Consider the following 101,655-nt stretch of genomic DNA (forward strand, 5'->3'; position numbering starts at 1 on the left):
CATTCGTCTTCCGTAGTGTCGTGGGCGGATTTGGAGATGATGAACCCGGCATTGCTGACCAGTACATCCACCGGACCCAGACGCTGTTCCGCGGCGGCGAAGATCTTCTCCACCTCCATGGATTTCGTGACATCGGCGGGCACGGCGACGATCTGACCGGACGAGCCGCGTTCGAGATCGGTGACGGAAGCGGCGATGTCGGTCGCGCAGACACGAGCACCGTTCTCAACGAACTGCGCGACGGCAGCACGGCCAACGCCGCCAGCCGCGCCCGAGATTACGACGGTCTTGCCTTCAAAGCTGTTGCCCATGGTGTCCTCCAGGTTGTCTTTCGATCACGTCACGGTTCGGCGGCGATCAGGTAAGGCAATCGCTCGGCATAGCTCGCTTGAAACCTCAAGCGAGTCGCGAGAGCGCTTCGGGGAAGAAGTTGGGACCGCCGAAATTGCCGGATTTCAACGCCATGGCGAGATCGCCTCCAGGCTGACCGAAGGTGCGAAGCATCGGCACGCCGGGAGCAAGCTCCTCCCCGACCTCGAAGGATCGTATGCCGAGCATGTCGACCACGGCGCCGGACGTTTCCCCGCCAGCGACAACGAGACGACGAACGCCCTCATTGACGAGGCCAAGAGCAATCGTCGCCAGGACGCGCTCGATCGCATGCCCCGTCTCCATCCTGCCGTACTTCTGCTGAAGCGCAGCGACGGCTTCGGAAGAGGCCGATGCGGCGATGAGGACGGGTCCCGCTTCAAGATGGCGCCGCGCAAAGGCCAAGGCTTCATTGACGGCTCCCGACCCGGCGACGATGCATTCGGGATCAAGCCGCAGGACAGGCATACGCTTTTCGGCAACCGCGATTTGCTCGAGCGTACGCGCCGAGCAACTGCCGGCGATCGCAGCGGCGCGGCCCCCTACCGGCTGCAAGCCGCTGGTGGCCCCGTCTTCCGAACGACGGGCCTCCAGTGCCGCCCTGGCGAGGCCGTGGCCGAGACCTGACGCTCCCGTGGAAACGGCCGTTTCGAAGGCGAGACGGCCAAGCACGTCAAGATGGGCATCGTCGATCGCGTCGGCGATGATCGACGGCCGGATATCGGAAAAGGACTGGATTTTCCCGCGACAGGCGCCAAGACCTGCCGCCACCGTCTGAACGTCAAGGATGCGGACAGGCCGCTCGGACTGCTTTGCCAATATGCGGGCGAGGTTTGCGTCGCGCATCGGGTTCAGCGGATGATGGCGAAGCGAACTTTCGTTCAGGGGAACGTCGTTGACGAACAGATTTCCCTTGTAAACGGTCCGACCGGTTTCCGGGAAAGCCGGCGTGACAAACACCCAACCCTGCCCCGCACGTTCCATTAGAGCATCCGTAACCTGGCCGATATTGCCGTCATCTGTGGAATCGAACGTGGAACAAATCTTGTACATGACATGGCGAACGCCGATCTCCCTCAGGAGCGCCTCCGCCGCAAGAGCGCCGGACACGGCTTCCGCGACAGGGGCAGAACGTATCTTCAGCGACACCACGATCGCATCGATCCCGCCGAAGGCTTCCTTGTCGGCCGGAACGCCAATGGTCTGCACGGTCCTGAGACCGGACTTGCGCCATGTGTTCGCGAGATCCGACGCGCCCGAGTAGTCGTCCGCGATGGCTGCGAGCAGCGCGGTCATGGGAGCCCTCTCCTGTACGGTGCAAACCGGCCGGTCTTGCCGAGCTTCGGCAGCGGATAGGTCACGTGGTGGATTTGACGGCGGGCAGTGCGGCGCCAGACAGTGCCGCGTATGTTCGCGCCACCGATGCGTCATCCTCGGCGCCCATTCCTGCGCCGGAGGTCGCGAGGTACATCTGCAGTGCAGCAGCGGCGAGCGGCGCCGGGTAGCGTTCCGCTCGCGCCATATCCTGCAAAATCCCGAGATCCTTGACGAATATTTCGACCGAGCTGAGCGGCCTGTAGTCGCCCTCGAGGATGTGCGGAACCCGGTTCTCGAACATCCATGAATTGCCGGCCGACGCGGTGATGACCTCGTATACGGTGGGCAGATCCAGTCCGAGCTTCGACGCCAGAGCCATCGCCTCGCATGCCGCGGCGATATGAACGCCGGCCAGGTGCTGGTTGATCATCTTCACCGAGGCGCCGATACCTGGCTCGCTGCCGAGCCGATAGACCTTGCTGGAGATCGCATCCAGCACATCCGCCGCCCGATCGAAGGCCGCAGTGCTGCCAGACGCCATCACGGTCAGGGCACCGGTCGCCGCCTTGGCGGCGCCCCCGGAAATAGGTGCGTCCAGATAGAGAATATCCCGCTCGGCGAGACGCGCAGCGAAGCGCCGGGCGTCGGTCGGCGCCATGGTGGCCGACGAGACGAAGACCGATTCAGGCGCCATCACGGGGAAAACTCCGTTCTCGGCGAAAAGCACGGCCTCCGTTTGCGCACTGTTGACGACGACACACAGGACGATGGAGGCGCCCCGCACCGCTTCCGCCGGCGAACGGGCGGAAGTGCCACCAGCCGACGCCAGTTTCGCGATCGCCGCCGGGGCTGGATCGTATCCGGAGACGATGTGTCCATGGCGGAGCAACGAACTCGCCATGCCAAAACCCATCGATCCCAGACCGATGACAGCGACGCCGGATTTTGCCTCGGAACCGTTGGAAGACACGCCGAAACTCCCTTGCTTCGAGCCCGCTTATATGCAGATTATCTACAATATGCAATGAGGCTGCGAGTGGTGGCGAGTTTCAACGAGACCCGAATCCGGGAGCAGATCGTTCGTTACGGGGCTTCCCTGTTCAATCGAGGCCTGACCCCAGGATCCTCGGGAAACATCTCCGTCCGGCTCGATGACGGCGGGTGGCTCGTGACGCCGACAAACGCCTCCTTGGGCTTCCTGGATCCGGCATCGCTCTCGCGGCTGGATGCCAAGGGGAACCTGCTCGCTGGCGACAAGCCGACGAAAGAGGCCCCCCTGCACGCGGCCCTGTATGACACCGTCAGGCACTCACGGGCGGTCGTGCATCTGCACTCCACGCACTCGGTGGCGCTCTCGATGCTTCCCGACGTGGATCCGACGGCCGTGCTGCCCCCCCTGACGCCGTACTATCTGATGCGTGCCGGGCGAACCGCTCTGGTGCCGTATTTCAGGCCCGGTGACCCCGCCGTCGCCGACGCCATCAAGGGACTAGCCGGCAAGTACACATCAGTATTGCTGGCCAATCACGGCCCGGTAGTGGCGGGAAAAGATCTGGAAGCGGCAGTGTACGCGATCGAGGAGATGGAGGAGACAGCCAAACTCCATCTGCTTCTCCGCAATCTGAACCCGCGGCACTTGTCTCCCTCGCAAGTGGACGACCTTGCCAGGCACTTCGATCTACCCGCCTCCCCTCACTCCCACGACGACGAGTAGCGTCGCCGGCATCCCAGTGCGGAAAGCGTAAAATCGCGTTGACAGATTGTAGATAATCGTCAATCTAGCGGCAACTCAGAGGAACCCAGAAATGCTTAGCCAGGATCAACGGACAGAGCACTTCCGGCAGTCTATGCGTCGGCTGGCATCGACGGTCTGTGTAATTTCCTGCAAAAGCGGCGATGTGCGGTATGGAATTACTGTGACATCGGTCACTCCGCTGAGTTTCTCGCCCATCTCGATCCTGGCGTGTGTAAACAAAAGAGCGTCGATCAGCTCGCCGTTGAAAGACGAGGGGCGCTATTGCATCAATGTCCTGCGTGCCTCCCAGGCCGATGTTTCGAATTCCTTTAGTGGCGGACTGCCTCTGCAAGAGCGTTTCGACATCGGAGGCTGGGCCGAAATCGACGGTATTCCCTACCTTCCGGACGCTCAGGCCTCGCTCTTCTGCGAAGTCGAGCAGGCCATCTCGTACGCCACGCACGACATCATCATCGGCGGTGTCAAGGCGGCCCATTTCGCTCCGGATATTGCCCCTCTCATCTACCAGAACGGCTCATATGCGGTCGCTGCGCCGCTAGCCCTTCAGAAGGCTGGTTAAGACACGCGCGGCAGCCACCAGCCACCGCGCACGACTCAGGAGAATTTGATGCAACTCGGTCTGTTCAACCTCATGACCCTCCGTGACCACCCGGACGGGTCTCGCGGGGTGATGCGCGATACGCGCAAGATGGTCGAGACCGCCGAAGAATTAGGCTTCGATATCGCATGGTTTGCCGAGCATCACTTCGCGAACTACTCCAGTTCGCCGTCGCCCCTGATGATGTGCTCATATGCGGCCGGCTGGACGAAGAGGATTAAGCTCGGACCAGGCGTGATCGTGCTGCCGCTCTACAATCCACTTCGCGTGGCGCAGGAGATCGCCGTCGCCGATACACAGACCGACGGCCGCCTCGTCATCGGCATGGGGACTGGCTATCAGCAGTACGAGTTCGATCGCTACAAGGTCGTGCTGGACGACCGCGTGGACGTTTTCCTCGAATACTGGGATGTGATCGAGCGGGCGCTTGTCGACGGCGAGGTCGAGTACAATGGGAAGTACGTCTCCCTTCCGAAGACGCATTTCGCCATACGCACGCAGCAAAAGCCTTTGCCGCCGATCTTCGTGACCTCGTCGCATCCCAGGCTGCTCGATCGGTTCAAGAAGTGGAAGGCGACGCCGTTCCTTGCCGCGAGCACGCTTGGCTCGCCCGTTCTCTACAAGATGGTCGATGGCCTGAACGACGCCTGGACGTCGATCGGCGAGCAGCCGTCGACCAAGCCGCTGGCCATCATGCAGTATGTTTGCATCACCGACAGCCGGGCCGAGGCCTTGGAGGCGGCAGAGCGTGCCCGCTATGTCGGCCGGATGGCGCATCATCTGCGTCACGCCGAACTTCCGCTCGATGAAAGCGGCTTCATCAAGAACCAAGCCTATGATGGCGAGTACACGCTGGACGAGTACGCCGACAAGACCGTCGTTGGCGACCCCCACGCCGTCGCCGAGAAGATGGTCGCCGATATCAAGCGGCTGAATCCCAGCAATTATACCTGCAATTTCTCGTTCGGCTGCATGTCCCTCGAACGTGCGCACAAGTCCATCGTGCGCTTCAAGAGCGAGGTTGTGCCGCTGATCGAAAAGGAGCTGGGCCCGCTCTCCGATATTGGTGTCGGGAGCGAGACAGTAAAGAAGGCAGGCTGAGCACACGGCGCAGCGTGCACTCTGCAATACTCAAACAAATTCCAAAAAGAGGGGAGTTCTGTATGAAGACACTTGCTTATGCACTGACCGCAACGACCGTACTCGCATTGGCGTTTGCGGGCCCGGCGAGCGCGCAGTCCGCTTTGGACAAGATCGTGCAGTCCAAGAAGCTGCGCTGCGGCGTCATGTTGGACAGCCCGCCCGCGGGTTTCCGCGACGCCAAAAACGAACCTGACGGCTACGACGTCACCTACTGCAAAGACATGGCGAAGGCGCTCGGCGCCGAGCCGGAGATCATCGAAACGCCGTCGCCGGATCGTATACCGGCGCTGGTTTCGAACCGCATCGACGTGCTGATCGCCTCCACGACGCCGACGCCGGCCCGTGCACTCACCGTTGCCTTCACCCAACCCTACACAAACAATGTTATGGCTGTTGTTACCCGCAAGGGTACCGGCATCACCCAGTATTCTGATCTGGCATCCAAGAAGCTCGGCTCCGTGGTTGGCAACACGCCCGAGAAACTCTTCCGGGAAGAGCTTGAAAAGGGTTGGAAGGATTCCGGCGCGACCTACACTGGCTACGCCAGCGATGCCGAGCAGTTCATGGCCCTCCAGCAGGGCAAGATCGACGCCATCGTGATCAACGTCGCCGTCTTCAACCAGTTGGCGCAGAGCGGTCAGTTCCCGGAATTCGTCATGGCCGGCCTGGCGCCGCTTCCGGACTTCGGCTCCATCGCCGTCAAGCGTGACGACCAGCAATTCCTGAACTGGGCCCGGATCTTCGTCTTTACGCAGGTTGCTAACGGCCGCTGGGCCGAAGTGTACCACAAGTACTACGGCGATGGTCCGCTGCCGCCGCTGACAGCCGAAGGCATCAACTTCTAACCACAAGGCTTGTGCCGGCGGGAAAACCCGCCGGCATCTCCATGGGATGATTGCATGAACGGCTATCAGTTTTACTGGTCCATCGTCTGGGATTCGCTTCCCCTTCTGTTGGCCGGAGCCTGGGTGACGGTCCAGATCACCCTGCTCGCCTTCATCATCGGCACGCTGATCGCTATGCCGATGGCCGTCGCGCGCCAACACGGCGAGGGATGGGCCTACCGCTTTTCGACATGCTGGGTTGAACTGTCGCGCAACACACCAGCCGTGTTTCAGCTCTATGTCTTCTACTTCGGGCTGGGCGCCTTCCACATCAACATCTCCAGCTACGCTGCCGTCCTCATCTCCGTCTCCTTCAACAACGCGGGATACATGACGGAGATTTTCAGGGGTGGCCTGTCAGCCATTCCGCGACAGCAACTGCCGGCGGCGCGCTCTCTCGGCATGACGGGAGCGCAGAGTTTCATTCATGTGATCTTTCCGCAGATGTTCAAGGTGATCTTCCTTGCCTATGTCACGCAAGGTATTTGGGGGATGCTGAACACCTCGCTTGGTATGCTGGTCGGATTGCCGGAACTTTCGGGAGCGACGCAATATGCTCAGTCTAACTCTTTCCGGACGTTCGAATTCTTCCTGGTAACCGCGTTGATTTACTATCTCATCGCCAAAGCACTGCAGTTCTCGGCCCAGCTGGCGTTCCGGCTCGTCTACAGGAGCTAAGCGTGCAATTTCAGTTCGCAAATCAAGGCCTCGCCTGGTCGGACGCCTATTTCCTAGCCCAGGGACTTCTCAACACCGTCAGGCTGGCCGTCACCGCCACCATCATCGGCACGCTGGCCGGGATCGTTCTTGGCTGGCTGCGGACCGTATCCGTCACTATGAGGATCGCCACCTCGCCGTTTATCGACATTCTGCGTAGCGTACCGATGATCATTCAGTTGATCCTCGCCAACAGCTTCCTGTCGATCCTCGGCTTCGGCGCTTCGCCTTTCTGGTTCGGCACCTTCGCGCTGAGCGCCTGGATGGCGGCGGTGACCGCCGAGGTGGTCCGGGCAGGCCTTCTTTCGGTCCCGGTTCAATACCGCAAAAGCGCCCGTTCGCTCGGCATGAACGGCTTTCAGGAACTGGTGCACATATCGATGCCACTGGCCTTCAGGACAGCACTGACGCCGTGGATCGGCCTCGTGCTCAGCCTTATCAAGGACAGCGCTCTGGCCGGCGTGGTCGGCTACGTCGAATATATGCGAGCTACCCAGATCCTCATCACGAGGACGCACGAAACCTGGTTGCTGCTGATAGGGGCGGGTCTTTTCTATTTCATCATCTGCTATCCGGTTTCCCGGTACAGCCGCCGTCTGGAGAGGAAGATCGTCGTATGATTGAAATCAAGGACGTACGAAAGACCTTCGGGATACTGGCGGTACTGAAGGGTATCAATCTCGACGTCAACAAGGGCGAGCTCCTTTGCCTGATCGGCGCGAGCGGTTCAGGCAAATCGACTCTTCTTCAATGCATCAACGGGCTTGAGCCGATACAGGGCGGCGAGATCATCGTCGACGGGATCAGCGTCCATGATCCGAAGACCAACATCAACATGCTCCGCCGCAAGCTGGGCATCGTTTTCCAGCAGTACAATGCGTTTCCGCATCTGACGGCGCTGGAGAACGTCGCCCTCGCGCCTCGCGTCGTCGCCAAACGCGGCCGCAAGGAGGCGCGCGCTCTGGCGCAGAAGCATCTCGACCATGTCGGTCTGGGAAACAAGGCGGACAGCCTTCCCTCGCAGATGTCCGGCGGCCAGCAGCAGCGCCTCGCCATCGCGCGCGCGCTCGCCATGGAGCCGAGCTACATGCTGTTCGACGAGGTCACGTCCGCGCTCGATCCCGAACTAGTCGGCGAAGTGCTCGAGACGATGCGTTTGCTCAAGAGCGAGGGCATGACGATGGTCGTCGTCACGCACGACATCAATTTCGCCCGCGAGTCCGCTGACCGCGTGGCGTTCCTGCATCAAGGCGAGGTCTGCGAAATCGGGACGGCGGAGGAGGTCATCGACAATCCGCAGAAGGAACAGACGCAGAAGTTCCTCCGCCGCGAAAAGCGCAAGCCATTAGAGGTCGCCTGAAGTTCGGGCGCCTGATCGATATCCATCCGACACTGCACATCAAAGGTAGCAAGATGATCTCGTATAATCTCACGGGAAAGACGGCGCTCGTCACCGGAGGAGGCTCCGGCATCGGCCTCGAAGCTGCGCGCATCATGGCTGAGAGCGGCGCAAAGGTGGCCATCAACTATCTGCCGTCGGACTCCCGCGGCGAAGCCGCCCTGGCAGAACTCAAGAAGCAGGGGCTCGCCGTCATTGGTGCGCCCGGAGATGTTGGCAATGCCGACGATGCCTCGCGGATGGTCCTCAAGGCGATCGACGACCTCGGCCACCTCGATCTTCTGATCAACAATGCCGGCACCCCCGGCCGCAACACGCCGGTTCCGATTTCCGATCTCGACCAGATCACGGAAGAGCTGTGGGCCAACCTGCTGAACGTGAACCTGATGGGCGTGTTCAGGTGCGCCAAGACGGCGGCGCCGGCCCTAAAGGCGTCGAAGGGGGCGATCGTCAACACGGCGTCGATCGCCGGTTTCGGCGCGATCGCCAGCACTCCCGCCTACAGCGCCTCGAAGGCTGGCGTCATCAACCTGACCAAGAACCTCGCCCACGCCCTGGCGCCAGAGGTGCGGGTCAACGCGGTCGCTCCCGGCGTCGTCGACAGTTCCTGGATCATGGAGTGGTCCGAAGAGCGTCATAACGCGGTCCTCGCTAATACGCCGCTGAAGCGTGTCTGCACCACGAAGGATGTCGCCGAACTCATGATCTTCCTCGGTTTCGCCGGAAGCATGATCACCGGCCAGACCGTCTCGATCGACGGCGGCGTCTATATCTGAATTCAGAACCGCATCGGAAGAAAAATGGAAATCGTAAAGCTCAAGTCGGGCAGCATCCTCGAGCATAAGGAAAGCTATTCGCGGATCGTCGCACTGGACAACTGGATATTCATGTCCCTTACGTCTGGTCGGGATTTCACGACGCGCGTCATGCCGGACACCACGCTGGAGCAGGCGAGGAACGCGATAAAGAACGTCGAGGGCGCGCTGGCTGCAGTCGGTTGCAGCCTCGCCGATGTTGTCCGCCGTCGGCTTTTCATCACCCGCCAGGAAGACGTCCCGGAAGTCATGGCCTATATGGGGGAAGTGTTCCGCGGTGTCGATCCTGCAAGCTGCGTCAGCTGCAGCCCGCTTGGCGGCCCTGAGTATCTCTTCGAAATCGAAATTACCGCCTATCGCGGCGCGGGAGCCCTCGCCGTGAAGAATTTGTCGATCTCGCTCTGATCGGAAGAGACGAGGAGCGCATCGGCGCGTAACGCGCCGATGCGCATTGGCCAGCCTTCTCGATCGGTCCGCGCTGCGGCCGTGGGAGCCGGCATCCAAAAACAATCACGAAAACTGCGATACGGAGAGAAACGCCGATGGCGACGGTAGCGGTTCTTGGCACGGGAGTCGTCGGATCTTCCTGGGCTCTGGTATTTGCGCGCGCAGGGTACGACGTTCGTGTCTTCGACATTTCCGAAAGTGCTCTGGCGGCCACAACGACGTTCGTACGACAGGCTCTGGGTGACCTCACGAAGGAAGATCTCGCCGGACCGGACCCCATCGACGTGGTGATGGCACGGCTTCATACCACGACGGATCTGGCCGCGGCAGTCGTGGGAGCCGACTACATCCAGGAAAGCCTGCCGGAGCGTGTCGAGCTCAAGCGGTCCTTCTACGTGACACTGGACGAGCTTGTCTCTCCCTTGACAGTGATTGGCAGTTCCACGTCGGGACTGCCGGCCTCCTCCTTTACCGAGGGGCTTCGCAACGCCGCGCGCTGTCTGGTGGTTCACCCGATCAATCCGCCGCATCTGATCCCGCTCGTCGAGATCATCCCCGCTCCATGGACCGAGGCTTCCGCCGTGGAGCGCGCCGTCGTGTTGATGCGGGACGTCGGCCAATCTCCCGTGACGCTGACCCGCGAGATCAATGGATTCCTGGTCAATCGCCTGCAGAGCGCGGTTCTCGGGGAGGCGTTCCGCCTCGTGGAAGACGGCGTCTGCGATGTCGATGCCGTCGACAAGGCGATAAAGGACGGGCTCGGCCTTCGCTGGTTTTTCATGGGGCCGTTTGAAACCATCGATCTTAATGCAAACCAGGGTGTCTCGGAGTATTGCCGGAACCTTGGCCCCATGTACGAGAACCTTGCCAGGGAGCAGGCGGATCCACGTAGCTGGTCTCCGCAGCTCGTGGCGAAGATCAATGCAGCGATGCGCGCCGCGACACCGATGGAGAAACTGACCGAGAAGCGGGGTTGGCGCGACCGCTGCCTCGCATCCTTCGTGTCAGCGAAGAAACGCGTCCTCGGAGCCCGGACGGCTTGAAAGTGAAAAGACGTGCCGGCGGAGGAAAGGCCGACCGGCCGCATGGGAGGAATCCACCGTGAGTACTTCTTATTTCGAGGCGTTGGACCCGCGCTTCAGCGCGTTCATCATTCCGGTGTGCCAGCTTGAGCGCCTGTACAGTGGCACCCGCTGGGCCGAAGGGCCGGTCTATTTCGCCGACGGACGCTTTCTGGTCTTCAGCGACATACCGAACAACAGGATGCTGAAGTGGGACGAGCAGAGTGGTCACGTCGACATCTTCCGGTATCCGTCCAATTTCTCGAATGGAAATACCCGCGACCGTGAGGGCCGTCTCATCTCGTGCGAGCACGGAGCCCGGCGTGTCACCCGGACCGAGTATGACGGCCGCATAACGGTTCTGGCGGACAACTATCGGGGCAGGCGCCTCAATTCCCCCAACGACGTCGTGGTGAGTTCCGACGGAGCCGTGTGGTTCACGGATCCGCTGTACGGCATCCTCACGGACTATGAAGGCCACAAGGCCGAAAGCGAGACGGGCGCACGGAACGTCTACCGGCTTGATCCGCTGGACGGCGAACTCTCCGTGGTCGTGGACGACTTCGACATGCCGAACGGGCTCGCCTTCTCGGCCGACGAAACAACGCTCTATGTCGCCGACAGTGGACGCTCCCATGGTCGTGACAAGCCGCATCATATCCGGAAGTTCTCGGTTGGTGCCGGAGGAAAGCTGACGTCCCAAGGGGTGCTGGCGGATATCGATCCGGGCATCCCGGACGGCATCCGGCTCGACATCGACCAGAACATCTGGGTTTCCGCGGGCGATGGCGTCCATTGCTATGCGGGTACGGGGGAACTGCTTGGGAAGATTCTGATCCCGGAGCCGGTTGCGAACATCACCTTCGGCGGCCCGAAGCTCAATCGCCTTTTCATTACGGCGAGCAGCAGTCTTTACGCTGTCTACCTGAACACACGCGCTGCCGGCGCGAAGTAAGGTTCCCCTCGCCACGCGAGAAGAGAGTTTGGATCATGAAGTATCGCAATCTGGGCAGAACCGGCCTCAAGGTATCCGCATTGAGCATGGGTACCTTCACATTCGGTGGAGAAGGCATGTTCTCCGCTGCGGGCAGTCACGGCGTGGACGAGGCGCGCCGGCTCGTCGGACTTTGCCTCGATGCCGGCATCAACGTATTCGACACGTCGAACATGTATTCTACTGGGCGCTCCGAGGAGATCCTTGCCGAAGCGCTCGGCAGCCGCCGTCAGGATGTACTGATCTCCTCGAAGGCACGGATGCGCATCGGGAGCGGTCCCAACGATGAAGGCGTCTCGCGCTATCACCTGATCCGAGAGTGCGAGAGGAGCCTGAAACGTCTCAAGACGGACGTCATCGATATATACTATATGCATGAATGGGATGGACTGACGCCGCTGCAGGAAATGCTGCACGCGCTGGACACTCTCGTGACCGCCGGCAAGATCCGCTACATCGGTTGCTCGAACTATGCCGGCTGGCAACTCATGAAGGCGCTCGGCACAAGCGACAGCCATGGATATCAGCGCTTCGTCACGCAGCAGATACATTACACCCTGGAAGCGCGCGAAGCCGAGTACGAACTGCTGCCGATTTCGGTGGACCAGGGCCTCGGCGTGCTCGTCTGGAGCCCGCTCGCCGGCGGTCTCTTGACGGGGGCGCATCGTCGCGGCCAGCCGACACCACCCGGATCGAGGCAGGCCAAGGGCTGGACCGAGCCTCCCATACGTGATGTGGAACGGCTCTGGCGTATCGTCGACGAACTCGTGGCGATCGCCGATGCTCGCGGTGTCACCGCGGCGCAGGTCGCCCTCGCATGGCTACTGGATCGCCCGGCAATCACGTCGCTGGTCGTCGGGGGCCTCACGGAAGCGCATTTCCGGGACAATATCGCGGCGGTCGAACTGGAGTTGACGCCGGAGGAAAAAAGGCGACTCGACGATGTGAGCGCCATTCCCTCCATCTATCCGTATTGGCACCAGTTCAATTTTGCTCGGGATCGGTTCAGTGACGCGGACTGGGTCCTGCAACGCAACTACGTGACGCGTAATGCGGGGCTATCGGCAGGGTAATATCAAGCAAGACTGGCGGATTTCGTTTTTGCACCTTTCCCGTGTGGAACTCCTCGCGACGGGCTTCTCATCGAGCGATCGGGTTCGTATATAATCTACATCTTCGATGGCCGCGCAGCCGATCTCCAGCGGTCGCCTATGGGGTTCTCGATGCGACATGCAAGCGCGACCGGCGCCATTCTGACTCCCATGACACAGCCGGAGAGCACGCAGTTTGCTGCGGAGCAGATCCGCAACGCCATCATCGCCGGGCACTTCAAGCCCGGTGACCGGCTGGTGGAGCAGCAACTGACCGACATGTTGAATGTCTCGCGGCACCCCGTGCGCGAGGCATTGCGCCTTCTGGCTCGCGAAGGATTCGTCGAGATTCAGCGCAACAAAGGCGCGTCAGTCAGCGCGGTGGACCCGCACAGCGTCATCGACGTCTACAACATCCGGATGGCGCTCGGCAGGATTGCCCTCGACCATCTGCTGTCGGAGCCCGGCAGAGTATCGCCAAGTGTGCTGAAGCAGCTTGAGAAGCTTGCCCAGAATTCGGCGAAGTACGCAGGGCTGGAGGATCAGTCGCATACTCTGATGAACGACTTCGAGTTCCAGCAGGCGATCATCGATGCCACCGGGCTTCAGCGCACGATGCGATACTTCTCCGAGCTCACGGGGGATGTCAGGCGCTTCAATAATCTGCTCTCCGTTGTCTACACCGACCGCAAAGGCGACTCCGAGAAGTACGTCGTCAAGCTCTACGAGGCGATCCGCGACGGTGATCGCGAGGAAGCGCAGAGAATCTGGCAGGCCAAGTTCCACAAGGCCGTCGAGCGCTACCTCTCGCTGATCAAGGACATGGAGTCGGACGGAGCCCGGAGGCCTCGGCAGGCCGCGCGGGGAAAGAGTTAAGAGAAAATATTTGGTTGAAAATAGCTGATTTCACAAATTCGGGCGAATTATATTCGCGATTCGAGTAATAATTTATATTGATAATATTGAATTGAGGAGATTTTTCCTATTAAATTTTAGCCCGTGCTTTCATGGAAACCTCACCGGCCGCCTCTCAGGATCGGTGAGATAGCTTGCAACAGAGATGACGCACCAATGACGCGCATTGCCCCGCGTCTCTGAAACGAACACCCAGAGCGCCCGGCTGGCGGTGAACCCCACGGATGAGTCATCTGCTCACCGATGTCGAGGCTAAAGGTCCGGCAATCCAACGCATCGGCACCTCGGGCGAACAGGCCGACCATGGAGTGGAGCGGCATCGGCATGTTCGGTGCCTCACGCAGGGCGAGCGGCAGCTTTTCCTTCTCGAAGATGTCGAACGGGACGCGCTCACCCGCCTCGCGCTCCACGCGCTCGGGCAAGCCGCCAAACCCTTTGGCCCGGACGAGGGGCGTGCTTCCCGAGTAGCTAAGATTACACGCGCCCTTGACGCAAAATGACAAGCAAAATCCCGGCTAATCTGGTCAAAATCGGGGCCGCTCTCAAGTCGCCCGGTCTGCGGACCGACGGTCGAAGCGAAGGGGAAACACTCCAAAACGGATTAAACGTAAGCCGCGATATGTTACGACGCACGAATATCGAAAGCTGATTGTATATCTGCCGAATTGCGTTACCGGAGTGCGCTATATTTGCATTCATGTAGCCTCATGCGCACCAGGAAGAGATGAAGCGACTTTCACATGTGCTGACGATTATCGGCACGCTGGCTCTCTCCACCGTGCCGGCGCTGTACGATATCCTCGCGTCGTGAAATGAGGGCACGGCCAAGTCGACCATCGAGAGCTTCGTCAAGCGCTGATCGCGCTGGCAAACGAAGCCGCCGTTCCAGCCATCGTCCGGGCGACGGCCGTTTCCGAGCTGCCGGGTTTTCCCTCCATTGCCAGCGAAGAGGCCATAGCCAGGGCCCTCGCGGATCCCGATCCGCTGGTGCGCATCGCGGGCCTGCGCGGACAGGCGGGGCAGCCGCTCGACGTCCGGTGGCGCCGCGTTTCACCGCTGCTCACGGATCCCGTCGCGGGCGCGCGGATCGAGGCGGCGAGCCAGCTCGCCGATCAGCCGACATCCACGCTCACGGAAGCGGACAGGACAAAGTTGGAAGCGGCCTGGCGCGAATATGAGGCGGCGCAGCGGCTCAACGCCGATCGCGCGGAGGCGCGTGCCAATCTCGGCAATTTCCTGCTGCGGCGTGGCGATGTGGCGGGCGCGGAGATGGAATTCCTGGCCGGGCTGAAGCTCCAGCCGGCCAATGCGGGGCTGATGATCAATCTGGCCGAATTGTATCGTCTCCAGGGACGCGAGGACGAGGCGCGGGAGACCCTTCGCCGCGCCATCGCCGTTCAGCCGGAGGCTGCCGCGCCATACCATGCTTTGGCGCTCGCGCTCATTCGCCAGAGACATTATCCGGAAGCCGTGGACCACCTGGCGCGCGCCGTGGCCCTCGCCCCCGAAAATCCGCGCTACGCTTATGTTTACGCTGTAGCGCTCAGTTCGACCGGTCGTCGGGCCGAGAGCGCGGCCGTTGTGTCGGACGCGCTCCGTCGCACGCCCAATGATGCCCCGCTGCTGACGCTGGCACTGAATGAGGCGCTTCAGTCCGGTGACATCGACCGGGTCCGGACGCTTATTCCCCGACTGGTAAGCCTGCGCCCGGACGACGCCGAACTCGCCCGGCTCGCCGAGCGGTTGCGGTGAGGGAGTCGCGGGGGGGCTGCAGGCCAAGGCGAGCGCGGAGCTTCTTGCAAGACGAATGTCATCCTCCCGGAGAGCAGACACTTCCAATGTCTCAGCTGGGTCACTGCGTGCTGCGGTGCTGCATTGTGCGATGCTCAGAAACGGCCGGCTGTCTTGGAACGTACGACCGATCCCCGTGCCATGACGAAATCAACGCCGATTCCGCGCAGCGCATCGACGTCGACCTCGAACGGATCGCGGTCCAGCGCAATGATGTCGGCCATCTTGCCCGGCGCTAGGCTGCCCTTCTGGTCCTCTTCGCCCATGACCGAGGCGGCGTCGATGGTGTGCATGCGCAGCGCCTGCTCGAGCGTGATCGCCTCGTCGACGTCGATGAAGCCGCCGGAATAGGTCTGCCGCTTCAGGCAGCACCAGATGCTGAAGAACGGGTTAGTGGCTTCGCGCTCGGAGCCGATCCACACGTCGGAAGACCCCGACAGCCGCCAGCCGGCCTCCAGCAAGGTGCGGAAGGGGAAGCGGCCCTTGAGACCGTATTCGCCGAGATAGTCCGGGAAATATTCGCCGAAGGTGTAGAGGAAGACCGGCTGCGGCACCGGCACGATGCCGGCCGCCGCCCACAGCTCTGCGGTCTGCGGGTTGGGCATGAGATTACCGGCATGCTCGATGCGCACGCGCTGGCGCCCGCCTCCCGCGCCGCCGAGTTCCGCGACGCTGCACGACAGCCAGTCCTGCGCGCGGTCGCCATTGGCGTGGACGGCGAGCTGGAGACCGTTGTCCTGGCATATGCGCAGGGCCCGGCGCAGGAAATATTTCGGGAAGGCGATGTTGCCGCGGAAGTCGCCAGCATCCTTGTAGCAGCAGTTCACCGCCGCGCTGCGGGCGGAGAAGCCACCATCGGAGAACATCTTCACCCCCTGGATGCGGATTGCGCTTTCCGGGGCCGTGAAGGAAAGGTGGTCGCGCCAGTGCGGCACCTGCTCCAGCGACATCGTACCGGGCACCCAGAGATAGATGCGCATGGAGGCCGGCAGCCGCCCCGCCAGCGCCAGCTCGTTCATCGCCTGCAAACCGCCGACGGTCTCGGAAATCTCGCCGATGGTGGTGACGCCGTAGCGCGTGAAATAACGGCCGAGCCCGTCCTCGATCGCCTCGGCAAGCTCCGTGGCGGGGGGCGACGGCAGCGGCAGCAGGACGTCCATTTCCTTGACGATGCCGGTGGGGTCGCCATTGGCGTCGCGCTCCACCGTCACCGGCCCCGTGATGCTGTGGGTGGGCGGCACGAAGGCCCGGTCGATGCCGGCCACCTCCAGCGCTCGGGTGTTCAGAACCGTGATGTGCCCGCCGGCGCGCAGCGCGATGGGCCGCTCCCGGCTCACCGTGTCGAGTTCCGCGCGGGTGGGAAGCCGACCTTCCTTCAGCTTGCGGTCGAAGAAGAGATTGGCCTGCCCAACGATCCAGTCCGAGCGTCCGCCCGGCTCGGCGCCGGCGAGCGTGTCCAGCACGGCGGGAACGGTGTCGCACTCCGGCGCCCGGCAGTCGACAGTGCGGTAGGCGGTGCGGCAGACGACCTCGGCATGGGCGTGGACGTCGACGAAGCCGGGCATGAGAACCCTGTCGCCAAGGTCGATGATCTCGCGGGTGCCGTCGTCGAGGTCGGCCAGGTCGCGTCGGCGGACCAGCCGCACGATCCGCTCGCCGCGCACGAGGATGCCTTCCCAGTCGGTTGCCGCGTCACGCTCCATGGTGATGACCCGGCGGGCGAGGACGACCTTTTCTTCGATGGACATGGCGGAACCTGCGGCGGGGCATGACAAGGAGACACGCATCCGCACGGGATGCACGCGAGGGCGGTGGCGGCGCACAGGCGCCGCCACCGGGCAGAGCGAGAGGTCAGGCGTAGTTGACCCAGACGGCCTTGGTCTGAAGGTACTTTTCGATGCCCTCCCGGCCGTTGTCGCGGCCATAACCCGACTGCTTGTAGCCGCCGAAGGGCGCCGCCGCGTCGAACTGGTTGTAGGTGTTCACCCACACCGAACCGGCCTTGAGGCTGGCGGCCAGCGCATGGGCGCGCCCGACGTCGCGGGTCCACACGCCGGCTGCGAGGCCGTAGGTGGTGCGGTTGGCGCGTTCGGCGACCTCCTCGATGGTATCGAAGGACTGCAGCGCCAGCACCGGCCCGAAGATTTCCTCGGCGACGACCTTGGCGTCGTCGGACGGGTCGACCAGCACGGTCGGCTCGTAGAAGCAGCCCGCCTCGGCGAACTCGGCCGGGATGCGCCCGCCGGTGGCGATCTCGATGCCGCTGTCGCGGGCACCCTCGACGTAGCGCATCACCCGCGCACGCTGCTCGGGGGAGACGAGGGCGCCGAGCGTGGTGTCCGGCACGAGGCCGTGGCCGAGCTTGAGCTTGCGGGCCTCGGCGACGATAGTGTCGGCGACCTTCTCGAACACCTTCTTCTGCACCAGCAGGCGCGAGCCGGCGGTGCAGACCTGACCGGCATAGAAGAAGATGGCCATCGCCGCGGTCTGCGCCGCCGCCTCGATGTCGGCGTCGTCGAAGATGATGTGCGGGCTCTTGCCGCCGAGCTCCAGCGAGACGTGCTTGAGCGTCGAGGTGGCATTGCGGGCGATCAGCTTGCCGACCTCCTCCGAACCCGTGAAGGCGATCTTCTCGACGCCGGGATGGGCGCAGAGCGCCGCGCCGGTGGTCTCGCCGAAGCCGGGAAGCACGTTCAACACACCCTCCGGCAGCCCCGCCTCGGCGGCGATGCGCGCGAGATAGATGGCGGCGAGCGGCGTCTGCTCGGCCGGCTTCAGCACCACCGTGCAGCCGGCGGCGAGCGCCGGGGCGATCTTGAAGGCCGCCTGGCAGAGCGAGAAGTTCCACGGCACGATGGCTGCCACCACGCCGAGCGGCTCGCGGCGAGTATAGCAGTGCATGGACGGCTGGGTGACGGGCACCACGCCGCCCTCGATCTTGCTGCACCAGCCGGCATTGTAGCGCAGCGCCCCGACCGCCAGCGACACGTCCACGAACTTGATGTGCGTCGCCGGCTTGCCGCTGTCGATGCTCTCGATCTCGGCGAATTCGGCCGCGCGCGCCTCGATGAGATCCGCGAAGCGATGGAGGATGCGCTCGCGCTCGCCGGGCGCGGTCTGGCTCCAGCCGGCGAAAGCGGTCTGCGCCGCCTTCACCGCGGCATCGACGTCGGTCGGACCGGCATGGGCGACGGAGGCGATCTTGCCGCCCGTGGCGGGATCGAGCGTGTCGAAGGTCTCGCCCGAGGCGGCGTCCCGGAAGGTTCCGCCGATGAAAAGCTGCATCGGCCCCGCGAGGAAGGACTTCACCGTGGCGGAAAGGAAGGCGGAGGGATCGAAACTGATGGTCATGGAGATATGCCTCGTCTCGCGATCACAGGACCGTCTGAACGTCGATGGTGAGAAGACGCACGCCGCCGGTGGCGAAGTTGGCGAGGTCGGCGACCGCCGCCTGCCCTTCCGGCGAGCCGAGCGAGGCCGCCATGTCCTCGTCTGAGGTATAGCTCAGCGTGGCGACGAGATAGGGCGCGTCGGCCGTCGGGTTCGCCGCCACCGGGCCGCGGCTGATCTCGAAGCCGGCGAGCTTCGGCATCGCCGTGGTGAGAGGCGTGTGGACCTCGGCATAGTGGCGGTCGAAGGCGGCCGGGTCCTCCGGCGTGCCGTACAGAACGATGACACGCTTCATGCGGGTGTCCTCAGATGGCGGGTGGGGTGCAGGGCGCGGCGAAAATAGAGCAGCGGATGGATGTCGTCCGGCCGGTCGATGGCGCTGATCTCGGCGGTGACGAGCACATGGTCGCCGCCCGAATGCCGGGTCGCGACGCGGCAGGCTACGACGCCGGCGGCGTTCGCCAGCCGCGGCAGGCCGAGCGGCCCGCGCGCCCAGTCCGTCCCGGCGAACTTCTCCGCGCCTCCCTTGCCGGCGAAGGCATAGGCCAGCGCCTCCTGACCCTCCGCCAGCAGGTGGAGCAGGAAGGGCTGGCCCTCGGGCAGACAGGCGAGCGTCGCCGAGCCGCGGTCGAAGGCGCAGACCATCATCGGCGGGTCGAGCGAGAGCGACATCACCGAGGAAAGCGTCGCTCCCACCGGCTCGCCCTGCGGCGAGAGCGTGGTCACGACGGTGACGGCCTGAGGCATGGACGCCATCAGCGCCTTGAAGCCGGCGGCGTCGGGCCGGGCCGGCACGGAGCAGGCCGCGGAGCTCATCACTCGGCCGCCCGCAGTTCGGTCTTGCGGAAATGCGGGATCACCTCGCGACCGATCAGCTCATACGAGCGCAGGATATCGGCATGGGGAACCCCGTCGACGCGCAGCAGCACCTCGTCGACGCCGCGCTGCTCCAGCTCCTTCAGACGCTTCACGAAGTCATCGGGGGTGCCGATCATCACGGAGGGCGTCTCGTTGACGAGGAAGTCGAGATTGCCGTCGTTCTCCAGAAGACGGGTCATCTTCTCGTCGAGATACTGGTAGGACTGGCGCTTCCCGAGGGGCACGTAGAGATCGAGGATGAACCGGAAATAGCCGAGCGCCACGTCGCGGGCGATGCGGCGCGCCTCCTCGCGGGTCTCCGCGCAATAGGCGGTCGCGACGTAGAGGCCGGCCGACTCGGTGCGCCCCGGTGCCATCGAAGTGCCTTCCTTCAGACCCTCGCGATAGGCATCGATGCAGGACTGCAGATAGTCGAAGCCGAAATAGTTCTCGAAGGTCAGCACCCCGATGCCGCGCCGGCCGGCGAGACGATGGGTCTCGACGCTGGAGGCCGAGACCCAGAGCGCGGGGTGCGGCTTCTGCAGCGGCTGCGGCACGATCTGGCGCGGCGGGATCTTCCACACCGGGCCGTCATGCTCCAGCGTCGGCTGCGACATGGCCTTCACGAGCACTTCGATGCTGTCTTCCCACTGGGCGCGCGTCTCGGCGGGCGAGACGCCGAAGGCTTCCAACGTCGTGAGGTTGTTGGAGCGGGCGGTGGCAATCTCGGCACGGCCCTTCGACACGATGTCGAGAGTAGCAAGGCGCTCGGCGACCAGGATCGGGTGGTTCCACTTCAGCAGCACCGAGCACATGATGCGCAGGCGGATATCCTTCGTCTCGCGGGCGATGGCGGCATAAAGGACCTCCGGCGCCGAGACGGTGAAACGGGGCGGCGAGAAATGCTGCTCCGAGGTGCCCCAACTGTAGAAGCCAAGTTCGTCGGCCCTCACCACCTCGGCGATCATTTCCTCGTAGCGCTGGGCGACGCTCACGCCCGGCATGGTCTCGCCTTCCTGCAGCAGACCTATTCTCATGGGGCACTCCTGAATTTCTGAGAGGACCGGAGCGGCGGGCGCCGGGAGCGGCCCGCCGCCGGCACGTCAGGCCTCGTAGCCGCCCTTGCGGGCACGGACGACGAGAAGCCGGGTGATGACGATGAATGCGAGGCCGGCGACGAACGCCGCGGGCAGCGAGGCGGTCGTGATCTCATAGGGCCAGGCCGAGGCGTAGCTGAGCGGGTTGAGCAGGCACAGATAGGTGCCGATGCCGATCAGCAGGGAGAGGATCGCCGCCGGGTTGAAGCCACCCCAATAGTAATAGTCGGCGCCGGGGCGGGCGTCGTAGATCGCCCGGATGCTGACGCGGCCTCGGCGTAGGAACCAATAATCGGCGATCTGGATGCCGCACAGCGGGGCGAAGGCAATGGCGATGAAAGCGAGGAAGGTGCCGAAATTGTCGAAGAACAGCGTCGGCAGGCCAACCCCGATCAGCGCCACGGGGCCCACAGAGAGCAGCAGCAGCAGCGGCCAGGGCGCCTTCTCCAGCGTCCTGTAGTGCCGAAGGCCGATCGCCGAGGCGTAGATTCCCGCCACCGCCGTTCCGAGATTCGCCGCCGTCACGAAGGCGAGCGAGATCACCGCGTAGGTCGGGCCGCCGATGGTCGCCATCCACTGCGCCGGATCGGAGATCTGCAGCACCAGTACGCCGGCGACGCCAATCATGCTGAGCAGGCCGACCACCAGGCCGAAGCCGATCATCGCTGGCGCCGCCGCCTTGCGGGCGCTCGGCGTCATGCGGACCATGGCGCCGAAATAGGGCCACCAGGACAGTGCGGGAGCGATGGCAAGCTCGATGCCGGTCGCGTAGTTCCACTGCGCGTCGGACGCCGCGTATTGCGGAACCGCCGAGACCAGCGTGTCCCAGCGCTGGGAGACGATGAGCCACAGCATCCAGAAGCCGACGACGACATGAACGACGAGGATCTGCGCCACACGGTCGACGCCGCGCGAGCCCTTGAGCAGGATGGTGAAGGAGATGGAGCAGGCGACCAGCGTCGCCAGCGCGCTGACCAATCCGTGGTCGCCTTCCGGGAGCACGCCCACCGCGACCAGGAACTGCGCGAAGGAGCGGCCGAAGAAGATCAGCAGCAGCGAGTTCCAGCCGAAAATGGACAGATACTGGAGCGCGAAGGGAATGATCCAGCCGCGCGTGCCGAACTGCGGCTTGCAGGCGGCGATGGAATCCACACCGAAGCGGATGCAGGTCGGCATCAGGGCCATGATGACCAGGAAGATGCCAATCATGCTGCCGCCAACGAGCACCGCCAGCGACTGCCAGAAGCCGAGATAGTAGCCGACATACTCCCCGATGATGTAGCACCAGGTGGCGGCCGCGACGGTGGTGAGCGAGAAGAGCAGCCGCCACGAGCCCCAGGTGCGCTCGGCGAGCAGCATGGGATAGGCCGTCTTGTCGACATCGGCGGAAGCGGTGCCCGCCGCCGGCGCGTCATGGGCGAGGATCGAGCTCATGCTACCAACCCCAGCCCAGGATGATCGCCGGAATGACGAGACAGGCCGCGATGACCTGCATCCACGTCAGCATGTCGAAGCTCTGCCCCTGGTTCTTCTCATCCTCCAGGAGCGCAATACGACTCGACAGATCATTTTCGTTACTACTCATGTTCACCTCTGATCTGGGATATATTGTTCTTATTGGCCGTATCTGCCGCGCAAATTGCATGATCTCGTCATTGGCTTTGCCTTATGACGCGACGCACTGCGCTTTCGGTGGTATTTTTCGTTCTTTTTGACTTAAATCAAACCGTATTCCGCATTATCGGCCGTTGTCAATTCCGTTTATCGCGAGGAAACCGGGGCCCATTGCCGGAAACCGCGTCGCTCAGGGGTCGCACGACCAGCTTGCCTCCCCCGACCGGGGCTCCTATGGGTGAATGCCGCCGTCGCAGAAGGATGGGTATGTGCCGGGACTTACACGGGGAATCGAGCTCGACGCGACCGACCGGGCGCTGATAGCCGAGCTGCAGGTCGACGGGCGCGTTCCCTTCGTCGAGTTGGGCCGCCGGCTCGGCCTTTCCGAGAAGACGGTGCGCAACCGCGTGTCGGCGCTGCTCTCCAGCGACGTCATCCGCATCATCGGCCTGACCGACCCGCGCATGCTCGGCTTCGAGGCGATCGCCATGGTAGGGCTCACGACCGACCCGGCGGTGCCCGCCTCACAGATCGCCGCGGAGATCGCCGGAATCCGCGACATCGACTACGTCGTCGTCACCACCGGGCGTTATTCGATCATGGTGGAGATACTGGCAACCAGCCCCGAGCGGCTGCGCCATGTCATCGAGCGGCAGATCGGCCCCATCGCCGGCGTTCGCTCGATGGAGATCTTCCCCTGCTTCTCGCTGTTCTACCAGAAGGCGCGCTTCCTTGCCGAAGGCCCGGCCTCGGGCGTGCGCTCATCGCCGCTTTCGGAGCTCGACCGCCGGCTCGCCATGGTGCTCAGCACGGACGGGCGAATGCCTTTCCGGGTGGCCGCGGACCGGCTCGGCATTTCCGAGACGCAGGTGCGCGCCCGCGTCTCCGCCATGCTGGAGGCGCGCCAGCTGAGCATCCTCGCCATCATGAACCCGCTGGCCGTCGGCCGGAGCGTCGCCTGGCTCGGCCTCAAGATCGCGCCGGGCGCCCGCTGCGAGGACGTGGCAAGCCATCTCGCCGACGATCCGAGCGTCTCCTACGTCTTCATCTGCGGGGGACGCTTCGATCTCTTCGTCGAGGTCATCTGCGATAATGATAGCCAGCTCTATTCCGCCATCGACAAGCGCTTCCGGTCCGACCGGCGCATCGCCAATGCCGAGCTGTTCTACTATCTCGATCTTCACTACAAGATTCTGTCCGACATCGACTGAGAACAGAGCCAGCTAAAGACGCTTGCTTGTGTCAGTGAAACGGCACGGTGCAATGCATCCGCGGCTCAGCGAAGGAACCGGCACAGGGGCGCATTCTACCCAAGCTTGCCGCATGCTGACGTCACCGGCGGCTCAGCCATTATCTGAAGCGTCAGTTCCGGCTTGGTGGCTCAGGAATGGCGTCGGGCAATCATCCCGTATCTATTTCGAGGAGCCCACGTCGTATGCGCCGCAACTGCGCCCTTGAGCTGTGGGACCGAAGGGTAAAAATGCTCGGTACTCTTCGACAGCCAAAGCCCATGCGAGGAGCACGCATCCTCCTCCGAGGCTTGATGGCTACCGGCGCGAACAACGGCGAGCAGAGAGACGGCGGCATCCGGCCGCCATCTCCTTTCTGCGGACTCCGCGTCAGGGCGCGCCCATCTCGTCGAGCGCCATGGGCGATTCCGGCAACACCTGGCCGCCGTCGATCACCATGCCCTGCCCGGTGATGTAGGCCGCCTCCTCGCTGGCGAAGAACAGCGCCGCATTGGCGATGTCGAACACGCTGCCGAGCTTCTTCATCGGCACGCTGGCGGCGGTGGAGGCGATGTAGGCCTCACCCATGCCCTCCATGCCTTCGGTCAGGATGTTGCCGGGCATCACCGCGTTGACGGTGATGTTCCACGGCGCCAGCTCGATCGCCGCCGTGCGCATGAAGCCGAGCTGACCGGCCTTCGACGCGCCGTAATGCGTCCAGCCGGGGAAGCCGGTGATTGGTCCGGTGATGGAGGAGGTGAGCACGATCCGCCCCTTTCTCTGCGCCTTCATCGCCGACAGCACGGCGGAGACGGAGAGAAAGGTGCCCTTCAGGTTGGTGTTCATGACGAGATCGAAATCCGCCGCGGTCATCGTCCCGAGCTTGGCGGCGGGGAAGATGCCGGCATTGGCGCAGAGCACGTCGATGGAGCCGTAGCGCTCGACCGCGACCTTCGCCATCGCTTGCGTCTCTTCCTCGCTTGTCACGTCGGCAGAGAAACCAGAGGCGTTCGGCCCGATCTCGGCCGCCACCTTCTCGGCCTCGGCGAGCGAGCGGCTGACCACCAGCACATTGAGCCCCGCCTCCCCGAAACGTAACGCGATGCCGCGCCCGATGCCCTTGCTGGCGCCGGTGACGATGACGGTTTTTCCCGCGAGCGACGTGAACATGTTCAGGCCATTCCCCAAATTTTCTGGATGATCAAAGGTTTGGCAGGTCAGCACGACACCTCGCCGGCACGAATGCCGTCGATTTAGGCTGCCTGCCTTTTCATCACGTTGCGCTGCAAAATTGGTGTTGTAAAGCCCAAAACAGGATGTTTAGGATCACACACAGTCCAACATAAAAACCACATCGGCTCGCTCCGGTGCGGCATCGAACGCGCGGCGGCAAACCATCCGCGCCAACACTCCAGAGGGACTTCGAGATGGCCGGTATTTCCAGAAGGTCGCTGCTGAAGGGCATGGGCACGGGGCTGGGGGCTCTCGCCGCCGCCGGCCCGCTGATGAACGCCAACAAGGCGTTCGCCGCGCGCGAGAAGGAACTGAACATCCTGTGCTGGGAGGGCTACAACTCCGCGCAGGTGCTCGACCCGTTCCGTTCCAAGACCGGCGCCACGGTAAAGGCCGAGAGCCTCACCAACGATCCCACCATGATCAACCGGCTGCGCGCCGGCGAGATCAACACCTGGGATCTGATCAACGTGAACAACCCCTGGGCACGCAAGGTGATGCTGCCCGAGAAGCTGATCAAGCCGCTGCCCAAGGCGGAGTTCGAGCCGTTCTTCGACAAGATGCTGCCGAGCTTCAAGCCGCCCTATAAATGGGCGATGAGCGACGACGGCAAGGATCTGATCGGCATGGCCCAGCGCTTCGGGCCCTACAGCTTCGTCGTCAACACCGACAAGGTCAGCCGCAAGACCGCCGAGGAGGTGGGCTGGGACCTCTTCAACGACCCCGCCCTCGCCGGCAAGTACGGCATCCTCGAATCCGACGACTGGAACGTCTTCAACCTCTTTATCGTCGCCGGTATCGATCCATTCAAGGAACACACGCCGGAGGAGATGACGAAGTTCGACGAGACCGCCAAGCGCGTCTTCAAGGGCGCCAAGCTGATCGGCGACATCGCCTCGATGAACCAAGCGCTGATCTCCGGGGAGATCGACCTGCATCTGACCGGCGGCACCTATTCGGTCTCGCCGGCCCGCGCCGACGGCCATCCGAACCTGCGCGCGATCACCCCGCTCAAGGGTCCGCTCACCGGCGGCAAGGGCGGCATCTCGTGGATCGAGATCACCTCGACGGTGAACAATCCGAACCTCTCGCCGCTGGCGCTGGAGTTCCTGAAATACGTGCAGGATCCCGAGGTCGCGCATACCGTCGCCTTCGCCGAGGGAACGTTCAACCCGGTCTCGCAGATGGGCAACAAGGCCTGCTTCGACCTCTTCACCAAGGAAGAGCTCGACGCGATCCAGTGGGACAGCCTGGAAGAGGAGATGGCCCGCTCGGTCGAGTACGACATCGTGCCCGATTATGACAAGGCGCTCGATCTGATGAACGCGGCCAAGCGGCTTCGGGGGTAAGACGCGGGCTACGGCGAAGTGAGGTTCGTCATGGCCGGGCCTGGCCCGGCCATCCACGACCTCGATGGCGCAGAGCCCGGTCGAAGGCGTGGATCCCCGGAATTCGGATTTTCCCGAATTCCGTTCGTGGGAAGCCGAAGTCGGCGAATGCCGACTTCGGGTCAAGCCCGGGGATGACGGTCTGACAACGGCCAGCCGCTGCCTTGGATCGAAACGTTCGCCCCCTCACACCGGCGACGACCGCCCGCCGCCGGGCCATCACGGAAGACGACATGCTCCAGACCTCGCCGACCGAAACCGCCCTCGTGGAAGCGCCCCCCAAGCCGATCCTCCAGCTGGTCGGCGTGCGCAAGACCTTCGGTGGTTTCACCGCTGTCGAAGGCATCGATCTCGATGTGCGCGCGGGCGAGTTCCTCACCATCGTCGGCCCCTCCGGCTCGGGCAAGACGACGCTGCTGCGCATGCTCGCCGGCATGGACACACCGAGCGAGGGCAACATCACGCTGCATGGCGAGCTGATCAACGACGTGCCGCCCAACCGGCGCCCGACCTGTCTCGTCTTCCAGTCGCTGGCGCTGTTCCCGCACAAGAGCGTCGGCGAGAACATCGCCTTCCCGCTCAAGGTGAAGGGCGTCGACGCGGCGGCGCGCAAGGCGCGCGCGCTGGAGCTGATGCGCGTCGTGCGCCTGCCCGAGAGCTATTTCGACAAGAACGTCATGAAGTGCTCGGGCGGCGAGCGCCAGCGCGTGGCGCTGGCCCGCGCCTTCGCCTACGATCCGGAAGTCCTGTTCTTCGACGAGCCGCTCTCCGCCCTCGACTACAAGCTCAAGAAGGCGCTGGAGAAGGAGCTGAAGGACCTCCACCGCGAGACGGGCAAGACCTTCATCTACATCACCCATTCGCTGGAGGAGGCGATGGTGATGAGCGACCGCATCGGCGTGATGCGCGCCGGCCGGCTGGTGCAGGTCGGCACGCCGGAGGAAATCTACGGCGCGCCCGTCGACCGCTTCGTCTGCGAGTTCGTCGGCGAGGTGAACACGATCAAGGTCGGGCGCGGCACGGATGGCGTCTGGTCGGGCCGCGACGTGCCCGGAACCTTCCAGGTCGCCCCGCCCCGGAACGGCGTCGCGACCGACGAGGCCTTCATCGTCGTCCGTCCCGAGTTCATGCGCTTCCTCGGCCCCGGCGACACCGCCGACAACCGGCTCGAGGGCACCGTCTACAACGAATACTCCCTCGGCTCGCGCATCCAGTACCAGGTGCGGGTGGAGACCAAGGGGGCAGGCGAGAAGGTGATGCTGGTCGAACTCTCCCGAGCCCGCGCGCTTGCGCCCAGCGCGGATCCGCACGTCACGCTTGGCTGGGACGCCGCCGACGCCTTCACGCTGGAGGGCTGAGCGATGGCCGACATCGCCCTCGCCCACGCCCCCGAGACCGCCGTCGAGCTGCGCCGTGCGCGAGTTCTCTCCGCTGGCGCCCGCTGCGCCCTGCCCGTCGCCATCCTGCTCGGCATCGGGTTCCTGGCGCCGCTCGTCGCCATTCTCGGCTACGCCTTCGCGACACCGCGTTCGTTCGACGTGTTCCGCTCCTTCACGCTGGAGAACTTCGCCACCCTGTTCGATCCCTCGAACACGGTGTGGCTGTCCTTCCTGTGGTCCTGCGGCTTCGCGCTGGCAACCGTCGCCATCCTCGCGGTGGTGGCCTATCCCATCGCCTATGGTCTCAACGTCGTGTTCGGCCGCGCCGCGCCGCTGATCAGCGTGCTGTTCGTCTTCCCGCTCTTCGTGTCGGAAAACGTCCGGCTCTATGGCTGGGTGCTGTTCTACATCAAGAACGGCGTGCTCGACGGCACGCTGAAATGGCTGGGCTTCTCCGGCGGGCCGGAGGTGCTGTACACGCCGGGCATCACCCTGTTCGGCATGGTCTACACCTACCTGCCCTTCATGCTGTTCCCAATGACGCTGGGCCTCGCCCTCGTGCCGCGCGACCTCATCGACGCCGCCCGCGACCTCGGCGCCGGGCGGCTGTTCATCTGGCGCGAGATCGAATTGCCGCTCGCCATACCCGGCATCCTCATCGGCATGCTGCTCACCTTCGTGCTGGCCATCGGCGCCACGGCGGAGGCCAAGATCCTCGGCGGGCAGTCGATCATCGTCATCTCGCACGACATCGAGATAGCCTTCACCTATTCGCAGAACTGGCCGCTCGGCTCGGCGCTGGCCGTGATCGTCACCGTCTTCATCAGCGGACTGACGCTCTTCGCCCTGTCGAAGCTCGACCTCGACCGCATGCTGGGGAGGCGCTGATGGCCATCGCCCACAAGCGCCGCGACGCCACCATCTGGGGCTGGACGCTCTTCGTCCTCGTGGTGATCTACCTCCCCATCGCCTGCGGCGCGCTGGCGAGCTTCAACAAGAGCCGGTATTTCGGCTTCCCGGTGAAGCAGTATTCCACCGACTGGTGGGGCAAGACGGTCGATTCCATCGAGATCGGCATGATCGTGAAGACGTCTATCCTCGTCGCCCTGCTGGTGACGGTCGTCTCGGTGGTCATCGCCACCTTCGGCGCCCTCGCCTTCGCCCGCTACGACTGGAAGGGTCGCCGGCTCTACCAGAAGCTGATCCTCCTGCCGATCTTCTTCCCCCAGCCGGTGCTCGGGCTCGCCATGCTGCTCGGCTTCAACGCGGTGGGAATCCAGACGAGCTGGGCGACGGCGGTGTTCGCCCACACGGTGTGGATCGTGCCGGTGGTGACGCTGGTCATCGCCATTCAGGTCTACGGCTTCGACCCCGCACTGGAAGAGGCGGCCTTCGATCTCGGCTGCTCACGGCTGCAGGTGCTGCGCGAGGTGACGCTGCCCCTGCTCTGGCCGGGCATATGGTCGGGAATGCTGTTCGCCTTCCTGCTCTCCTGGAGCAACTTTCCGCTGTCGCTCTATACGACGGGTGCGGACTCGACGATTCCGGAATGGCTCTATGCCAAGATGGTGGCCGGCTATACGCCCATGGTCCCGGCGCTCGGCACCATGGCGACGTTCGGGGCGGCCGCCCTGCTGCTGGCCGGCGGACTGATCGGCCTTCTGGTACGCCGGCGGGCGGCAGCGTGAGTGAAGCCGCATGAGTGAATGTGCATGAGCAGCGACGACATCATACGAAGCGCCGAGCGGCGGCGCCCTCGCCTCGACAAGGCGGCGCGACAGGATCGCATCCTCGCCGAGATGCGCGCCTCGGCGACGCTGCGGGTGGGCGACCTCGCGGCGGAGCTCGACGTCTCCACCGAAACCATCCGCCGCGACCTGTTCGAGCTGCAGGAGCGCGGCCTGCTCAACCGCACCTATGGCGGCGCGGTGCGCCCCTTCGCTTCGGAGCCGGCCGTCACCGAACGGCACCGGATGATGGTCACCGAGCGTGAGGCCATCGCCGCCGCGGCGGTAAAGTTCATCAAGCCGAGGGAAGTGATCGCCATCGGCGCGGGCGCCACCACCACCCATGTGGCGCGCCGCATGTCCGCCGAGTGCCGCGATCTCACCGTGATCACCCATTCCTTCTCGGTGGCGACGGTGCTCGCCGCCAATCCCACCATCGAGATCATCATGTGCCCCGGCCGCTACAACGCGCGCGAGGGCATGATGGTCGGCGTGGAGACCACCGAGTTCCTCCAGAACTACAATATCAACCGCGCGCTGCTCGGCATTTCCGGCATCACCACCGACGGCCTCGCCGACGCCGAGGCTCCCGCCGCCTCGGTCTACAAGGCGATGATGAACCGGGCGGCAGAGACCATCGTCGTCTCCGACCACAGCAAGTTCGGCATCCCCTCGCTCGCCATCTGGGCGCGCATCCCGGACATACAGCGCCTCGTCACCGACCGCGCGCCGGACGGAGCCGTCGCGCGGGCGCTGGCCCGGGCGGGCGTGGAGATAACGGTGGCGGTTTCATCCAGCGCGGGGCGGGCCTAGCGATGTGGCAGACCCTTCCCGCCGATGCGCGGATCGACGTCGATGTCGACGGCCACAAGGTGGTCGCCTACAGCTACGGAACGAGCAACGAGGTCGTATTCCTGCTAAACGGCGGTCCCGGCCTGCCCTGCGACTATCTTCGTGACGCGCATTTCTTCCTGAGTGAGCACGGCTACCGCGTCGTCGCCTTCGACCAGCTCGGCTGCGGCGCCTCCGACAGGCCGGACGATGTCTCGTTTTGGGAGATCGGCCGATGTGTCGAGACGGTGCGGCGAGTGCTGGACTTGAGCGAGGAGCCGGCCGCCTATGATGCGGCGCTGCTCGGTTTCCTCGCCCGCCATGCCGGAGCAGCCACATCCGATGGCCCGGTAACGGCGGTGTCCGGCGCAGTGCCATGAGCCTCGACGCTCTGCCGATCATGGATGCCCGATCCCCAGGACCTGATGAAGCCCCGACGATGACCGAACCGATGTATGACGAGGCATTCCTGATGCGGCTGGAGGGCGGCCTGCGCGCCGCCCTGCCGCGCTGGGGACTGTCGGGCGGCACGCAGCTCAAGCTGCTGACCATTTCCGAGAACGCGACCTTTCGCGCGCACGATCCGGCGGCAGGGCGCGACCTCGTCTTCCGCGTACACCGGCCGGGCTATCACAGCCGCGCGGAGATCGAATCCGAACTTGCCTGGCTCACCGCTCTGGGGCGTGACGGCGTGGTTCCGACGCTGACGCCGGTTCCCCAGACGGATGGCGCGTTGATCGCCGACATCGACGATGACGGGCGCACCCGCCATGTCGTCGCCTTCAACCTGCTGCCGGGACGCGAGCCGGCGGAAGGCGAGGACCTTCCTCGCTGGTATCGCGAGCTCGGCGCCATCAACGCCCGCCTGCACGCCCATGCGAAACGCTGGCAGCGCCCCGACGGCTTCGTGCGCAAGCGCTGGGACTATGAGGCGATGCTGGGCGAGGTGCAGCTCTGGGGCGACTGGCGTGCCGGCCTCGGCCTCGACGCCGAGGGCCGCGCGGTGCTGGAGCGCACGGCGGACGTGCTGCGCCGTCTGATCGAGGACTACGGCACGGATGAAAGCCGCTTCGGCCTCGTGCATGCCGACATGCGTGTCGCCAATCTGCTGGTCGACGGCGACCGGCTGTCGGTGATCGACTTCGACGATTGCGGCTTCTCGTGGTTCCTCTACGACTTCGCCGCCTCGGTGAGCTTCAGCGAGCACGAGCCCTACATTCCCGAGTTGCAGGCCGCGTGGATCGAAGGCTACCGCACGGTCGCCCCCCTTTCCGACGAGGACTGCGCCATATTGCCGGTCTTCATCATGCTGCGGCGGATGCTGCTCACCGCCTGGATCGCCTCGCACTCGGAAACGCCGACAGCGCTGGCGCTGGGCGAGGCCTATACGTCGGGCACGGTCGATCTCGCCCGCATCTTCCTTGCCACCTATGACGCGGATGGCGCGGACATCGTACCCGGGAGTACGGCCTCATGAAGAGCCCGGAACTGCAGATCCTTTCGCTCAATGCCTTTTCCGGCGGCGGCGCTTCCCTCGCTCCCGACGTCGCCGCGCTGGTGGAGCGCCGGAAGAAGAGCTTCGGCGCCGGCTCGGTGCTGTTCTACGACGAGCCGCTGAAGATCGTACGGGCCGAAGGCGCCTATCTCCACGCCTCCGACGGGCGCGCCTATCTCGACTTCTACAACAACGTGCCAACCGTCGGGCATTGCCATCCCAAGGTGGTCGAGGCGGTGCGCCGGCAGGTGGGCGAGTTCAACATCCACTCCCGCTACCTGTTCGACGTCGCGCACGATTATGCCGAGAAGCTGCTCGCCACCTTCCCCGCTTCCCTGAGCAATCTCGTGCTCACCTGCACGGGCAGCGAAAGCAACGACCTCGCCCTGCGCCTCGCCAAGCGTATGAGCGGCGGCACGGGCTTCGTGGTGACGAAGACCGCCTATCACGGCAACACCGCCACGGTGACCGAGGTCTCGCCCTCCTCCTACAAGCACGGCGAGCCGCCGAGCCATGTGCGCACCGTGCCGCCGCCCGACCCGGCGGTCTTCGGCAATAACGTGGCTCAAGGTTTCGCCGACGCGGTCGCCGCCGCCATCACCGGCATGGAGGCCGACGGCATAAAGTTCGCGGGACTGCTGGTCGACACCATCTTTTCCTCGGACGGCGTCTACGCCGATCCGCCCGGCTTCCTGAAAGCCGCGATCGAGGTCACGCATGCCGCCGGAGGACTGTTCATCGCCGACGAGGTGCAGCCCGGCTTCGGGCGCACCGGCACGGGCATGTGGGGCTTCGCCCGCCACGGTATCGAGCCCGACATCGTGACCATGGGCAAGCCGATGGGCAACGGCTACCCCATCGCCGGCGTGGTGACGCGGCCGGAAATCCTCTCCGCGTTCTGCGGCGATTTCGGCTACTTCAACACCTTCGCCGCAAGCCCGCTCGCCACCGCCGCCGCACTCGCGGTGCTGGAGGCGATCGAGGAGGACGGGCTGATCGCCAATGCCGCCCATGTCGGCCGCCATCTCATGGCCCGGCTGAAGCGGTTGCAGGCGAAGGCGCCGATCACCGCCGTGCGCGGCGCCGGGCTCTATCTCGGCGTCGAGTTCGGCACAGAAGACGGACCCGCGCCGGCGATCGCCAAGGGGTTGATCAACGGGCTTCGCTACCGTGGCATCCTGATCGGCGCCGCCGGCCAGTATGGCAACGTGCTGAAGATCCGTCCGCCGCTCTGCATCACCGTCGCCCATGCCGACATGCTGGCCGACGCGATGGAGGAGCTGCTGGGCTGAGAGGGCCTGCCCAGCGCCCTCGGCTGCAAGCTGGGCAGGCCCGACCGGCCTTCGCGATCGCCGACGGCTCGCATGCGGGTGCTGTCCCGGCCCCTGCGCCGCAATGGCTGCCGTCCCGCGCGAGCGGATCAGCCCTCGCCCTGATCGTCGACGTGGATGCGCCGCATCGTCGTCGCCAGCTCGAACCGGACGCCTTCCGGCCGCATCTCCATCCGGCTGTCGCCGCCGAACTCCATCCCCACGGCCCGCACCAGCTTCGTCCCGAAACCGACGCGGCCGGAGGATTGCACGATAGGACCGGCCACTTCCTCCCACACGAGCCGGAACTCGTCATCGGTTCCCGGCCGGCCGGCGTTCCAGCGAAGGAGGATGTGGCCCTCGTCGTTGGACAACGCCCCATATTTCAGCGCGTTGGCGGCGAGTTCATTGATGGCGAGGGACAGCGAGAGCGACTGCTTGGCGGAAAGATCGACCGGCGGCCCCTCCAGCCGGATCCGCTCGGCCTGCGCGCTGTAAGGAGCGAGCGCGCCTTCGATCACCCGCACGATCGGCGCGCTGGTCCAGCTCAGCCGATTGAGGGTGGAATGCGCGGCACTCAGCGCCATCAGGCGCTGGTTGAGGGCTTCCTCCGCATCGGAGGCCGACGCCGATACCTGGAATGTCTGGCGCGCGATGCCGAGCACGATGGCCAGCGTGTTCTTGATCCGGTGCCCCAGCTCCGCATTGATCAGCTTGATGTTTCGTTCCGTCTCGACCCTGGCCGTCGTCTCGATGACGGTATCCATCATGCCGACGATATGGCCCACCTCGTCCCGGATGGGGGTGTAGGCGAAGGTGAAATACGCCTGTTCGGGATAGCCACGCCGGTTGATGACCAGCGGGTAGTCCTCGATGAAGGTCGAATGACCGTCATAGGCCCTCTCCTGCAGCGGGCCGATGAGGTGCCAGACCTCGCTCCAGATGTCGCGGAACGAACGGCCGAGGCAATCCGGCTTGTCGCCGAGGATCGGCGCAAAGGCGTCGTTATAGATGGTGATAAGCTCCGGACCGCATATGACGGCCTTGGGAAAGCCGGAACTCAGGGCCAGACCGACCGCCGTCTTGAGAGCCGCGGGCCAGGTGTGGATGGGCCCCAGCGGGTTGGATGACCAATCAAACGCGCGGACGGCAGCCACCATGCCCTCACCGCTGCCGAGAAACATCGTGTCGTCCGAACTCACCATTCACGCCCCGGATGTTCGCTGCCTATATGCACACAGCTGATCGGGAGAAGCGAGCGGATCGCGCGCGCCCCGATGGAACGGCGTCAGCGGAAAAAGTTCAATCGGCTCACGGGACTTGCGCCGCGAGGACGGGTTACGCTGGCGAGCGCGACTTGAAGGGGATCATGGCGCCTTGATCTGGTTCGTTCGACTGCTGGTGCTCGCGGGCGGCGTCACGCTGACCGGCGGCGCTGCCGCCGCCCTCGCGGCCCTTCTGGCCGATGCGGGCCTGCTCGGCACCTGTTTCGAGGGCGCCTGTGCCTATGCGGCGATATTCATCGCCTTCCCGCTCCTGTGGCTCGGCCTGTTCGCCGCGTTCGTCACCGGCTGGATCTGGTACGCGCGGCACCGGCACCGCCCATAGCGGCGGTTCAGGTCGCCGTTCATGCGGCTCTTGCTTTCCTTCACTCCGGAGGCGGAAGCTGTTGCTCCTCCTTGAAAATCCACAGTCGGCGGTCGGCTGCGGCAGGCCGCTGGCATCTTCGCGCAGGCCGAGAAAGGCCGGGATCCGGCGCTTCTGTTCATCGGCGAGCGCGGCGGCGAGAGGCTTGAGAGCCGCGTCGACCGCCTTCAGTTCCTGCCGTTCACCGCCGTCCGACCAGTTCGTCGTGATAGATCCAGAACTCCTTCGCGAACTGCTCGACGAGCGCCGAGGTGACGCGGTGCTCGGGGCGGATGGCCAGGAAGCCGGCATCGATGAACACGCTGAAGGCCCGCACGGCGACGTTGCGTCCACGGAACTCGCTGGCCGAGGTAGGATCGATGATGGCGATGCCCGCCCCCTCGTCGACGAGGCTGAGCGCGGTGTGCGAGAGGCGGGTCTCCAGCGTCGAGAGACGCGGCACGCCGGCCAGCGCCACCTCGACGCGCATCGCGAAGACCGTGCCCGGCTCCAGGCTGATCATGCGCTGGTTGCGCAGATCCTGCGGCTCGATGAGCTCCTTTGCCGCCAGCGGATGATCGGCCGGGATGGCCACGACGGCGGCGATCGGATGGGTCTCGATGATGAAGCCCGGCCGGTCCAGCGGCCCATCCGCATAGCCGATATCGGCCTGGCCGGCCGCCACCGCCTCGATCACGGCGGTTGACGGCAGCCCGCTGAGCGAGGCGTTCAGGTTCGGCTTGTCGCGCAGAAAACGGGCGAGAAAGCGCGGCAATATCCCGTTTCCCAGCGCCGGCATGGCAGCGATGCGCAGCGTGCCGGCCGCCTGCCGGCCGATCTCCCGTGCCAGAAAGGCGATCCGGTCGAGGCCGACGAAGGAACGCTCGACCTCACGCATGAGCGTGACTGCTTCCGGGGTCGGGCTGATCTGGTTTCCCCGGCGCTCGAACAGGCGAAGCCGCGTGGCATCCTCGAAATCGCGGATCAGCCGGCTCACCGCGGGCTGCGTGACGGACATGAGCTCGGCCGCCGCCGTCATCCGGCCGGTTAGCATCACCGCGCGAAAGGCTTCCACCTGCCGAAGATTGATCCGTGATTTCATAACATCTGTTTATTCATGAGGCCTGATTACGAATTTGACGGAATACGGCCGCAATGCAAGCTTCCGTCGCACCACGGGAATTCATCCACTCACGGTCGCTTCCCGCAAACCAGAACCAGATGCGCCGGCTATCGCCGTCGCCATCCTCGACGCATGGGCAACATGCGCGTGGAGCCGAGGGGCTACGTGCTTGCAGTACTTCCAGCTCATGGGCTTCGGCCCGGATGGGTGGGGTCGCGACATGCTCGCGGCCGCCGGCATGACGATCGGCGTCAGCATCGTCGGCTTCGTCGCCGGCGTCCTGTTCGGGTGCTGCGGCGCGGCGGCGAAGCTCTCCCGCTTCGGCTCCCTGCGCTGGACCGCCGAGGTCTACACGACCGTGTTCCGCGGCGTGCCGGATCTCCTGGTCATCTATCTCTTCTATTTCGGCTCCAGCTCGCTCATCACCTCGGTAGCATCGATGTTCGGCGCGCAGGGCTTCGTCGGCGCACCCGCCTTCCTGACCGGCGCACTGGCGATCGGCGTCGTCTCGGGCGCCTACCAGACGCAGGTCTTCATCGGCGCGGTCGAAGCGCTCCCTAGGGGTGAGATCGAAGCCGCCCGCGCCTACGGTATGTCCTCCCTCCTGCTCTTTCGCCGGGTCGTCCTGCCGCAGGCCATCCGCTTCGCCATTCCGGGCGTGGCCAATGTCTGGCAGCTCGTCCTCAAGGAATCGGCGCTGATCTCCGTCGTCGGACTGATCGAGCTGATGCGGCAGGCGCAGATCGGCGCGGGCTCGACGCGGCAGCCCTTCAGCTTCTTCCTCACCGCCGCCGCGCTCTATCTCCTGATCACCTTCGTCTCGGGCATCGGCTTCCAGGCCCTGGAGAAGCGCGCCATGCGCGGCGTCCGGAGGCCGGCGTGATGCTCGACCTTCCCTTCTTCCTCGAGACGCTCTCCACGCTGATCGGCGGCGTGCCGCTCACGCTGCAGCTCACGGTGCTCTCGGTCTCCTCCGGTGCGATGCTGGCGTTCGCGCTGGCGCTGATGCGGGTGAGCGGCAACCCGCTGCTCGACTATCCCGCGCGGTTCTACATCTTCGCCTTCCGCGGCACGCCGGTGCTGGTGCAGATCTACATCGTCTATTACGGCCTCAGCCAGTTCCCGGTGCTGCGCCAGAGCATGCTCTGGCCCTTCCTGCGGGAAGCCTACTGGTGCGCGGTAATCGCCCTCGCACTCAACACCGCCGCCTACAGCGCCGAGCTGATCCGGGGCGGGTTGAACTCCGTGGCGGTCGGGCAGATCGAGGCCGCGCGCGCCCTCGGCATGTCCCGCACCCTCGCCTTCCGGCGCATCATCCTGCCGCAGGCATTCCGGCAAATGCTGCCGGCCTACAGCAACGAGATCATCCTCATGGTGAAGTCGACGGCTTTGGCCTCGACCATCACCCTTCTGGAGGTGACGGGGCTGGCAGCCAAGCTGATCTCGCAGAGCTACCGGCCGGTCGAGGTCTTCATCGGCGCCGGCGCCATCTACCTCACCATCAACTTCCTCATCGCCCGGCTCTGTGCCGCGCTGCAGAACGCGCTCTCACCGGAGAAGCGGGCGGCTCCCGCTCCGGCGCGGAGCCCCGAAACCGAGGCACCCCGGCATGGCTGACCCGACCCTGGCCGGACGGCCGAACACGCCCGCCGTCGAACTCGCCGGCATCCGCAAGAGCTACGGGCATCACGAGGTGCTGCACGGCGTCTCGCTCGCCGCACAGGACGGCGAGGTCGTCTCCATCCTCGGCGCGTCGGGATCGGGGAAGTCCACCCTGTTGCGCTGCATCAACATGCTCGAAATCCCGGATGCCGGCACCGTCGCGATCCAGGGAGAGGCCATCGCGATCACGCGTCGGCCGGGACAGCCACCGCGCCCCGCCGACATGGCGCAGGTGGGCCGACTGCGCGCCAAGGCGACCATGGTGTTCCAGTCCTTCAACCTGTGGTCCCACCTGACGATCCTTGAAAACCTCATCGAGGCGCCGGTGCACGTGCAGAAGCGCGACCGCCGGGAATGCCTCGCCGAGGCCGAGGCGCTGCTCGCCCGGGTCGGCATCGCCGACAAGCGCCATCACTATCCCGCGCATCTCTCCGGCGGGCAGCAGCAGCGGGCGGCCATCGCCCGCGCGCTCGCCATGAAGCCGAGCCTGATGCTCTTCGACGAGCCCACATCCGCGCTCGACCCCGAGCTGGTGGGCGAGGTGCTGAAGGTCATCCGCGATCTCGCCGCGGAAGGCCGGACGATGCTGATCGTCACGCACGAGATGGGCTTCGCCCGCGAGGTCTCCGACCGCGTCGTCTTTCTCCACCGCGGCGTGGTCGAGGAGGAAGGCCCGCCCGCAGAGCTGTTCGCCAATCCGCGTTCGGACCGCCTTCGACAGTTCCTGTCGCGCGAGGGCTGGAAAACGTCCGCACCGCGTTAGCTGCCGACAAAACCAACCAGAGGGTAGACATATGAAATTCAAGGCCTTTCTCACCGCCGCCGCGCTGCTTGCGGCCACCACCGCCGCTTCCGCCGAGGGGCCAGTGGTCCGCATCGCCACCGAGGGCGCCTATGCACCGTGGAACTTCTCCGGCCCGAACGGGAAGCTGCAGGGCTTCGAGATCGAACTCGCCGATGAGCTGTGCGCGCGCATGAAGGTCAAGTGCGAGATCGTCGCCCAGAACTGGGACGGCATCATTCCCGCCCTCGAGGGCCGCAAGTACGACGCCATCATGGCGGCGATGAGCGTGACGCCGCAGCGCGAAAAGGTCATCTCCTTCTCCACGCCCTACGCCGCCGGGATCAACGGTTTCGCCGTGCTCTCGGACTCCCCGCTCGGCAAACTTCCCGGCACCGGCGAGACCTATTCGCTCGACACCCAGGAAGCCGGCGCCAAGACTCGCATCGACGAAATGAAGGTGTTGCTCAAGGGCAAGGTCGTCGGCGTGCAGGGTGCGACCACCGCCTCGACCTTCATGGAGACCTACTTCAAGGACATCGCCGATATCCGCGAGTACAAGACGACCGAGGAGCACAATTTCGACCTGATGAGCGGTCGTCTCGACGCGGTTGTCGCCAACGCCACCGTGCTCGCCGCCGCGCTCGACAAGCCGGACATGAAGGGCGCGCAGCTCGCCGGCCCGATCTTCTCGGGTGGCGTGTTCGGCGTTATCGCGGTCGGCCTGCGCAAGGACGACTCCGCGCTGAAGACGAAATTCGATGACGCCATCAAGGCGGCGATCGCCGACGGCACGGTCAAGCGCCTCTCCGAGAAGTGGTTCAAGGTCGACGTCAGCCCCCGCGGCTGAACTTGGCGATCCGGTGCGACCTATCCGGCCGCACCGGCCTCAAGTGCATGACGGAACGATTCATGGCCAATACCGACGCATGGGATATCGCTGTCATCGGCGGCGGGCTGGTCGGCGCGTCGATCGCCTGGGGGCTGACGCGCTGCGGCCTGCGCCCGCTGGTGCTCGACGGCGAGGATCTCGACCTGCGGGCGTCGCGCGCCAATTTCGCGCTGGTCTGGGTACAGGGGAAGGGACGTGGCGCGGCGCACTACGCTCTCTGGTCCAGCGCCTCGGCCGGGAGATGGCCGGAGTTCGCCGCGGCGCTGCGCATGCAGACCGGGATCGATGTCGGCCTGCGTCAGCGCGGCGCGTTCAGCTTTGCCCTGTCACGCGGCGAACTCGACGCGATGCGTGCGGAGATGGAGACCATCGCACGCGAGACAGCCGGCAGAGCCGCGCCTTATGAGGTGCTCGGCCCCGGCGAGACGCGCGATCGCGTGCCATCGGTCGGAGCCGAGGTCGTGGGCTCCGTCTATTCGAAAGCCGATGGCGACGTGAACGCGCTGCGCCTCTTCCGTGCCCTGCACGCGGCACTGCAGGCCGCCGGCGCATCCTACCGCTCCCACAGCACGGTGACGCGGATCGAGCCGCAGGCCGGGGGCTTCCGACTGCATGGAAACTGGGGCGAGGTGTTCGCCCGACGTATCGTGCTCGCCGCCGGCGTCGGCAACGCGTATCTGGCGCCCATGGTCGGGCTCAGCGCGCCGCTCAAGCGGAGCAAGGGGCAGATCATCGTCACGGAGCGCTGCGCCCCCTTCTTTCCCTACACCTCCGCGACGATCCGCCAGACCGACGAAGGCGGCGTCATGATCGGCGACAGCGAGGAGACCGATACGGCTTCCATCGCTACCAATCAGGACATCAGCGCCGTTCTCGCCAACCGCGCCCTGCGCGTCTTTCCGGCCCTCACCAACCTGAATGTGGTGCGAAGCTGGTCGGGCTTCCGCATCAAGTCGATGGACGGCCTGCCCATCTACGAGCAGTCGGCGACCCATCCCGGCGCCTTCCTGACACTCTGCCACTCCGGCGTGACACTGGCGGCTAACCACGCGCTCGTCGTTGCGCCGCAGATCGCCGCCGGTGCGCTGTCAACCGAGCTCTCCCCTTTCGATTCGCGGAGGTTCCATGTTCCGCAGGCTGCGTGAGCCCTCCCCCTCCGATGCCGTGACCTTCTCCTTCGACGGTCGCGCCCTGCGCGCCGCGCCGGGGCAGAGCCTCGCGACGGCGCTTCTGGCCGCCGGTGTCGGCGCCTTCCGCACCAGCGTGGTCGGCGGCGAACCTCGCGCGCCCTACTGCCTGATGGGAGTCTGCTTCGACTGCCTGGTCACGGTGGACGGCGTACACAACCGCCAAAGCTGCCTGATCGAGGTGCGCGACGGCATGGTTATCGAGAGCCAGGACGGCGCCCCTGCCATCGCTGCGGAGAGCGCCGCATGAGCGCGCGGCTTCTCTCCCATGTCGAACAGCTCGACGAGGCGTACGACCTCGCTGTGATCGGCGCCGGCCCGGGGGGCCTCGCCGCCGCGACCGAGGCCGCCGAGGCCGGAGCCCACGTACTGCTGCTCGACGAGAACGGCACACCCGGCGGACAGATCTATCGCGCCATTACGCGCAACGACCCGCAGGAGCTGCCGTTCCTCGGACGCGACTACTGGAAGGGTAAGGCGCTTGCCGATTCCTTCCTCGCCGCCGCCCTCGACTACGCTCCCACCGCGACCGCCTGGAGCCTCGACCCGGCGCCACAGGACAGGGATGAGGAGGCGACCGGCCTCGCCCGGATCGGCGTCTCGCTGGGTGGTGCCGCCCGCCGGATCGACGCGCGCGCGGTGCTGCTGGCGACCGGTGCCATGGAACGCCCGATGCCCGTGCCGGGCTGGACCTTGCCGGGCGTGATGACCGCGGGCGCGGCGCAGATCGCGCTCAAATCGGCGGGCATCGTCCCGACAGGACGTGTGGTTCTCGCCGGCTGCGGACCGCTGATCTACCTGCTGGCCGCCCAGCTTCTCGACGCCGGCACGCGGATCGTGGCACTGCTCGACACGAGCGACCGGGAACGGCGCCTTCCGGCGCTCCGCCATCTGCCCGGCTTCCTGCGGTCGCCCTACCTCTCCAAGGGCCTCGGCCTGCTGTGGAAGGTTCGCCGCTCGCTGAAGGTGGTATCCGGCGTCACGGCGCTGCGCATCACCGGGCGGGGAAGGGCCGAGGCGGTCACTTATTACAGGGGCGGCCGGGAGCGCACCCTCGCCGCCGACTGCGTGCTGCTGCACCAAGGCGTGGTGCCGAACATCAACCTTGCCAGCGCCGCCGGCTGCGCCATCGAATGGAACGAGACGCAGCGGGCCTTCCAACCGACGACCGACGGCGAGGGACGCAGCTCGCTGCCGGGCGTGTTCGTCGTTGGGGACGGCGCCGGTATCGGCGGAGCCGAACATGCCGAGGTCTCCGGCCGCATTGCCGCGCGGGCCGCGTTGCGCGACCTCGGCCTCGCGCCCGAGGCAGGCGGCGACCTGGCCGCGCTGGTGACGCAGAGGCGGCGGCTCGCCCGCGGGCGAGCCTTCCTCGACAACCTCTACCTGCCCGCCGAGCCGTTCCGCGCGCCGCAGGACGACGAAACCATCGTCTGCCGCTGCGAGGAGGTAACGGCGGGCCAGGTGCGCGAGGCCGTCGCGCTCGGCGTGCCCGGCCCCAACCAGCTCAAAACATTCCTGCGCTGCGGCATGGGACCATGCCAAGGGCGCATGTGTGCGCTCACGGTCTCCGAGATCATGGCAGCCGAGCGCAGCGTGAGTCCGGCCGAGATCGGCGTCTATCGACTGCGCCCGCCGGTGAAGCCGCTGCGGCTCTCCGAGCTGGCCGCAATGCCGCAGACGCCGGAGGCCCTCATCGCGGTCACCGGGCGGACGGCGGACGGCGGCCACTGAATTCCCGATCCATCTGACAAGGAGAAGACAATGGCGACAAGACAGCTTCGCACTCCCATCATGCACCGCGTCGTCGAGCATAACGGCATGGTGTTCGTCGGCGGCACGACCTGCGACGACGAGAGTCTCGACATGGCCGGGCAGACCCGCGAGATCCTGGCGAAGCTCGACACCTATCTTGCGGAAGCCGGCACGGACAAGACCAAGCTGCTTTCGGCGACGATCTTCCTGACCGACCTCAACCGCAAGCCGGAGATGGACGCTGTCTGGAAAGCGTGGGTGGCGCCTGAAAACCTGCCGGCACGGGCGACCGTAGGCGTCGCCGATCTCGGAGGCGACACGCTGATCGAGATCGTGGTGACGGCGCACAAATAACCCCCATCGGCACTCACCCGCCGCCGTTCCTCTTACCCGCAAGGCGTCTTTCATGAAGATCACCCATGTCGCGATCTATCGCGTGGAGGGCGGCGGCCTGCGTCCCGTTCTCGTCGAAATCAGCACCGACGAAGGCATCACCGGCTTCGGCGAGGCGGGCGTCGCCTATGGCTATGGTGCGGCGGCAGTCGCCGGCATGCTGGAGGACATGGCCCCGAATCTCGCCGGCCGCGATCCCTCGCATGTCCGGGCCATCTGGCAGGATCTCTACGACCATTCCTTCTGGGCCAAGGGCGGCGGCGCGATCACCTTCGCGGCGATCAGCGCGATCGAGCTCGCGCTCTGGGACATCAAGGGCAAGGCCCTGGGCGTGCCCGTCCACGAACTGCTGGGCGGCCCGGTGCGCAGCGAGGTGAAGGTCTACGCCAATGGCTGGAACCACGAATATGACGACGTGGCGAAGTGGGCGCGCGCCGCCGCCCGACCGCTCAGGGACGGCTACCGCGCGCTGAAGTGCTACCCCTTCGCGCACGAGCTGCCGGACGGAACCTTCCGCCACGTGTCGGCCCGGATGGTCGACGACAGCCGGTTCCACCGAGCGGTGGAAAGGGTGAAGGCGCTGCGCGCCGAGGTCGGCCCCGAGATCGAGATCATGCTGGACCTGTCGGGCGGGGTCTGCGACGACCAGCTCGTCCGCTTCCTCGACGTGTGTCGCGATCTCGATATCCGCTGGATCGAGGAGCCGGTCGACCCCTTCAATCTGGCGGGCCTCGCCCGAACGGCGGCGCGAACCGCCATCCCGATCGCGGTTGGGGAGCGGGTCTACGGGCGTGCGGGCTTCCGCAACGTGCTCGACACCGGCGCGGTCTCTATCGTCATGCCCGACATCGCCAATTGCGGCGGCCTGCTGGAGGCGGTGCAGATCGCCGGCATGGCGGAGACTTACAACGCCCGCGTGTCGCCGCACAATTGCGCCAGCTCGCTGTGCTCGGCCGCCTCGCTCGCGCTCTGCGCCGTGATCCCGAATGCGATGAATCTCGAGATCTATCCGTACTTCTCGGATTCGAACTCCTATGTGCAGGTGCTGGAGAACCCGCTCGAGCGCGAGATACGCGGCGGCGTGGCCGGCGTCTCTTCCGCGCCGGGCCTCGGGGCGATCATCGATCGCAAGGCCATCGCGCCCTTCAAGGTCTTCGACAGCGGCGCGACAGCCACCGCGTGAGCGCGCTGCGGAGCCGCCCTTCCCGGCGGCTCCGGCTCAGCCGCCGACCAACGCCGGCCCTTCGCCGAACTGGGCCTGGTAGAGGCGCCGGTAGAGCCCGCCGCGGGCCAGCAGTTCCTCATGCGTGCCCTGCTCGGCGATACCGTCGGGCGTGACGACGACGATGCGGTCGGCGTCGAGCACGGTGGCGAGGCGGTGGGCGATGACCAGCGTGGTGCGCCCGCGCGCCAGTTCGTCGAGCGAGCGCTGGATCTCCCGTTCGGTGTGGGTGTCCAGCGCCGAGGTCGCCTCGTCGAGGATCAGAATCGGCGGGTCCTTGAGGAAGATGCGGGAGATAGCGAGACGCTGCTTCTGGCCGCCGGACAGCTTCACCCCGCGCTCGCCGATCAGCGTGTCCAGCCCTTCCGGCAGCTCGGCGATCAGCGTGTCGAGCCGGGCGCGGCGGGCGGCGGCGAGGATGTCCTCCTCGGAGGCATCGAGCCGGCCATAGGCGATGTTCTCGCGGATGGTGCCGCCGAACAGGAACACGTCCTGCTGGACGATGCCGATGTTCCGACGCAGGGAGGCGAGCGTCATGTCGCGAATGTCGATGCCGTCGACGGTGACGCGCCCGCCGTCGATCTCGTAGAAGCGCGGCAGCAGCGACAGCAGCGTCGTCTTGCCGGCCCCGGAGGGACCGACGAAGGCGACCGTCTCGCCCGCGCGGATGGAGAGGTCGATGCCTGTCAGGATCGGCCGGTCCGGCGTATAGCCGAAGCGCACGTCCTCGAAGCCGATGTCACCCTTGAGATGGCCCACCGCCTGCGCGCCCGGCCGGTCCGCGATATCCGGCTCGGTGCCGAGCAGCTCCTGATAGCGGCGGAAGCCGGCGATGCCCTTCGGGTAAGTCTCGATCACCGCCGCGATCTTGTCGAGCGGCCGGTAGAACACCGAGACCAGCAGCAGGAAGCCGACGAAGCCGCCGATCGACAGCGTGCCCTGCACGACGAACCAGGCGCCAGCGAGCATGACCGCGAGTTGCACGAGGCGCATCGCCATGTAGTTCAGTGCCTGGCTCGCCGCCATGATGCGGTAGGCGTCGAGCTTGGTGTCGCGGTAGCGGGCGTTGTCGCCGGCGAAGAGACGGCGCTCGTAGTCCTCGTTGCCGAAGGCCTGCACCACGCGGATGCCGCCGATGTTCTCCTCCAGCCGCACGTTGAAGGCGCCGACACGGCCGAACTGCGCCTGCCAGTTCCGCGTCATGCGTCCCCCATAGCGGGCGACGATCAGCGCGGTGAAGGGGACGATGAGCGCGGTGAGGAGCGCCAGCGGCGGGTGCACCCACAGCATCAGCAGGAAGGCGCCCATGAAGGTCATCACCGCGATGAACAGGTCTTCCGGCCCGTGATGGGCGATCTCGCCGATCTCCTCGAGGTCCTTGGTGACGCGGGCGACGAGGTGGCCGGTCTTGTAGTTGTCGTAGAAGCGGAAGGAGAGCTTCTGCAGGTGCTCGAAGGCCCGCTCGCGCATCTCGGTCTCGATGTTGATGCCGAGCACATGGCCCCAATAGGTGACGACCGCCATCAGCCCGCTGTTGAGCGCGTAGACGGCGAGCAACCCGACGGCCGCGAGCAGGATGAGCTGGATGTCGGCCTGCGGCAGCAGCAGGTCGACGAAGGCCTTCATCGCCATGGGGAAGCCGAGTTCCAGCAGCCCGGAAAGCACGGCGCAGCCGAAGTCGATCAGGAACAGACGCTTGTGCGGCCGGTAGTAGGAGAAGAAGGCCTTCAGCATGCGGCGCGCTCCCTGTCGGCGCACCATCCCGAGGCCATCATCGAACGTATCATTCCCGGTCCTGCTCCTCGGCGGCGGTGTCGCCGCTGCGCCCCAGCCGCCAGTAGGCGGCCACCTGCGCGTCCTGCTTCGCCATGCCGCGTTCCGCGCGCAGCCAGCTCCGGACGGCCCGCGCGGCGTGATGCTCGCAGCCGACCATCACATGGCCACGCCCCCCGGCCGGCCATTCCATGGCCCGAAGCGCGCGCTCCAGCAAGTCCGTCGTGCCCGCCGGAGCGCCGTCGCGGTGCAGCCACCGAAGCTGAAGATCGACGTGCGAAGCGATCGGCTGTTCCTCCGCCGCATCGGCCACCTCGACGAGGGCGATGACCCGGCGGCCGACCGGCAGCCCTTCGGCGATGCGGGCGATGACCGGCAACGCGGTCTCGTCGCCGGCAAGGACATGCCAGTCCGCGTCCGGCGGCAGGCCGCCGCCCGGTCCCATCACCCCGACCGGATCGCCCGGCTGAGCCCTGGTCGCCCAGCGCGAACCGGGGGCGTCGCCATCTTCGTGCAGCACCATGTCGACATCGATCGTGCCCGCTGCGGGATCGAGGCGCCGGATCGTGTAGACGCGCCGGATCAGGGCGTCCTCGCCCTTGGGCCAGAGCGTACGCCCGTCCGGCGCGGCGACCGGCCAGACGGGAGGACGCCCGGCGGGAGGAATGAGCAGGCGCACATGCAGGCCCGCCTCACCATCGAAGGCGGCGATGTCGCCGCCCGCGAGAGTCACGCGGCGCATCTTCGGCGTGAGCTGCCGGGCGCCGACGACCCGCATCTCATGGAAGAACGGGATGCGGTGCTGGCCCGCCTGGTCTCCCGACCAGGAGAAGCGGGAAGCCGCGTCGCCGGCGAATATGGCGAGATGCTCCGCCAGCGCGTTCTTGACCACATAGAGCGCCGTGGCGTCGACGCCTTCCGCCCGCAGATGCAGATGCGCCTTCCCGGCGCGCAGTTCGGCCCGGCCGAACGGGCTCTCGATCAGGCCCCCCTCTGCGGTGCGGGTGACATGGGCATGCTCGACGAAATGCGCGCACAGCGTCTCCGCCATGCCCCGGGGATCGGCGAGCGGGACGCGCGCCTCGGCGACGAGAAGGGTCTCAGTCACGCTGCGTTCCTCCACGGTGAAGCAGCCAGATGAGGTAGGGCCCGCCGATGAGGGCGGCAAAGAGGCCGGTGGGCACCTGATAGGGAAACACGACGAGGCGCGCCAGCCAGTCGGCAAGGATCAGCAGCAGCGCCCCGAGCAGTAGGGCGGCGGCGAGTTGCTCGCGCAGTCGGACGAAGCCCATCAGACGGGCGAGATGCGGCGCCATGAGGCCCACGAGGCTCAACGGGCCGGCAACGAAGGAAGCCGCCGCCGTGAGCAGCGCGGCGAGCACCGCCAGCACCAGCCGCGCCCGGCGCACGGGCATGCCGAGGCTCCGGCTCGCCGTCGCGCCCAGCGGCAGCACGGTCATCCATCGCTCTAGAAGAAAAAGCGGCGCGACCAGCACCAGTGTCGCGCCGACGGCGGTCCACGCCTCTAACGGGCCGACGCGGTTGGTCGAGCCGGACATCCAGACGAGCAGCATGTAGGCCGTCATGCCGCCGCTCGCGAGCACGGTGGAGATGACCGCCATGCACAGCGCGCCGCAGGCGATGCCGGCGAGCAGCAGACGCTCCGGCCCGAAGCCCGAACGCGCGGCCACCGCGAGCATCACCAGCAGCACGGCAAGCGCGCCAGCGCCCATGCCGACCAGCACCAGCGGCCCGGCGGCGGCACCGGCGAACAGCAGCACCGCCAGCCCGACGCCGCCGCCGGCGCTGACGCCGAGCACTTCCGGGCTCGCCATCGGATTGCCGGTCATGCGCTGCATGACGAGACCGGCGGCGGCCAGCATCATTCCTGCCCCGCCAGCGGCGACGAGCCGGGGAGCGCGGAACGGCAGGAGCTCGGTGAACAGCTCGCCGCCCGCCACGTGCCACCCGTCCGCCGCCCGGCCGATGGTCAACGCGGCCAGCGCGACGAGAAGAACCACGCCGGCGAGGCCCGCAAGCGCCCATGCCGGCCGCCGCAGCCGGCGCACCGCCGCCGCCGCCCTGTGGCGCAGCCGATCCACCGAATGGACGCGCGGCAGCAGCCAGAGCAGCAGCGGGCCGCCGAGCAGAGCCGTGGCAGCACCGGTCGGCGCGAGGTCGTGCCCGTCCGTCCCCGCAAGCTGGACGAAGCTGTCCGCGAGAGAGAGAACGAGCGCGCCGGTGATCGGCGCCAGCGTCATGATCTGGCGCGAGGTGCGGGCACCAGCGAGGCGGGCGAAGGCCGGCGCCGCCAGACCGACGAAGCCGATCACCCCGACCTCCGCCGTCACCGTGGCGGCAAGCCAGACGGCGACCGTCATCGCCGCCAGTCGGGCACCGGCAAGACCGAGGCCGAGGCTGCGGGCGCCGGCATCGTCGAGCCCCAGCAGCGCCAGCGGCCGCGCGAGCAGCGCCGTGGCGGCGAGACCGAGGACGAGACGGGAGCCGATGGTCGCGACGCTACCCCATCCCTGCTGCGCCAGAGACCCGGCGCCCCAGATGTAAAGCGAGAGCACGTACTCGCCCCGCGCCAGAACGAGCGTCGCGCTGACCGCCCCCGCGACAAGCGCGATCATCATGCCCGACAGGACGACGGTGACGGGATCGAGCCCCCGCCGCCAGCCGAGTGCGAGGACGAGCACGGCCGCCCCAGCACCGCCGGCCAGCGCGATCGTCTCCCGGCCGGCGACGGCCAGTCCCGGCGCGAAGGCAAGGGCAAGCGTCAGCGCGAGCTGGGCTCCGGCGGCGATGCCGAGCGTCGAGGGATCGGCGATGGGGTTGCGCAGCACGCGCTGGAGAAGAGCGCCGGAAAGCCCGAGCGCGCCACCCGCCAGCAGCGCCACGGCGCCGCGTGGCAGCGCGACCTGCCAGAGCACCACGTCGTCGAGGCCGGGCACGCCCGGCCGCGTCAGGACCGCGGCGACGGCCGCGCACAGAGCGAGGAGCGCGGCCCCGCCCCACAGGCGGGAGAAGCGCAGATCAGCCACGGTATCAGCCACGGCCCGCGCCTTCCGCCCGCACCAGCGCCTCGGTCAGCAGCCGGGCGAAGCGGCTCGCGGAGGGCAGCGCGCCGAACGGATCCACCGATCCGAGCCAGAGCACCCTGCCCGCCTTCACCGCCGGCAAGGCGTGCCAGAAGGCGCTGCGCTCGAACACCGCGACCGCATCCGGCGGATGTGGAGCGACCGCCGCGACGAAGGTATCGGGGTAGCGTGCGAGAGTCTCGATGCCCACCGGCGCCGTAGCGGAATAGCTGGTCGGTCCGCTCCACGCATTGGCGAGGCCGAGCCGCGCCAGCGCCTCGCCGATCATGCTGTCGAAGCCGAAGGTGCGGAAATGGCGCGCATCGCCGAAATTGATCGCCAGTACCGGCCGCTGGACGGCGGTGAGACGCTCGCGCTGCGCGTCGAGGCTGGCCTGCGTGCGGGCGATCAGCGCCTCGGCGGCGCCGGGGATTCCCAGCCGGGCGGCGATGGCGCGGGTCATCGCCAGCATCGGCTCGTAGGGCGCCTGCCCCGGCATGTAGAGCGCGAAGCTCTCTACCGGCGCGATGCGGGCAAGGCGCGGCTCCAGCGCGGCATAGAAGTTCGAGTTGAAGATGATGTCAGGCCGCGCCAGCAGCAGCGTCTCGAGGTTCGGCAGGCCGCGCAGGCCGAGATCGGCCATGCCCGGCGGCACCGGGGGCTCGACCGCCACCTCGCGGAACTGGACCAGTTCGGTCGCGGCGACGGGCGGGTGGCCGAGCGCCAGCAGCGTCTCCAGTATCGCCCAGTCGAGCGTCGCCGCGCGCGGGGACGCGAGGCCCTGCGCCCGCACGCCGCCGGCGGCCAGCGCAAGGGCCGCCGCCAGCACGGAGCGACGGCCTATGGCACGCGGGACGCTCACGCGACGTAGCCGATGGGGGCGCCGCTGACCGGATGGGCGAAGACGCCCATGGGCAGGCCGTAGATCACCGAGAGACGCTCCGGCCGCATGATCTCGCCGGCCGGCGCGCGGGCGACGATCCGGCCGTTGCCCAGAGCGACGATCTCGTCGCAGTAGCGCGCGGCGAGGTTGATGTCGTGCAGCACGACCACCACCGACAGCCCCCGCTCGCGGCTGAGCGCGTGCACCAGCCGCAGGATCTCCTCCTGATGGGCGAGATCGAGCGCCGAGGTCGGCTCGTCGAGCAGGAGCCATTCAGTGTCCTGCGCCAGCATCACGGCGAGCCAGGCGCGCTGGCGCTCGCCGCCGGAGAGCGTGTCGACCGCGCGCTCGGCGAGGGCCTCCAGCCCGGTGCTGTGGATGGCCGCTTCCACCCTGTCGACGTCGGCGGCGGTGAAGCGGCCCAGCATGCCGTGCCAGGGATAGCGCCCGAGCGCCACCAGCTCGCGCACGTTCAGCCCGTCGGCGGGCGGCGTGAACTGCGGCATGAAGGCGACCCGGCGGGCGAAGCCACGCTCGCCCCACGCGCCGGCCGGGAGCCCGCCGAAGCGCACCTCCCCGCCCGTCGCCGCGAGATCGCGGGCGAGCAGGAGCATGAGGGTGCTCTTGCCGGAGCCGTTCGGCCCGACGAGGCCGTAGACATGACCGGGTTCCAGCCGCAGCGACACCGGGCCGAGGATGGCCCGGCCGGGCACGTCGTAGCGCGCGTCGACGAGGTCGAAGAGGCCGGGGCCGCCGGAGGCGGGTGTCGGAGTGGAACGGGGCATCAGGCGCGCAGTCTCACCACTTGTAATGTGCCGACAGGGTGATGGTGCGGCTGTCGCCGTAGCCGCAGCCGGAAATGCCCTGGCAGCCCGACACATAGACCTCGTCGAAGATGTTGTTGACGTTGAGCGCCACGCCCCACGTCTCCTGATCGTAGCGGATGGCCGCATCGAACAGCGTGACCGAGGGGACCTTCAGCGTGTTCTCGTCGTCCACCCAGGACGAGCCGACATAGCGCACGCCGCCGCCGATGCTCACGCCCTTCAGCGGGCCCTGGTCGAACTTGTAGTCCGCCCAGGCGGAGGCCATCACGTTGGGCACCAGCATCGGCTCGTTGCCGATGATCAGCGGGTTGGTGTCGTTGGTGATTTCCATGTCCATCACGGTCAGCGTGCCGATCAGGCGGAAATTCTTCGTCACGTTGGCCTTGGCCTCCAGCTCGAAGCCGGTGGAGCGCACCTCGCCGAGCTGGGTGTCGAAGAAGATGTTGTCGACGTCGGGAACGGTGACGTTCTGCCGGGTGATCTGGAACACCGAGGCGGTGATCAGCGCGTCCATGAAGGTCGGCTGGTATTTGATGCCCGCCTCGTACTGGTAGCCCTCCTCCGGCTTGAAGCCGGTGTTGTCGGCATCGACGCCCACCACCGGATTGAAGAAGCTGGAGACTGCGGCATAGGGCGTCAGGCCATTGGCGAACTCGTAGGCGAGGCCGGCGCGGCCCGTGAAGGCGCCGTCATGCGTCTTGTAGTTCGGCGAGAAGGCCAGCGTGGCGGGGCTTTCCGACTCGGTATTCACGTAGTCGTAGCGCCCGTTCAAGGTGACGATCCAGCTGCCGCCGAAGCGCATCTGGTCCTGCACATAGCCGCCGAGCTGCTGCTGGGTGAGGATCTGGTCGAGATAGATCGCGCTCGGGCCCTGCGGCACGCCGTAGATCGGGTCCGTGGCGCTGATCGGCGTCGCCCCGCCGGAGGACTGCTCGTTGTCGAGGCGGTAGAGCGTGTAGTCGACGCCGAACAGGAAGTCGTGCTCCACCGCGCCGGTGGCGAACTCGCGGCGGAAATGGTTGTCGGTGGCGAAGCTGTTGACGCCGCTGATGCCCTCGAAGCCGATGCGGTAGAGCAGGTTGTTGGGCGTCAGCGGCTGCGCGTTGCCGCCGTAGCCGGTGGCGGGGTTGTAGTAGCCGTAGGGGTAAGGGCCGATCTCGCGCTTGTTGAGATGGCCGTAGCGCGCGCTCGAATTGAAGATCCAGTCGTTCTCGAACTCGTGCTTGAACTCGTAGCCGACGAGGAGCTGCGTGTAGCGGCTGTTGTCGAGCCCCGGCTCGCCGAAATAGGCGTCGCGGCTGATCTTGCCGAAGGAGGCGTTCTGCACCGTGCCGTAATAGGGCAGGAAGCCGCCGCCGACATTGACCTGATCGAGCGCGGCGATCTGCGCGTACACGTTCAGCTCGGTCTGCTGCGAGGGCCGGTAGGTGATCTGCGGCATGAACACGCCGCGGAAATCGTGGCTGTAGTCGGTGTGCTGGTCGCCGCCGGCGATGCGGCCGGTGAGGCGATAGAGCCAGACCGGATCGGACGACGCCGGCGCCTTGGCCGCGGCCCCCTCGCCCAGCGGATTCACGACGCCGAAGGTGTCGTTGATGTCGAAGGCGAAGTAGCCGTTGCCGAAATTGTTGATGCCGGTCTCGACATAGCCGAAACGCTCGTCGCGCGGGCGCTTGCTGACCAGATTGACCAGGCCGCCGGGGCTCGACCCGCCATAGAGCACCGAGGCCGGGCCCTTCAGCACCTCGATACGCTCCAGCAGGAAGGGATCGATCTGGAAGCCGCCGAAGCCGTAGCTGTAGAGCGACAGGTTATCGAGGAAGATGCCGGTCTGGGTGGCGTTGAAGCCGCGGATGTAGAACCAGTCGGTGTCCGGATCCGGCCCGCCATAGGGCGAAGAGTGCACGCCGGCGGTGTAGCGCAGCGCCTCGTCCACCTTGAGCGCCTTGCGGTCGTCGATCTCGTCGCGGCCGATCACCGAGACCGACTGCGGGATGGCGACGATGGGCACGTCCGTCTTCATGCCGGACGTCGTCTGCGTGGCGACATAGCCATTCACCGGCCCTGTGCCGTTCTGCTGCCCCTCCACCGAAATGGTGTCGAGCTCGACCGCGGTTTCGCCGGAGGACGACGCCTGCTGGGCCATGGCCGCGCCCCACAAGGGCAGCGTCGCCATAGTGCTGCTCAGCAGCAGGAGCTTGAAGGACTTCCCATACATTGCAAACGTTCCAAATAAACCTGCAAGTGACGCGCAGCTCGGAAACATTCAAAAGAGGTATATCCTTCGATGTTCGCCAGATGCGTTTGGCATCTCGTAACAATCAATGCTTCTAGATGATTGTCCGTCTCTGTCACATCTTGTACGTTTTTGGTTTGTTTGTGACACGACCGATCAGGCATTCCAGTCGGGAGAGCGAGGAAAGCGATGTCCGCAGCGTTCATCCCCAACATGACCTCACGGCGTGAGGGCATCTCCGTGCTCACCGACGGCCACCGCCGCTCGTGGAACGGTGTGCTGGTCGAGCTGTGGGAAGCGGAAGGCGCGGTCGGCGCGCGGGCGGAATACATCTCCGAGCATCCCCGCCTCTTCGTGCTGCTGGACCAGACGGGCGGCGAATTCGAGCTGCTGCTCTCCCCCGGCCACGCGCAGGTGCCCAAGCGCCACGCGCCGCGCCAGATCAGCTTCATCCCGGCCGGCATGCCGCTCTGGTCGCGCTTCACCAGCACGACCTATCTGCGCCACCTCGACCTGCATTTCGACGCCGAGGCGCTGCGCACGCGGCTCGCCGACGAGGTCTCCCGCGAGGCGTTCGAGACGCCCCGGCTGATGTTCACCGACGACCGGCTCATGACCTTCGCCAACATGATCGCGGCGGAATGCCAGACGCCCCTCGCCTTCCACGAACTGTACGGCGACAGCCTGACCACCGCGTTCTTCATCGATTTCCTGCGGTCCAGCCCACGCGCCGGGCGCAAGCGCTCTGCCCTCGCCTCCTGGCAACTGCGCCGCGTGATCGACTACATCGACGCCCATTGCGCGGACGCTATTCGGCTGGAGGAGCTGGCGCAGCTCGTCGGCCTATCCTCCAGCTATTTCAGCCATGCGTTCAAGGCCGCCACCGGCGTTCCCCCGCACCAGTGGCAGACCGATGCGCGCCTCAAGCGGGCGCAGCGGCTGCTGCTCGACACCGGCATGTCGCTGACCGAGGTCGCCGTCGCCACCGGCTTCTGCGACCAGGCGCATTTCACCCGGGTGTTCCGGCAGAATCTCGGCGCACCCCCGGCTGCCTGGCGTCGCGACCGGCGCGGCTGACCGCGCGGCGGCTGGTCAGGGGCGATCGGAATCGGGCGTCGCGCCGGATGCGCGCGCCACCTGCGAGGGCGGGACGCCGAAGCGGCGCCGGAACGAGCGGATGAAATAGGAGAGATCGCCGAAGCCGGCGTCGAAGGCGATGGCACCGATCGCGCCACGGCCCGCGCCGCGCAGGGCCGCATGGGCCGCATCCAGCCGCCGCTCCAGCAGATAGCGGGTGAAGGTGGTGCCCTCCCCGGCGAACAGCTTCTGCACATAGCGCGACGTCACGCCCTGGCTCTGCGCGACCGTCTCGACCGACAGGTCGCGACGCATGAACTCGCGCTCAACCTGCTCCTTCACCGCGGCCAGGCGGACCGCCGGGCTCAACGCCGCGTCGACCGGCTCGTCGAGGCCGAACAGCGTGCCGGCAAGATCGCGCAGATGATTGCCGGCAAGCCGGGCATGGCGCTCGGTGTCGAGGGGGATCATCCCCTGCAGCAGCGCGCCGGCATAGTGGGTGAGCAGCACCAGCCGGTTGTCGGTGGCAAGGGCGGGCTGCAGCAGGCTCGGTGCCAGCGCCGGCCGCCGCGCCACCGCCGGGGCCGCGATACGCAGGAAATCGAAGCGCTCCGCGCCGGTGGCGTCGATCTCGAAGGGCTGCCCGAGCGAGATCAGCGTGGCGTCGCGCTCGACCACCACCGCCTCGCGCCCGCCCTGCCGCACCCGGATCGCGCCGCCGACCGGCCGGGCGAGGACGACGTCGCCGCCGGTCGCCCCCTCGCCGAGACGCAGATGGGCGCGCAGCTCGATGCAGGTGGTGATCAGCGCGCCCGGCAGGGCGCAATGCACCATACGCACCGGCCTGCGCGGCCGCAGCGGAAAGTCGATCGCGACGTCGCCGATCAGCCGCGCGAAAGCCTCGGCCACCGCCTCCGCGCGCCGGCGGGGAGGCACGCCCTCGGTCGTGAACCAGACCGGCTCATAACGCTCGCTCATTATGGAATATTTCTAAGATGTTGCCCTAACGCGACAGAACGATCTTAAGTCACCGAGTTCGCTTTAGTCCATATTTCGTTTCGCGTCTGCCCAAGCAAATCGTATACGACAGTATCTAGAAGAGCGATACACGCAACTCGGCGCAATTGCCTTTCGGGCATGAGCTGCCTTATCAGAATTGTTCAAAGATATGATCGCTCGCTCGCGCGGATTGCTTCTGGCTTCGTTCAGTCTTCTCTCGCTCGTAGCAGCGGCGCCGGCGCTCGCCCAGATGGCACGGGAACAGACCCAGGAATCCGCCGGCGGCGAGACCATCGATCTCGATACCGTCACCGTGACGGCGACCCGCGCCGACCGCCCGATCAGCGACGTGCCGCAGACGGTGCGCGTCATCGAGCGCAACGAGATCGAGCAGCAGCTCCAGCTCACCAACAATCCCGCGGCGGTGCTCGCCAAGCTGATCCCCGGCTACAGCGTGTCCACGCAGACGATCTCCGGCGCCTCGGAGACGTTCCGCGGCCGCGAGTTGCTGGTGATGATCGACGGCGTGCCGATGAACATCCCGCTGCGCAACGTCTCGCGGCTGCTGGCGCTCATCGACCTCAACTCGGTCGAGCGCATCGAGGTGGTGGCGGGCGCCGCCAGCACCTACGGCGCCGGGGCCACCGGCGGCACGGTCAACTTCATCACCAAGCGCCCGACGGACGGCGCGCCTACCGTCTCGATCAACACGGCGCTGCGCGCCTTCACCGCCAAGCCGGGCGAGTCGCTGGCGCCGGAAATCTCCGGCACGGTCTCCGGCCGCGCGCCGGGCGGCTTCGACTACCTCGTCACCGCCACCGGCGCCTTCGCCAACAACACCTATGACGGCAACGGCCGCCTGCTGCCCTCCGACGGCATGCTCGGCCAGGGCGGCGGCGACAATTACGGACGCGGCAACTTCCTCGGGAAGATCGGCTACGACTTCGATGCCAGCAAGCGCATCGAGGCGCAGGCGAACTGGATCTACCTGAACCAGGATCCGCAGTGGATGACCGACTATTCGGGCCCCTTCGCCGCGCCCGACATCGGCAATCCCTATAGCGGCGAGAGCGTTCTGGAGGACACCAAGTCCTTCTCGCTGCGCTACACCGACAGCGCCTTCGCACTCGGCGACCTGAGCATGCTCGCCTACTACAACGACATTCGAAAGCGCTTCAATTACAGCGAGTTCGACATAAACAACAACTTCATGGTCTATTACTCCGGCAATCTCGGCAGCCCGACTTCGCCCTACAACCAGACGGTCCTCTACTCCGAGCGCGCCGGCTTCAACCTGACCGTCGACACGCCGCTTCCCATTCTCGACGGCGCGAAGCTGACCTGGGGCACCGACATCGTCCACGACGACACCTGGCAGACGCTGACCAACGGCGAGGACGTGTTCACGCCGCTCAACCAGATGACCTATGCCGGCTTCGCGCAGCTCCAGCTCCCCATCGGCGAACGGCTCGTGGTGCGCGGCGGCATGCGCTACGAATATCTCGACGTGGAGGTAAACGACTTCACCCGCCCCGCCGCTTTCCTCGGCTTTCCGGGGCTGGGCTATGCGGTGCTGCCGGAACTCGCCGTCACCGGCGGCAATTACGACTACTCCGCCGCCACCTTCAACATCGGCGCCACCTACAAGCTGACCGACACGATCGACATCTATGGCGGCTTCAGCCAGGGCTTCGCGCTGCCGGACATCGGCGCCTTCACCCGCCGCGCCGGCGCGCAGGGCACCTCGCAGATCCTCACCTATGGCTGCTATCTCGGCGCCCGGCTGCGCCCCATCCCCTACACCTGCCCCAAGCAGATGAGCGTGAGCTTCGACGACCTCGGCATCGAGGCGCAGATCGTCAACAACTACGAGATCGGCGTGCGCGGCAGCCTCGGCCGCTTCCGGGGCAGCCTCGCCGGCTACTACTCGACCTCGGACGAGGGCGTGAACTTCGTCGCCTCCACCAACACCATCGGCCAGTCGAAGGAGATCACCTACGGCGTCGAGTTCACCGGCGAATACGAGGTCACCAGCAATCTGGCGCTCGGCACCAACCTCGCCTGGCGCGAGGGCGAGTGGGACTCGGACGGCGACGGCACGATCGACGCGTGGCTGCCCAACAACCGCATCGCCACGCCGTTCCGCGGCACCGTGTACGGGAACTACCGCTTCGACACAGGGACGGTGGTCCGTCTCGAAGTGGAGTTCTGGAGCGGGCGCGACCGCTTCGACGGCACCGAGACCTTCGAGATCGACGGCGGCGCCACGCTGAACGCTGCCCTCGCCCATCCCTTCGCCGGCGGCACGCTCTATGTCTCGGTCGACAACCTGCTCGACGAGACCTATGCGAACCCCTCGGCGAGCGCCACCCGCAGCTACGACGTCTATGGCTGGGGCCGCACCATCACGGTCGGCTTCTCGAAGACCTTCTGACCGATGGTCTCGCTCGACATCGAGGCGGGGGACCTCGCCGTGCTCCGCTTCCACCAGCCCTACGCCGCCGACGACGAGCGCGCCTATCTCGCCGCGCTGGAGCGACTGGCGCTGATGGCGCACCCCTTTGTGCTGCTGGCGATTTTCGGCGGCGGCCCCGCCCTGTCGCGCGAGGGCGAGAAGGGGCAGGCTCTGTGGTTCAAGCGCACCCGCGCACAGATGGAGGAGCGCTGCCGCGCCTGCGCGATGGTACGGCCGGGCGCCACCGAGGAGAGCGCGGTGATGTTCCGCCGGCTGTGGTCGTTCCCTTTCCTCGCCTCGCCGGATGAAGCGACGGCGCGGGATTTCGTGGAGCGGCACCGGCCCTCACGCACGACGCAGCCGGAGACACATCCCCTATGAGCGGGGAACTCGCAGAGGCCCGCCCCCTGCCCGGCGAGGCCGGGACGCCGCCCATCGGCCGGCTGCGCCTGTTCATCGTGCTGGCGGGGCTCTATCTCGCCCAGTCGATCCCCAGCTACCTGCTGGTGGCCGCTATCCCGCCGATCATGCGCGAGCAGGGCGTCTCGCGCACCGCCATCGGGCTGCTGTCGGTGCTGATGCTGCCGCTGGTGCTGAAATTCCTCTGGGCCTCCCGGGTCGACCGGCTGCGCCCAATCGCCCGCGCCCATCGTGCCGGCTGGATCCTCATCACCCAGACCGGCACGGTGTTCGCCATCGGGCTGCTCGCCTTCATCGAGCCGACGGACACGGGCGCGTTCCTCGCCATCGGCTTCGTCATCTCGCTGCTGGTCTCGACGCAGGACATCGCCACGGACGGCTACGCCACCCGCCAGCTCGCGGTGCGCGACCGGCCCTTCGGCAATGCCATACAGGGCGGCGCGGTGGCCTTCGGCGTCGTCATCGGCGGCACGCTCAGCCTCGTCATCTACCATCACCTCGGCTGGCGGCCGATGATCTGGACCATGTCCGCGCTCTCGCTGCTCCCCCTCGCCGCCGCCTTCGCCATGCGGGAGAGCGACGATGTCGCGCCGGGAGGGCCGCGCCCGTCGCTCAAGGCGTTCTGGGCCCGGCCGGAGGCGCGCGAGATCCTGATCGTCGCGCTGGTCTACCGGGCGAGCGAGGGCTTCGTGAAGGCGATGGAGGGCCCCTATCTCGTCGACCGCGGCGTGCCGCTCGACATCGTCGGCTATCTCTCGGGCGGCGCGGCGGCGACTGCCGGGCTCGTCGGCTCCGGCCTCGCGGCGGTGCTGTTGCTGCGCCTGGGGACCCCGGGCGTGCTCACGCTGCTGGGCGGGCTGCGCACGGTGTGCTTCGCCCTGTTCGCGCTCCACGCCTTCGATCTGGTGACCGGCTGGCCGACCCTGTTCGGAGCCGCCGCCTTCCAGACGCTGATCCGCTACATGGAGATCGTCGCACTCTACAGCCTGTTCATGGCGGTGGCATCGAAGGACCAGCCGGGCACCGACTTCACCGTGCTCGCCTGCGCCCAGCTGGTGGTCTACCTCGTCGGCTCGAGCCTCGCCGGCATCATCGCCGACCGCATCGGTTACGGCGCGCTGTTCGCCCTGTCGGCGGCACTCTCGCTGGCCGCCGTCCTGTTCACGCGCCGCCAGCTCGACGCCGGACAGGCGGCGCGTCCCGCCTCCTGAGCCGCCGACGACGCCTCAGAGCTCCGCCCCTTCGCTTGTCCTTGCCGGCATGGAAGCCGCGGGCTTCGGCGATGCGCTCCCCTGCGTGATCAGGCGCGAGCTGCGCTGGTCGCGCGTATGAATCCATAGCCAGCTCAGGGCAACGCTCAGACGGTTGCGGACGCCGATCAGGAAGTAGATGTGGGCGAGACCCCATATCCACCATGCGAGGGCGCCGCGGAGTTTGATCCGCCCGAAGTCGATCACCGCCAGCCGCTTGCCGATGGTGGCGAGGCTGCCGGCATGCTGGTAGCGGAACGGCGAGCTCCCGGACTGCCCGGCAAGCCGGGCGCGGATGGTCTGCGCGACATGCCCGCCCTGCTGCTTCGCCGCCGGGGCGATGCCGGGAACGGGCGAACCGTCGGGCGCGACGACGGCGGCGGTATCACCGATGACGAAGATCTCCGGGTTGCCCGGCGCCGTGAGGTCCGCCTCCACCTGCACGCGCCCGGCGCGGTCTGCGGCGACGCCGAGCCACTCCGCCGCCGGGGAAGCCTGAACGCCAGCGGCCCAGATGATGGTGGCGGCGGGCACGGTCTTTCCGCCATAGACAACGCCGTTCGCCGTGCATTCGGTGACGGGGCTGCCCAGCTCGACCTCGACGCCGAGCTTTTCGAGCGAACGCTGGGCATAGGTGGACAGGTCCTCCGTAAAGGCCGCCAGCACGCGCGGGCCGCCCTCGATGAGCACGACGCGCGCCTCCCGCGTGTCGATGCTGCGGAACTCGTCCACGAGTGTCATGTGCGCCAGCTCGGCGATGGTCCCCGCCAGTTCGACCCCGGTGGGGCCGGCGCCGATGATGACGAAGGTCAGCAGGGCCTTGCGGCGGGCCGGATCGGCCTCGCGCTCTGCGCGCTCGAACGCCAGCAGGATGCGCCGCCGGATGGTGGTGGCGTCCTCCAGCGTCTTCAGGCCCGGCGCGAAGGACTCCCAGTCGTCATGGCCGAAATAGGCGTGGCGCGCGCCGGTCGCGATAACCAGCGTGTCGTAGGACAGGAAGGAACCGTCATCGAGCAGCACCCGGCGCGCCTGCTTGTCCACGCCCGCGACCGTCGCCAGCAGGGTCGTGACCTCGCGGCGGCGGCGCAGCAGGTGACGGATCGGCCAGGCGATCTCCGAGGTAGCGAGCGAGGCCGTCGCCACCTGATAGAGCAGTGGCTGGAACAGATGATGGTTGCGCCGGTCGATCAGGGTGATGCGCAGCGGCGCGCCCGCCAGCCGGTGGACCGCCTCGAGCCCGCCGAAGCCTGCACCGACGACAACGAGGTGATGGCGGCTGTCCTCAGCGTGCGTCGCCGACATGGCAGGCTCCTTTCCGACTCCAGGTACCGTGGCCGAACGCCGGCCACGTTCGACCCGCCGGCGTCAAACGACAAGATCGACCGCGACGGATGGTTTCGATATGCGGACATAAAGATGTCCTTATATCATTCATTGACATCCGGCCGCCGCCGGCTCATCTTCGCAGCGTCGTGGTTCTCCGGCCTCAACCGGAGCCAAGAGGGAAGCCGGTGCGCCTTCGGGCAAGGCCGGCGCTGCCCCCGCAACTGTAAGCGGCGAGCCGACGTCCATTTCGCGTCACTGAGGCATCCTGCCTCGGGAAGGCCGGACGAAGGCGACGACCCGCGAGCCAGGAGACCTGCCACGGCACCATAGTCGTCCCTGGGCGGGGTGTCCCGGTGGTGCGTTCGCGCGTCCGCCGGCTCATCGCGCCGGCCCGCACGCGCCTATGCGTCCGCTCGGCCTTTGCCCCCATTTTCATGGGGTTAGCCGATGAACTTCCCATACTCGTCCGGCACGGTGCCGGTTTCCACCCTCGGCACGCCGCGGATCGGTCCGCGCCGTGAACTCAAGGCCGCGCTCGAAGACTACTGGGCGGGCCGGAGCGGCGCGCAGACGCTGCTCGACTCCGCCGCGCGCCTGCGCGCCGCTAACTGGGCGCGGCAGAAGGCGCTCGGCGTGACCAACATCCCGTCGAACGACTTCTCGCTCTACGACCACGTGCTCGACACCGCCGTGATGGTCGGTGCCATCCCCAAGGCCTATGGCTGGTCCGGCGGGCCAGTTTCGCTCGATACCTATTTCGCCATGGCGCGCGGCAGCCAGGGCGCTGCCGGAGCCTGCGCGCACGGGCATGACCATGGCCAGGAGCACGGGCACGGGGTGCCGGCGCTGGAAATGACCAAGTGGTTCGACACCAACTACCACTACATGGTGCCGGAATTCTCCGCCGGGCAGCGCTTCACCCTCGCCTCCACCAAGCCGGTCGACGAGTATCGCGAGGCGAAGGCCCTCGGCTACCAGACGCGGCCGGTGCTGCTCGGCCCCGTCACCTTCCTCAAGCTCGGCAAGGCGAAGGATCCCGGCCTCGACCCGCTGAGCCTGCTCGGCGACCTGCTGCCGGTCTATGTCGAGGTGCTGCGCCGGCTGGCGGCCTCCGGGGCGGAATGGGTGCAGATGGACGAGCCCTGCCTCGTGCTCGACCTCGACGAGCCGACGCGCGCCGCCCTGCGCGAGGCTTACGGCTTCTTCGCCCACGCGCTGCCGAGGCTGAAGATCATACTCACCGCCTATTTCGGCGAGCTGGGCGACAATCTCGACACGGCGCTGGCGCTTCCGGTCGCCGGGCTGCACCTCGATCTCGCCCGCGCGCCGGAGCAGTTGCGGCCGGTGTCGGAAAAGGCGCGGGCCGGGCTGGTGCTCTCCCTCGGCGTCATCGACGGACGCAACGTCTGGCGCGCCGACCTGCCGAAGCTGCTCGACGCGCTGGAGCCGGTGGTGCGCCGGCGTGGTACCGATCATGTGGAGATCGCCCCCTCCTGCTCGCTGCTGCACGTCCCCATCGATCTCGAACGCGAGATCGAGCTCGACCCGGACGTGAAGAGCTGGCTCGCCTTCGCCGTGCAGAAGATGGACGAGCTGACCACCCTCGCCACCGCGCTGGCCGGCGGGCGCGAGGTGGTGCTTAGCAAGCTCATGGCGTCGGGCGCGGCCGCCGATGCGCGCCGGGCCTCGGCCAAGGTGCACAGCTCCGCCGTGGCGGCCCGCCTCGCCGCAGTGACGCCCAACATGACTCAGCGCCGGAGCCCCTTCCCCGTTCGGGCGGAAGCCCAGCACCACCGGCTCCGCCTGCCGCCGTTCCCGACCACGACGATCGGCTCCTTCCCGCAGACGGCCGAGGTGCGCAAGGCGCGCGCCGCGCACGGCAAGGGCGAACTGGGCGACGCCGCCTACGAGGCCTTCCTCAAGCAGGAGACGGCGGCGGCGATCCGCTGGCAGGACGAGATCGGCCTCGACGTGCTCGTTCACGGCGAGTTCGAGCGCAACGACATGGTGCAGTATTTCGGCGAGCAGCTCTCGGGCTTCGCCTTCACCCGGCACGGCTGGGTGCAGAGCTACGGCTCGCGCTATGTGCGCCCGCCCATCCTGTTCGGCGACGTGGCGCGGCCGGCGCCGATGACGGTGGAATGGTGGAAGTTCGCCCAGTCGGTCACGCACAAGCCGATGAAGGGCATGCTCACCGGGCCGGTCACGATCCTCAACTGGTCCTTCGTGCGCGACGACGTTCCGCGCAGCCTTGCCTGCCGGCAGATCGCCCTCGCCATTCGCGACGAGGTGGCGGACCTGGAGAAGGCCGGCGCCGCGATGATCCAGATCGACGAGGCGGCGATCCGCGAGGGGCTGCCGCTGCGCCGCGCCGACTGGGACGCCTATCTCGGCTGGGCGGTCGAGAGCTTCCGCCTCTGCGCCTCCGGCGTCGCCGACGCGACGCAGATCCACACCCACATGTGCTACTCGGAGTTCAACGACATCATCGCCGCCATCGCCGCGATGGACGCGGACGTCATCTCCATCGAGACCTCGCGCTCGAAGATGGAACTGCTCGAGGCGTTCGTGAGCTACCGCTACCCGAACGAGATCGGGCCCGGCGTGTACGACATCCACTCCCCGCGCGTGCCGAGCGTGGAGGAGATGGAGGAACTCCTCGTCAGGGCGACGCAGCGCCTGCGGCCGGAGCAGGTCTGGGTCAATCCCGACTGCGGCCTGAAGACCCGCAAATGGGAGGAAGTGCGCCCGGCACTGGTCAACATGGTGGAAGCCGCCCGGCGCCTGCGCCCCGGTACGGCGCGGGCGGCGGAATGACCGGACGCGCGAGCCCGGGAGAAACGCGTCTCGTCGACATCGTCTTCCCGGGCGCCACCAACCATCACGGCACGCTGTTCGGCGGCGCCGCGCTCGCGCATATGGACCGGGTCGCCTTCATCGCGGCGGCCCGGCATGCGCGCGCCGACTTCGTCACGGCCTCCTGCGAGCGGATCGACTTCGTCGCGCCGGCACGGCTCGGCGAGATCGTCGAGCTGACCGGGAGGGTGGCGCGGGTCGGGCGGCGCTCGCTCAGCGTCGAGGTCGAGCTCGTCTCCGAGGCGCCGCTGACCGGCGAGCGGCGGCGCTGCACGCGCGGGACCTTGGACATGGTCGCGGTCGGTACGCCCGCGCCCATGCCGCCACCGCCCCCACCGGCGCCGGAAGAACCCGGCGTGCTGCGCATGGCCGATCTGGTCATGCCCGAGCAGACCAGCCACTACGGCAGCCTCCATGGCGGCAGCGCCCTCGCGACGATGGGCAAGGCGGCCTTCGTGGTGGCGACGCGCCACGCCCGCCGGGCGGTGGTGATGGCTTCCTCCCGGCGTGTCGACTTCCGCCACGAGATCACACCCGGCGACGTGGCCGAGGTCGAGGCCCGGCTCGCCAGCACCGGCCGCAGCTCGATGACGGTGGCCGTCCGCCTGTGGTCCGAAAGCCTCGCGACCGGCGAGCGCCATCTCTGCGGCACCGGCGAATTCGTCATGGTGGCGGTGGATGCCGACCACCGGCCGGTCGCCGTCGCGTCCTGACGAAACGCGGCATTATGACGGCTGGCGGGGTCACTCTCCGGTGTCCCCGCCAGCTTCCCAAGCTTGATCGATCTCCCCTCCCGTGCAAATGATATAATGTATCAATATGCAAGTGGAGCGCGCATAAATGTCCGACTCTCGCCTTCCGGTAACGGTGCTTTCCGGCTTCCTCGGCGCGGGCAAGACCACCCTGCTGAACCATGTCCTCGCCAATCGAGAGGGCCTGCGCGTCGCGGTCATCGTCAACGACATGTCCGAGGTGAACATCGACGCCGAACTCGTGCGCTCGGGCGGCGCCAACCTTTCGCTCACGCAGGAGAAGCTGGTCGAAATGACCAATGGCTGCATCTGCTGCACCCTGCGCGACGATCTGCTGGCCGAAGTGCGCCGCCTCGCCGGCGAGGGCCGCTTCGACTATCTGCTGATCGAATCCACCGGCATCGCCGAGCCTCTGCCCGTCGCCGCGACCTTCGAGTTCCGCGACGAGGAAGGCTTCTCCCTCTCCGACGTCTCCCGGCTCGACACGATGGTGACGGTGGTCGACGCGGCGAACCTGCTGCGGGACTTCGGCAGCCGCGACTTCCTGCGCGACCGCGGCGAGACGGCAGGCGAGGATGACGAGCGCACGCTGGTCGACCTGCTCACCGACCAGATCGAGTTCGCCGACGTCATCGTGCTCAACAAGGTGTCCGACGTCGCGCCCGCCCGCCGCAGCGAGGTGCGGGCGGTGGTGAAGGCGCTCAACCCTGACGCGCTCATCATCGAGACCGACCAGGCGAATGTCCCGCTGAGGGACATCCTCGGCACCGGGCGCTTCGATTTCGAGCAGGCGCACGAGCACCCGACCTGGTTCAAGGAGCTGAACGGCTTCCGCGACCATGTGCCGGAGACCGAGGAATATGGCGTCTCCAGCTTCGTCTACCGCGCCCGCCGGCCCTTCCACCCGGAGAAGTTCAACGCCTTCCTCGCCCGCACATGGCCGGGGCTGGTGCGGGCCAAGGGGCTGTTCTGGCTGGCGACGCGCCCGCGCCGGGTGGGCGAGATGTCGCTGGCCGGCGCCATCTGCCGCACCGGCTCGATCGGCCAATGGTGGGCGGCCATTCCCACCGAGCACTGGCCGACCCAGCCCGACTGGCGGAGCTGGCTGCGCGCGCATTGGACGCCGGGCTATGGCGACCGGCGACAGGAACTCGTCTTCATCGGCGTGAACATGGATGAGGCGGAGATCCGCGCCGCGCTGGACGAGTGCCTCGTCGGCCCGCTGAGGCCGACGCTGTTCGATCCCGAAACGCTGAAGCACCTGCCGGATCCGTTCCCCTCCTGGGAGCGCGTTCCGGCGTGAACCGAAGCCGGCGGCGCGCACGGAGCGCCGCCGGTTATCCTCGAAAGCGCAGCCCCGCTCAGTCCCAGGCTAGCGCGCCGCCGTTCTGGTACTCGATGACGCGCGTCTCGAAAAAGTTCTTCTCCTTCTTCAGGTCCATCGCCTCGCTCATCCACGGGAACGGGTTGTCCGCCTCCGCGAAGACCGGCGCGAGACCGAGCTGGGCGCAGCGGCGATTGGCGATGAAGTGCATGTATTCCTCGCACAGAGCCGCGTTCAGCCCGAGGAAGCCGCGCGGCATGGTATCCCGGCCATAGGCGGCCTCCAGCTCGGCGGCGTCCTTGAGCATGCCGCGCACCTCGTCCTGGAAGTCCTTCGTCCAGAGATGCGGATTCTCGGCCTTGATCTGGTTGATCACGTCGATGCCGAAGTTAAGGTGGATGCTCTCGTCGCGCAGGATGTACTGGTACTGCTCGGCGATGCCGACCATCTTGTTGCGCCGGCCGAGCGAGAGGATCTGCGCGAAGCCGGTGTAGAACCACATACCCTCGAACACGACGTAGAAAGCGACGAGGTCGCGCAGGAATTGCTGGTCGGCCTCGGGCGTGCCCGTGTGGAAGGCCGGGTCGTCGAGGCTCTGCGTGTGCCTGAGCGCCCAGGCCGCCTTGTCGGTGATCGAGGGCACCTCGCGGTACATGTTGAACAGTTCGCCCTCATCGAGGCCGAGACTTTCGACGATGTACTGGAAGGTGTGCGTGTGCACAGCCTCCTCGAAGGCCTGCCGCAGCAGATATTGCCGGCATTCCGGATTGGTGAGGTGGCGATAGATCGCCAGCACGATGTTGTTGGCCACCAAGCTTTCCGAGGCGGCGAAGAAGCCGAGATTGCGCTTGAGCATGCGCCGCTCGTCCTCTGTCAGCCCGTCTTTCGACTTCCACAGAGCGATGTCGGCCTGCATGGAGACTTCGGTCGGCATCCAGTGATTGTTGCAGCCGGAGAGGTATTTCTCCCACGCCCATTTGTATTTGAGCGGAAGGAGCTGGTTCACGTCGGCGCGGGCGTTGATCATCCGCTTCTCGTCGACGGTCACGCGGGCTGCACCGCGCTCGATGGCGCCAAGGCCGGTGGCGTCACCGGCTGGCGGCGCGAAGGCGGGGTGGATGGGTGCGGCAGCGGACCTGCTATCGGACCAGTCGAGCATGGAGTGAATTCCTCAAGAGTGCCGTCATGGCCGGGCTTGGCCCGGCCATCCACGACTTCTGTTGCGCTGGAAGGGCGTGGATGCCCGGCCCAAGGCCGGGCATGACGTCGTGATGAAACGGGAGTTGCCTACTGGCAGGCTTCGCATTCGGGATCGTTGATCGAGCACGCCTTGCCGAGGACGATTTCCGGCACGGCGATGGGAACGGCGGCGAGCACGGCGGAGACCGCGTTCAGCTTGCCGTCCGTGCCCTTCAGCGTCGATTTCTCGACATGGGTGGCCGAGCGCGAGCGCAGGTAATAGGTCGTCTTCAGCCCGCGCCTCCATGCGAGGCGATAGGTCTCGTCGAGCTTGCGACCCGAGGGATTGGCGACGTAGAGATTCAGCGACTGCGCCTGATCGATCCATTTCTGCCGGCGCGACGCCGCTTCGATCAGCCAGGCGGCATCGATCTCGAAGGCGGTGGCATAAAGCGCCTTGAGGTCGTCCGGGATGCGGTCGATCTGGCCAACGCTGCCGTCGTAATATTTAAGATCGGAGACCATCACCTCGTCCCACAGGCCGCGGGCCTTCAGGTCGCGCACCAGCGCGGCGTTCACCACCGTGAAGTCGCCAGACATGTTCGATTTGACGAAGAGATTCTGGTAGGCGGGCTCGATCGACTGCGACACGCCGCAGATGTTGGAGATGGTGGCGGTGGGCGCGATGGCCATGCAGTTGGAGTTGCGCATGCCGGAGGCCTTCACCCGCGTATGCAGGCTCTCCCAGTCGAGCGTCGCAGAGCGGTCGAACTCCGCGCCGCCGCGCGCCTGCGCCAGCAGTTCCACGCTGTCGATGGGCAGCACGCCCTGCGACCAGAGGGAGCCCTCGAAGCTCGGATAGCGCCCACGTTCGGCAGCAAGGTCCACCGAGGCGGAGATCGCGTGGAAGCTCACCGCCTCCATGCTCTCGTCGGCGAAACGCACCGCATCATCGGAGGCGTAGGGAATGCGCAGCGCCTGCAGCGCGTCCTGAAAGCCCATGATGCCGAGGCCGACCGGCCGGTGCTTCAGGTTCGAGCGGCGGGCCTCAGGGATGGTGTAGAAATTGATGTCGATGACGTTATCGAGCATGCGCATCGCCGTCGCGACCGTGCAGGCGAGACGTGCATGGTCGAGGCCGTCCCTGGTGACGTGGGCCAGCAGGTTGACCGAGCCGAGATTGCACACCGCCACTTCGTCGTTCGACGTGTTCAGGGTGATCTCGGTGCACAGGTTGGACGAATGCACCACGCCGGCATGCCGCTGCGGCGAGCGGATGTTGCAGGGGTCCTTGAACGTCACCCACGGATGGCCGGTCTCGAACAGCATGGTCAGCATGCGCCGCCACAGATCGAGCGCGCGCACGGTGCGGAACACCTTCATGCCGCCCTGTGCCGCCTTCGCCTCGTAGGCTTCGTAGGCGTCCCGGAAGGCCGGGCCGTAGAGGTCGTGCAGCTCCGGCGTCTCGTCGGGCGAGAACAGCGTCCACGAACCATCCGCCTCGACCCGCTGCATGAACAGGTCCGGCACCCAGTTGGCGGTGTTCATGTCATGGGTGCGGCGACGGTCGTCGCCGGTATTCTTGCGCAGATCGAGGAACTCCTCGATGTCGATGTGCCAGGTCTCGAGATAGGCGCAGACGGCACCCTTGCGCTTGCCGCCCTGATTGACGGCGATGGCGGTGTCGTTGGCGACCTTGAGGAACGGCACCACGCCCTGGCTCTCGCCGTTGGTGCCCTTGATATGGGCCCCGAGCCCGCGCACGCGGGTCCAGTCATTGCCGAGCCCGCCGGAATATTTGGCCAGCAGGGCGTTGTCCTTGATCGACTTGAAGATGCCGTCGAGATCATCCGGCACGGTGGTGAGGAAGCAGGAGGAGAGCTGCGGGCGCAGCGTGCCGGCATTGAACAGCGTCGGCGTCGAGGCCATGAAATCGAAGGAAGACAGCAGGCGATAGAACTCGATCGCCCGCGCCTCCCGGTCGACCTCGCGTAGAGCCAGCCCCATGGCGACGCGCATGAAGAAGGCCTGCGGCAGCTCGAAACGGGTGCCGCGCGCGTGCAAGAAATAGCGGTCGTAGAGGGTCTGCAGGCCGAGATAGTCGAACTGGAGATCGCGCTCGGGCAGCAGCGCGGCGGCGATCCGTTCCAGATCGAAGCGGCCGAGTTCCGGGTCGATCAGCTCTTCTTCGATACCGCGGGCGACATAGGCTCGGAAATAGTCCGCGTAGCGCTCCGCCATTTCCGCCTGCGTCGCCTGCTCGGGCCGGCCGGCGAGGAAAGTGAGCGCCTCGCGGCGCAGCTTGTCGCCCAAGAGGCGGGCGGAGACCTTGGCGTAGTTCGGCTCGGTCTCGATCAGCGTACGGGCGGCGAGGATGGGCGCCAGCGCCAGCTCGTCGGCGCTGATGCCGTCATAGAGGTTGCGGCGGGTCTCCGAGAGGATCGCCTCGGCGGACACGTCGGCGAGCCCGGCGACGGCCTCGCCCACGACCGTCGCGAGCCGGGCCTCGTCGAGCGGCACCCGCATCCCCTCGCCTGTCGTCATGTGCAAGGCCGGTGCTGTGCCGGGCACCACCGCCACGGCGCGCTCCCTCGCCCGCTCCTCGCGGTAGAGCACATAGGCGCGGGCGACCTTGTGGTGCTCGCCGCGCATCAGCGCCAGTTCGACCTGGTCCTGGACGTCCTCGACATGGAAGGTGCGGCCCGCGTCTGCCCGCCGCGTCAGGCCGGTGACGATCTGCTCCGTCAGCCCCGCCACGATGTCGTGCACGCGCCGCGAGGCGGCGGCATTCGTCCCCTCCACCGCGAGAAAGGCCTTGGTGAGCGCCACCGCGATCTTCGAGGCGTCGAAGGGCGTGACGGCGCCGTTGCGGCGGATCACCTGAAAGCCCGGCGTCGCTGTACCGGCGCCGGAGGCGGAGACGAGCGGTTCGGGAATCCGGGAGGACGGACGTTCGGCTTCGAGAGCGAGAGTCATCGGCTGCAAACCCCGTTGCATGGGGCAAGGGCCGAGCGGAGACGACATGGGCGGACGGGCGGAACAAGCAAGCCGGCGGCACGACCACAGCGTTCCACCGGGACACCCCGCCCGAGGACGTTTCATCTGGGTCGCGGCAGGTCTCCTGGCTCGCGGGTCGTCGCCTTCGTCCGGCCTTCCCGAGGCAGGATGCCTCAGTGACGCGACATGGGACGTCGGCTTGCCGCTTACAGTTGCGGGGGCAGCTCCGGTGTCACACCGGATTCCCTCTTAGCCTCCTCATCTTCCGACTCGAAGGACCGTGACACCCATATGTAGGGGCTCATGCGACAGAATTGTCAATTGGTAGCGCACACGCGTAAAAAGCCTCAGATGCAATTAATTCGCAATTGCATACCGAGTGGCGTTCGATAAGATGCTCTTGCAAGTCATTCGCAAGAAGGAGTGGGATATGCGCAGCAGGCGCGTGGTTCTGGCCGGCCTCGCGGCCATTGGTCTCTTGAGCGCGGGAGTTTCCGGCGCATTGGCGCAGGAGGCCGCAGGGCCGAAGTTCAAGGCCGTGACCACCTTCACCGTCATCGCCGACATGGCGCGCAACGTCGCTGGCGACGTCGCGGTGGTGGAATCGATCACCAAGCCCGGAGCGGAAATCCACAACTACGCGCCGACGCCCGGCGACATCCAGCGCGCCCAGGGGGCGCAGCTCGTGCTGTGGAACGGACTCAATCTCGAACTGTGGTTCGAGCGCTTCTTCCAGAACCTGAAGGACGTGCCGAGCGTGGTGGTCTCGCAGGGGGTCGAGCCGATGGGCATCGCCGAGGGTCCCTACAAGGGCAAGCCCAATCCCCATGCCTGGATGTCGCCGAAGGACGCGCTGATCTACGTCGACAACATCCGCGACGCCTTCGTGAAGTACGACCCGGCGAACGCCGCCACCTACACGGCCAACGCCGATGCCTACAAGAAGCAGATCGAGGCTTCCGTGGCGCCGATCCGCGAGAAGCTCGCGTCCATTCCCGAGGACAAGCGCTGGCTCGTGTCCAGCGAAGGCGCCTTCTCCTATCTCGCCCGCGATTTCGGGCTGAAGGAGCTTTATCTCTGGCCGATCAACGCCGACCAGCAGGGCACGCCCCAGCAGGTGCGTAAGGTGATCGATGCCGTGCGCAAGAACGGCATCCCCACCGTGTTCAGCGAAAGCACCGTCTCCGACAAGCCCGCGCGTCAGGCCGCCCGCGAGGCAGGCGCCCATTATGGCGGCGTGCTCTATGTCGACTCGCTCAGCGAGCCGGATGGGCCGGTGCCGACCTATATCGACCTTCTGCGCGTGACCACCGGCACGGTGGAAAAGGGCCTTGCCGAGGGGCTTTCGCAATGAACGCGCCACTCGTCCGGTCCCGCGCCGCCGAAGGGCTCGCGGTGCGGGACGTCGCCGTCACCTACCGCAACGGCCACACCGCGCTGCGCGACGCCAGCTTCGAGATCCCGACCGGCACCATCACGGCACTGGTCGGGGTGAACGGCTCGGGCAAATCGACCCTGTTCAAGGCGATCATGGGGTTCGTCCGCGTCGCGCGCGGCACGATCTCCATCCTCGGCCGCAGCGTCGACGAGGCGCTCAGGAGCAATCTCGTCGCCTATGTGCCGCAAGCCGAGGAGGTCGACTGGAACTTCCCCGTGCTGGTGGAGGACGTGGTGATGATGGGGCGCTACGGGCATATGGGCCTGTTGCGCATCCCGCGCGCCGCCGACCGGGCGGCGGTGGATACGGCGCTGGCCCGCGTCAACATGGGCGAGTTCCGCAAGCGGCAGATCGGGGAGCTTTCCGGCGGCCAGAAGAAGCGTGTGTTCCTCGCCCGCGCTCTGGCGCAGGACGCCAAGGTGATCCTGCTCGACGAGCCCTTCACCGGCGTCGACGTGAAGACCGAGGACGCCATCATCGCCCTGCTCAAGGCGCTGCGCGCGGAGGGCCGTGTGATGCTGGTCTCCACCCACAATCTCGGCAGCGTGCCCGAATTCTGCGACCGCACGGTGCTGATAAAGGGCACGGTGCTGGCCTATGGACCCACCGCCGAGACCTTCACCGAGGCCAATCTGGAGCGCACCTTCGGCGGCGTGCTGCGCCATTTCGTGCTCGGCGGCGCCGGACTGCACGACGATGACGACCGCCGCCAGCTCGCCGTGCTGACCGACGACGAGCGCCCGCTCGTCTTCTATGGCGAGAAGGGCGCGATGCAGCCGAAAACCAGCGAGGAACAGGTCACGGAGGGAAAGCCGTGATCGAGCTTCTCAGCGAGCCCTTCGGCTACGAATACATGCGCAACGCGATCTGGGTCTCGGCCCTCGTCGGCGCGGTGTGTGCCTTCCTCTCCTGCTACCTCATGCTCAAGGGCTGGTCGCTGATCGGCGATGCGCTCTCGCACGCCATCGTTCCCGGCGTGGCCGGCGCCTACATGCTCGGCCTGCCCTTCGCCATCGGCGCCTTCTTCTCCGGCGGCCTCGCGGCGGCGGCCATGCTCTTCCTCAACCAGCGCACGCGGCTGAAGGAGGACGCCATCATCGGGCTAATTTTCTCCTCCTTCTTCGGGCTCGGCCTGTTCATGGTCTCGCTGTCGCCGACCTCGGTGAACATCCAGACCATCGTGCTGGGCAACATCCTCGCCATCACGCCGGAGGACACGCTGCAACTCGTCCTCATCGGCGTCGTTTCGCTGGCGATCCTGCTGGCGAAGTGGAAGGACCTGATGGCCGTGTTCTTCGACGAGGCGCATGCGCGCTCGATCGGTCTCAACCCCACGGCGCTGAAGGTGTTGTTCTTCACCCTGCTGTCGGCCTGCACGGTCGCCGCGCTCCAGACCGTGGGCGCCTTCCTCGTCATCTGCCTCGTGGTGACGCCGGGCGCCACCGCCTATCTGCTCGCCGACCGCTTTCCGCGGCTGCTGGCCATCGCCGTCGCCATCGGCGCGGTGACGAGCGCGGTCGGCGCCTATGCGAGCTTCTTCCTCGACGGCGCCACCGGCGGCATCATCGTGGTGCTGCAGACGCTGATCTTCCTCACGGCCTTCGTCTTCGCCCCCAAGCACGGCATGCTGGCGGCGCGGCGGCGGGCGGCACAGGCACTGAAGGCGGGGCTGTGACCATGATCGACACGCTGCTCACGCCCTTCCAGTTCGAGTTCATGGTCAACGCGCTCGTCATCTCCGGCCTCGTGGCCGTGCCGATGGCGCTGCTGTCCTGCTTTCTCGTGCTCAAGGGCTGGTCGCTGATGGGCGACGCGGTCTCGCACGCCGTCTTCCCGGGCGTGGTCCTCGCCTACATCGTGGGGTTGCCCTACGCGATCGGTGCCTTCGTCGCCGGCATGTTCTGCGCCGTGGCGACGGGCTTCCTGAAGGACAACAGCCGGATCAAGCAGGACACGGTCATGGGCATCGTGTTCTCCGGCATGTTCGGCGTCGGCCTCGTGCTCTACGTGAAGATCCAGTCGGAAGTGCACCTCGACCACATCCTGTTCGGCGACATGCTCGGCGTCTCCTGGCGTGACATCGCGGAGACCGCCGCCATCGCCGCCATCACCGCCGGCGTCCTCGCGGTGAAATGGAAGGACTTCCTGCTGCACGCCTTCGACCCCATACAGGCGAAGGTGGCGGGCCTGCGCGTCGGGTTGCTGCATTACGGGCTGCTCTGCCTGATCTCGCTGACCATCGTCGGCGCGCTGAAGGCGGTCGGCATCATCCTCGCCATCGCCATGCTGATCGCGCCGGGTGCCATCGCCTTCCTGCTGACGCGACGTTTCGGCTCGATGCTGCTGGCGTCGCTGGCGGTAGCCGTGGGGGGTTCGCTGCTCGGGGTCTATCTGTCGTTCTTCCTCGACAGTGCCCCTGCCCCGACCATCGTGCTGCTGATGAGCGTGCTCTTCGTCGGCGCTTTCATCCGAAGCCTGACGACCGCATCGCGTACCGAGGCGACGGGAGCGGCCTGAACATCCGCGCCAAGGGAAGGCTGCCGTCTCGTCTCCGCGACCGGCGCCCCTCCCCGGTGGCCACGCCCGCGCGGCGCACGCGGGCGTGGCGTTCTCCACGGTGACGCTATCCCCTCACAGGGAGAGCGAGGCCATGTCGATCACGAAGCGATAGCGCACATCCGACCGCTCCATGCGCTCGAAGGCATGGTTGATCTCGTCCATGCGGATCATCTCGACATCCGGCAAAATGTTCTTGGCGGCGCAGAAGTCGAGCATCTCCTGCGTCTGCCGGATGCCGCCGATGGGCGAGCCGGCGATACGGCGGCGCCCCAGCACCATGGGCACCGTGTTCGGCTCGTCGACCGGGCCGAGCTGACCGACGATCACCAGCGTGCCGTCGACGTCGAGCAGCGGCATGTAGGGATTGAGGTCGTGTCGGACCGGAACGGTGTCGATGATGAGATCGAAGCCGTTCGCCGCCTTCGCCATCGCCTCCGGGTCGGTGGAGACCAGCAGCGCGTTGGCGCCCAGGGCGTGCGCGTCCTTCGCCTTGTCCGGCGTCCGGCTAAGCACCGTGACATGCGCGCCCATGCCGGAGGCGAGCTTGACTGCCATATGGCCGAGGCCACCGAGGCCGATCACGCCGACCCGGCTGCCGGGGCCGACATTCCACGTGCGCAGCGGCGAGTAGGTGGTGATGCCGGCGCAGAGCAGCGGCGCGGCGCGAGCGAGGTCCAGCCCGTCCGGCACGCGCAGGACGAACTCCTCGCGCACCACCAGATGCTTGGAATAGCCGCCAAGCGTGTGTTCCTTGGTGAAGCGGTCGAACCCGCCATAGGTGCCGGTCTGCCCCTCGCGGCAGAGCTGCTCCTCGCCCTTGCGGCACTGGTCGCAATGCTGGCAGCTGTCGACCATGCAGCCGACGGCGACGAAATCGCCGGCCTTGTAGCGAGTCACGTCCGTGCCGGTCTCGATGACGCGGCCAATGATCTCGTGGCCGGGAATGGCCGGAAAGACCGTCCAGCCCCAGTCGTTCTTGGCCCAGTGCAGGTCGGAATGGCACACCCCGCAATAGAGGATCTCCATCACGACGTCGTTCGCACGCGGGGCGCGGCGTTCGAAGGAAAGGGGCGCGAGCGGCACGTCAGCCGAGGTGCAGGCAAAGCCGATGGTCTTCATGGATGCTTCCGTTGACGGTCGGTTCCGGGATGACGCGCACGAAGAGAAACGGGGCCGCGAACCGGGATTTCCGGGCGGCCCACGCGCGTCATTGTGAATTTATCGCCGGCGTCCGGCGTGGTTTAGAGCCGGAATTCCGCATGTACCTATATTCTGAGCTCATGAATGAGACGCGACGAACTCGGCGACCTCAGTGCCTTCCTCGCCGTTGCCGAAGAGCGCAGCTTCACGCGCGCGGCGGCGCGGCTCGGGACCTCGCAGTCCTCGCTCAGCCATACCGTCCGCCGTCTTGAGGAGCGCATGGGGGTGCGGCTGCTCACCCGCACCACGCGCAACGTCGCGCCCACAGAGGCGGGCGAGCAGCTTCTCGACACGCTGCGCCCCGCCTTCAACGACATCGAGGAGCGGATCAGCGCCATCGGCGCCCTGCGCCAGAGGCCGGCAGGCACGGTACGGCTGACCGCGAGCCCGCATCCGGCGGCCAGCATCGTCATGCCGGCCGCCTCGCGGCTGATGGCCGAGTATCCCGACGTCAAGATCGAGATCTCCGTCGATCTTCGCCTGACCGACATCGTCGCCGAGCGCTACGACGCCGGCATCCGCCTCGGCGAGCAGGTCGAGAAGGACATGGTGGCGGTGCGGATCGGGCCGGACCTGCGCATGGCGGTGGTCGGGTCGCCGGATTATTTCGCCCGCCACCCCAAGCCGAAGACGCCTCATGAGCTGACCCGACATTCCTGCATCAACCTGCGCCTTCCCACGCTCGGCGGCCTCTATGCGTGGGAGTTCGAGCGCAAGGGGCGCCCGCTGAACGTGCGGGTCGACGGCCAGTTCATCTGCAACGAGACGTCGATGATCATCGACGCGGCGCTGAACGGGCTGGGCCTCACCTGCCTGCCGGAGGACCTGTTCGGCACGCTGGTCGCCGAAGGACGGCTGGTACGGGTGCTGGAGGACTGGTGTCCGCCCTTCCCTGGATACCACCTCTATTATCCGAGCCGGCGCCAGACTTCGCCGGCCTTCCGCCTGCTGGTCGAGGCCCTGCGCTACCGCGAGTGAGGCTCCCATCGGGTACCAACGGGGAACCGGGAGGTAGCCCGCGGCGTTCTTCCGCCATCGCCATGTCTGGCGGGGCTTCTTGGGAGAGCGACTATGGAAGACGCACAAATCGGTTGGATCGCCGCGATCATCATCGGCGGCCTCGCGGGGTGGATCGCCTCGGGCATCATGAAGACCGGCACCGGAATCTTCATGAACATCGTTCTCGGCATCATCGGCGCCGCCGTGGCGAGCTTCATCTTCAGCTTCATCGGCGTCGGCTTCGGCGGCTGGCTGGGCTACCTCATCGCCGGCGTTCTCGGCGCCTGCATCCTCATCTGGCTCGTGCGGGTCATACGAAGCTAGACACGCTCCGCCGCCGCGCCCGCCGGTGCGGCGGCGTTTCCCCGATGCCTGCCCGTCCTCGATCCCTCAGAGCGGTGCACGCTCGCGCGTGCGCCCGACGCCCGCGGCGATGGCCGCGTAATCGAGGCTCTGGCCATCGCGCTCCATCGCCAGACGCAGGAAGCGGATCGGAAAGCGGATCGCCTCCACATTGGCGCCGCTCATGCAGGCCCCCCGCGTGGAGGCCCCCTTCTCGGCGCTCTTGAGCGCGGCGGTGATCTCGTCTCCGGTCAGAAGGCCCTTCGCCTTCAGCGCCTCGCATATCGCGGCGAGCGCCAGCAGCGTGCCTTCCATCTGCAGATTGGCGGTGTTCATCGGGACTCCTCCGGACGGTGCGGGAAGGTGATCTTCGGAACGCGGTCGAGCGGGAGACAACTCTTCTTCCACCGCTTCGGTTCGCCCGGCTCGGCATCCCGCCGCGCAAGGCCGGCGGGTATGACGCCACGCGCCGGCCACAACGGCAAGCTGCACTGCAGCAAAGCGGCAACGACCAGAAAGTCAGGCACCAGCAGAGCCGAGGAACCCACGTCCCTCCTAAGGCTTCCTATCGCGCAATCTCAATGCAATTGCCGATAGGTGCTGGCAAGGCGACAACATTACGTTATTCTACGTATGCCTTCCGCGTTGGTGAGTAGAGGGGCGGCGGTCGCTTCCCCTGACCTGGCCGGTGAGAACGATGCCTGAGCACAAGATTCTCATCCTCGACGACGAACCGGAGATCGGCGAGTACGTCGCGACGGTGGCGGAACTCAGCGGCTTCGAGGGCACCACCTTCAGCGAACCCGAGGCTTTTCTCGCCGCCATACCCACATGGCCCGAGGCCAGCGTGGTGATCGACCTGCAGATGCCCACGCTCGACGGCATCGAGGTGCTGCGGCGGCTGGCGGCGATGAAGTTCCGCCGTCCGGTGGTGATCATGAGCGGCGTCGACCGGAAGGTCCTCGAATCCGCCCGCCATTTCGCCCGGGCGCACGACCTCGAGGTCAGCGACATCGTCAGCAAGCCGGTACGGCTCGACGATCTCCGGCAGGTCTTCGAGCGCCTCCGGGTGAGCATCCACCTGCTGCCGACCCGGGGCGAACTCACCGACGCAATGGAGCGGGGGGAGTTCCAGCTCTATCTGCAGCCCAAGGTCCGCCTCCTGCGCAACGACCACGACGGCCCCGGCTACGCGCCGATCGGCTTCGAGGGACTGATGCGCTGGCATAGCCCGAGCCGCGGGCTGGTGATGCCCGACGATTTCATCCCCCAGATCGCCGCGTCCGGACTGAGCCTTGCCTTCTCCGACCACCTCTTCAGCCTGGCTCTGGAGACGCTCAAGAGCTGGGACGAGACCGGCATAGACGCCTCGCTCGCCATCAATCTCGCCGCCTCGGACGTCGAGGACATCTCGCTGGCGGACCGGCTGTGGAAACGCTGCTCCAAGGCCGGCGTCGGCCACCATCGCATCATGATCGAGATCACCGAGACCGCGGCGATGCAGTACCCCGCCCGTGCGCTCGACGTGCTGACGCGGCTGCGGCTGCGCGGCTTCCTGCTGTCGCTCGACGATTTCGGCACCGGCTATTCCTCGCTGGTCCAGCTCCAGCGCCTGCCCTTCGCCGAGCTGAAGATAGACCGCTCGCTCATCTCGGACTGCACCTCCTCCGAACACACGCGGATCATCGTCAAGGCGATCATCGAGCTCGGCCATAATCTCGGCCTCAGCGTGGTCGCCGAGGGCGTCGAGGACGAGCGCACCCTGTCGCTGCTCCAGGACTGGTCCTGCGATCTGGTTCAGGGATACCTGTTCGCGCGGCCGCTGCCGCACGAGCGCGCCCGCGCCTGGTGGCTGTCGCACCAGAACATGAGCGGGCGGCCGGTCGCCTCGGAATAGCGGCCCGCAAGCCTCCCGCATCAGCAAAAAGGACGCATTCCCGCGGCCTTGCCGGCCGCCGGGCGAAGTCTATAGTCGCCCCGCCGGATTCCTGCTCGGCGGCGCGTGCTGGGGGGACGGTCCGGTCCATCGGAGCGAGTACCGACGCGGCGACTGCGGCGCCTGCTGCACTCCCTCCCATGGTCGCCGCCGACATGCCGCGCAAACCTTCGAACATCCTCTACTCGGTCAACGAGAAGCTGCCGCTCGGCACGCTGGTTATTCTCGCCATCCAGCACGCCAGCCTCGCCCTGCTGTTCCTCGTCTATCCGCTGGTCGCCGCCGCCGAGGCCGGGCTGTCCTTCGAGGACACCCAGATGCTGATCACCAGCTGCATCATCTTCATGGCGCTGGCGACGCTGATCGAATGCCTGCCGAGGGCCGGCGCGGGGCTGCTGCTGATCCAGATACCGAACATGGCGCACCTGCCGCTCGCCGTGCAGTCCATGGCCGCCGGCGGGCCGGCGCTGTATGCGGGAATGAGCCTCATAGCCGCCGTCTCGCAGCTCACGCTCTCCCGCTTCATGGGCGCGCTGCGGGCGGTGTTCCCGCCGGAGATCTGCGGCGTCGCCGTCACCATGCTGGGCGTCGCTCTGGCCGAGCCGGCGCTGCGCCGCGTGTTCAACCTGGCCGCGGAAAGCGGCGGCGCAGCGCTGGATCTGCGCTATCCGCTGGTCAGCCTCGTGTCGCTGGTCATCATCATCCTGCTCGCCATCTTCTCGCGCGGCCTGCTGCGCCTCTTCGCCGTCGCCATCGGCGCCGGGGTCGGCTGGGGACTGGCTGCCTATGTCGGCGTGGCGCCCGCCCCGGCGGAGACCTTCTCCACCCTGCCCTATGTGGACCTGCCCAAGCTCGGCCTGCCCGGCATCAGCTTCTTCTCCTGGGCGCTCGTGCCGGCGGCCATCCTCACCGGCATCATCTCCGCCGTCGACATGCTCGGCACGGTCGTCTCGATGCAGCGCATGGACGACGCCGACTGGCGGCGGGCCGACCTCGCGCAGGCGGGACGGGCCATCCGCGCCAACACCGTCGCGGACATGGGTGCCGCCGTCACCGGCGGCTTCGCCAGCGCCTCCTCCTCCGCCGCCATCGGCGTCGCCTTCGCCACCGGCACCACCGCCTGGCGCGTCGGCGTAGTGGCCGGCGCGATAATGCTGCTCGCGACCTTCTCGCCGCGCCTGATCGGCGCGCTGACGATCATCCCCGCCCCGGTCATCGGCGCGATCCTGATCTATGCGGCGGCCTTCCTCATCGTGGCCGGCATGGAACTCATCCTCTCCCGCCGCCTGAGCGACCGGCGCATCTTCACCGTCGGCCTCGCGGTCCTCACCGGCCTCGCCGTGGCGATCCTGCCGGAGCTGGTGCACGCCACGCCGGACTGGATGCAGCCCATTCTGGAATCCCCGCTTTCGGTCTCGACCGGCGTCGCCATCGCGCTGAACCTGTTCTTCCGCATCGGCATCCGGCAGGAGGCATCGCGTCCGGTGGTGCCGGGTGACAACCCGTTCGTGGCGACAACCGAGTTCCTCGAACGCCAGGGCGACCTGTGGGGCGCGCGGCGCGACGTGATCGCCGCCGCCATTCCGGTGGTGGCGGAAGCCGTCGAGATGCTGCTCGACACCGGCGTCGCCGAGAAGGGCGTCGAAATGCGTGCCCGCTTCGATGAGACCAATTTCGACGTCAGCCTGCTCTATGAGGGCGAGGCGATCGCCATTCCCACCCACCGCCCCGCGCCCGAGGACCTGCTCGGCGACGCGCAGGCGGTGGCTCGTTTCGTGGGTTACATGCTGAGCAAGCGCGCCGACCGGCTGGTGCTCGGCAAGGAGGGCGAACGGCAGATCCTCACCCTTCGTTTCGAGCACTGACGGACGCCGCGCGACGGCATCGAGACCCGCCGGACACGCTTGCGCGGCCTCCGCGTTGCCGGTACTTCTCAGGCATCCGCACGCGACAGGCGGACCGGCAGGCGACGAGGGCGCGGAACGCGCCCCCGGCCCTGTCCCGGCAGCGTCCTGCAGCGGCATTCTTGGAGTTGGGACGTGATACAGATCGACCGTATCGTCGAGGGCAATGTCGTGGTCACGGCCGTACGGGGACGGCTCGACAGCAGCTCTTCTCCCAAGCTGGACGAGTTCCTGGCGGCGGCGCCGGACGACGGCAGCATCATCCTGCTGGACTTCGCCGATCTCACCTACATCAGCTCGGCCGGCCTGCGCGTCGTGCTGAAGGCCACCAAGCTGGCGCGCAGCTCCGGCGCGACGCTGGCGGTGTGTGGCCTGATCCCGCAGGTGCATGAAGTGTTCGACGTCAGCGGCTTCTCGACGCTGATTCCGATCCATCAGAGCCGCGAAGCGGCCCTCGCCACCTTCACCTGATCGGGCGCCACCGGCTTCATCGGCGGCGCGACGGAATGGGGGACGGGCCGTTGACTGACCTTGAGCTCGACATCCGCCTGACGAACGACCTCAGCCAGCTCGAACCGCTGATCGGCCGGCTCGAATCCTTCATCGAGCAGGCGGACATCCCGCCGACGCCGGCCTACCGGCTGGAGCTCGCGGTCGACGAGTTCTTCAACAACGCCGTCGACCACGGCTACCCGGACGGGCGCACCGGCGACATCGGCGTGCATATCCGCCGCACCGGTGACAGGCTGGAACTCACCTTCAGCGACGATGGCGACGCCTTCGATCCCTTCGCCGCCCCGGCGCCGAACCTCACCGGCACGGTCGAGGAACGCCCCATAGGCGGGCTCGGCGTGCATCTGGTGCGCACGCTCTGCGACAGCTTCGCCTACCGGCGCGAAGGTGGGCGCAACGTGCTGACGCTCGGCTTCAAGCTGACGGCGTAGTCTCCTCGGCGACGGTCGGCCCGAAGACCGTCTCGAAGGCGCGGCGCAGCGCGAGGTCGGCATCCACCATCGTCACCGGCAGTCCCAGCTCGACGAGGCTGGTGACGCCGTGCTCGCGCACCCCGCAGGGCACGATGCCGGCGAAGTGCGACAGCTCCGGCTCCACATTCAGCGAGATGCCGTGCATCGTCACCCAGCGGCGCACGCGGATGCCGATGGCGGCGATCTTGTCCTCGCCCTCCCCGGCCTTGGTCGGATGACGCACCCAGACGCCGACGCGGTCCTCGCGCCGCTCGCCCTTCACGTTGAAGGCGTCGAGCGCGCGGATGAGCCATTCCTCCAGCGCAGCGACGTAGCGGCGCAGGTCCGGCTCGCGGCGCTTGAGATCGAGCATCACATAGGCCACGCGCTGGCCGGGACCGTGATAGGTGAACTGCCCGCCCCGCCCCGTCTGAAAGATCGGGAATCGCTCCGCGTCCACAAGATCCTCCGGCCGCGCGCTGGTGCCTGCGGTGTAGAGCGGGGGATGCTCCAGCAGCCAGACCAGTTCGTCGGCACGCCCGGCGGCAATTTCCTCGGCCAGCCGGTCCATCTCCGCCAGAGCGTCGGGATAGGCGACGGGCTCCGCCGAGACACGCCAGCGCACCGGCGGATTGCCTGGCCCGGCGAGAAGTACGGGCGAGAGCGCATCGCGCGCCATGGCGGCGGGGTTCGGGGTGAGGTGCGGCGCATCGGTCATGACAGGATACATAGTCACTGCCCCGTCTTCTGTCTCCTGCCTCCGCCATGCGTGCCGGGCACGGCTGTCCACAGGCGGCGGCGGACCGGCGTCGCGGGCGTCGCGGCCCTTGTGGAGCCCCATTCGATCTGTTAGACGATGCCCCGCTCGCGCCGGCTGCTGACGAAGCAGCCTCGGTGCCGGCAATGCGGTCGTGGCGGAATTGGTAGACGCGCTGCCTTGAGGTGGCAGTGGGTAACACCGTGGAGGTTCGAGTCCTCTCGACCGCACCAAATAATCCGGGTTCGGAACGCACGGCGACCTTCAGGGTCGCCGTTGTCGTTTTCGGCCCCCGGCATCGGGAAAACGGGTCGGTTGGAAGCGCCTATTGCGGCACGGCGGCGGAACGGGCCGGCGGCGGCACGACGTGCACCACCCGGTAGCCCTTCTCCTTCAGCGCCGCCAGGAAGGCGGGCAGCATCTTCACCGTCTGGCTGCGGGTGTCGTGGAACAGGATGATTCCCCGCCCGGCATGGTCGAGCCGGGTCATCACCAGCTTGAGCTGCTCGTCCGGCGTCATCGGATTCCAGTCCGACGCCCACAGGTCGGCACCGAACACGCCGATGCCCCGCCCCTTCAGATAGTCCAGCAGCGCCGGCGAGGAGCCGAAGCCGGGGAAGCGGAAGAACGGCACGGGCGGGCGGGCACCAGCGACGCCATAGGCCGCCTTGTCATCCGCCCGCAGGCCCCGGTCGATGTCGGCGACCGCCTTGTCGAACGGCATGTCGGCCAGCGTCATGGGGTGGGTCATGCTGTGATGGCCGACCGTGTGCCCCTCGGCGATCGCGCGGCGGACGAGGTCCGGATGCGCCGCCGCGTTGCGGCCGACCAGAAAGAAGGTTGCACGCACGCATTCGCGGGCCAGCGCCTTCAGCACGGTCGGGGTCGTGCCGGGCAGAGGACCGTCGTCGAAGGTGAGCACGACTTCCTTGTCGGCGAGGTCGAGGGTCTGCGGGAAATGCTTGGTGCCGACCTGGAGCCCGCCCGTGGGGTCGACCTCCATGACGCGCGAGGTGCCGAGCCTGCCCTCGCAATCCTGCGCCGCCAAGGCCGGCGCCGCGGCGAGCCCGCACACCGCCAGGACGATGGCAACGCGGCTCGCGAGGCAGGACATGGCAGGGCTTCCCGAAAGATGACGGCGCCAAATCCCTAGCCCATCGCCCGCCGCCGCGCCATCCGTTCGAGAACGCCCGGCGAGCGTTCCAGCCCGTCGCGCGCCGCATGGCTGAATGGAGCGGGTCAGCTCTCCGGCGCCTCGACGATGGGATCGTACTGCGAAGCGTCGAAGCCGAGCACGTTCCAGCTCTGCTGCATATGCGGCGGCAGCGGCGCGGAAACGTCTATCAGCCGGTCGGCGCGCGGATGCGGGATGACGAGCCGACGCGCCAGCAGGTGGAGCCGGTTCTGCAGGCCGCCCGGCAGCGGCCAGTTCTCGACGTTGAAATATTTCGGATCGCCGACGATGGGATGGCCGATATGGGCCGCATGGGCGCGCAGCTGGTGCGTGCGGCCCGTGACCGGCTTCAGCGACAGCCAGGACAGCTTCTGCGCCGCATGGTCCACCACGGCGTAGTAGGAGATGGCGTGGCTCGCCTCGTCGTCGCCGTGGCGGGCAACGCGCATCCGCTCCGCCGCCTCGTCCTTGGCGAGATAGGTCGAGATGCGCCCCTGCGACGGGCGCGGAACGCCGGGGACCAGAGCCCAGTAGACCTTGCGCGCCGAGCGCGAGCGGAACGTCTTGGCCAGGGTGGAGGCCGCAAGGCGGCTCTTGGCCACCAGAAGGATGCCGGAGGTGTCCTTGTCGATGCGGTGGACGAGGCGCGGCTTCTGGCCGTCATCACCACGCAGCGCCTCCAGCATGCCGTCGACGTGCCGATAGGTGCCCGAGCCGCCCTGCACGGCGAGGCCGTAGGGCTTGTTGAGCACGAGCACGTCGCGATCCTCGTAGAGCGTCATCTGACGCAGCGCGACCGCGTCCTTGTCGTCGGCGCTGGCGCGCTTCACCGCCGGCGCCACGACGCCCTCCCCGCGAGCGGGCGTACCATTCCGCGCAGGACGGACCGGCGCCTCGCCGCGCGCGACGCGCTCCTCGGCCTCCAGATGGTCGGCGGCGGAAAGCTGCGGCTTCTCCTCCAGCGGCGGAATACGGATGCTCTGGCCGGCGGAAAGGCGCGAATTGGTCTTCACCCGACCGCCGTCCACCCGCACCTGCCCGCTGCGCAGCAGCTTCTGCAGATGACCGAAGGACAGGTCGGGGAAATGCGTCTTGAACCAGCGGTCAAGCCGCATGCCCTCTTCGTCCGGGTCGACGCGACGTGTCTCAACGGCCATGGATGGTTTTCTCCTCGCCCCAGCACATAGCCGAGACGCAGCGCCGCGTCACGCGAGAGCCCGCATCAGCGCGAGCCCGCCGAACACAGCAAAGAGCGAAAGGGCGACGGAACCGCCGACATAGAGCGCCGCGAGGCCCATCTCCCCGCGCTCCGCCAACAGGGCCGTCTCCAGCGAGAAGGCGGAGAAGGTGGTGAAGCCGCCGAGAACGCCGGTGACGACGAAGAGCCGCACGTTCTGGCTCCAGCTTTCTCCCGCCTTGAAGGCGAGCCAGCCCGCGACGCAGCCGATGAGGAACGAGCCGAGCACATTGATCAGCAGGGTTCCGGCCGGGAATCCGGTGCCGAAGACTCGCGGCCCGGCGACATTCACCAGATGCCGCAGCACGCCGCCGATGCCGGCCCCGACGAACACCAGTGCAATCGCATTCACCGGCCGCCTCCCAAATCACCTGCCCTGCCGCTCGGCGCGCAGGCGCGCCCAGTATTCCAGCCGCTTCTTCACCTCGCGCTCGAAGCCGCGCTCATTGGGCGCGTAGAAATCCGTCCGCGGATCGCCGGCGAGTTCTTCGGGGAAGAACTCCTGCCCGGCATAGGCATCGGGGAAATCGTGATCGTAGCGGTAGCCGGCGTGGTAGCCGAGTTCCTTCATCAGCTTGGTCGGCGCATTCAGGATGTGCTTGGGCGGCGGCAGCGAGCCGGTCTTCTGTGCCAGCGCCAAAGCCGCGTTGAAGGCCGAATAAGCGGCATTCGACTTCGGCGCGGTGGCGACATAGGCGATGGCCTGGGCGAGGAACAGGCGGCCTTCCGGCCAGCCCACGCGATCGAAGGCGGTCCAGGCAGCCACGACCATCGGCATCGCCTGAGGATCGGCCATGCCGACATCCTCGGACGCCGCGCAGCAGAGGCGACGGAAGACGGTTCCCGGGTCCTCGCCACCGGTGATCATGCGAGCGGCCCAGTACATGGCGCCATTCACATCCGAGCCGCGCAGGCTCTTATGGAAGCAGCTCAGCAGGTTGTAGTGCTCGTCCTGCCCCTTGTCGTAGATGGGCGCCCGCTTCTGCATGGTGGCGGCGAGGCCCGCCACGTCGAGGTCCGGCCCCTCCGGCAGGGACAGCAGCTCCTCGGCGAGGCCGAGGAGATAGCGGCCGTCGCCATCCGCCATGCCGGCGAGCGCCGCGCGGGCGTCGGGATCAAGCGGCAGGCGCCGCCCCTCCAGCGTCTCCGCGCGCTGCAGAAGCCTTTCGATGGCCTCCGCGTCGAGCGCCTTGAAGACGAGCACGCGGGCGCGGGACAGCAGCGCGGCATTCAGCTCGAAAGACGGGTTTTCCGTCGTCGCACCGATCAGGGTGATGGTGCCGTCTTCCATCACCGGCAGGAAGCCATCCTGCTGGGCACGGTTGAAGCGGTGGATTTCGTCGACGAAGAGCAGCGTCCCCTGCCCGATGGCCCGCCGCCCCCGTGCCGCCTCGAACACCTTCTTGAGGTCGGCGACGCCGGTGAAGATGGCGGAGATCTGCTCGAAGTGCAGGTCGGTCTCGCGCGCCAGCAGCCGGGCGACCGTGGTCTTGCCGGTGCCGGGCGGCCCCCAGAAGATGAGCGAGCCGAGCGAGCGGTTCGCGATCATACGTGTCAGCGCGCCTTCCGGCCCCGTCAGATGCTCCTGCCCGACGACCTCGGAGAGGCGCTGCGGGCGCAGACGATCCGCCAGCGGCCGCGGGGCCGCGCCTTCCAGTCCGGCGGTAGCGAAGAGATCGGACAAGGCAGCCTCAGCCCGGAACCATGGCGGTCAGCGTGCGGCCGCCTCGTTGAACGGTGATCCGCCACATGCGGGCCGGCTTCGCCGTAGCGCGCACGAGATCGGCGGTAGTCTCGACCGCGACGCCGTTGACCTCCAGAATCACGTCGCCCGCCCGCAGGCTGGTGCGCTCGGCCGGCGTGTTCTCGGCAACCGCCGTCACCACCACGCCCTTGTCGGCCTCGATGGTACGCATCTCCTCGACCACGGCGGGGGAGAGATTCACCACTGTTGCCCCGGTGAGCGGCGAGCGACCGGAAAGCGTCACCTCCTCGCGCGGCGTCGTCTCGGGCGCGGGCTGGAGCGGGATCGACAGTGTCATCGCCTTGCCCTGCCGCACGACAGCCACTTCCACCGCGCCGCCCAGCGGACGGGTGGCGAAGCGGTAGCCGAAGGCGTCGGGGTCATCGACCTCCTGCCCGGCGATGCTGGTTATGAGATCGCCGACGCGCAGCCCTCCCTTCTCGGCGGGGCTGTCGGGGCGGATGCTCTGGACCAGCGAGCCGACCGGCCGCGGCAGATCGAGCCCTTCCGCGATGTCGGCCGTCACCGCCTGCAGGCTGGCGCCGAGCCACGGGCGACGCACCGACTTGCCGCCGCCAAGCGCCGATTCCAGCACCACGCGCACCATGTCCGCCGGAATGGCGAAGCCGATGCCCTGCGAGCCGCCGGAACGAGAGAAGATCGCCGTGTTGATGCCGATCACCCGGCCGGCACCGTCCACGAGCGCGCCGCCGGAATTGCCGGGATTGATCGCCGCATCGGTCTGGATGAAGAACTGGTAATCGGTGATGCCAACCTGCGTGCGGGCAAGCGCCGAGACGATGCCCTGCGTCACCGTCTGGCCGACGCCGAACGGATTGCCGATGGCGAGCACGATGTCGCCGACCTGAAGGTCATCCGAGGAGCCGAGCTGCGCCGCCGGGAAGCTGGCCTTGCCGTCCCGCAGCTTGAGGATCGCGAGATCGGTGCGCGGATCGCGCAGCAGGATATCGGCGTCGAATTCGCGCTTGTCGGCAAGCGAGATGCGCACCTCGTCGGCACCCTCGATGACATGGTTGTTAGTCACCACGATGCCCGACGGGTCGACGATCACGCCCGAGCCCAGGGAGCGCTGCACGCGCTCGCTGGGGCCGCCGAATCCCGGGCCCTGCGGCATGCCGAAGAAGCGGCGGAAGAACGGGTCTTCCAGCAGCGAAGGGCCACGCCGGGCCTGCACGGCCCGCATCGCATAGACGTTGACGATGGCCGGCGCCGTGCGGGCCACCACCGGCCCGAAGCTGAGGCCGATCTCCGCCCGCGAGGTCGGCACGCGCGGGCCGCCGGCGGCAGCCCCCGGCACCGGAACGGTGGGAGCCGGCTGCGCGGCGAGCGGAGCAGTGGCGAGAAGAGCGGCGGTGATGAGGACAAAGCGTTTCATATCGCCAGATATAGTCCCCGGCCTGCGGCGGAGAAAGGGCAAGCCGCATCTGCGGCACCCTTCCCTCGTCTGTGCGCCAAAAGAAAAGGGGCGGCTCCAGGCCGCCCCTCGTCCCAATTCGTTCTGTGTGCCGGCTCACGCCGCGACGGTGGCTTCTTCCGCCTTCGCCGCCTCGTGACGGGCGAGATCCGCCGCGCCCTTGGCCGCCTCGTCGCGGTCGACCAGCTCGATCACCGCGATCGCCGCCGAATCGCCATGGCGGAAGCCCGCCTTGATGATGCGGGTGTAGCCGCCGTTGCGCTCCTTGTAGCGCGGGCCGATCACGTCGAAGAGCTTGCGCACGACGGCAACGTCGCGCACTTCGGCGATGGCCTGGCGGCGGGCGTGCAGACCGCCACGCTTGCCGAGGGTGATCAGCTTCTCGACCACCGGGCGAAGATCCTTGGCCTTCGGCAGGGTGGTGATGATCTGCTCATGGGTGATGAGCGCCTGCGCCAAGTTGGCGAACATGGCCTTGCGGTGCTCAGCGGTCCGGTTGAACCGGCGATGGGCTTTGCCGTGGTTCATGGCGACTAAATCCTAACGTGCGACGGCTTTCGAGCCGATGATGGTTGTAGCGGCTCGAACGCCGCGTTCAATGCTCAGTAGTGATCTTCGAACCGCTTGGCGAGATCCTCGATGTTCTCCGGCGGCCAGCCCGGCACTTCCATGCCGAGGTGCAGGCCCATGCTCGCGAGAACTTCCTTGATCTCGTTCAGCGACTTGCGGCCGAAGTTCGGGGTGCGGAGCATCTCCGCCTCGGTCTTCTGGATCAGGTCGCCGATGTAGACGATGTTGTCGTTCTTCAGGCAGTTCGCCGAACGGACCGACAGCTCCAGCTCGTCCACCTTCTTCAGCAGCGCCGGGTTGAAGGGCAGCTCCTGCATGGCAGGGCTTTCCGCTTCGCGCTTGGGCTCTTCGAAGTTGACGAAGATCTCGAGCTGGTCCTGCAGGATGCGCGCGGCGAAGGCGAGCGCGTCCTCGGGGCTGACCGAACCGTTAGTCTCGATGGTCATGGTCAGCTTGTCATAGTCGAGGATCTGGCCCTCGCGGGTGTTCTCGACCTTGTAGGAGACCTTCTTGACCGGCGAGTACAGGCTGTCGACCGGAATGAGGCCGATCGGCGCGTCCTCGGGACGGTTGCGATCCGCCGCCACGTAACCCTTGCCGGTGTCGACCGTAAACTCCATGCGGATCTCGGCGCCGTCGTCGAGCGTGCAAAGCACGAGCTCGGGGTTCAGCACCTGCACATCGCCCACCGTCTGGATGTCACCGGCGGTGACGATGCCCGGACCCTGCTTCTTCACCACCATCCGCTTCGGGCCGTCGCCGGCCATCTTGATGGCGATGTCCTTGATGTTCAGAACGATGTCGGTGACATCCTCGCGAACGCCCGGAATCGAGGAGAACTCGTGCAGGACGCCGTCGATATGCACGGACGTCACCGCCGCGCCCTGGAGGGAGGACAGCAGGATACGGCGCAGCGCATTGCCGAGCGTCTGGCCAAAGCCACGCTCCAGCGGCTCGGCGACAACGGTCGCGAGGCGCTTCGGATCGCTGCCGACCGCGACCTCGAGCTTCTCGGGCTTGATCAGCTCCTGCCAATTCTTCTGAATCACGACGTCACCCTTGGTTTCGACGGTGCCCCGGACACCCTGGCCGGCAGCTCCGCCCCCGGTCTCTGCCGGATAGGGAATGCCAAACGCAGCGGCCCCTGCGGCGCTCGCGCGCCGCTGGATGATTAAGCGTCAGACGCGCCGACGCTTGCGCGGACGGCAGCCATTGTGCGGGATCGGCGTAACGTCGCGGATCGACGTCACCGTGAAGCCCGCGGCCTGGAAGGCGCGCAGCGCCGACTCACGGCCCGAACCCGGACCCGACACCTCGACCTCGATGGTGCGCATGCCGTGCTCGGCCGCCTTGCGGGCGCAATCCTCGGCCGCAACCTGCGCCGCATACGGGGTCGACTTGCGCGAGCCCTTGAAGCCCATGGCGCCGGCCGACGACCAGGAGATCGTGTTGCCCTGCGCGTCGGTGATGGTGATCATGGTGTTGTTGAACGACGCATTCACATGCGCGACGCCGGAGGCGATGTTCTTGCGCTCGCGACGCTTGATGCGGGCAGCTTCTTTAGCCATAGACCTTCGATCCTTCAGGCGCGCCCGTCATTCCAGGCGCTCGGGACAATATTCGTGTCGAATGCGCCGGTCGCCCAGGGCTCCGGCGCGGAAAAGCGGGCCGGAGCCCGCTCAACTCACTTCTTCTTGCCGGCGATCGGCTTGGCCGGACCCTTGCGGGTGCGGGCATTCGTGTGGGTACGCTGGCCACGCACCGGCAGGCCGCGACGATGACGCAGGCCGCGGTAGCAGCCGAGGTCCATCAGACGCTTGATGTTCATCGAGACTTCGCGACGCAGGTCGCCTTCGACCAGATAGTCGCGGTCGATCGTCTCACGGATCTGCAGCACTTCCTGGTCGGTCAGCTGGTTGACCCGGCGATCGAGCGGAATGCCGACCTTCTCAACGATATCGGCGGCGTTCTTCGCACCGATGCCGTGAATGTACTGAAGCGCAATGATGACGCGCTTGTTGGTCGGGATATTTACGCCTGCAATACGAGCCACGTCGCTCTCTCCATGTGATCCGGCAAGCCGGAATTGACAAACTCCGCGTCCGGTGGAGACCGGCCCCTGCGGAGATACGCACGAAGCCGCGCGACATCAGCGTTTGATGTCGATGCGCGGCACCCGCTTAAGTGAAGCGCGGCACATAGAGCGATTCCGCCCCCATGTCAAGCCGCGCGGACGTATACCTCAGACCGTCTCGAGCACGTCCGAGATCGCCTTGGTGACCTCGTCGATCGGCTGCATGCCGTCGATAGCCACCAGAAGGCCCCGCTTCGCATAGTAGGGCGCGACCACGGCGGTATCCCGGTTGAAGGCTTCGAGCCGGGTCTTGAAGACCTCCGGATCGTCATCCTTGCGCACCGGCTCGCCGCGTGCCGCCGTCTCCTTGGCGCGCTGGATGATACGATGGACCAGCTTGTCCTGATCAACCTTGAGCTCGATCACCGCGTCAAGCTTGAGGCCCTTCTCCGCGAGGATGCGGTCAAGAGCCTCCGCTTGAGCCACCGTGCGCGGGAAACCGTCGAGGATAAACCCGCGGGCACAATCCGGCTCGTCGATGCGGTCGGAGATGATCCCGACCACGATCTCATCCGAAACGAGCTGCCCCGCGTCCATCACGGCCTTGGCCTTGAGCCCGATCGGCGTCCCGTTGCGGACCGCCTCGCGCAGCATGTCGCCGGTCGAGAGCTGGACGATCCCGTGACGCGTGACCAGACGCTGAGCCTGCGTGCCCTTACCCGCCCCCGGCGGCCCGAGCAGAATGAGCCTCATCGGCGCTTCCCCCTGAGCTTGGCCTTCTTGACCAGCCCCTCATATTGATGCGCCAGCAGATGTCCCTGGACCTGCGCGACCGTATCCATGGTCACGCTCACCACGATGAGCAGCGATGTACCGCCGAAATAGAACGGCACCGCTGCGTAGGAGATCAGAATCTCCGGGAACAGGCACACAATCGCAAGGTAAGCCGCACCGATCACGGTGATGCGAGTCAGCACATAGTCGATGTACTCGGCCGTGCGCTCGCCCGGACGGATGCCGGGGATGAAGCCACCGTGCTTCTTCAGATTGTCCGCGGTCTCGGTCGGGTTGAACACGATAGCGGTGTAGAAGAAGCAGAAGAACACGATCAGCAGCACATACAGCAGCATGAAGAGCGGCTGGCCGTGGCCGATCAGGGTCGTCACCGTGGTCAGCCATCCCGGCCCCTGCCCCTGCATGAAGCTCGCGACCGTGGTCGGGATCAGCAGCAGCGACGAGGCGAAGATCGGCGGGATGACGCCCGACGTGTTCAGCTTCAGCGGCAGATGGGAGGACTGGCCCTCATACACCTTGTTGCCGACCTGGCGCTTCGGATACTGAATCAGCAGCCGACGCTGGGCACGCTCCATGAACACGATGAACATGATGACCGCGACGGCCATCAGGATCACCGCGAGGATGATGCCGGTCGACAGTGCGCCCTGACGGCCCAGCTCCAGCGTGTTGGCGATCGCCGAGGGCAGCTCCGCCACGATACCGGCGAAGATGATCAGCGAGATGCCGTTGCCGATGCCGCGCGAGGTGATCTGCTCGCCGAGCCACATCAGGAACATCGTGCCGCCGGTCAGCGTGATCACGGTGGAGATGCGGAAGAACCAGCCGGGATCGGAGACCACGGCGCCCGAGCCCTCGAGACCGACGGCGATGCCGTAGGACTGGAACACGGCGAGCACCACAGTGAGGTAGCGCGTGTACTGGTTGATCTGCTTACGGCCCGCCTCGCCTTCCTTCTTCAGCGCTTCCAGCGTCGGCGAGACGGTGGTCAGCAGCTGGATGATGATGGAGGCGGAGATGTACGGCATGATGTTCAGGGCGAAGATCGCCATGCGCGAGACCGCGCCGCCCGAGAACATGTTGAACAGGCCGATGATGCCCTGCTGCGCCGTGCGGAAGACGTCGGCGAGCGCGTCGGGATTGATCCCGGGCATCGGGATATAGGTGCCCAGCCGATACACGAGAAGCGCACCCAGCGTGAACCAGATGCGCTTCTTCAGTTCGTCGGCTTTCGCCAGAGCACCGAAATTGAGGTTAGCCGCGAGCTGTTCTGCTGCCGAGGCCATGGTGGCTTCGCTCCCTCGTCTGTGCTCTGCAAGTGTACGGATAGGCCTGACTTAAGCGTCAGGCCGCCGTTTCGCCAGTCTCGGCCTTGGACGCGAGCAGCGTGACCTTGCCGCCAGCCTTCTCGACCGCCGCGAGGGCGGACTTGGTCGCATGCGCGACTTCAAGCGTCACCTTCGCCTTCAGCTCACCGGAGCCGAGCACGCGCACACCAGCCTTGGCACGGCGCAGCACGCCCGCCTCGACGAGCGTCGCCTGGGTGATGGTCGCCTTGGCGTCCAGCTTGCCGGCATCGACCGCCGTCTGGATGCGACCGAGGGTGACCTCGTTCCAGTCCAGCGCGAAGATGTTGTGGAAGCCGCGCTTGGGCAGGCGCCGATGGATCGGCATCTGGCCGCCTTCGAAGCCCTTGATCGCGACGCCGGTGCGCGAGGTCTGACCCTTCACGCCACGGCCGGCGGTCTTGCCCTTGCCGGAACCGATGCCACGGCCGACGCGCATGCGCTTCTTGCGGGCGCCGGCGTTGTCCTTGATCTCGTTGAGGCTGCTCATCGCCTGTCTCCTTCCCGCCGTCACGCTTCGACGACGCGGACGAGGTGGCGAACCTTCTGGATCATGCCACGCACGGCCGGGGTGTCTTCGAGCGTCGAACGACGCCCGAGCTTGTTCAGGCCGAGACCGATGAGGGTGGCCCGCTGATCGTCAGGGCGGCGGATCGGGCTGCCGACCTGCTCCACCGTGACCGTCTTGGTGCTCTTCGCCATGATAAGTTTCCTTGACCTCTCAGGCGTCAGTCGGTCGCTTCCGCGTCATCGACGCGGCGGCGCGACTGAAGCTGCGACACCTTCAGGCTGCGGCGAGCCGCAACCAGACGCGGGCTGTCCTGGTTCTTCAGGGCCTCGAAGGTCGCGCGGACCATGTTGTACGGGTTGGACGAGCCGAACGACTTCGCCACCACATCCTGCATGCCGAGCGTCTCGAAGACCGCACGCATCGGGCCGCCGGCGATGATGCCGGTACCGGCCGGAGCGGCGCGCAGGATGACCTTGCCGGCGCCGTGATGGCCGTGCACGTCATGGTGCAGCGTCCGACCTTCGCGCAGCGGCACGCGGATCAGCGCGCGCTTGGCGGCTTCCGTCGCCTTGCGGATCGCTTCCGGCACCTCACGGGCCTTGCCGTGGCCGAAGCCGACGCGGCCCTTCTGGTCGCCCACGACGACCAGCGCGGCGAAGCCGAAGCGACGGCCGCCCTTCACAACCTTCGCGACACGGTTGATGTGGACCAGCTTGTCCACGAACGTGTTGTCGCGATCCTCGCGTTCACGCTCACGTTCACGAGCCATGATCTTATCCTCGTCGTTCTGCGGGGGATCCCGCTCGTGATCTCAGAAGTTGAGGCCGCCCTCGCGGGCGGCATCGGCGAGCGCCTTGACGCGGCCGTGATAGATGAAGGCGCCGCGGTCGAAGACCACATCCTTCACACCGGCTGCGACGGCACGTTCCGCCACGAGCTTGCCGATCGCCTGGGCCGCCGCGATATCCGCGCCGGTCTTCAGGCTTCCCCGCAGGTCCTTCTCGAGCGTCGAGGCGGCCGCAAGCGTCACGCCGCGCGCGTCGTCGATAATCTGCGCATAGATGTGCTTCGACGAGCGATGCACCGAAAGGCGCGGCCGCCCGTTCGCCGTCGCGCGGAGAGCACGACGGACACGCGCCTTACGGCGCTCGGTAGCGTCCTGGTACTGAGCCATGGTTCGGGTCCGTTACTTCTTCTTGCCTTCCTTGCGGAAGATGAACTCACCCGCGTACTTCACGCCCTTGCCCTTATAGGGCTCGGGACCGCGGAACTCGCGGATCTCGGCGGCGACCTGACCGACCTTCTGGCGGTCGATGCCGGTCACGACGATCTCGGTCGGCTTCGGCGTCGTGATCTGGATCCCTTCCGGGATCGGATAGTTCACGTCGTGGCTGAAGCCGAGCGCCAGGCTCAGGTTCTTGCCCTGCACCGCGGCGCGATAGCCGACGCCGTTGATTTCGAGCTTCTTCTCGAAGCCCTTGGTCACGCCTTCGACGAGATTCGACACCAGCGTGCGGGAAAGGCCCCACATCGCCTTGTGGCGGTTGGTCTCGCCGTTCAGCGAGAACAGGAGAGCGCCGCCCTCCAGCTTCACGCCGATCTCGTCGACGACCTTCACTTCGAGGGCGCCCTTGGGGCCCTTAACCTTCACCGTCTGGCCATCCACCGTGGCGGTGACGCCGGCCGGAACAGTAATGGGAGCTTTACCGATCTTGGACATGTGCTCTCTCTCCTCCCCGATCAGAAGACCGTGAAGAGGACCTCGCCGCCCACGTTCTTGTCGCGGGCTTCGTGGTCCGCCATCACGCCCTGCGGCGTGGAGACGACAGCGACGCCAAGACCATTGGCGACGCGGGGAAGGGTCTTGACCGACGAGTAGACGCGCCGGCCAGGCTTCGAGACGCGGGCGATCTCGCGGATCACCGGCTCGCCGTCATAGTACTTCAGCTCGATCTCGAACTCGGTACGGCCGTTGACCGGCTCGCCCGCGGTATAGCCGCGGATGAAGCCTTCGGAGGCCAGAACTTCGAGAACGCTGGCGCGCAGGCGCGAGCCCGGCGTGGTGATCTTTTCCTTACGACGCATCTGCGCGTTGCGGATGCGGGTAATCAGATCGCCGATCGGATCAGTCGTGGACATGGATCGACCCTCCTCACCAGCTCGACTTAACGAGGCCGGGGATCTGGCCCTGCGAACCAAGTTCGCGGAGCGCGATGCGGCTCATCTTCAGCTTGCGATAGAACGCACGCGGACGGCCGGTGACTTCGCACCGGTTGCGGATGCGCACCTTCGCCGAATTGCGCGGGAGCTGCGCGAGCTTAAGGACCGCTGCGAAGCGCTCCTCGATCGGCAGTTCCTTGTCACTGATAAGGGCCTTGAGACGCGAACGCTTGCCGGAATAGTTCTTCGCGAGCTTCCGGCGGTGTTCGTTCTTCTCGACCGCGCTCTTCTTCGCCATATGATCTTGCTCCTAGTCTCCGCGTTTGGGGCTCCCGCCCCACGGCCGGAAGGGGATGCTTACTGACGGAACGGGAAGTTGAAGGCCTTCAGAAGCGCGCGCGCCTCGTCGTCCGTCTTCGCCGTCGTGCAGACGATGATGTCCATGCCCCACATCTGATCAACCTTATCGTAGTTGATCTCGGGGAACACGATGTGCTCCTTGATGCCGAGGGCGTAGTTGCCACGGCCATCGAAGCTCTTGGGGTTCAGGCCGCGGAAGTCACGCACGCGCGGCAGGGCGATGTTCACGAGACGGTCGACGAACTCGAACATCCGCGCCTTGCGCAGCGTGACCTTGGCACCAACCGGCTGGTTTTCACGCAGCCTGAAGTTGGAGATCGCCTTGCGGGCGCGGGTGACGACCGGCTTCTGGCCGGCGATCAGCGCGAGGTCCGCCGCAGCGTTCTGCACCTTCTTGGTATCCGCCGTCGCTTCGCCAACGCCCATGTTGATGACGATCTTGTCGATCGTCGGGACTTCCATGACGTTCTTGTAGCCGAACTGCTCGACCATCTTCTGACGGACAACGTCGTCATAGAAGGCCTTCAGCCGCGGGCTGTAGCTGGTCTCAGCCATCGATCTTCTCCCCCGAGCGCTTGGCGACGCGCACCTTCGTGCCGTCCGCCTGCACAAGGAAACCGACGCGGGTCGGCTTGCCGTCCTTCGGATCGGCGATCGCGATGTTCGACAGGTCGATCGGGGCCTCCTTGGAGATGATCCCGCCTTCCTGGTTCGCGCTCTGCCGCTGGTGGCGCTTCACGAGGTTGATACCGCGCACACGCGCGGTGCCGTCCTTCGGAAGCACCTCGAATACCTCGCCGGTGCGGCCCTTGTCGCGGCCGGCGAGAACGACGACCTTGTCGCCCTTCTTAATCTTCGCGGCCATCAAAGCACCTCCGGCGCCAGCGAAATGATCTTCATGTGGTTCTTGGCGCGAAGCTCGCGCGGAACCGGCCCGAAGATACGGGTGCCGACCGGCTCCTTGTTGTTGTTGATCAGCACGGCCGCATTGCGGTCGAAGCGGATCACCGAGCCGTCGACGCGACGGATGTCCTTGGCCGTGCGAACCACGACCGCCTTCATCACGTCGCCCTTCTTCACGCGACCGCGCGGAATGGCTTCCTTCACCGACACCACGATGATGTCGCCGACATGGGCATATTTGCGCTTCGAACCGCCGAGCACCTTGATGCACATAACGCGACGCGCACCGGAGTTGTCCGCCACGTCGAGATTGGTCTGCATCTGGATCATGACGCACCTATTTCTCGCAAAAACTGCGTGCAGCCGTTAAGCCGGCGCACGCCCCTCAATCCCGTTATCCGGGCGTTCAGACTTCAGCCCGCTTCTCGCCCTGGACCACGATCCAGTTCTTGAGCTTGGACAAGGGGCGGTGCTCCTCGATCCAGACGGTGTCGCCTTCCTTCCAGACGTTGCCCTCATCATGGGCATGGTACTTCTTGGAACGACGGACGGTCTTCTTCAGCAGCGGATGGGTGAAACGGCGCTCGACCCGGACCACGACGGTCTTGTCCTGCTTGTCGCTCACCACGACGCCCTGCAGCAAACGCTTCGGCATCGCCCTCTCCTCACTTAGCCTTGGCCGCGGGAGCGGCCTTCTGCGCCTGGACGGTCTTGACCCGCGCGATATCGCGGCGGATCTGACGCACCCGCGCCGTGTTCTCGAGCTGACCCGTCGCCTTCTGGAAGCGCAGGTTGAACTGCTCCTTCTTGAGGTTCAGCAGCTCATCCTGGAGCTCGTCGGCCGTCTTCGTCCGAACGTCGGAGATCTTCGTCATCATTTCCTCCGTCACTCGGCGATGCGTTCGACGAAACGCGTCTTGATCGGCAGCTTGGCCGCCGCCAGTCGCAGCGCCTCGCGGGCGATGTCCTGGGTCACACCGTCGATCTCGAACATGATGCGACCGGGCTTGACCTTGGCCGCCCAGTAATCCGGCGCGCCCTTGCCCTTACCCATGCGGACTTCGGTCGGCTTCGACGACACCGGCACGTCCGGGAACACCCGGATCCACACGCGGCCCGCACGCTTCATGTGACGGGTCAGCGCGCGACGCGCGGCTTCGATCTGACGCGCAGTTACGCGCTCCGGCTCAAGGGCCTTAAGCCCGAACTGGCCGAAATTGAGGTCAGTTCCGCCCTTCGCGGCACCGCTGATGCGGCCCTTGAACTGCTTGCGGAACTTCGTGCGCTTTGGTTGCAGCATATCGCGCCTCTTATTCCTTCTTCACCCTGCTCACGCCGCGTCGCGACGAGACGAGCGACCACCCGACGGCTCACCTTCCGACTGGCGCTTGTCCTGCGCCATCGGATCGTGCTCCAGGATCTCGCCCTTGAAGATCCAGACCTTGACACCGCAGGTGCCGTAGGTCGTGAAGGCGGTGGCCGTACCGTAATCCACGTCCGCGCGCAAGGTGTGAAGCGGCACGCGGCCTTCACGATACCATTCGAGACGTGCGATTTCCGCGCCGCCGAGGCGGCCGGAACAGTTGATACGGATACCTTCCGCGCCCAGACGCATCGCCGACTGCACCGCGCGCTTCATGGCGCGACGGAACGCCACACGGCGCTCAAGCTGCTGGGCGATCGATTCGGCGACGAGTCGCGCATCGATTTCCGGCTTCCGAATCTCGACGATGTTGATGAAGACTTCCGAGCTGGTCATCTCGGAGACCTTCTTGCGCAGCTTGTCGATGTCGGCGCCCTTCTTGCCGATCACCACACCCGGACGAGCCGAGTAGATGGTCACGCGGCACTTCTTGTGCGGACGCTCGATCACGATCTTGCTGACGGCCGCCTGCTTCAGCAGCTTCAGCAGCATCTCGCGGATCTTGATGTCCTCGTGCAGCAGCTGACCGTATTCGCCCTTGCCGGCGAACCAGCGCGAATCCCAGGTGCGGTTGATGCCGAGCCGCAGCCCGACCGGGTTGACCTTCTGACCCATCAGGCCTTCTCCTCGACTTCACGCACCACGATCGTGATATGCGAGAACGGCTTCTCGATACGGCTGGCGCGACCACGGGCGCGCGCCGCGAAGCGCTTCATGACCAGGCCCTTGCCGACATGGGCTTCGGCGACGATGAGATCGTCGACGTCCAGCTCATGGTTGTTCTCGGCATTGGCGATCGCCGACTCCAGGCACTTCTTCACGTCGCCGGCGATCCGCTTGCGCGAGAACTGCAGGTCGGCCAGAGCGACCGAGACCTTCTTGCCCCGGATGAGACCGGCGACGAGGTTGAGCTTCTGGGGGCTGACGCGAAGGTTACGCGCAACCGCCTTGGCTTCCGTATCCGCGAGCGTGCGCGGACGAGCTGCCTTACCCATGACCCTGCCCTTACTTGCGCTTGGCTTTCTTGTCCGCCGCGTGCCCGTAATAGGTACGGGTCGGGGCGAACTCGCCGAACTTGTGGCCCACCATGTCTTCGGTCACCGAGACCGGCACATGCTTGTTGCCGTTGTACACGCCGAACGTGATCCCCACGAACTGCGGGAGGATCGTGGAACGGCGGCTCCAGATCTTGACGACGTCGTGACGACCCGACGTGCGCGCGGCTTCCGCCTTCTTGAGGAGGTAGCCGTCGACGAACGGACCTTTCCAGACCGATCGAGACATAGTTCAGATTCCCTCGCTCACTTCTTGCGGGCGTGCCGGCTGGACACGATGAACTTGGTGGTCGACTTGTTCTTCCGGGTCTTCTTGCCCTTCGTGGGGAAGCCCCACGGGGAGACCGGATGACGGCCGCCCGAGGTGCGGCCTTCGCCGCCGCCGTGCGGGTGGTCGACCGGGTTCATCGTGACACCGCGGTTGTGCGGGCGATGGCCGAGCCAGCGCTTGCGGCCGGCCTTGCCGAGATTGATGTTCATGTGGTCGGGGTTCGACACCGCGCCCACCGTGCCCACGCACTCGCCATGCACCAGACGCTGCTCACCCGAGTTGAGGCGGATGATCACGTAGCCCTGGTCGCGGCCGACGATCTGCGCGTACGAGCCGGCGGAACGGGCGATCTGGCCGCCCTTGCCGATCTTCAGCTCGACATTGTGCACGATCGTGCCGACCGGCAGGTTGCCCAGCGGGGCGGCGTTGCCCGGCTTCACGTCGACGTTCTTCGACGAGATCACCTGGTCGCCGACCGCAAGACGCTGCGGCGCGAGGATGTAGCTGAGCTCGCCGTCCTCATACTTGATGAGGGCGATGAACGCCGTGCGGTTCGGGTCGTACTCGATACGCTCGACCGTCGCTGCCACGTCGCGCTTGGTGCGCTTGAAGTCGACGACGCGATAGGCCTGCTTGTGACCGCCGCCACGGAAGCGCACGGTCACGCGACCAGTGTTGTTGCGACCGCCCGCCTCCGACTTGCCCTCGGTCAGCGTCTTGACCGGCTTGCCCTTGTACAGGCCCGAGCGGTCGACGATGACGAGCTGGCGAAGGCTCGGCGTTACCGGCTTGAAGGTTTTGAGCGCCATGTCTCTGGTCCCTTAATTCCGGCTCACAGACCCGTCGTGATGTCGATGGAGTGCCCCTCGGCGAGGGTCACGACCGCCTTCTTCACGTCGTTCTGCACGCCCTTGCGGCCGCGGAAGAACTTCGTCTTCCCCTTGCGGACCAGCGTGTTCACGCTCTCGACCTTCACGTCGAAAAGCTTCTCGACCGCCTCCTTGATCTGCGGCTTGGTGGCCGACAGAGCAACCTTGAAGACGACCTTGTTGTGCTCGGACGCGCTCGTGGCCTTCTCGGTGATGACCGGGGACACGATCACGTCGTAGTGGCGCGGATCGAGACTCATTTGAAGCGCGCCTCCAGAGCATCGACAGCCGCCTTCGTCAGCACCAGGGTCTGACGACGCAGGATGTCGTAGACGTTGATGCCCTGGACGGGCAGCACGTCGAGGTGGGTGACATTGCGCGAGGCGAGGCCGAAATTGGCATCCACCTCGGCGCCCGAAACCACGAGGGCGTTCGACAGGCCAAGACCCGCCAGACGCTCCTTGAGCAGCTTGGTCTTCGGCTCGGACAGCGTGGCATCGTCGAGGACGATGATCTGCTGGTCCTTCGCCTTGGAAGACAGGGCGTGCTTCAGGGCGAGAGCCCGGACCTTCTTCGGCAGCTCGATCGCGTGGCTGCGGGCCACCGGACCGAACGCCTTGGCGCCGCCGCGGAACTGCGGAGCGGAAGCCGCACCGTGGCGAGCACCGCCGGTGCCCTTCTGCTTGTACATCTTCCGCTTGGTGCGGTTGACTTCCGAGCGGGTCAGGGTCTCGTGCGTGCCGGCCTGGCGGCGCGAGAGCTGCCACACCACGGCGCGGTGCAGGATGTCCTGGCGCGGCTCGAGACCGAAGATCTCGTCCGACAGGGTGACGGAACCGGCTTCGGCCCCCTCAAGAGTTTTGACGGCGAGTTCCATCACACGTTCTCCTCGGCCGGAGCCTCGGTCGCGGGCGCCACATCAGCCACCGGCGCCTCGCTGGCCGCTTCCGCGCCCGGCAGCCGGAACTTGCCCGGCTTCGGCGCTTCGGCCGGCAGCAGCTTCTTCACGGCGTCGGCCACGATGATCCAGCCGCCCTTGTTGCCGGGCACCGCACCCTCGACCGCGATCAGACCGCGCTCGACATCCGTCAGCACGACCTTGAGGTTCTGGGTGGTGACCGTCTCGGCACCGAGGTGGCCAGGCATCTTCTTGTTCTTGAAGGTCTTGCCCGGGTCCTGACGGCCGCCGGTCGAACCGATCGAACGATGCGAGATCGATACACCGTGCGTGGCGCGCAGACCGCCGAAGTTGTGGCGCTTCATACCACCGGCAAAACCCTTACCGATGGAGGTGCCCGTCACGTCGACGAACTGACCGACCACGAAATGGTCGACGGTCAGCTCGGCGCCGACCGGGATCAGCCCGTTCTCCTCGACGCGGAACTCCGCGAGCTTGCGCTTGGGCTCGACCTTCGCGACGGCGAAGTGGCCGCGCAGGGCGCGCGTGGTGTTCTGCGGCTTCGCTTGACCGACGCCGAGCTGGACGGCCGTGTAGCCGTTCTTCTCGACGGTCCGGTGAGCAACCACCTGGCAATTATCGACTTTCAGCACAGTGACCGGAACATGTTCACCTGCATCGTTAAAGATGCGGGTCATGCCGACCTTCTGGGCGATGACGCCTGACCGCATGGCCGTGTCCCTTCGCCTTCTCTCAGAGCTTGATCTCGACGTCGACACCCGCGGCGAGGTCGAGCTTCATCAGCGCGTCCACCGTCTGGGGGGTCGGGTCGACTATGTCCAGCAGACGCTTGTGCGTCCGCATCTCGAACTGCTCACGGGACTTCTTGTCCACGTGCGGCGAACGATTGACCGTGAATTTCTCGATCCGCGTGGGCAGCGGAATGGGACCGCGGACCTGGGCGCCCGTGCGCTTCGCCGTCGAAACGATTTCGCGCGTCGAGGCGTCCAGGATGCGGTGATCGAACGCCTTGAGGCGGATCCGAATGTTCTGGCCGTTCATTTGACTTCAGGCTCCCAGAGGGCTCGTCAGTCGGGCTCTGTAACGAGCTCCACGAAAAAGGGGCGCAGGCGATCCCGCGCCCCTCGGGATTGTTTAAATCATCACTCGATGATTGCGGCGACGACGCCGGCGCCGACGGTGCGACCGCCTTCACGGATGGCGAAGCGCAGCTTCTCTTCCATCGCGATCGGCACGATCAGCTGCACGTCCACCGAGATGTTGTCGCCCGGCATCACCATTTCCGTGCCCTCCGGCAGCGTCACCACGCCCGTCACGTCCGTCGTGCGGAAGTAGAACTGCGGACGGTAGTTGGTGAAGAACGGCGTGTGACGGCCGCCCTCTTCCTTCGTCAGGATGTACGCCTCGGCCTTGAACTTCGTGTGCGGCTTCACCGAACCCGGCTTGCACACAACCTGGCCGCGCTCCACGTCCTCGCGCTTCGTGCCGCGCAGCAGCACGCCGACATTGTCGCCCGCCTGACCCTGGTCGAGCAGCTTGCGGAACATCTCGACGCCGGTCACCGTCGTCTTCACCGTCGGGCGGATGCCCACGATCTCGACTTCCTCGCCGACCTTCACGATGCCGCGCTCCACGCGACCCGTCACCACCGTGCCACGGCCCGAGATCGAGAACACGTCCTCGATCGGCATCAGGAACGGCTGGTCAACCGGACGCTCCGGCTGCGGGATGTAGGCGTCGACCTGCGTCATCAGCTCGAGGATCGCGTCGCGGCCGAGCACCG

General features: G+C 66.3%; 109 protein-coding genes, 1 tRNA gene, 1 pseudogene and 2 riboswitches (1 of these 113 cut by a window edge). Of the genes and pseudogenes, 52 read left to right on the forward strand and 59 right to left on the reverse strand.

Going from position 1 to position 101,655, the window contains the following annotated elements:
- The 3 genes from STARVERO_RS07485 to ltnD form a co-directional block, all read right to left on the reverse strand.
- Nucleotides 1-311, reverse strand: the 5' portion of a protein-coding gene (locus tag STARVERO_RS07485; protein ID WP_159598404.1) for an SDR family NAD(P)-dependent oxidoreductase. It extends 445 nt beyond the left edge of the window; only the first 311 of its 756 coding nucleotides appear in the window; the start codon lies at nucleotides 309-311; its stop codon lies off the left edge, out of view.
- Between the two features lie 85 nt (nucleotides 312-396).
- Entirely contained in the window at nucleotides 397-1,665 is a 1,269-nt protein-coding gene (gene otnK, locus STARVERO_RS07490; protein WP_159598405.1) for a 3-oxo-tetronate kinase, read from the reverse strand.
- A 61-nt stretch (nucleotides 1,666-1,726) separates the two neighbouring features.
- Nucleotides 1,727-2,656, reverse strand: coding sequence for an L-threonate dehydrogenase (gene ltnD, locus STARVERO_RS07495; protein WP_280178117.1), 930 nt, complete (start codon nucleotides 2,654-2,656; stop codon nucleotides 1,727-1,729).
- A 69-nt stretch (nucleotides 2,657-2,725) separates the two neighbouring features.
- On the opposite strand from ltnD, the gene otnC reads away from it, so the two are divergent.
- From otnC to STARVERO_RS07570, 15 genes are all read left to right on the forward strand, one after another.
- Nucleotides 2,726-3,400: a 3-oxo-tetronate 4-phosphate decarboxylase gene (otnC, locus tag STARVERO_RS07500; RefSeq protein WP_244616638.1), complete on the forward strand. Its 675-nt coding sequence runs from the start codon at nucleotides 2,726-2,728 to the stop codon at nucleotides 3,398-3,400.
- A gap of 91 nt (nucleotides 3,401-3,491) precedes the next feature.
- Nucleotides 3,492-4,001, forward strand: a complete 510-nt coding sequence (locus STARVERO_RS07505; RefSeq protein ID WP_144343383.1) for a flavin reductase family protein — start codon at nucleotides 3,492-3,494, stop codon at nucleotides 3,999-4,001.
- 48 nt (nucleotides 4,002-4,049) lie between these two features.
- Nucleotides 4,050-5,141 carry an LLM class flavin-dependent oxidoreductase gene (locus tag STARVERO_RS07510; protein ID WP_144343382.1) on the forward strand — a complete coding sequence of 364 codons (1,092 nt, stop codon included), beginning with the start codon at nucleotides 4,050-4,052 and terminating at the stop codon, nucleotides 5,139-5,141.
- A 62-nt stretch (nucleotides 5,142-5,203) separates the two neighbouring features.
- Nucleotides 5,204-6,028 carry an ABC transporter substrate-binding protein gene (locus tag STARVERO_RS07515; RefSeq protein WP_144343381.1) on the forward strand — a complete coding sequence of 275 codons (825 nt, stop codon included), beginning with the start codon at nucleotides 5,204-5,206 and terminating at the stop codon, nucleotides 6,026-6,028.
- Nucleotides 6,029-6,082: 54 nt separating this feature from the next.
- Complete coding sequence (locus STARVERO_RS07520; RefSeq protein WP_144343380.1) at nucleotides 6,083-6,745, forward strand: amino acid ABC transporter permease; 663 nt, start codon at nucleotides 6,083-6,085, stop codon at nucleotides 6,743-6,745.
- Nucleotides 6,746-6,747: 2 nt separating this feature from the next.
- Complete coding sequence (locus STARVERO_RS07525) at nucleotides 6,748-7,404, forward strand: amino acid ABC transporter permease (RefSeq protein WP_144343379.1); 657 nt, start codon at nucleotides 6,748-6,750, stop codon at nucleotides 7,402-7,404.
- Complete coding sequence (locus STARVERO_RS07530) at nucleotides 7,401-8,144, forward strand: amino acid ABC transporter ATP-binding protein (protein ID WP_159598407.1); 744 nt, start codon at nucleotides 7,401-7,403, stop codon at nucleotides 8,142-8,144. Before STARVERO_RS07525 ends, STARVERO_RS07530 begins: the two co-directional genes overlap by 4 nt.
- Before the next feature lie 53 nt (nucleotides 8,145-8,197).
- Nucleotides 8,198-8,959 (forward strand): SDR family NAD(P)-dependent oxidoreductase, encoded by a 762-nt coding sequence (locus tag STARVERO_RS07535; protein WP_159598408.1) that lies wholly within the window; start codon nucleotides 8,198-8,200, stop codon nucleotides 8,957-8,959.
- Between the two features lie 24 nt (nucleotides 8,960-8,983).
- The gene (locus tag STARVERO_RS07540; protein WP_159598409.1) at nucleotides 8,984-9,403 is read left to right on the forward strand and encodes a Rid family hydrolase; all 420 of its coding nucleotides are present in this window, start codon (nucleotides 8,984-8,986) and stop codon (nucleotides 9,401-9,403) included.
- Between the two features lie 137 nt (nucleotides 9,404-9,540).
- Nucleotides 9,541-10,488, forward strand: a complete 948-nt coding sequence (locus tag STARVERO_RS07545; protein WP_159598410.1) for a 3-hydroxyacyl-CoA dehydrogenase — start codon at nucleotides 9,541-9,543, stop codon at nucleotides 10,486-10,488.
- 58 nt (nucleotides 10,489-10,546) lie between these two features.
- A complete protein-coding gene (locus tag STARVERO_RS07550; protein ID WP_159598411.1) occupies nucleotides 10,547-11,461 on the forward strand; it encodes an SMP-30/gluconolactonase/LRE family protein in 915 nt (304 codons plus the stop codon).
- A gap of 35 nt (nucleotides 11,462-11,496) precedes the next feature.
- Nucleotides 11,497-12,573, forward strand: coding sequence for an aldo/keto reductase (locus STARVERO_RS07555; protein WP_159598412.1), 1,077 nt, complete (start codon nucleotides 11,497-11,499; stop codon nucleotides 12,571-12,573).
- A gap of 150 nt (nucleotides 12,574-12,723) precedes the next feature.
- Nucleotides 12,724-13,467: a GntR family transcriptional regulator gene (locus STARVERO_RS07560; RefSeq protein ID WP_244616642.1), complete on the forward strand. Its 744-nt coding sequence runs from the start codon at nucleotides 12,724-12,726 to the stop codon at nucleotides 13,465-13,467.
- Nucleotides 13,468-13,730: 263 nt separating this feature from the next.
- Nucleotides 13,731-14,006, forward strand: coding sequence for a hypothetical protein (locus STARVERO_RS07565; RefSeq protein WP_159598413.1), 276 nt, complete (start codon nucleotides 13,731-13,733; stop codon nucleotides 14,004-14,006).
- Nucleotides 14,007-14,493: 487 nt separating this feature from the next.
- Nucleotides 14,494-15,258, forward strand: a complete 765-nt coding sequence (locus STARVERO_RS07570; RefSeq protein ID WP_159598414.1) for a tetratricopeptide repeat protein — start codon at nucleotides 14,494-14,496, stop codon at nucleotides 15,256-15,258.
- 134 nt (nucleotides 15,259-15,392) lie between these two features.
- On the opposite strand, the gene STARVERO_RS07575 is transcribed toward STARVERO_RS07570, so the two are convergent.
- The 7 genes from STARVERO_RS07575 to STARVERO_RS07605 form a co-directional block, all read right to left on the reverse strand.
- Nucleotides 15,393-17,045 (reverse strand): amidohydrolase, encoded by a 1,653-nt coding sequence (locus STARVERO_RS07575; RefSeq protein WP_159598415.1) that lies wholly within the window; start codon nucleotides 17,043-17,045, stop codon nucleotides 15,393-15,395.
- 103 nt (nucleotides 17,046-17,148) lie between these two features.
- On the reverse strand, nucleotides 17,149-18,648 hold the full coding sequence (locus STARVERO_RS07580; RefSeq protein ID WP_159598416.1) for an aldehyde dehydrogenase family protein: 1,500 nt from the start codon (nucleotides 18,646-18,648) through the stop codon (nucleotides 17,149-17,151).
- Between the two features lie 22 nt (nucleotides 18,649-18,670).
- Nucleotides 18,671-18,982, reverse strand: a complete 312-nt coding sequence (locus STARVERO_RS07585) for an EthD family reductase (RefSeq protein WP_159598417.1) — start codon at nucleotides 18,980-18,982, stop codon at nucleotides 18,671-18,673.
- Complete coding sequence (locus STARVERO_RS07590) at nucleotides 18,979-19,503, reverse strand: flavin reductase family protein (protein WP_159598418.1); 525 nt, start codon at nucleotides 19,501-19,503, stop codon at nucleotides 18,979-18,981. Before STARVERO_RS07590 ends, STARVERO_RS07585 begins: the two co-directional genes overlap by 4 nt.
- Nucleotides 19,503-20,582 (reverse strand): LLM class flavin-dependent oxidoreductase, encoded by a 1,080-nt coding sequence (locus STARVERO_RS07595; protein ID WP_159598419.1) that lies wholly within the window; start codon nucleotides 20,580-20,582, stop codon nucleotides 19,503-19,505. Before STARVERO_RS07595 ends, STARVERO_RS07590 begins: the two co-directional genes overlap by 1 nt.
- Before the next feature lie 66 nt (nucleotides 20,583-20,648).
- On the reverse strand, nucleotides 20,649-22,076 hold the full coding sequence (locus STARVERO_RS07600; RefSeq protein WP_159598420.1) for a cytosine permease: 1,428 nt from the start codon (nucleotides 22,074-22,076) through the stop codon (nucleotides 20,649-20,651).
- 1 nt (nucleotide 22,077) lies between these two features.
- Entirely contained in the window at nucleotides 22,078-22,227 is a 150-nt protein-coding gene (locus STARVERO_RS07605) for a hypothetical protein (protein WP_159598421.1), read from the reverse strand.
- Between the two features lie 298 nt (nucleotides 22,228-22,525).
- Here STARVERO_RS07605 and STARVERO_RS07610 point away from each other — a divergent pair, with 298 nt between their 5' ends.
- On the forward strand, nucleotides 22,526-23,467 hold the full coding sequence (locus STARVERO_RS07610) for an Lrp/AsnC family transcriptional regulator (protein ID WP_159598422.1): 942 nt from the start codon (nucleotides 22,526-22,528) through the stop codon (nucleotides 23,465-23,467).
- Between the two features lie 408 nt (nucleotides 23,468-23,875).
- Here the strand turns inward: STARVERO_RS07610 and fabG are convergent, their stop codons facing one another.
- Nucleotides 23,876-24,655, reverse strand: coding sequence for a 3-oxoacyl-ACP reductase FabG (fabG, locus tag STARVERO_RS07615; RefSeq protein ID WP_159598423.1), 780 nt, complete (start codon nucleotides 24,653-24,655; stop codon nucleotides 23,876-23,878).
- A 257-nt stretch (nucleotides 24,656-24,912) separates the two neighbouring features.
- Between fabG and STARVERO_RS07620 the strand changes: the two genes are divergently transcribed.
- From STARVERO_RS07620 to STARVERO_RS07655, 8 genes and pseudogenes are all read left to right on the forward strand, one after another.
- The gene (locus STARVERO_RS07620) at nucleotides 24,913-26,067 is read left to right on the forward strand and encodes an ABC transporter substrate-binding protein (protein ID WP_159598424.1); all 1,155 of its coding nucleotides are present in this window, start codon (nucleotides 24,913-24,915) and stop codon (nucleotides 26,065-26,067) included.
- Between the two features lie 272 nt (nucleotides 26,068-26,339).
- Nucleotides 26,340-27,464 carry an ABC transporter ATP-binding protein gene (locus STARVERO_RS07625; RefSeq protein WP_159598425.1) on the forward strand — a complete coding sequence of 375 codons (1,125 nt, stop codon included), beginning with the start codon at nucleotides 26,340-26,342 and terminating at the stop codon, nucleotides 27,462-27,464.
- Between the two features lie 3 nt (nucleotides 27,465-27,467).
- Nucleotides 27,468-28,373 carry an ABC transporter permease gene (locus tag STARVERO_RS07630; protein ID WP_159598426.1) on the forward strand — a complete coding sequence of 302 codons (906 nt, stop codon included), beginning with the start codon at nucleotides 27,468-27,470 and terminating at the stop codon, nucleotides 28,371-28,373.
- Nucleotides 28,373-29,173, forward strand: coding sequence for an ABC transporter permease (locus STARVERO_RS07635; RefSeq protein WP_200837725.1), 801 nt, complete (start codon nucleotides 28,373-28,375; stop codon nucleotides 29,171-29,173). The genes STARVERO_RS07630 and STARVERO_RS07635 overlap by 1 nt, the downstream gene beginning before the upstream one ends.
- A gap of 24 nt (nucleotides 29,174-29,197) precedes the next feature.
- Nucleotides 29,198-30,025, forward strand: a complete 828-nt coding sequence (locus STARVERO_RS07640) for a DeoR/GlpR family DNA-binding transcription regulator (protein ID WP_159598427.1) — start codon at nucleotides 29,198-29,200, stop codon at nucleotides 30,023-30,025.
- 2 nt (nucleotides 30,026-30,027) lie between these two features.
- A pseudogene (locus STARVERO_RS07645) lies at nucleotides 30,028-30,318 on the forward strand (alpha/beta fold hydrolase); the annotation flags it as partial.
- A gap of 164 nt (nucleotides 30,319-30,482) precedes the next feature.
- Nucleotides 30,483-31,520, forward strand: a complete 1,038-nt coding sequence (locus STARVERO_RS07650; RefSeq protein WP_159598428.1) for a phosphotransferase enzyme family protein — start codon at nucleotides 30,483-30,485, stop codon at nucleotides 31,518-31,520.
- The gene (locus STARVERO_RS07655) at nucleotides 31,517-32,830 is read left to right on the forward strand and encodes an aspartate aminotransferase family protein (RefSeq protein ID WP_159598429.1); all 1,314 of its coding nucleotides are present in this window, start codon (nucleotides 31,517-31,519) and stop codon (nucleotides 32,828-32,830) included. Before STARVERO_RS07650 ends, STARVERO_RS07655 begins: the two co-directional genes overlap by 4 nt.
- 128 nt (nucleotides 32,831-32,958) lie before the next feature.
- Here STARVERO_RS07655 and STARVERO_RS07660 read toward each other — a convergent pair whose 3' ends face one another.
- Complete coding sequence (locus STARVERO_RS07660; protein ID WP_159598430.1) at nucleotides 32,959-34,032, reverse strand: sensor histidine kinase; 1,074 nt, start codon at nucleotides 34,030-34,032, stop codon at nucleotides 32,959-32,961.
- Between the two features lie 193 nt (nucleotides 34,033-34,225).
- Between STARVERO_RS07660 and STARVERO_RS07665 the strand changes: the two genes are divergently transcribed.
- A complete protein-coding gene (locus STARVERO_RS07665) occupies nucleotides 34,226-34,456 on the forward strand; it encodes a hypothetical protein (protein ID WP_159598431.1) in 231 nt (76 codons plus the stop codon).
- 220 nt (nucleotides 34,457-34,676) lie between these two features.
- Here the strand turns inward: STARVERO_RS07665 and STARVERO_RS07670 are convergent, their stop codons facing one another.
- Nucleotides 34,677-35,576: a LysR substrate-binding domain-containing protein gene (locus STARVERO_RS07670; RefSeq protein ID WP_272482973.1), complete on the reverse strand. Its 900-nt coding sequence runs from the start codon at nucleotides 35,574-35,576 to the stop codon at nucleotides 34,677-34,679.
- A gap of 208 nt (nucleotides 35,577-35,784) precedes the next feature.
- Here STARVERO_RS07670 and STARVERO_RS07675 point away from each other — a divergent pair, with 208 nt between their 5' ends.
- The 9 genes from STARVERO_RS07675 (at nucleotide 35,785) to STARVERO_RS07715 (ending at nucleotide 43,450) form a co-directional block, all read left to right on the forward strand.
- Nucleotides 35,785-36,480, forward strand: coding sequence for an ABC transporter permease (locus STARVERO_RS07675; protein ID WP_159601660.1), 696 nt, complete (start codon nucleotides 35,785-35,787; stop codon nucleotides 36,478-36,480).
- A complete protein-coding gene (locus STARVERO_RS07680) occupies nucleotides 36,480-37,214 on the forward strand; it encodes an ABC transporter permease (RefSeq protein WP_159598432.1) in 735 nt (244 codons plus the stop codon). Before STARVERO_RS07675 ends, STARVERO_RS07680 begins: the two co-directional genes overlap by 1 nt.
- Entirely contained in the window at nucleotides 37,207-38,022 is an 816-nt protein-coding gene (locus STARVERO_RS07685; protein WP_159598433.1) for an ABC transporter ATP-binding protein, read from the forward strand. Before STARVERO_RS07680 ends, STARVERO_RS07685 begins: the two co-directional genes overlap by 8 nt.
- 31 nt (nucleotides 38,023-38,053) lie before the next feature.
- Nucleotides 38,054-38,890 carry a lysine/arginine/ornithine ABC transporter substrate-binding protein gene (locus tag STARVERO_RS07690; RefSeq protein ID WP_159598434.1) on the forward strand — a complete coding sequence of 279 codons (837 nt, stop codon included), beginning with the start codon at nucleotides 38,054-38,056 and terminating at the stop codon, nucleotides 38,888-38,890.
- Between the two features lie 62 nt (nucleotides 38,891-38,952).
- Nucleotides 38,953-40,077, forward strand: a complete 1,125-nt coding sequence (locus STARVERO_RS07695) for an NAD(P)/FAD-dependent oxidoreductase (RefSeq protein ID WP_159598435.1) — start codon at nucleotides 38,953-38,955, stop codon at nucleotides 40,075-40,077.
- Nucleotides 40,058-40,369: a (2Fe-2S)-binding protein gene (locus STARVERO_RS07700; RefSeq protein ID WP_159598436.1), complete on the forward strand. Its 312-nt coding sequence runs from the start codon at nucleotides 40,058-40,060 to the stop codon at nucleotides 40,367-40,369. The genes STARVERO_RS07695 and STARVERO_RS07700 overlap by 20 nt, the downstream gene beginning before the upstream one ends.
- Nucleotides 40,366-41,853, forward strand: a complete 1,488-nt coding sequence (locus STARVERO_RS07705; protein WP_159598437.1) for an FAD/NAD(P)-dependent oxidoreductase — start codon at nucleotides 40,366-40,368, stop codon at nucleotides 41,851-41,853. The genes STARVERO_RS07700 and STARVERO_RS07705 overlap by 4 nt, the downstream gene beginning before the upstream one ends.
- Nucleotides 41,854-41,883: 30 nt before the next feature.
- Nucleotides 41,884-42,228 carry a RidA family protein gene (locus STARVERO_RS07710; protein WP_144343347.1) on the forward strand — a complete coding sequence of 115 codons (345 nt, stop codon included), beginning with the start codon at nucleotides 41,884-41,886 and terminating at the stop codon, nucleotides 42,226-42,228.
- Between the two features lie 52 nt (nucleotides 42,229-42,280).
- Entirely contained in the window at nucleotides 42,281-43,450 is a 1,170-nt protein-coding gene (locus tag STARVERO_RS07715; protein ID WP_159598438.1) for a mandelate racemase/muconate lactonizing enzyme family protein, read from the forward strand.
- A gap of 36 nt (nucleotides 43,451-43,486) precedes the next feature.
- Here STARVERO_RS07715 and STARVERO_RS07720 read toward each other — a convergent pair whose 3' ends face one another.
- From STARVERO_RS07720 to STARVERO_RS07745, 6 genes are read right to left on the reverse strand one after another with little or no spacing between them, the layout of a single operon-like run.
- A complete protein-coding gene (locus tag STARVERO_RS07720; protein WP_159598439.1) occupies nucleotides 43,487-45,223 on the reverse strand; it encodes an ABC transporter ATP-binding protein in 1,737 nt (578 codons plus the stop codon).
- A gap of 49 nt (nucleotides 45,224-45,272) precedes the next feature.
- On the reverse strand, nucleotides 45,273-46,370 hold the full coding sequence (locus tag STARVERO_RS07725; RefSeq protein ID WP_159598440.1) for a siderophore-interacting protein: 1,098 nt from the start codon (nucleotides 46,368-46,370) through the stop codon (nucleotides 45,273-45,275).
- The gene (gene fhuB, locus STARVERO_RS07730; RefSeq protein ID WP_159598441.1) at nucleotides 46,363-48,321 is read right to left on the reverse strand and encodes a Fe(3+)-hydroxamate ABC transporter permease FhuB; all 1,959 of its coding nucleotides are present in this window, start codon (nucleotides 48,319-48,321) and stop codon (nucleotides 46,363-46,365) included. The genes STARVERO_RS07725 and fhuB overlap by 8 nt, the downstream gene beginning before the upstream one ends.
- Nucleotides 48,314-49,207: an iron-siderophore ABC transporter substrate-binding protein gene (locus STARVERO_RS07735; protein WP_159598442.1), complete on the reverse strand. Its 894-nt coding sequence runs from the start codon at nucleotides 49,205-49,207 to the stop codon at nucleotides 48,314-48,316. Before STARVERO_RS07735 ends, fhuB begins: the two co-directional genes overlap by 8 nt.
- Complete coding sequence (locus STARVERO_RS07740; RefSeq protein ID WP_159598443.1) at nucleotides 49,204-50,013, reverse strand: ABC transporter ATP-binding protein; 810 nt, start codon at nucleotides 50,011-50,013, stop codon at nucleotides 49,204-49,206. The genes STARVERO_RS07735 and STARVERO_RS07740 overlap by 4 nt, the downstream gene beginning before the upstream one ends.
- Nucleotides 50,014-50,026: 13 nt before the next feature.
- The gene (locus STARVERO_RS07745) at nucleotides 50,027-52,273 is read right to left on the reverse strand and encodes a TonB-dependent siderophore receptor (protein WP_159598444.1); all 2,247 of its coding nucleotides are present in this window, start codon (nucleotides 52,271-52,273) and stop codon (nucleotides 50,027-50,029) included.
- Between the two features lie 207 nt (nucleotides 52,274-52,480).
- On the opposite strand from STARVERO_RS07745, the gene STARVERO_RS07750 reads away from it, so the two are divergent.
- Complete coding sequence (locus STARVERO_RS07750) at nucleotides 52,481-53,368, forward strand: helix-turn-helix domain-containing protein (RefSeq protein WP_244616645.1); 888 nt, start codon at nucleotides 52,481-52,483, stop codon at nucleotides 53,366-53,368.
- 15 nt (nucleotides 53,369-53,383) lie between these two features.
- Here the strand turns inward: STARVERO_RS07750 and STARVERO_RS07755 are convergent, their stop codons facing one another.
- Complete coding sequence (locus STARVERO_RS07755) at nucleotides 53,384-54,346, reverse strand: helix-turn-helix transcriptional regulator (protein ID WP_159598445.1); 963 nt, start codon at nucleotides 54,344-54,346, stop codon at nucleotides 53,384-53,386.
- 271 nt (nucleotides 54,347-54,617) lie between these two features.
- On the opposite strand from STARVERO_RS07755, the gene STARVERO_RS07760 reads away from it, so the two are divergent.
- Genes STARVERO_RS07760 through STARVERO_RS07770 form a run of 3 tightly spaced genes read left to right on the forward strand, consistent with a single transcriptional unit; the run spans nucleotide 54,618 to nucleotide 58,453 of the window.
- Nucleotides 54,618-56,801, forward strand: coding sequence for a TonB-dependent receptor (locus STARVERO_RS07760; RefSeq protein WP_244616647.1), 2,184 nt, complete (start codon nucleotides 54,618-54,620; stop codon nucleotides 56,799-56,801).
- Nucleotides 56,802-56,804: 3 nt separating this feature from the next.
- The gene (locus tag STARVERO_RS07765) at nucleotides 56,805-57,203 is read left to right on the forward strand and encodes a hypothetical protein (RefSeq protein ID WP_159598446.1); all 399 of its coding nucleotides are present in this window, start codon (nucleotides 56,805-56,807) and stop codon (nucleotides 57,201-57,203) included.
- Nucleotides 57,200-58,453, forward strand: a complete 1,254-nt coding sequence (locus tag STARVERO_RS07770) for an MFS transporter (RefSeq protein ID WP_159598447.1) — start codon at nucleotides 57,200-57,202, stop codon at nucleotides 58,451-58,453. The genes STARVERO_RS07765 and STARVERO_RS07770 overlap by 4 nt, the downstream gene beginning before the upstream one ends.
- A gap of 15 nt (nucleotides 58,454-58,468) precedes the next feature.
- Here the strand turns inward: STARVERO_RS07770 and STARVERO_RS07775 are convergent, their stop codons facing one another.
- The gene (locus STARVERO_RS07775; RefSeq protein WP_159598448.1) at nucleotides 58,469-59,794 is read right to left on the reverse strand and encodes an NAD(P)/FAD-dependent oxidoreductase; all 1,326 of its coding nucleotides are present in this window, start codon (nucleotides 59,792-59,794) and stop codon (nucleotides 58,469-58,471) included.
- Between the two features lie 154 nt (nucleotides 59,795-59,948).
- Nucleotides 59,949-60,153: riboswitch (cobalamin riboswitch) on the forward strand.
- Nucleotides 60,154-60,265: 112 nt separating this feature from the next.
- Here STARVERO_RS07775 and metE point away from each other — a divergent pair.
- From metE to zigA, 3 genes are all read left to right on the forward strand, one after another.
- The gene (gene metE / locus STARVERO_RS07780; RefSeq protein ID WP_159598449.1) at nucleotides 60,266-62,635 is read left to right on the forward strand and encodes a 5-methyltetrahydropteroyltriglutamate--homocysteine S-methyltransferase; all 2,370 of its coding nucleotides are present in this window, start codon (nucleotides 60,266-60,268) and stop codon (nucleotides 62,633-62,635) included.
- Nucleotides 62,632-63,387 carry an acyl-CoA thioesterase gene (locus STARVERO_RS07785; protein ID WP_159598450.1) on the forward strand — a complete coding sequence of 252 codons (756 nt, stop codon included), beginning with the start codon at nucleotides 62,632-62,634 and terminating at the stop codon, nucleotides 63,385-63,387. Before metE ends, STARVERO_RS07785 begins: the two co-directional genes overlap by 4 nt.
- Nucleotides 63,388-63,514: 127 nt before the next feature.
- Nucleotides 63,515-64,729, forward strand: coding sequence for a zinc metallochaperone GTPase ZigA (zigA, locus tag STARVERO_RS07790; RefSeq protein ID WP_159598451.1), 1,215 nt, complete (start codon nucleotides 63,515-63,517; stop codon nucleotides 64,727-64,729).
- A 58-nt stretch (nucleotides 64,730-64,787) separates the two neighbouring features.
- Here the strand turns inward: zigA and STARVERO_RS07795 are convergent, their stop codons facing one another.
- Both STARVERO_RS07795 and STARVERO_RS07800 read right to left on the reverse strand, forming a co-directional pair.
- Nucleotides 64,788-65,909 (reverse strand): ribonucleotide-diphosphate reductase subunit beta, encoded by a 1,122-nt coding sequence (locus tag STARVERO_RS07795; RefSeq protein WP_159598452.1) that lies wholly within the window; start codon nucleotides 65,907-65,909, stop codon nucleotides 64,788-64,790.
- 128 nt (nucleotides 65,910-66,037) lie between these two features.
- Entirely contained in the window at nucleotides 66,038-68,905 is a 2,868-nt protein-coding gene (locus STARVERO_RS07800) for a ribonucleoside-diphosphate reductase subunit alpha (RefSeq protein ID WP_159598453.1), read from the reverse strand.
- A gap of 118 nt (nucleotides 68,906-69,023) precedes the next feature.
- Nucleotides 69,024-69,224: riboswitch (cobalamin riboswitch) on the reverse strand.
- 132 nt (nucleotides 69,225-69,356) lie between these two features.
- Here STARVERO_RS07800 and STARVERO_RS07805 point away from each other — a divergent pair.
- The 4 genes from STARVERO_RS07805 to STARVERO_RS07820 are packed head-to-tail and all read left to right on the forward strand — an operon-like array spanning nucleotide 69,357 to nucleotide 72,881.
- A complete protein-coding gene (locus STARVERO_RS07805; RefSeq protein ID WP_159598454.1) occupies nucleotides 69,357-70,280 on the forward strand; it encodes a metal ABC transporter substrate-binding protein in 924 nt (307 codons plus the stop codon).
- Complete coding sequence (locus STARVERO_RS07810; RefSeq protein WP_159598455.1) at nucleotides 70,277-71,182, forward strand: manganese/iron ABC transporter ATP-binding protein; 906 nt, start codon at nucleotides 70,277-70,279, stop codon at nucleotides 71,180-71,182. The genes STARVERO_RS07805 and STARVERO_RS07810 overlap by 4 nt, the downstream gene beginning before the upstream one ends.
- A 35-nt stretch (nucleotides 71,183-71,217) precedes the next feature.
- Entirely contained in the window at nucleotides 71,218-72,039 is an 822-nt protein-coding gene (locus tag STARVERO_RS07815) for a metal ABC transporter permease (RefSeq protein WP_272482975.1), read from the forward strand.
- Nucleotides 72,036-72,881, forward strand: coding sequence for a metal ABC transporter permease (locus STARVERO_RS07820; protein ID WP_159598456.1), 846 nt, complete (start codon nucleotides 72,036-72,038; stop codon nucleotides 72,879-72,881). Before STARVERO_RS07815 ends, STARVERO_RS07820 begins: the two co-directional genes overlap by 4 nt.
- Before the next feature lie 114 nt (nucleotides 72,882-72,995).
- Here the strand turns inward: STARVERO_RS07820 and STARVERO_RS07825 are convergent, their stop codons facing one another.
- Complete coding sequence (locus tag STARVERO_RS07825) at nucleotides 72,996-74,042, reverse strand: NAD(P)-dependent alcohol dehydrogenase (protein WP_144343326.1); 1,047 nt, start codon at nucleotides 74,040-74,042, stop codon at nucleotides 72,996-72,998.
- A gap of 165 nt (nucleotides 74,043-74,207) precedes the next feature.
- Between STARVERO_RS07825 and STARVERO_RS07830 the strand changes: the two genes are divergently transcribed.
- Together STARVERO_RS07830 and STARVERO_RS07835 are read left to right on the forward strand one after the other, a co-directional pair.
- Nucleotides 74,208-75,101 (forward strand): LysR family transcriptional regulator, encoded by an 894-nt coding sequence (locus tag STARVERO_RS07830; protein ID WP_159598457.1) that lies wholly within the window; start codon nucleotides 74,208-74,210, stop codon nucleotides 75,099-75,101.
- A 93-nt stretch (nucleotides 75,102-75,194) separates the two neighbouring features.
- On the forward strand, nucleotides 75,195-75,446 hold the full coding sequence (locus tag STARVERO_RS07835) for a GlsB/YeaQ/YmgE family stress response membrane protein (protein WP_144343324.1): 252 nt from the start codon (nucleotides 75,195-75,197) through the stop codon (nucleotides 75,444-75,446).
- Between the two features lie 66 nt (nucleotides 75,447-75,512).
- Here STARVERO_RS07835 and STARVERO_RS07840 read toward each other — a convergent pair whose 3' ends face one another.
- Complete coding sequence (locus STARVERO_RS07840) at nucleotides 75,513-75,800, reverse strand: hypothetical protein (protein WP_159598458.1); 288 nt, start codon at nucleotides 75,798-75,800, stop codon at nucleotides 75,513-75,515.
- A 361-nt stretch (nucleotides 75,801-76,161) separates the two neighbouring features.
- On the opposite strand from STARVERO_RS07840, the gene STARVERO_RS07845 reads away from it, so the two are divergent.
- The 4 genes from STARVERO_RS07845 to STARVERO_RS07860 all read left to right on the forward strand — a co-directional run bounded on the left by STARVERO_RS07845 (nucleotide 76,162) and on the right by STARVERO_RS07860 (nucleotide 80,248).
- Entirely contained in the window at nucleotides 76,162-77,361 is a 1,200-nt protein-coding gene (locus STARVERO_RS07845) for an EAL domain-containing response regulator (RefSeq protein ID WP_159598459.1), read from the forward strand.
- Nucleotides 77,362-77,555: 194 nt separating this feature from the next.
- Nucleotides 77,556-79,265: a uracil-xanthine permease family protein gene (locus STARVERO_RS07850; RefSeq protein WP_159598460.1), complete on the forward strand. Its 1,710-nt coding sequence runs from the start codon at nucleotides 77,556-77,558 to the stop codon at nucleotides 79,263-79,265.
- A 174-nt stretch (nucleotides 79,266-79,439) separates the two neighbouring features.
- Nucleotides 79,440-79,775 carry an STAS domain-containing protein gene (locus STARVERO_RS07855; protein ID WP_159598461.1) on the forward strand — a complete coding sequence of 112 codons (336 nt, stop codon included), beginning with the start codon at nucleotides 79,440-79,442 and terminating at the stop codon, nucleotides 79,773-79,775.
- 50 nt (nucleotides 79,776-79,825) lie between these two features.
- Nucleotides 79,826-80,248, forward strand: a complete 423-nt coding sequence (locus STARVERO_RS07860) for an ATP-binding protein (RefSeq protein ID WP_144343319.1) — start codon at nucleotides 79,826-79,828, stop codon at nucleotides 80,246-80,248.
- Here STARVERO_RS07860 and lipB read toward each other — a convergent pair.
- Nucleotides 80,232-80,987 carry a lipoyl(octanoyl) transferase LipB gene (lipB, locus tag STARVERO_RS07865; RefSeq protein ID WP_159598462.1) on the reverse strand — a complete coding sequence of 252 codons (756 nt, stop codon included), beginning with the start codon at nucleotides 80,985-80,987 and terminating at the stop codon, nucleotides 80,232-80,234. The genes STARVERO_RS07860 and lipB overlap by 17 nt on opposite strands.
- Before the next feature lie 187 nt (nucleotides 80,988-81,174).
- Between lipB and STARVERO_RS07870 the strand changes: the two genes are divergently transcribed.
- Nucleotides 81,175-81,259 (forward strand) — tRNA-Leu (locus STARVERO_RS07870).
- 92 nt (nucleotides 81,260-81,351) lie between these two features.
- Here the strand turns inward: STARVERO_RS07870 and STARVERO_RS07875 are convergent.
- From STARVERO_RS07875 to STARVERO_RS08035, 33 genes are all read right to left on the reverse strand, one after another.
- The gene (locus STARVERO_RS07875) at nucleotides 81,352-82,140 is read right to left on the reverse strand and encodes a polysaccharide deacetylase family protein (RefSeq protein ID WP_159598463.1); all 789 of its coding nucleotides are present in this window, start codon (nucleotides 82,138-82,140) and stop codon (nucleotides 81,352-81,354) included.
- A 125-nt stretch (nucleotides 82,141-82,265) separates the two neighbouring features.
- Nucleotides 82,266-83,357, reverse strand: a complete 1,092-nt coding sequence (locus STARVERO_RS07880; protein WP_144343316.1) for an RluA family pseudouridine synthase — start codon at nucleotides 83,355-83,357, stop codon at nucleotides 82,266-82,268.
- 48 nt (nucleotides 83,358-83,405) lie between these two features.
- Nucleotides 83,406-83,789 (reverse strand): fluoride efflux transporter CrcB, encoded by a 384-nt coding sequence (crcB, locus tag STARVERO_RS07885; RefSeq protein ID WP_144343315.1) that lies wholly within the window; start codon nucleotides 83,787-83,789, stop codon nucleotides 83,406-83,408.
- A 15-nt stretch (nucleotides 83,790-83,804) separates the two neighbouring features.
- Nucleotides 83,805-85,121, reverse strand: coding sequence for a replication-associated recombination protein A (locus tag STARVERO_RS07890; RefSeq protein ID WP_159598464.1), 1,317 nt, complete (start codon nucleotides 85,119-85,121; stop codon nucleotides 83,805-83,807).
- Between the two features lie 7 nt (nucleotides 85,122-85,128).
- Nucleotides 85,129-86,577 carry a DegQ family serine endoprotease gene (locus STARVERO_RS07895; RefSeq protein WP_159598465.1) on the reverse strand — a complete coding sequence of 483 codons (1,449 nt, stop codon included), beginning with the start codon at nucleotides 86,575-86,577 and terminating at the stop codon, nucleotides 85,129-85,131.
- A gap of 135 nt (nucleotides 86,578-86,712) precedes the next feature.
- Entirely contained in the window at nucleotides 86,713-87,144 is a 432-nt protein-coding gene (gene rplQ, locus STARVERO_RS07900; protein ID WP_159598466.1) for a 50S ribosomal protein L17, read from the reverse strand.
- A 74-nt stretch (nucleotides 87,145-87,218) separates the two neighbouring features.
- A complete protein-coding gene (locus tag STARVERO_RS07905) occupies nucleotides 87,219-88,235 on the reverse strand; it encodes a DNA-directed RNA polymerase subunit alpha (RefSeq protein ID WP_144343311.1) in 1,017 nt (338 codons plus the stop codon).
- A gap of 129 nt (nucleotides 88,236-88,364) precedes the next feature.
- Nucleotides 88,365-88,754, reverse strand: a complete 390-nt coding sequence (gene rpsK / locus STARVERO_RS07910) for a 30S ribosomal protein S11 (protein ID WP_144343310.1) — start codon at nucleotides 88,752-88,754, stop codon at nucleotides 88,365-88,367.
- Between the two features lie 116 nt (nucleotides 88,755-88,870).
- The gene (gene rpsM, locus STARVERO_RS07915; RefSeq protein ID WP_013166284.1) at nucleotides 88,871-89,239 is read right to left on the reverse strand and encodes a 30S ribosomal protein S13; all 369 of its coding nucleotides are present in this window, start codon (nucleotides 89,237-89,239) and stop codon (nucleotides 88,871-88,873) included.
- Between the two features lie 189 nt (nucleotides 89,240-89,428).
- The gene (locus tag STARVERO_RS07920) at nucleotides 89,429-90,013 is read right to left on the reverse strand and encodes an adenylate kinase (RefSeq protein WP_144343309.1); all 585 of its coding nucleotides are present in this window, start codon (nucleotides 90,011-90,013) and stop codon (nucleotides 89,429-89,431) included.
- Nucleotides 90,010-91,341: a preprotein translocase subunit SecY gene (gene secY / locus STARVERO_RS07925; protein ID WP_144343308.1), complete on the reverse strand. Its 1,332-nt coding sequence runs from the start codon at nucleotides 91,339-91,341 to the stop codon at nucleotides 90,010-90,012. Before secY ends, STARVERO_RS07920 begins: the two co-directional genes overlap by 4 nt.
- A gap of 58 nt (nucleotides 91,342-91,399) precedes the next feature.
- Nucleotides 91,400-91,891: a 50S ribosomal protein L15 gene (rplO, locus tag STARVERO_RS07930; RefSeq protein ID WP_144343307.1), complete on the reverse strand. Its 492-nt coding sequence runs from the start codon at nucleotides 91,889-91,891 to the stop codon at nucleotides 91,400-91,402.
- Nucleotides 91,892-91,911: 20 nt separating this feature from the next.
- Nucleotides 91,912-92,103, reverse strand: a complete 192-nt coding sequence (gene rpmD / locus STARVERO_RS07935; protein ID WP_144343306.1) for a 50S ribosomal protein L30 — start codon at nucleotides 92,101-92,103, stop codon at nucleotides 91,912-91,914.
- 26 nt (nucleotides 92,104-92,129) lie between these two features.
- Nucleotides 92,130-92,681 carry a 30S ribosomal protein S5 gene (gene rpsE, locus STARVERO_RS07940; RefSeq protein WP_013166279.1) on the reverse strand — a complete coding sequence of 184 codons (552 nt, stop codon included), beginning with the start codon at nucleotides 92,679-92,681 and terminating at the stop codon, nucleotides 92,130-92,132.
- Between the two features lie 42 nt (nucleotides 92,682-92,723).
- Entirely contained in the window at nucleotides 92,724-93,086 is a 363-nt protein-coding gene (rplR, locus tag STARVERO_RS07945; protein WP_144343305.1) for a 50S ribosomal protein L18, read from the reverse strand.
- A gap of 12 nt (nucleotides 93,087-93,098) precedes the next feature.
- Nucleotides 93,099-93,632 (reverse strand): 50S ribosomal protein L6, encoded by a 534-nt coding sequence (rplF, locus tag STARVERO_RS07950; RefSeq protein WP_144343304.1) that lies wholly within the window; start codon nucleotides 93,630-93,632, stop codon nucleotides 93,099-93,101.
- A 20-nt stretch (nucleotides 93,633-93,652) separates the two neighbouring features.
- On the reverse strand, nucleotides 93,653-94,051 hold the full coding sequence (gene rpsH / locus STARVERO_RS07955) for a 30S ribosomal protein S8 (protein ID WP_144343303.1): 399 nt from the start codon (nucleotides 94,049-94,051) through the stop codon (nucleotides 93,653-93,655).
- A 13-nt stretch (nucleotides 94,052-94,064) separates the two neighbouring features.
- Nucleotides 94,065-94,370 (reverse strand): 30S ribosomal protein S14, encoded by a 306-nt coding sequence (gene rpsN / locus STARVERO_RS07960; protein WP_144343302.1) that lies wholly within the window; start codon nucleotides 94,368-94,370, stop codon nucleotides 94,065-94,067.
- Nucleotides 94,371-94,429: 59 nt separating this feature from the next.
- A complete protein-coding gene (gene rplE, locus STARVERO_RS07965; protein ID WP_144343301.1) occupies nucleotides 94,430-94,987 on the reverse strand; it encodes a 50S ribosomal protein L5 in 558 nt (185 codons plus the stop codon).
- On the reverse strand, nucleotides 94,980-95,297 hold the full coding sequence (gene rplX / locus STARVERO_RS07970) for a 50S ribosomal protein L24 (protein ID WP_144343300.1): 318 nt from the start codon (nucleotides 95,295-95,297) through the stop codon (nucleotides 94,980-94,982). Before rplX ends, rplE begins: the two co-directional genes overlap by 8 nt.
- Nucleotides 95,297-95,665: a 50S ribosomal protein L14 gene (rplN, locus tag STARVERO_RS07975; protein WP_018390610.1), complete on the reverse strand. Its 369-nt coding sequence runs from the start codon at nucleotides 95,663-95,665 to the stop codon at nucleotides 95,297-95,299. Before rplN ends, rplX begins: the two co-directional genes overlap by 1 nt.
- 76 nt (nucleotides 95,666-95,741) lie before the next feature.
- Nucleotides 95,742-95,990, reverse strand: a complete 249-nt coding sequence (rpsQ, locus tag STARVERO_RS07980) for a 30S ribosomal protein S17 (RefSeq protein ID WP_013166271.1) — start codon at nucleotides 95,988-95,990, stop codon at nucleotides 95,742-95,744.
- 10 nt (nucleotides 95,991-96,000) lie between these two features.
- Nucleotides 96,001-96,210: a 50S ribosomal protein L29 gene (rpmC, locus tag STARVERO_RS07985; protein ID WP_144343299.1), complete on the reverse strand. Its 210-nt coding sequence runs from the start codon at nucleotides 96,208-96,210 to the stop codon at nucleotides 96,001-96,003.
- Nucleotides 96,211-96,221: 11 nt separating this feature from the next.
- Nucleotides 96,222-96,635, reverse strand: a complete 414-nt coding sequence (gene rplP / locus STARVERO_RS07990) for a 50S ribosomal protein L16 (protein WP_159598467.1) — start codon at nucleotides 96,633-96,635, stop codon at nucleotides 96,222-96,224.
- A gap of 30 nt (nucleotides 96,636-96,665) precedes the next feature.
- Nucleotides 96,666-97,373 carry a 30S ribosomal protein S3 gene (gene rpsC, locus STARVERO_RS07995; protein ID WP_144343297.1) on the reverse strand — a complete coding sequence of 236 codons (708 nt, stop codon included), beginning with the start codon at nucleotides 97,371-97,373 and terminating at the stop codon, nucleotides 96,666-96,668.
- Nucleotides 97,373-97,753 (reverse strand): 50S ribosomal protein L22, encoded by a 381-nt coding sequence (gene rplV, locus STARVERO_RS08000; RefSeq protein WP_144343296.1) that lies wholly within the window; start codon nucleotides 97,751-97,753, stop codon nucleotides 97,373-97,375. Before rplV ends, rpsC begins: the two co-directional genes overlap by 1 nt.
- A gap of 10 nt (nucleotides 97,754-97,763) precedes the next feature.
- Nucleotides 97,764-98,042, reverse strand: coding sequence for a 30S ribosomal protein S19 (gene rpsS, locus STARVERO_RS08005; RefSeq protein ID WP_144343295.1), 279 nt, complete (start codon nucleotides 98,040-98,042; stop codon nucleotides 97,764-97,766).
- 17 nt (nucleotides 98,043-98,059) lie between these two features.
- Complete coding sequence (rplB, locus tag STARVERO_RS08010; RefSeq protein ID WP_144343294.1) at nucleotides 98,060-98,893, reverse strand: 50S ribosomal protein L2; 834 nt, start codon at nucleotides 98,891-98,893, stop codon at nucleotides 98,060-98,062.
- A 23-nt stretch (nucleotides 98,894-98,916) separates the two neighbouring features.
- Entirely contained in the window at nucleotides 98,917-99,213 is a 297-nt protein-coding gene (locus STARVERO_RS08015; RefSeq protein ID WP_144343293.1) for a 50S ribosomal protein L23, read from the reverse strand.
- The gene (rplD, locus tag STARVERO_RS08020) at nucleotides 99,210-99,830 is read right to left on the reverse strand and encodes a 50S ribosomal protein L4 (RefSeq protein WP_144343292.1); all 621 of its coding nucleotides are present in this window, start codon (nucleotides 99,828-99,830) and stop codon (nucleotides 99,210-99,212) included. The genes STARVERO_RS08015 and rplD overlap by 4 nt, the downstream gene beginning before the upstream one ends.
- Nucleotides 99,830-100,582, reverse strand: coding sequence for a 50S ribosomal protein L3 (gene rplC, locus STARVERO_RS08025; RefSeq protein WP_144343291.1), 753 nt, complete (start codon nucleotides 100,580-100,582; stop codon nucleotides 99,830-99,832). The genes rplD and rplC overlap by 1 nt, the downstream gene beginning before the upstream one ends.
- Nucleotides 100,583-100,604: 22 nt before the next feature.
- On the reverse strand, nucleotides 100,605-100,913 hold the full coding sequence (rpsJ, locus tag STARVERO_RS08030) for a 30S ribosomal protein S10 (RefSeq protein WP_013166261.1): 309 nt from the start codon (nucleotides 100,911-100,913) through the stop codon (nucleotides 100,605-100,607).
- A 101-nt stretch (nucleotides 100,914-101,014) separates the two neighbouring features.
- On the reverse strand, nucleotides 101,015-101,655 hold a 641-nt coding region (locus STARVERO_RS08035), incomplete at its 5' end, for an EF-Tu C-terminal domain-related protein (protein ID WP_244616648.1).

This window comes from Starkeya nomas (assembly GCF_902703545.1).
Taxonomy (GTDB): Bacteria; Pseudomonadota; Alphaproteobacteria; order Rhizobiales; family Xanthobacteraceae; genus Ancylobacter; species Ancylobacter moscoviensis.

Bases quoted from the DNA above. Each gene is read 5' to 3' on its own strand.
- STARVERO_RS07805 (WP_159598454.1), top strand. From the start codon at position 69,357: ATGCGCAGCAGGCGCGTGGTTCTGGCCGGCCTCGCGGCCATTGGTCTC.
- STARVERO_RS07620 (WP_159598424.1), top strand. From the start codon at position 24,913: ATGGCCGGTATTTCCAGAAGGTCGCTGCTGAAGGGCATGGGCACGGGG.
- STARVERO_RS07515 (WP_144343381.1), top strand. From the start codon at position 5,204: ATGAAGACACTTGCTTATGCACTGACCGCAACGACCGTACTCGCATTG.
- STARVERO_RS07810 (WP_159598455.1), top strand. From the start codon at position 70,277: ATGAACGCGCCACTCGTCCGGTCCCGCGCCGCCGAAGGGCTCGCGGTG.
- rpsC (WP_144343297.1), bottom strand. From the start codon at position 97,373: ATGGGTCAGAAGGTCAACCCGGTCGGGCTGCGGCTCGGCATCAACCGC.
- STARVERO_RS07670 (WP_272482973.1), bottom strand. From the start codon at position 35,576: ATGAAATCACGGATCAATCTTCGGCAGGTGGAAGCCTTTCGCGCGGTG.
- STARVERO_RS07845 (WP_159598459.1), top strand. From the start codon at position 76,162: ATGCCTGAGCACAAGATTCTCATCCTCGACGACGAACCGGAGATCGGC.
- STARVERO_RS07785 (WP_159598450.1), top strand. From the start codon at position 62,632: ATGACCGGACGCGCGAGCCCGGGAGAAACGCGTCTCGTCGACATCGTC.
- STARVERO_RS07595 (WP_159598419.1), bottom strand. From the start codon at position 20,582: ATGAGAATAGGTCTGCTGCAGGAAGGCGAGACCATGCCGGGCGTGAGC.
- secY (WP_144343308.1), bottom strand. From the start codon at position 91,341: ATGGCCTCGGCAGCAGAACAGCTCGCGGCTAACCTCAATTTCGGTGCT.
- metE (WP_159598449.1), top strand. From the start codon at position 60,266: ATGAACTTCCCATACTCGTCCGGCACGGTGCCGGTTTCCACCCTCGGC.
- STARVERO_RS07920 (WP_144343309.1), bottom strand. From the start codon at position 90,013: ATGAGGCTCATTCTGCTCGGGCCGCCGGGGGCGGGTAAGGGCACGCAG.
- STARVERO_RS07635 (WP_200837725.1), top strand. From the start codon at position 28,373: ATGGCCATCGCCCACAAGCGCCGCGACGCCACCATCTGGGGCTGGACG.
- STARVERO_RS07825 (WP_144343326.1), bottom strand. From the start codon at position 74,042: ATGAAGACCATCGGCTTTGCCTGCACCTCGGCTGACGTGCCGCTCGCG.
- STARVERO_RS07660 (WP_159598430.1), bottom strand. From the start codon at position 34,032: ATGTTTCTCGGCAGCGGTGAGGGCATGGTGGCTGCCGTCCGCGCGTTT.
- STARVERO_RS07535 (WP_159598408.1), top strand. From the start codon at position 8,198: ATGATCTCGTATAATCTCACGGGAAAGACGGCGCTCGTCACCGGAGGA.
- STARVERO_RS07510 (WP_144343382.1), top strand. From the start codon at position 4,050: ATGCAACTCGGTCTGTTCAACCTCATGACCCTCCGTGACCACCCGGAC.
- STARVERO_RS07675 (WP_159601660.1), top strand. From the start codon at position 35,785: ATGGGCTTCGGCCCGGATGGGTGGGGTCGCGACATGCTCGCGGCCGCC.
- rplD (WP_144343292.1), bottom strand. From the start codon at position 99,830: ATGGAACTCGCCGTCAAAACTCTTGAGGGGGCCGAAGCCGGTTCCGTC.
- STARVERO_RS07560 (WP_244616642.1), top strand. From the start codon at position 12,724: ATGCGACATGCAAGCGCGACCGGCGCCATTCTGACTCCCATGACACAG.
- rplV (WP_144343296.1), bottom strand. From the start codon at position 97,753: ATGGGTAAGGCAGCTCGTCCGCGCACGCTCGCGGATACGGAAGCCAAG.
- STARVERO_RS07715 (WP_159598438.1), top strand. From the start codon at position 42,281: ATGAAGATCACCCATGTCGCGATCTATCGCGTGGAGGGCGGCGGCCTG.
- rpsK (WP_144343310.1), bottom strand. From the start codon at position 88,754: ATGGCTAAAGAAGCTGCCCGCATCAAGCGTCGCGAGCGCAAGAACATC.
- STARVERO_RS07765 (WP_159598446.1), top strand. From the start codon at position 56,805: ATGGTCTCGCTCGACATCGAGGCGGGGGACCTCGCCGTGCTCCGCTTC.
- STARVERO_RS07600 (WP_159598420.1), bottom strand. From the start codon at position 22,076: ATGAGCTCGATCCTCGCCCATGACGCGCCGGCGGCGGGCACCGCTTCC.
- STARVERO_RS07770 (WP_159598447.1), top strand. From the start codon at position 57,200: ATGAGCGGGGAACTCGCAGAGGCCCGCCCCCTGCCCGGCGAGGCCGGG.
- rpsQ (WP_013166271.1), bottom strand. From the start codon at position 95,990: ATGCCGAAGCGTTTGCTGCAGGGCGTCGTGGTGAGCGACAAGCAGGAC.
- STARVERO_RS07590 (WP_159598418.1), bottom strand. From the start codon at position 19,503: ATGAGCTCCGCGGCCTGCTCCGTGCCGGCCCGGCCCGACGCCGCCGGC.
- STARVERO_RS07755 (WP_159598445.1), bottom strand. From the start codon at position 54,346: ATGAGCGAGCGTTATGAGCCGGTCTGGTTCACGACCGAGGGCGTGCCT.
- STARVERO_RS07740 (WP_159598443.1), bottom strand. From the start codon at position 50,013: ATGCCCCGTTCCACTCCGACACCCGCCTCCGGCGGCCCCGGCCTCTTC.
- STARVERO_RS07605 (WP_159598421.1), bottom strand. From the start codon at position 22,227: ATGAGTAGTAACGAAAATGATCTGTCGAGTCGTATTGCGCTCCTGGAG.
- STARVERO_RS07685 (WP_159598433.1), top strand. From the start codon at position 37,207: ATGGCTGACCCGACCCTGGCCGGACGGCCGAACACGCCCGCCGTCGAA.
- lipB (WP_159598462.1), bottom strand. From the start codon at position 80,987: ATGACCGATGCGCCGCACCTCACCCCGAACCCCGCCGCCATGGCGCGC.
- STARVERO_RS07815 (WP_272482975.1), top strand. From the start codon at position 71,218: ATGCGCAACGCGATCTGGGTCTCGGCCCTCGTCGGCGCGGTGTGTGCC.
- rplX (WP_144343300.1), bottom strand. From the start codon at position 95,297: ATGGCCGCGAAGATTAAGAAGGGCGACAAGGTCGTCGTTCTCGCCGGC.
- STARVERO_RS07565 (WP_159598413.1), top strand. From the start codon at position 13,731: ATGAGTCATCTGCTCACCGATGTCGAGGCTAAAGGTCCGGCAATCCAA.
- rpsS (WP_144343295.1), bottom strand. From the start codon at position 98,042: ATGTCTCGATCGGTCTGGAAAGGTCCGTTCGTCGACGGCTACCTCCTC.
- STARVERO_RS07640 (WP_159598427.1), top strand. From the start codon at position 29,198: ATGAGCAGCGACGACATCATACGAAGCGCCGAGCGGCGGCGCCCTCGC.
- STARVERO_RS07690 (WP_159598434.1), top strand. From the start codon at position 38,054: ATGAAATTCAAGGCCTTTCTCACCGCCGCCGCGCTGCTTGCGGCCACC.
- STARVERO_RS07680 (WP_159598432.1), top strand. From the start codon at position 36,480: ATGCTCGACCTTCCCTTCTTCCTCGAGACGCTCTCCACGCTGATCGGC.
- STARVERO_RS07875 (WP_159598463.1), bottom strand. From the start codon at position 82,140: ATGTCCTGCCTCGCGAGCCGCGTTGCCATCGTCCTGGCGGTGTGCGGG.
- STARVERO_RS07695 (WP_159598435.1), top strand. From the start codon at position 38,953: ATGGCCAATACCGACGCATGGGATATCGCTGTCATCGGCGGCGGGCTG.
- STARVERO_RS07540 (WP_159598409.1), top strand. From the start codon at position 8,984: ATGGAAATCGTAAAGCTCAAGTCGGGCAGCATCCTCGAGCATAAGGAA.
- STARVERO_RS07530 (WP_159598407.1), top strand. From the start codon at position 7,401: ATGATTGAAATCAAGGACGTACGAAAGACCTTCGGGATACTGGCGGTA.
- STARVERO_RS07850 (WP_159598460.1), top strand. From the start codon at position 77,556: ATGCCGCGCAAACCTTCGAACATCCTCTACTCGGTCAACGAGAAGCTG.
- STARVERO_RS07835 (WP_144343324.1), top strand. From the start codon at position 75,195: ATGGAAGACGCACAAATCGGTTGGATCGCCGCGATCATCATCGGCGGC.
- STARVERO_RS07625 (WP_159598425.1), top strand. From the start codon at position 26,340: ATGCTCCAGACCTCGCCGACCGAAACCGCCCTCGTGGAAGCGCCCCCC.
- rpsJ (WP_013166261.1), bottom strand. From the start codon at position 100,913: ATGAACGGCCAGAACATTCGGATCCGCCTCAAGGCGTTCGATCACCGC.
- fabG (WP_159598423.1), bottom strand. From the start codon at position 24,655: ATGTTCACGTCGCTCGCGGGAAAAACCGTCATCGTCACCGGCGCCAGC.
- STARVERO_RS07580 (WP_159598416.1), bottom strand. From the start codon at position 18,648: ATGACCATCAGTTTCGATCCCTCCGCCTTCCTTTCCGCCACGGTGAAG.
- STARVERO_RS07505 (WP_144343383.1), top strand. From the start codon at position 3,492: ATGCTTAGCCAGGATCAACGGACAGAGCACTTCCGGCAGTCTATGCGT.
- STARVERO_RS07720 (WP_159598439.1), bottom strand. From the start codon at position 45,223: ATGCTGAAGGCCTTCTTCTCCTACTACCGGCCGCACAAGCGTCTGTTC.
- rpsE (WP_013166279.1), bottom strand. From the start codon at position 92,681: ATGGCTCGTGAACGTGAGCGTGAACGCGAGGATCGCGACAACACGTTC.
- STARVERO_RS07710 (WP_144343347.1), top strand. From the start codon at position 41,884: ATGGCGACAAGACAGCTTCGCACTCCCATCATGCACCGCGTCGTCGAG.
- STARVERO_RS07840 (WP_159598458.1), bottom strand. From the start codon at position 75,800: ATGAACACCGCCAATCTGCAGATGGAAGGCACGCTGCTGGCGCTCGCC.
- rplB (WP_144343294.1), bottom strand. From the start codon at position 98,893: ATGGCGCTCAAAACCTTCAAGCCGGTAACGCCGAGCCTTCGCCAGCTC.
- STARVERO_RS07575 (WP_159598415.1), bottom strand. From the start codon at position 17,045: ATGTCCATCGAAGAAAAGGTCGTCCTCGCCCGCCGGGTCATCACCATG.
- STARVERO_RS07700 (WP_159598436.1), top strand. From the start codon at position 40,058: ATGTTCCGCAGGCTGCGTGAGCCCTCCCCCTCCGATGCCGTGACCTTC.
- STARVERO_RS07520 (WP_144343380.1), top strand. From the start codon at position 6,083: ATGAACGGCTATCAGTTTTACTGGTCCATCGTCTGGGATTCGCTTCCC.
- STARVERO_RS07705 (WP_159598437.1), top strand. From the start codon at position 40,366: ATGAGCGCGCGGCTTCTCTCCCATGTCGAACAGCTCGACGAGGCGTAC.
- STARVERO_RS07760 (WP_244616647.1), top strand. From the start codon at position 54,618: ATGGCACGGGAACAGACCCAGGAATCCGCCGGCGGCGAGACCATCGAT.
- rpsN (WP_144343302.1), bottom strand. From the start codon at position 94,370: ATGGCGAAGAAGAGCGCGGTCGAGAAGAACGAACACCGCCGGAAGCTC.
- rplR (WP_144343305.1), bottom strand. From the start codon at position 93,086: ATGGCTCAGTACCAGGACGCTACCGAGCGCCGTAAGGCGCGTGTCCGT.
- STARVERO_RS07650 (WP_159598428.1), top strand. From the start codon at position 30,483: ATGACCGAACCGATGTATGACGAGGCATTCCTGATGCGGCTGGAGGGC.
- rplN (WP_018390610.1), bottom strand. From the start codon at position 95,665: ATGATCCAGATGCAGACCAATCTCGACGTGGCGGACAACTCCGGTGCG.
- STARVERO_RS07895 (WP_159598465.1), bottom strand. From the start codon at position 86,577: ATGAAACGCTTTGTCCTCATCACCGCCGCTCTTCTCGCCACTGCTCCG.
- STARVERO_RS07630 (WP_159598426.1), top strand. From the start codon at position 27,468: ATGGCCGACATCGCCCTCGCCCACGCCCCCGAGACCGCCGTCGAGCTG.
- rpsH (WP_144343303.1), bottom strand. From the start codon at position 94,051: ATGTCCACGACTGATCCGATCGGCGATCTGATTACCCGCATCCGCAAC.
- rpmC (WP_144343299.1), bottom strand. From the start codon at position 96,210: ATGACGAAGATCTCCGACGTTCGGACGAAGACGGCCGACGAGCTCCAG.
- zigA (WP_159598451.1), top strand. From the start codon at position 63,515: ATGTCCGACTCTCGCCTTCCGGTAACGGTGCTTTCCGGCTTCCTCGGC.
- rplP (WP_159598467.1), bottom strand. From the start codon at position 96,635: ATGCTGCAACCAAAGCGCACGAAGTTCCGCAAGCAGTTCAAGGGCCGC.
- STARVERO_RS07585 (WP_159598417.1), bottom strand. From the start codon at position 18,982: ATGAAGCGTGTCATCGTTCTGTACGGCACGCCGGAGGACCCGGCCGCC.
- STARVERO_RS07655 (WP_159598429.1), top strand. From the start codon at position 31,517: ATGAAGAGCCCGGAACTGCAGATCCTTTCGCTCAATGCCTTTTCCGGC.
- STARVERO_RS07750 (WP_244616645.1), top strand. From the start codon at position 52,481: ATGTCCGCAGCGTTCATCCCCAACATGACCTCACGGCGTGAGGGCATC.
- otnK (WP_159598405.1), bottom strand. From the start codon at position 1,665: ATGACCGCGCTGCTCGCAGCCATCGCGGACGACTACTCGGGCGCGTCG.
- rplQ (WP_159598466.1), bottom strand. From the start codon at position 87,144: ATGAACCACGGCAAAGCCCATCGCCGGTTCAACCGGACCGCTGAGCAC.
- STARVERO_RS07880 (WP_144343316.1), bottom strand. From the start codon at position 83,357: ATGGCCGTTGAGACACGTCGCGTCGACCCGGACGAAGAGGGCATGCGG.
- rpmD (WP_144343306.1), bottom strand. From the start codon at position 92,103: ATGGCGAAGAGCACCAAGACGGTCACGGTGGAGCAGGTCGGCAGCCCG.
- rplC (WP_144343291.1), bottom strand. From the start codon at position 100,582: ATGCGGTCAGGCGTCATCGCCCAGAAGGTCGGCATGACCCGCATCTTT.
- STARVERO_RS07555 (WP_159598412.1), top strand. From the start codon at position 11,497: ATGAAGTATCGCAATCTGGGCAGAACCGGCCTCAAGGTATCCGCATTG.
- rplE (WP_144343301.1), bottom strand. From the start codon at position 94,987: ATGGCTGAGACCAGCTACAGCCCGCGGCTGAAGGCCTTCTATGACGAC.
- rplF (WP_144343304.1), bottom strand. From the start codon at position 93,632: ATGTCCAAGATCGGTAAAGCTCCCATTACTGTTCCGGCCGGCGTCACC.
- rplO (WP_144343307.1), bottom strand. From the start codon at position 91,891: ATGAGCAGCCTCAACGAGATCAAGGACAACGCCGGCGCCCGCAAGAAG.
- STARVERO_RS07745 (WP_159598444.1), bottom strand. From the start codon at position 52,273: ATGTATGGGAAGTCCTTCAAGCTCCTGCTGCTGAGCAGCACTATGGCG.
- STARVERO_RS08015 (WP_144343293.1), bottom strand. From the start codon at position 99,213: ATGAGTCTCGATCCGCGCCACTACGACGTGATCGTGTCCCCGGTCATC.
- STARVERO_RS07795 (WP_159598452.1), bottom strand. From the start codon at position 65,909: ATGCTCGACTGGTCCGATAGCAGGTCCGCTGCCGCACCCATCCACCCC.
- STARVERO_RS07800 (WP_159598453.1), bottom strand. From the start codon at position 68,905: ATGACTCTCGCTCTCGAAGCCGAACGTCCGTCCTCCCGGATTCCCGAA.
- STARVERO_RS07775 (WP_159598448.1), bottom strand. From the start codon at position 59,794: ATGTCGGCGACGCACGCTGAGGACAGCCGCCATCACCTCGTTGTCGTC.
- STARVERO_RS07830 (WP_159598457.1), top strand. From the start codon at position 74,208: ATGAGACGCGACGAACTCGGCGACCTCAGTGCCTTCCTCGCCGTTGCC.
- STARVERO_RS07545 (WP_159598410.1), top strand. From the start codon at position 9,541: ATGGCGACGGTAGCGGTTCTTGGCACGGGAGTCGTCGGATCTTCCTGG.